The organism is Mesosutterella porci, from assembly GCF_022134585.1.
Lineage (GTDB): Bacteria > Pseudomonadota > Gammaproteobacteria > Burkholderiales > Burkholderiaceae_F > Mesosutterella > Mesosutterella porci.
Map to the genome: position 1 here is coordinate 112,009 of NZ_JAKNCT010000002.1, position 111,660 is coordinate 223,668.

99 protein-coding genes, 5 tRNA genes and 3 pseudogenes (2 of these 107 cut by a window edge) are annotated in these 111,660 nt (G+C 63.0%); 45 read left to right on the forward strand and 62 right to left on the reverse strand.

Annotated elements, in window-relative coordinates; translation table 11 throughout:
* A protein-coding gene (gene metG / locus MAF45_RS02140; RefSeq protein ID WP_237977912.1) for a methionine--tRNA ligase crosses the window boundary here: on the forward strand, window positions 1-1,954 show its 3' portion. The gene continues 110 nt to the left of window position 1, outside the view; the window shows 1,954 of its 2,064 coding nt (coding positions 111-2,064); its start codon lies beyond the left edge, outside the window; the stop codon is at window positions 1,952-1,954.
* 76 nt (window positions 1,955-2,030) lie between these two features.
* Here metG and MAF45_RS02145 read toward each other — a convergent pair whose 3' ends face one another.
* From MAF45_RS02145 to MAF45_RS02190, 10 genes are all read right to left on the reverse strand, one after another.
* Complete coding sequence (locus MAF45_RS02145) at window positions 2,031-2,861, reverse strand: segregation and condensation protein A (RefSeq protein ID WP_237977913.1); 831 nt, start codon at window positions 2,859-2,861, stop codon at window positions 2,031-2,033.
* Window positions 2,862-2,945: 84 nt separating this feature from the next.
* Entirely contained in the window at window positions 2,946-4,568 is a 1,623-nt protein-coding gene (locus MAF45_RS02150) for an NAD-dependent malic enzyme (protein WP_237977914.1), read from the reverse strand.
* Between the two features lie 143 nt (window positions 4,569-4,711).
* A complete protein-coding gene (gene ybgF / locus MAF45_RS02155) occupies window positions 4,712-5,557 on the reverse strand; it encodes a tol-pal system protein YbgF (RefSeq protein WP_237977915.1) in 846 nt (281 codons plus the stop codon).
* A gap of 70 nt (window positions 5,558-5,627) precedes the next feature.
* A complete protein-coding gene (gene pal / locus MAF45_RS02160) occupies window positions 5,628-6,164 on the reverse strand; it encodes a peptidoglycan-associated lipoprotein Pal (RefSeq protein WP_237977916.1) in 537 nt (178 codons plus the stop codon).
* Between the two features lie 23 nt (window positions 6,165-6,187).
* Window positions 6,188-7,486: a Tol-Pal system beta propeller repeat protein TolB gene (gene tolB, locus MAF45_RS02165; RefSeq protein ID WP_237977917.1), complete on the reverse strand. Its 1,299-nt coding sequence runs from the start codon at window positions 7,484-7,486 to the stop codon at window positions 6,188-6,190.
* Window positions 7,487-7,623: 137 nt separating this feature from the next.
* The gene (gene purH, locus MAF45_RS02170; RefSeq protein ID WP_237977918.1) at window positions 7,624-9,180 is read right to left on the reverse strand and encodes a bifunctional phosphoribosylaminoimidazolecarboxamide formyltransferase/IMP cyclohydrolase; all 1,557 of its coding nucleotides are present in this window, start codon (window positions 9,178-9,180) and stop codon (window positions 7,624-7,626) included.
* A complete protein-coding gene (locus tag MAF45_RS02175; protein ID WP_237977919.1) occupies window positions 9,177-9,404 on the reverse strand; it encodes a helix-turn-helix domain-containing protein in 228 nt (75 codons plus the stop codon). The genes purH and MAF45_RS02175 overlap by 4 nt, the downstream gene beginning before the upstream one ends.
* A gap of 127 nt (window positions 9,405-9,531) precedes the next feature.
* Window positions 9,532-10,500, reverse strand: coding sequence for a tRNA dihydrouridine synthase DusB (gene dusB, locus MAF45_RS02180; protein WP_237977920.1), 969 nt, complete (start codon window positions 10,498-10,500; stop codon window positions 9,532-9,534).
* Between the two features lie 7 nt (window positions 10,501-10,507).
* On the reverse strand, window positions 10,508-11,203 hold the full coding sequence (locus tag MAF45_RS02185; RefSeq protein WP_326520665.1) for a nucleotidyltransferase family protein: 696 nt from the start codon (window positions 11,201-11,203) through the stop codon (window positions 10,508-10,510).
* Complete coding sequence (locus tag MAF45_RS02190; RefSeq protein ID WP_237977921.1) at window positions 11,191-12,228, reverse strand: aminoglycoside phosphotransferase family protein; 1,038 nt, start codon at window positions 12,226-12,228, stop codon at window positions 11,191-11,193. The genes MAF45_RS02185 and MAF45_RS02190 overlap by 13 nt, the downstream gene beginning before the upstream one ends.
* 246 nt (window positions 12,229-12,474) lie before the next feature.
* On the opposite strand from MAF45_RS02190, the gene MAF45_RS02195 reads away from it, so the two are divergent.
* The 3 genes from MAF45_RS02195 to rsmA are packed head-to-tail and all read left to right on the forward strand — an operon-like array spanning window position 12,475 to window position 16,908.
* Window positions 12,475-14,694: an LPS-assembly protein LptD gene (locus MAF45_RS02195; protein ID WP_237977922.1), complete on the forward strand. Its 2,220-nt coding sequence runs from the start codon at window positions 12,475-12,477 to the stop codon at window positions 14,692-14,694.
* Complete coding sequence (locus MAF45_RS02200) at window positions 14,687-16,063, forward strand: peptidylprolyl isomerase (RefSeq protein WP_237977923.1); 1,377 nt, start codon at window positions 14,687-14,689, stop codon at window positions 16,061-16,063. Before MAF45_RS02195 ends, MAF45_RS02200 begins: the two co-directional genes overlap by 8 nt.
* A gap of 53 nt (window positions 16,064-16,116) precedes the next feature.
* Window positions 16,117-16,908 (forward strand): 16S rRNA (adenine(1518)-N(6)/adenine(1519)-N(6))-dimethyltransferase RsmA, encoded by a 792-nt coding sequence (gene rsmA, locus MAF45_RS02205; protein ID WP_237977924.1) that lies wholly within the window; start codon window positions 16,117-16,119, stop codon window positions 16,906-16,908.
* On the opposite strand, the gene MAF45_RS02210 is transcribed toward rsmA, so the two are convergent.
* From MAF45_RS02210 to miaB, 9 genes are all read right to left on the reverse strand, one after another.
* The gene (locus tag MAF45_RS02210) at window positions 16,905-17,678 is read right to left on the reverse strand and encodes a M48 family metallopeptidase (RefSeq protein ID WP_237977925.1); all 774 of its coding nucleotides are present in this window, start codon (window positions 17,676-17,678) and stop codon (window positions 16,905-16,907) included. The two genes, rsmA and MAF45_RS02210, sit on opposite strands and share 4 nt — an antisense overlap.
* 5 nt (window positions 17,679-17,683) lie before the next feature.
* Complete coding sequence (locus MAF45_RS02215) at window positions 17,684-18,409, reverse strand: lysophospholipid acyltransferase family protein (protein WP_237977926.1); 726 nt, start codon at window positions 18,407-18,409, stop codon at window positions 17,684-17,686.
* 27 nt (window positions 18,410-18,436) lie between these two features.
* Window positions 18,437-20,527, reverse strand: a complete 2,091-nt coding sequence (gene glyS / locus MAF45_RS02220; protein ID WP_237977927.1) for a glycine--tRNA ligase subunit beta — start codon at window positions 20,525-20,527, stop codon at window positions 18,437-18,439.
* A 1-nt stretch (window position 20,528) separates the two neighbouring features.
* Window positions 20,529-21,446, reverse strand: coding sequence for a glycine--tRNA ligase subunit alpha (gene glyQ / locus MAF45_RS02225; RefSeq protein WP_237977928.1), 918 nt, complete (start codon window positions 21,444-21,446; stop codon window positions 20,529-20,531).
* A 78-nt stretch (window positions 21,447-21,524) separates the two neighbouring features.
* Window positions 21,525-23,051: an apolipoprotein N-acyltransferase gene (gene lnt / locus MAF45_RS02230; protein ID WP_237977929.1), complete on the reverse strand. Its 1,527-nt coding sequence runs from the start codon at window positions 23,049-23,051 to the stop codon at window positions 21,525-21,527.
* A complete protein-coding gene (locus MAF45_RS02235; RefSeq protein ID WP_237977930.1) occupies window positions 23,048-23,938 on the reverse strand; it encodes a CorC family transporter in 891 nt (296 codons plus the stop codon). The genes lnt and MAF45_RS02235 overlap by 4 nt, the downstream gene beginning before the upstream one ends.
* Window positions 23,935-24,417, reverse strand: a complete 483-nt coding sequence (gene ybeY / locus MAF45_RS02240) for an rRNA maturation RNase YbeY (protein ID WP_237977931.1) — start codon at window positions 24,415-24,417, stop codon at window positions 23,935-23,937. The genes MAF45_RS02235 and ybeY overlap by 4 nt, the downstream gene beginning before the upstream one ends.
* Entirely contained in the window at window positions 24,410-25,417 is a 1,008-nt protein-coding gene (locus MAF45_RS02245; protein ID WP_237977932.1) for a PhoH family protein, read from the reverse strand. Before MAF45_RS02245 ends, ybeY begins: the two co-directional genes overlap by 8 nt.
* An 11-nt stretch (window positions 25,418-25,428) precedes the next feature.
* Window positions 25,429-26,772, reverse strand: a complete 1,344-nt coding sequence (gene miaB / locus MAF45_RS02250; protein ID WP_237977933.1) for a tRNA (N6-isopentenyl adenosine(37)-C2)-methylthiotransferase MiaB — start codon at window positions 26,770-26,772, stop codon at window positions 25,429-25,431.
* A 172-nt stretch (window positions 26,773-26,944) separates the two neighbouring features.
* Here miaB and MAF45_RS02255 point away from each other — a divergent pair, with 172 nt between their 5' ends.
* From MAF45_RS02255 to MAF45_RS02270, 4 genes are all read left to right on the forward strand, one after another.
* Window positions 26,945-27,862, forward strand: coding sequence for a radical SAM protein (locus MAF45_RS02255; protein ID WP_237977934.1), 918 nt, complete (start codon window positions 26,945-26,947; stop codon window positions 27,860-27,862).
* Window positions 27,863-27,965: 103 nt separating this feature from the next.
* Window positions 27,966-28,535, forward strand: a complete 570-nt coding sequence (locus MAF45_RS02260; protein WP_237977935.1) for a YqgE/AlgH family protein — start codon at window positions 27,966-27,968, stop codon at window positions 28,533-28,535.
* Window positions 28,528-28,938, forward strand: coding sequence for a Holliday junction resolvase RuvX (ruvX, locus tag MAF45_RS02265; RefSeq protein WP_237977936.1), 411 nt, complete (start codon window positions 28,528-28,530; stop codon window positions 28,936-28,938). The genes MAF45_RS02260 and ruvX overlap by 8 nt, the downstream gene beginning before the upstream one ends.
* A 41-nt stretch (window positions 28,939-28,979) precedes the next feature.
* Window positions 28,980-29,789 carry a lysophospholipid acyltransferase family protein gene (locus MAF45_RS02270; protein ID WP_237977937.1) on the forward strand — a complete coding sequence of 270 codons (810 nt, stop codon included), beginning with the start codon at window positions 28,980-28,982 and terminating at the stop codon, window positions 29,787-29,789.
* Here MAF45_RS02270 and MAF45_RS02275 read toward each other — a convergent pair.
* Genes MAF45_RS02275 through rfaE1 form a run of 5 tightly spaced genes read right to left on the reverse strand, consistent with a single transcriptional unit; the run spans window position 29,786 to window position 33,694 of the window.
* Entirely contained in the window at window positions 29,786-30,631 is an 846-nt protein-coding gene (locus tag MAF45_RS02275; RefSeq protein ID WP_237977938.1) for a symmetrical bis(5'-nucleosyl)-tetraphosphatase, read from the reverse strand. The two genes, MAF45_RS02270 and MAF45_RS02275, sit on opposite strands and share 4 nt — an antisense overlap.
* Window positions 30,628-31,131 (reverse strand): D-glycero-beta-D-manno-heptose 1-phosphate adenylyltransferase, encoded by a 504-nt coding sequence (gene rfaE2 / locus MAF45_RS02280; protein WP_237977939.1) that lies wholly within the window; start codon window positions 31,129-31,131, stop codon window positions 30,628-30,630. The genes MAF45_RS02275 and rfaE2 overlap by 4 nt, the downstream gene beginning before the upstream one ends.
* Window positions 31,128-31,700 carry a D-glycero-beta-D-manno-heptose 1,7-bisphosphate 7-phosphatase gene (gene gmhB, locus MAF45_RS02285; RefSeq protein ID WP_237977940.1) on the reverse strand — a complete coding sequence of 191 codons (573 nt, stop codon included), beginning with the start codon at window positions 31,698-31,700 and terminating at the stop codon, window positions 31,128-31,130. The genes rfaE2 and gmhB overlap by 4 nt, the downstream gene beginning before the upstream one ends.
* An 18-nt stretch (window positions 31,701-31,718) precedes the next feature.
* Window positions 31,719-32,726: an ADP-glyceromanno-heptose 6-epimerase gene (gene rfaD / locus MAF45_RS02290; RefSeq protein WP_237977941.1), complete on the reverse strand. Its 1,008-nt coding sequence runs from the start codon at window positions 32,724-32,726 to the stop codon at window positions 31,719-31,721.
* Window positions 32,723-33,694, reverse strand: a complete 972-nt coding sequence (gene rfaE1, locus MAF45_RS02295) for a D-glycero-beta-D-manno-heptose-7-phosphate kinase (protein WP_237977942.1) — start codon at window positions 33,692-33,694, stop codon at window positions 32,723-32,725. The genes rfaD and rfaE1 overlap by 4 nt, the downstream gene beginning before the upstream one ends.
* A 140-nt stretch (window positions 33,695-33,834) precedes the next feature.
* Between rfaE1 and MAF45_RS02300 the strand changes: the two genes are divergently transcribed.
* The 7 genes and pseudogenes from MAF45_RS02300 to MAF45_RS02330 all read left to right on the forward strand — a co-directional run.
* On the forward strand, window positions 33,835-35,220 hold the full coding sequence (locus MAF45_RS02300) for a phosphomannomutase/phosphoglucomutase (protein WP_237977943.1): 1,386 nt from the start codon (window positions 33,835-33,837) through the stop codon (window positions 35,218-35,220).
* Window positions 35,221-35,243: 23 nt separating this feature from the next.
* Window positions 35,244-36,683 carry a phosphoglucose isomerase-related protein gene (locus MAF45_RS02305; protein ID WP_237977944.1) on the forward strand — a complete coding sequence of 480 codons (1,440 nt, stop codon included), beginning with the start codon at window positions 35,244-35,246 and terminating at the stop codon, window positions 36,681-36,683.
* Window positions 36,680-37,636, forward strand: a complete 957-nt coding sequence (waaC, locus tag MAF45_RS02310) for a lipopolysaccharide heptosyltransferase I (RefSeq protein WP_237977945.1) — start codon at window positions 36,680-36,682, stop codon at window positions 37,634-37,636. The genes MAF45_RS02305 and waaC overlap by 4 nt, the downstream gene beginning before the upstream one ends.
* Window positions 37,633-38,952 (forward strand): 3-deoxy-D-manno-octulosonic acid transferase, encoded by a 1,320-nt coding sequence (locus tag MAF45_RS02315; protein ID WP_237977946.1) that lies wholly within the window; start codon window positions 37,633-37,635, stop codon window positions 38,950-38,952. The genes waaC and MAF45_RS02315 overlap by 4 nt, the downstream gene beginning before the upstream one ends.
* Window positions 38,913-39,737: a bifunctional hydroxymethylpyrimidine kinase/phosphomethylpyrimidine kinase gene (gene thiD, locus MAF45_RS02320; protein ID WP_237977947.1), complete on the forward strand. Its 825-nt coding sequence runs from the start codon at window positions 38,913-38,915 to the stop codon at window positions 39,735-39,737. The genes MAF45_RS02315 and thiD overlap by 40 nt, the downstream gene beginning before the upstream one ends.
* Window positions 39,738-39,795: 58 nt before the next feature.
* Window positions 39,796-39,872, forward strand: a tRNA-Met gene (locus MAF45_RS02325).
* 95 nt (window positions 39,873-39,967) lie between these two features.
* Window positions 39,968-40,426: pseudogene (locus MAF45_RS02330) on the forward strand (transposase); the annotation flags it as partial.
* 580 nt (window positions 40,427-41,006) lie between these two features.
* Here MAF45_RS02330 and MAF45_RS02335 read toward each other — a convergent pair.
* Window positions 41,007-43,421 (reverse strand): excinuclease ABC subunit UvrA, encoded by a 2,415-nt coding sequence (locus MAF45_RS02335; protein WP_237977949.1) that lies wholly within the window; start codon window positions 43,419-43,421, stop codon window positions 41,007-41,009.
* A 6-nt stretch (window positions 43,422-43,427) separates the two neighbouring features.
* Window positions 43,428-44,795 carry a chloride channel protein gene (locus MAF45_RS02340; RefSeq protein WP_237977950.1) on the reverse strand — a complete coding sequence of 456 codons (1,368 nt, stop codon included), beginning with the start codon at window positions 44,793-44,795 and terminating at the stop codon, window positions 43,428-43,430.
* A gap of 191 nt (window positions 44,796-44,986) precedes the next feature.
* Between MAF45_RS02340 and MAF45_RS02345 the strand changes: the two genes are divergently transcribed.
* A complete protein-coding gene (locus tag MAF45_RS02345) occupies window positions 44,987-45,475 on the forward strand; it encodes a single-stranded DNA-binding protein (RefSeq protein ID WP_237977951.1) in 489 nt (162 codons plus the stop codon).
* Between the two features lie 102 nt (window positions 45,476-45,577).
* On the opposite strand, the gene MAF45_RS02350 is transcribed toward MAF45_RS02345, so the two are convergent.
* A complete protein-coding gene (locus MAF45_RS02350; protein WP_237977952.1) occupies window positions 45,578-46,501 on the reverse strand; it encodes a universal stress protein in 924 nt (307 codons plus the stop codon).
* Between the two features lie 192 nt (window positions 46,502-46,693).
* Between MAF45_RS02350 and MAF45_RS02355 the strand changes: the two genes are divergently transcribed.
* The 6 genes from MAF45_RS02355 to MAF45_RS02380 all read left to right on the forward strand — a co-directional run bounded on the left by MAF45_RS02355 (window position 46,694) and on the right by MAF45_RS02380 (window position 51,858).
* Window positions 46,694-47,482 (forward strand): tRNA threonylcarbamoyladenosine dehydratase, encoded by a 789-nt coding sequence (locus MAF45_RS02355; protein WP_237977953.1) that lies wholly within the window; start codon window positions 46,694-46,696, stop codon window positions 47,480-47,482.
* A gap of 17 nt (window positions 47,483-47,499) precedes the next feature.
* Window positions 47,500-47,934, forward strand: a complete 435-nt coding sequence (locus MAF45_RS02360) for a universal stress protein (RefSeq protein WP_237977954.1) — start codon at window positions 47,500-47,502, stop codon at window positions 47,932-47,934.
* 145 nt (window positions 47,935-48,079) lie between these two features.
* Window positions 48,080-48,481: a hypothetical protein gene (locus tag MAF45_RS02365; protein WP_237977955.1), complete on the forward strand. Its 402-nt coding sequence runs from the start codon at window positions 48,080-48,082 to the stop codon at window positions 48,479-48,481.
* 55 nt (window positions 48,482-48,536) lie between these two features.
* Window positions 48,537-49,163: a protein kinase family protein gene (locus MAF45_RS02370; protein WP_237977956.1), complete on the forward strand. Its 627-nt coding sequence runs from the start codon at window positions 48,537-48,539 to the stop codon at window positions 49,161-49,163.
* 72 nt (window positions 49,164-49,235) lie between these two features.
* Entirely contained in the window at window positions 49,236-50,900 is a 1,665-nt protein-coding gene (gene ettA / locus MAF45_RS02375) for an energy-dependent translational throttle protein EttA (protein ID WP_237977957.1), read from the forward strand.
* A gap of 139 nt (window positions 50,901-51,039) precedes the next feature.
* On the forward strand, window positions 51,040-51,858 hold the full coding sequence (locus MAF45_RS02380) for an undecaprenyl-diphosphate phosphatase (protein WP_237977958.1): 819 nt from the start codon (window positions 51,040-51,042) through the stop codon (window positions 51,856-51,858).
* A 69-nt stretch (window positions 51,859-51,927) separates the two neighbouring features.
* Here MAF45_RS02380 and trmB read toward each other — a convergent pair whose 3' ends face one another.
* The 7 genes from trmB to MAF45_RS02415 form a co-directional block, all read right to left on the reverse strand.
* The gene (gene trmB, locus MAF45_RS02385) at window positions 51,928-52,650 is read right to left on the reverse strand and encodes a tRNA (guanosine(46)-N7)-methyltransferase TrmB (protein ID WP_237977959.1); all 723 of its coding nucleotides are present in this window, start codon (window positions 52,648-52,650) and stop codon (window positions 51,928-51,930) included.
* Window positions 52,651-52,716: 66 nt separating this feature from the next.
* A tRNA-Gly gene (locus MAF45_RS02390) sits at window positions 52,717-52,790 on the reverse strand.
* A 65-nt stretch (window positions 52,791-52,855) separates the two neighbouring features.
* Complete coding sequence (locus tag MAF45_RS02395; protein WP_237978029.1) at window positions 52,856-53,509, reverse strand: methionine ABC transporter permease; 654 nt, start codon at window positions 53,507-53,509, stop codon at window positions 52,856-52,858.
* The gene (locus tag MAF45_RS02400) at window positions 53,499-54,554 is read right to left on the reverse strand and encodes a methionine ABC transporter ATP-binding protein (RefSeq protein ID WP_237977960.1); all 1,056 of its coding nucleotides are present in this window, start codon (window positions 54,552-54,554) and stop codon (window positions 53,499-53,501) included. The genes MAF45_RS02395 and MAF45_RS02400 overlap by 11 nt, the downstream gene beginning before the upstream one ends.
* A 181-nt stretch (window positions 54,555-54,735) precedes the next feature.
* On the reverse strand, window positions 54,736-55,032 hold the full coding sequence (locus tag MAF45_RS02405; protein WP_237977961.1) for a hypothetical protein: 297 nt from the start codon (window positions 55,030-55,032) through the stop codon (window positions 54,736-54,738).
* A 162-nt stretch (window positions 55,033-55,194) separates the two neighbouring features.
* On the reverse strand, window positions 55,195-55,461 hold the full coding sequence (locus tag MAF45_RS02410; RefSeq protein WP_237977962.1) for a hypothetical protein: 267 nt from the start codon (window positions 55,459-55,461) through the stop codon (window positions 55,195-55,197).
* A gap of 168 nt (window positions 55,462-55,629) precedes the next feature.
* A complete protein-coding gene (locus MAF45_RS02415; RefSeq protein ID WP_237977963.1) occupies window positions 55,630-55,806 on the reverse strand; it encodes a hypothetical protein in 177 nt (58 codons plus the stop codon).
* Window positions 55,807-55,976: 170 nt separating this feature from the next.
* Between MAF45_RS02415 and MAF45_RS02420 the strand changes: the two genes are divergently transcribed.
* Window positions 55,977-56,990: an FAD-binding protein gene (locus MAF45_RS02420; RefSeq protein ID WP_237977964.1), complete on the forward strand. Its 1,014-nt coding sequence runs from the start codon at window positions 55,977-55,979 to the stop codon at window positions 56,988-56,990.
* A gap of 247 nt (window positions 56,991-57,237) precedes the next feature.
* Here the strand turns inward: MAF45_RS02420 and MAF45_RS02425 are convergent.
* The 3 genes from MAF45_RS02425 to MAF45_RS02435 form a co-directional block, all read right to left on the reverse strand.
* Window positions 57,238-57,313: transfer RNA gene (locus MAF45_RS02425), tRNA-Lys, on the reverse strand.
* 36 nt (window positions 57,314-57,349) lie between these two features.
* Window positions 57,350-57,425, reverse strand: a tRNA-Lys gene (locus MAF45_RS02430).
* A 26-nt stretch (window positions 57,426-57,451) separates the two neighbouring features.
* Window positions 57,452-57,527 (reverse strand) — tRNA-Lys (locus MAF45_RS02435).
* A gap of 324 nt (window positions 57,528-57,851) precedes the next feature.
* Between MAF45_RS02435 and recA the strand changes: the two genes are divergently transcribed.
* The 5 genes from recA to MAF45_RS02460 all read left to right on the forward strand — a co-directional run bounded on the left by recA (window position 57,852) and on the right by MAF45_RS02460 (window position 62,583).
* Complete coding sequence (gene recA / locus MAF45_RS02440; protein ID WP_283206971.1) at window positions 57,852-59,141, forward strand: recombinase RecA; 1,290 nt, start codon at window positions 57,852-57,854, stop codon at window positions 59,139-59,141.
* Window positions 59,141-59,668, forward strand: coding sequence for a recombination regulator RecX (gene recX / locus MAF45_RS02445; protein ID WP_237977965.1), 528 nt, complete (start codon window positions 59,141-59,143; stop codon window positions 59,666-59,668). The genes recA and recX overlap by 1 nt, the downstream gene beginning before the upstream one ends.
* 94 nt (window positions 59,669-59,762) lie before the next feature.
* Window positions 59,763-60,938: an ADP-forming succinate--CoA ligase subunit beta gene (gene sucC, locus MAF45_RS02450; protein ID WP_237977966.1), complete on the forward strand. Its 1,176-nt coding sequence runs from the start codon at window positions 59,763-59,765 to the stop codon at window positions 60,936-60,938.
* Window positions 60,935-61,834, forward strand: a complete 900-nt coding sequence (gene sucD / locus MAF45_RS02455) for a succinate--CoA ligase subunit alpha (protein WP_237977967.1) — start codon at window positions 60,935-60,937, stop codon at window positions 61,832-61,834. Before sucC ends, sucD begins: the two co-directional genes overlap by 4 nt.
* 35 nt (window positions 61,835-61,869) lie before the next feature.
* A complete protein-coding gene (locus tag MAF45_RS02460; protein ID WP_370659303.1) occupies window positions 61,870-62,583 on the forward strand; it encodes a TerC family protein in 714 nt (237 codons plus the stop codon).
* A gap of 45 nt (window positions 62,584-62,628) precedes the next feature.
* On the opposite strand, the gene mnmA is transcribed toward MAF45_RS02460, so the two are convergent.
* A complete protein-coding gene (gene mnmA / locus MAF45_RS02465; protein WP_237977969.1) occupies window positions 62,629-63,738 on the reverse strand; it encodes a tRNA 2-thiouridine(34) synthase MnmA in 1,110 nt (369 codons plus the stop codon).
* 127 nt (window positions 63,739-63,865) lie between these two features.
* Here mnmA and MAF45_RS02470 point away from each other — a divergent pair, with 127 nt between their 5' ends.
* Together MAF45_RS02470 and MAF45_RS02475 are read left to right on the forward strand one after the other, a co-directional pair.
* On the forward strand, window positions 63,866-64,990 hold the full coding sequence (locus MAF45_RS02470; protein WP_237977970.1) for an NAD(P)H-dependent flavin oxidoreductase: 1,125 nt from the start codon (window positions 63,866-63,868) through the stop codon (window positions 64,988-64,990).
* 11 nt (window positions 64,991-65,001) lie between these two features.
* Window positions 65,002-65,232 carry an RNA-binding S4 domain-containing protein gene (locus tag MAF45_RS02475; RefSeq protein ID WP_237977971.1) on the forward strand — a complete coding sequence of 77 codons (231 nt, stop codon included), beginning with the start codon at window positions 65,002-65,004 and terminating at the stop codon, window positions 65,230-65,232.
* On the opposite strand, the gene MAF45_RS02480 is transcribed toward MAF45_RS02475, so the two are convergent.
* Entirely contained in the window at window positions 65,229-66,908 is a 1,680-nt protein-coding gene (locus MAF45_RS02480; RefSeq protein WP_237977972.1) for an AMP-binding protein, read from the reverse strand. The genes MAF45_RS02475 and MAF45_RS02480 overlap by 4 nt on opposite strands.
* Before the next feature lie 140 nt (window positions 66,909-67,048).
* Window positions 67,049-67,585: a menaquinone-dependent protoporphyrinogen IX dehydrogenase gene (hemG, locus tag MAF45_RS02485; protein WP_237977973.1), complete on the reverse strand. Its 537-nt coding sequence runs from the start codon at window positions 67,583-67,585 to the stop codon at window positions 67,049-67,051.
* Between the two features lie 400 nt (window positions 67,586-67,985).
* Here hemG and infA point away from each other — a divergent pair, with 400 nt between their 5' ends.
* Complete coding sequence (gene infA, locus MAF45_RS02490) at window positions 67,986-68,261, forward strand: translation initiation factor IF-1 (RefSeq protein ID WP_237977974.1); 276 nt, start codon at window positions 67,986-67,988, stop codon at window positions 68,259-68,261.
* Between the two features lie 81 nt (window positions 68,262-68,342).
* Here infA and aroG (MAF45_RS02495) read toward each other — a convergent pair whose 3' ends face one another.
* The 5 genes from aroG (MAF45_RS02495) to MAF45_RS02515 all read right to left on the reverse strand — a co-directional run bounded on the left by aroG (MAF45_RS02495) (window position 68,343) and on the right by MAF45_RS02515 (window position 77,006).
* A complete protein-coding gene (gene aroG / locus MAF45_RS02495; RefSeq protein ID WP_370659300.1) occupies window positions 68,343-69,422 on the reverse strand; it encodes a 3-deoxy-7-phosphoheptulonate synthase AroG in 1,080 nt (359 codons plus the stop codon).
* A gap of 566 nt (window positions 69,423-69,988) precedes the next feature.
* Complete coding sequence (gene aroG / locus MAF45_RS02500) at window positions 69,989-71,077, reverse strand: 3-deoxy-7-phosphoheptulonate synthase AroG (protein ID WP_370659301.1); 1,089 nt, start codon at window positions 71,075-71,077, stop codon at window positions 69,989-69,991.
* Window positions 71,078-71,341: 264 nt separating this feature from the next.
* Window positions 71,342-72,301 (reverse strand): phosphatidate cytidylyltransferase, encoded by a 960-nt coding sequence (locus MAF45_RS02505; RefSeq protein WP_237977975.1) that lies wholly within the window; start codon window positions 72,299-72,301, stop codon window positions 71,342-71,344.
* A gap of 14 nt (window positions 72,302-72,315) precedes the next feature.
* Window positions 72,316-72,930 carry a lysophospholipid acyltransferase family protein gene (locus MAF45_RS02510; RefSeq protein WP_237977976.1) on the reverse strand — a complete coding sequence of 205 codons (615 nt, stop codon included), beginning with the start codon at window positions 72,928-72,930 and terminating at the stop codon, window positions 72,316-72,318.
* Between the two features lie 74 nt (window positions 72,931-73,004).
* On the reverse strand, window positions 73,005-77,006 hold the full coding sequence (locus MAF45_RS02515; protein ID WP_237977977.1) for a YhdP family protein: 4,002 nt from the start codon (window positions 77,004-77,006) through the stop codon (window positions 73,005-73,007).
* 108 nt (window positions 77,007-77,114) lie between these two features.
* Between MAF45_RS02515 and glnE the strand changes: the two genes are divergently transcribed.
* The 7 genes from glnE (at window position 77,115) to dnaJ (ending at window position 86,690) form a co-directional block, all read left to right on the forward strand.
* On the forward strand, window positions 77,115-79,943 hold the full coding sequence (gene glnE, locus MAF45_RS02520; protein WP_237977978.1) for a bifunctional [glutamate--ammonia ligase]-adenylyl-L-tyrosine phosphorylase/[glutamate--ammonia-ligase] adenylyltransferase: 2,829 nt from the start codon (window positions 77,115-77,117) through the stop codon (window positions 79,941-79,943).
* A 12-nt stretch (window positions 79,944-79,955) separates the two neighbouring features.
* Window positions 79,956-80,930 (forward strand): YheT family hydrolase, encoded by a 975-nt coding sequence (locus MAF45_RS02525; protein WP_237977979.1) that lies wholly within the window; start codon window positions 79,956-79,958, stop codon window positions 80,928-80,930.
* Window positions 80,931-81,016: 86 nt separating this feature from the next.
* The gene (locus MAF45_RS02530; RefSeq protein ID WP_237977980.1) at window positions 81,017-81,613 is read left to right on the forward strand and encodes a VUT family protein; all 597 of its coding nucleotides are present in this window, start codon (window positions 81,017-81,019) and stop codon (window positions 81,611-81,613) included.
* Between the two features lie 28 nt (window positions 81,614-81,641).
* Window positions 81,642-82,646, forward strand: coding sequence for a ferrochelatase (gene hemH / locus MAF45_RS02535; protein WP_237977981.1), 1,005 nt, complete (start codon window positions 81,642-81,644; stop codon window positions 82,644-82,646).
* 119 nt (window positions 82,647-82,765) lie between these two features.
* Window positions 82,766-83,371: a nucleotide exchange factor GrpE gene (gene grpE, locus MAF45_RS02540; protein ID WP_237977982.1), complete on the forward strand. Its 606-nt coding sequence runs from the start codon at window positions 82,766-82,768 to the stop codon at window positions 83,369-83,371.
* Between the two features lie 112 nt (window positions 83,372-83,483).
* The gene (gene dnaK / locus MAF45_RS02545) at window positions 83,484-85,406 is read left to right on the forward strand and encodes a molecular chaperone DnaK (RefSeq protein WP_237977983.1); all 1,923 of its coding nucleotides are present in this window, start codon (window positions 83,484-83,486) and stop codon (window positions 85,404-85,406) included.
* 138 nt (window positions 85,407-85,544) lie between these two features.
* A complete protein-coding gene (gene dnaJ / locus MAF45_RS02550) occupies window positions 85,545-86,690 on the forward strand; it encodes a molecular chaperone DnaJ (protein ID WP_237977984.1) in 1,146 nt (381 codons plus the stop codon).
* Window positions 86,691-86,768: 78 nt separating this feature from the next.
* Here the strand turns inward: dnaJ and MAF45_RS02555 are convergent, their stop codons facing one another.
* The 6 genes from MAF45_RS02555 to MAF45_RS02580 form a co-directional block, all read right to left on the reverse strand.
* Complete coding sequence (locus MAF45_RS02555; RefSeq protein ID WP_237977985.1) at window positions 86,769-88,169, reverse strand: efflux transporter outer membrane subunit; 1,401 nt, start codon at window positions 88,167-88,169, stop codon at window positions 86,769-86,771.
* Window positions 88,166-91,312: an efflux RND transporter permease subunit gene (locus tag MAF45_RS02560; protein WP_237977986.1), complete on the reverse strand. Its 3,147-nt coding sequence runs from the start codon at window positions 91,310-91,312 to the stop codon at window positions 88,166-88,168. The genes MAF45_RS02555 and MAF45_RS02560 overlap by 4 nt, the downstream gene beginning before the upstream one ends.
* 15 nt (window positions 91,313-91,327) lie before the next feature.
* Window positions 91,328-92,440, reverse strand: coding sequence for an efflux RND transporter periplasmic adaptor subunit (locus MAF45_RS02565; RefSeq protein ID WP_237977987.1), 1,113 nt, complete (start codon window positions 92,438-92,440; stop codon window positions 91,328-91,330).
* A gap of 157 nt (window positions 92,441-92,597) precedes the next feature.
* The gene (locus tag MAF45_RS02570) at window positions 92,598-94,382 is read right to left on the reverse strand and encodes a M24 family metallopeptidase (protein ID WP_237977988.1); all 1,785 of its coding nucleotides are present in this window, start codon (window positions 94,380-94,382) and stop codon (window positions 92,598-92,600) included.
* 43 nt (window positions 94,383-94,425) lie between these two features.
* On the reverse strand, window positions 94,426-94,863 hold the full coding sequence (locus MAF45_RS02575; protein ID WP_237977989.1) for a hypothetical protein: 438 nt from the start codon (window positions 94,861-94,863) through the stop codon (window positions 94,426-94,428).
* A 105-nt stretch (window positions 94,864-94,968) separates the two neighbouring features.
* A complete protein-coding gene (locus tag MAF45_RS02580) occupies window positions 94,969-96,729 on the reverse strand; it encodes a DEAD/DEAH box helicase (RefSeq protein ID WP_237977990.1) in 1,761 nt (586 codons plus the stop codon).
* A 288-nt stretch (window positions 96,730-97,017) separates the two neighbouring features.
* Here MAF45_RS02580 and MAF45_RS02585 point away from each other — a divergent pair.
* The 3 genes and pseudogenes from MAF45_RS02585 to MAF45_RS02595 form a co-directional block, all read left to right on the forward strand.
* Window positions 97,018-97,338: pseudogene (locus tag MAF45_RS02585) on the forward strand (FKBP-type peptidyl-prolyl cis-trans isomerase); the annotation flags it as partial.
* Window positions 97,321-97,689 (forward strand): annotated as a pseudogene (locus MAF45_RS02590) (FKBP-type peptidyl-prolyl cis-trans isomerase); the annotation flags it as partial. The pseudogenes MAF45_RS02585 and MAF45_RS02590, both read left to right, overlap by 18 nt.
* Window positions 97,672-98,055, forward strand: a complete 384-nt coding sequence (locus tag MAF45_RS02595) for an FKBP-type peptidyl-prolyl cis-trans isomerase (RefSeq protein WP_237978033.1) — start codon at window positions 97,672-97,674, stop codon at window positions 98,053-98,055. The pseudogene MAF45_RS02590 and the gene MAF45_RS02595, both read left to right, overlap by 18 nt.
* On the opposite strand, the gene MAF45_RS02600 is transcribed toward MAF45_RS02595, so the two are convergent.
* The 7 genes from MAF45_RS02600 to MAF45_RS02630 form a co-directional block, all read right to left on the reverse strand.
* Complete coding sequence (locus tag MAF45_RS02600; RefSeq protein WP_237977991.1) at window positions 98,046-98,666, reverse strand: Maf family protein; 621 nt, start codon at window positions 98,664-98,666, stop codon at window positions 98,046-98,048. The two genes, MAF45_RS02595 and MAF45_RS02600, sit on opposite strands and share 10 nt — an antisense overlap.
* A gap of 3 nt (window positions 98,667-98,669) precedes the next feature.
* A complete protein-coding gene (rlmH, locus tag MAF45_RS02605; protein WP_237977992.1) occupies window positions 98,670-99,137 on the reverse strand; it encodes a 23S rRNA (pseudouridine(1915)-N(3))-methyltransferase RlmH in 468 nt (155 codons plus the stop codon).
* Between the two features lie 6 nt (window positions 99,138-99,143).
* The gene (gene rsfS / locus MAF45_RS02610; RefSeq protein WP_237977993.1) at window positions 99,144-99,536 is read right to left on the reverse strand and encodes a ribosome silencing factor; all 393 of its coding nucleotides are present in this window, start codon (window positions 99,534-99,536) and stop codon (window positions 99,144-99,146) included.
* Between the two features lie 5 nt (window positions 99,537-99,541).
* Window positions 99,542-100,219: a nicotinate (nicotinamide) nucleotide adenylyltransferase gene (nadD, locus tag MAF45_RS02615; protein WP_237977994.1), complete on the reverse strand. Its 678-nt coding sequence runs from the start codon at window positions 100,217-100,219 to the stop codon at window positions 99,542-99,544.
* Entirely contained in the window at window positions 100,216-100,842 is a 627-nt protein-coding gene (locus MAF45_RS02620; RefSeq protein ID WP_237977995.1) for a hypothetical protein, read from the reverse strand. The genes nadD and MAF45_RS02620 overlap by 4 nt, the downstream gene beginning before the upstream one ends.
* Before the next feature lie 92 nt (window positions 100,843-100,934).
* Complete coding sequence (purD, locus tag MAF45_RS02625) at window positions 100,935-102,221, reverse strand: phosphoribosylamine--glycine ligase (protein WP_237977996.1); 1,287 nt, start codon at window positions 102,219-102,221, stop codon at window positions 100,935-100,937.
* A 111-nt stretch (window positions 102,222-102,332) separates the two neighbouring features.
* On the reverse strand, window positions 102,333-103,082 hold the full coding sequence (locus MAF45_RS02630; RefSeq protein ID WP_237977997.1) for a YebC/PmpR family DNA-binding transcriptional regulator: 750 nt from the start codon (window positions 103,080-103,082) through the stop codon (window positions 102,333-102,335).
* Between the two features lie 384 nt (window positions 103,083-103,466).
* Here MAF45_RS02630 and MAF45_RS02635 point away from each other — a divergent pair, with 384 nt between their 5' ends.
* The 4 genes from MAF45_RS02635 to MAF45_RS02650 all read left to right on the forward strand — a co-directional run bounded on the left by MAF45_RS02635 (window position 103,467) and on the right by MAF45_RS02650 (window position 107,222).
* Window positions 103,467-104,162, forward strand: coding sequence for a LuxR C-terminal-related transcriptional regulator (locus tag MAF45_RS02635; RefSeq protein WP_237977998.1), 696 nt, complete (start codon window positions 103,467-103,469; stop codon window positions 104,160-104,162).
* Window positions 104,163-104,194: 32 nt separating this feature from the next.
* Complete coding sequence (locus tag MAF45_RS02640) at window positions 104,195-105,475, forward strand: nickel-dependent lactate racemase family protein (protein WP_237977999.1); 1,281 nt, start codon at window positions 104,195-104,197, stop codon at window positions 105,473-105,475.
* Between the two features lie 239 nt (window positions 105,476-105,714).
* Complete coding sequence (gene larB, locus MAF45_RS02645; RefSeq protein WP_237978000.1) at window positions 105,715-106,377, forward strand: nickel pincer cofactor biosynthesis protein LarB; 663 nt, start codon at window positions 105,715-105,717, stop codon at window positions 106,375-106,377.
* Window positions 106,374-107,222: an adenine nucleotide alpha-hydrolase family protein gene (locus tag MAF45_RS02650; protein ID WP_237978001.1), complete on the forward strand. Its 849-nt coding sequence runs from the start codon at window positions 106,374-106,376 to the stop codon at window positions 107,220-107,222. The genes larB and MAF45_RS02650 overlap by 4 nt, the downstream gene beginning before the upstream one ends.
* 13 nt (window positions 107,223-107,235) lie before the next feature.
* Here the strand turns inward: MAF45_RS02650 and larC are convergent, their stop codons facing one another.
* The 4 genes from larC to upp all read right to left on the reverse strand — a co-directional run.
* Window positions 107,236-108,468: a nickel pincer cofactor biosynthesis protein LarC gene (larC, locus tag MAF45_RS02655; protein ID WP_237978002.1), complete on the reverse strand. Its 1,233-nt coding sequence runs from the start codon at window positions 108,466-108,468 to the stop codon at window positions 107,236-107,238.
* Window positions 108,469-108,580: 112 nt separating this feature from the next.
* Window positions 108,581-109,933 carry an anaerobic C4-dicarboxylate transporter gene (locus MAF45_RS02660; RefSeq protein ID WP_237978003.1) on the reverse strand — a complete coding sequence of 451 codons (1,353 nt, stop codon included), beginning with the start codon at window positions 109,931-109,933 and terminating at the stop codon, window positions 108,581-108,583.
* Between the two features lie 642 nt (window positions 109,934-110,575).
* Window positions 110,576-111,376: a succinate dehydrogenase/fumarate reductase transmembrane subunit gene (locus MAF45_RS02665; RefSeq protein ID WP_237978004.1), complete on the reverse strand. Its 801-nt coding sequence runs from the start codon at window positions 111,374-111,376 to the stop codon at window positions 110,576-110,578.
* 245 nt (window positions 111,377-111,621) lie between these two features.
* Window positions 111,622-111,660, reverse strand: partial view of a uracil phosphoribosyltransferase gene (gene upp / locus MAF45_RS02670; protein WP_237978005.1) — the 3' portion only. It continues 615 nt past the right edge of the window; the window shows 39 of its 654 coding nt (coding positions 616-654); the start codon falls outside the window, past its right edge; it ends in the stop codon at window positions 111,622-111,624.

Genomic DNA, 111,660 nt, shown 5'->3' on the forward strand with positions numbered 1-111,660 from the left:
GCGGATGATGGGCAACAATGTCGTCTTCGTCGGCGCGGACGACACCCACGGGGCGCCCATGATGATCGCAGCGGAAAAAAAGGGAGTCACGCCGCAGGAGTTTGTGGCCCAGATCCGGGCCGGCCGCAAGCAGTACCTCGACGGCTTCCACATCAAGTTCGACTGGTGGTACACAACGGATTCTCCTGAAAACGTGAAGCTCTCGCAGGAGATCTACCGCCGCCTGAAGGCGGCCGGCATGATCTATACGAAAAGCGTGACGCAGTACTATGACACGCAGAAGAAGATGTTCCTAGCGGACCGCTATATCAAAGGGAAGTGCCCGCACTGCGGCGCAGAAGATCAGTACGGGGACAGCTGCGAGGTCTGCGGATCGGTCTACAGCCCCACCGAGCTGATCAATCCGTACTCGGTTCTGACGGGAACCACGCCGGAGCTGCGCAGCTCCGTACATTATTTTTTCAAGCTTTCGGATCCCTCCGCGAGGCAGTTCCTGCGGGAGTGGACCAGCGGCTGCGGCTTGGACGGCAAGCCCCGCCTGCAGCCCGAGGTGCTCGCCAAGGACCAGGAGTGGCTCGGCGAGGGCGCGCAGCTAGAGGACTGGGATATTTCCCGAGACGCGCCTTATTTCGGAATCCCGATTCCCGACGCTCCGGGGAAATTCTTCTATGTCTGGCTGGACGCGCCGGTCGGCTATCTCGCTTCCCTTATGTCCTACTGCAACGCAAAGGGAATTGATTTCGAGAAATTCCTCTCCGACCCCTCTACCGAGCAGATCCACTTCATCGGAAAGGACATCATCTATTTCCACACTCTGTTCTGGCCTGCGATGCTGAAGTACGCGGGCCGTCCGTTCCGCGTCCCAGACCATATTTATGTGCACGGCTTCGTGACGGTGGGCGGCGCCAAGATGAGCAAGTCCCGGGGCACGGGCATCAGCCCCCTCCGGTATCTGGAGCTCGGGATGGATCCGGAGTGGCTCCGCTATTATCTGGCGGCCAAGCTCTCCTCGAAGGTCGAAGACATTGACTTCACGAAGCAGGACTTCTTCTCCCGGATCAATTCGGACCTGATCGGCAAGTACGTCAACATCGCCTCGCGTTCGGCGGGTTTCATCGTGAAGCGCTTCGGCGGGCGGGTGCTTGATGCCGCCATGGACGATCCGCTGCTTGAGGCGCTGCGCTCTCAGGCCGGCTCCATCATGGATCTGTACGAGAACCGCGAGTTCTCCAGAGTGACGAGAAGCGTCATGGAGCTCGCAGACCAGACCAACGAGTACATCGACCGCATGAAGCCCTGGGAGCTCGCCAAGGATCCGCAGAAGGCCGACGAACTGCACCGCGTTGCTTCGGTGAGTCTGGAGGCCTTCAGGATTCTCACCAATTATCTGAAGCCTATCCTGCCCGGCACCGCCAGCAAGGTCGAGGAGTTCCTCCAGTGCGGGGAGCTCACCTGGCAGAGCATCCGCAGCCCGCTCAGCTCGCAGGGCGAGATTCTCCCCTTTAAACACCTGATGCAGCGCGTCGACATGGAAAAACAGCTGGACCAGCTGCTTCCGGCTCCCGCCCCCGAGCAAAAGCCGCAGGAAGTCCTGCCCGGCGGCGAGGCGATCGCCCCGGTCTGCTCGATTCAGGACTTCAACCGCGTGGATCTGCGCGTGGCAAAAATCCTGAAGTGCGAGGAAGTGGAGGGGTCGAACAAGCTCCTGCGGCTCACCCTGGATGTCGGTGAAGGCAGTCCCCGCACGGTTTTCTCCGGCATCAAGTCTTCCTACAGGCCCGAGGATCTGGTCGGCAGGCTCACGGTGGTGGTGGCGAACCTTGCCCCGCGCAAGATGCGCTTCGGCCTCTCCGAGGGCATGGTGCTTGCTGCATCCGACGCCTCTGGCGGCACGCCGGGCTTTTACCTGCTCGCCCCGTTCGAAGGCGCAAAGCCCGGAATGCGGCTGCATTGAAAGTGCAAAAGAGTCCGCGGGAAAAGCCCGCGGACTCTCTTGTACAGCGGTCCCTGCCAGCCCTGGCCCTTCAGGGTTAAAAGAGAGACTCCGGGGCGGCTGAGGCGGTCAGCCAGATGGGCGCGAAGGGGGCGGCCTGCGTGATGTGCACCAGCTCTTCCTTGGCGAGCTCCAGGATGGCCAGGAAGAATACCAGCGCCTCCCGGGGCGTGCGGCTTTCTGAAATGAGCGCAGAGAATTCGATGTAGGGCTTCGCCTGCAGTTCGCGTAGCGTCCGGCTCATATACTCGCGTATGGACAGCTCCTCGCGGCTCACGCTGTGGTTTCCGCGCAGCGCCAGGCCTTTTAGTACGCGCGCCCAGGCCGACTGCAGTTCGGAGAGGCTTACCTCGGGCAGCCTCTCGTCGTCAGCCTCTTCCAGCCGGACGCTTACCTCGGAGAAGTCACGCCCGCAGATGGGCAGTTCGTCGAGCTCCTGTGCGCCGCGCTTGATTTTCTCGTACTCGATCAGGCGCCTCATCAGCTCGGCTTTAGGGTCTTCGGCCTCCTCGCCGGTATCGGTTTTCCTCACAGGCAGCAGCAGCTGGCTCTTGATGGAGGTCAGGTAGGCGGCCATCACCAGATAGTCTCCTGCCAGATCGAGGTTGTGCGCCCGAATGAGTTCGACGTAGGCGACATACTGCTGCGTGAGTGTCGCCATCGGTATGTCCATGATGTCGAACTTCTGCCTGCGGATCAGGTACAGCAGCAGGTCGAGCGGGCCTTCGAAGGAGCGCAGAAACACCACGAGCGCGTCGGGCGGGATGTAAAGCCCGTCGGGAAGGCGCGACATCGGTACCCCGTAGAGCTTTGCGACGGGGTCTTCAGAGGGCAGCAGAGTGTCTTGAGGCTGGGCTGCGGCGTCCAATTGCGGGAGGTATCCTCAAAAAAGGGCACGGAAGACGGCCAAAACCGTCCCCGTGCCCTGTCGGTGCTTCAGGCGACCGAAAGGTTAGTCGTAGTTGGGCACGTACATGCGGTCCTTCACGTACTGCACGATATCCGCGGGCTGCTCAATCTGCGCCGTACCGTTGCGAAGGGCGAGCTTGATGATGTTCACAGCGACGGCGAGCGAAATGTCGCGCACGCGGGTGAGCGAGGGGTAGAGCGAGCCCTGAGCCAGGTCCTCCGGGGTCACCATGTCGGCGCAGGTGTGGGCCGCCGACAGGAACACGTCCTCTCCCAGCTCCTTGCAGCGGCCGAGGATCGCGCCCAGGCCGATGCCAGGGAAGACATAGGAGTTGTTGCCCTGGCGCGGCACGAACGTCTTGCCCTTGTAGGTGACGGGGCTGAACGGGGAGCCGCAGCTGAACAGCGCCCGGCCGTCGGACCAGGTGTAGGCCTGCTCGGCGGTGCACTCGGCCTTGGAGGTCGGGTTCGAGAGCGCGAAGATAATGGGCCGCTCGTTGATTTCAGCCATCGCCTTGACCACGCTTTCTGTGAAGGCGCCGGACTGGGCGGACAGGCCGACGATCGCCGTCGGACGAATGCGGCGGATGCATTCTTCAAAGTCGGTGCAGGGCTCCAGGTCCTTGGCGAACGGGGCCTTGTGGTGCGCGAGAGTTTCGCGTCCGGAGGTCACCAGTCCCTTGGAATCAAAGAGGTAGAGCCTGCTCAGGGCGTCTTCCCTGCTGATGCCGGTCTCCGTCATGGCGGCGGCGATCAGGTTGGCCACGCCCGTTGCGGCTTCGCCCGCGCCGAGGAAGAGGATCTTCTCATCGGAGAGGCGGGAGTTCTTCGCCTTCATGGCGGAGAAGAATCCGGCCACGACGATGGAGGCGGTTCCCTGAATGTCGTCGTTGTAGCAGCAGTACCGCGAACGATAGCGCTCAAGCAGGTCGAAGGCATGATTGTTGCCGAAGTCCTCGAACTGGACGACGCAGTTGGGCCAGCGCTTGTGCACCGCCTGGAAGAACTCCTCGATGAAGTCGTCGTATTCCTTGCCGGAGACGCGCTTGTGTTTGTGGCCCAGATAGAGCGGGTCGTTGAGATAGCGTTCGGTATCCGTGCCGACATCGAGCGTGACGGGCAGGGTCCTGCGGGGATCCACACCGGCGCAGGCGGTGTACAGGCCGAGCTTGCCCACCGGGATGCCCATGCCGTTCACGCCAAGGTCTCCCAGCCCGAGAATACGCTGGCCGTCGGTCACCACGATCATGTCGACTTCCTGCTGGGGAGCGTTCGCGATCAGCTCATCGAGATGACCCTTGTCCTCGATCGAGAGGAAGAGCCCGCGGGGGAAGCGGTAGAGGTGGCTGTATTTCTGGCAGACTTCGCCCACCGTCGGGGTGTAGACCAGCGGAAGGATCTCCTCGACGTAGTCCATCACGAGCCGGAAGAAAAGCGTTTCGTTGGCGGCGCGCAGCCCGTCGAGGAACAGGGCCTTCTGATAAGGCGTATCAAAGGAGCGCAACTGCTCGATCATCGCTTCGGCCTGTAGCCTGATGTTGCTCGGCACCGGGGGAAGCAGTCCCCGGAGCCCGAGTTCAGCGCGTTCCTGCTCGGTGTAGGCGGTTCCCTTGCTGAGCACTCCGTTTTGCAGGAGCGCAGCTCCTTTTAACGTTTGACATGCCATGTCGTCTGGTCCTTAAAAAAATGAAACTTCAGTGTTATCGGTTGCGGCCTGAAGATCGAGGCGAAGCTTTATTTTCCATCAATCGAGGCCGGGCGGTTTTATAGGCCTACCTCTTAAGAGGCATTATTCGGCCTGCGCGGGCTTTACCGGGTCTTTTTCCGGGCGGCCGGCGCAGCCTTTTTCGTGACAGGCTGCTTGACCGCAGGTTTCGCCACCGGCAGCGCAGGCTTGAGCTCGGTCATCCTCTGGTCCGCAAGCTTGCTCTGCTCGGTGCCGGGGTAGCGTTTCTTCAGGGCATCGTACGTGGCGTAGGCCGCGCGCACGTTGCCGAGGGCGGTCTGGGCCGAGGCGAGGGACAGCATCGCATCGGGGACGCGCTTGGAGCCCGAGAAGTCACGGATGACGCGTTCCTGTGCGGAGGCGGCCTCGCTGTACTGCTGCAGCGCGAAGAAGGCGTTGCCCTGCCAGTAAAGGGCTTCGGGAAGGTACGGCGAGCGGGGGTTGAGGGCGTCAAGCTGCTGGAACTGCGTGATGCTGTCCTGGTACTTGCCGGCCTGGAAGGCGGACATGCCCGCGTCGTAGAGCGTCTTCTCCCGGGGCTGGACCTGGACTTTCGCTCCGTCGACCTGAACGGTCTGGGGCTCGACCTTGGCGATCCTCGCATTCATAGCGCGCAGGCGGCTGTCAAGATCTGTGTATAGGTCCTTCGTGTTTTTCTGCTGCTGGGCAAGCTGGTTTTCCAGAACCTCGATGCGGCCGGAAAGCTGCGCCTGCGTCTGCCGGATGGCGTCGACCTGGTTGCTGACGGCCAGATTGGCCTTCTGGGCGCTCTCCAGCTGGCTGATCTGGCTCTGCATGGTCACCATCTGCTTGCGCATGGCGTTAATGGCCAGGCGCGCCTCGTCATCCGAGAAAAACGCGTTGGCGCTGGACATGCTGCCGATGCCAGCCGCCAGGGCGGCTATCAATGGTAAAGGCCTGAACATCATGGTTTGCTCACCGGTAAAAAAAGGTCCCGCCGCGCCGGCTGGCGTCGGCAGGACGAGTTAAAGGGTCGCCTCAGCGATAACGGATGTCGGCGCGGCGGTTCTTGGCCCACGCCTGTTCGTTAGAGCCCTGGACGGCGGGTTTCTCCTTTCCGAAGCTCACGGCCTCCATCCGGTCGGCGGGTACGCCGAGCAGCCGCAGCTTCGCCACGACGGCTTCGGAACGGCGCTGGCCGAGGGCGAGGTTGTACTCGCTGCTGCCGCGCTCGTCGGTGTTGCCTTCAACCACGATCCTGCGGGAGGCGTGGCCAGCCAGGTAGTTGGCATGAGCCGAGAGCATCTTGTCGTACTGCGGGTCGACCGTGTAGGAATCAAAGCCGAAGTAAACGGACTTCTGGGCGAGCGGGCTGTTGGGATCGTTCAGGGGATCCACCTCTACGGTCTTCACATCGGAGGTGCTGCGGGCGGAGCTGCTGCCGGAGGCAGGGGCCGTGGCCGTGGTCTGGCTGGCGCCGGCCTTGTTACCGTTATCGACGGGGACTGAGGAGCAGCCCGCAAGGACTGCCGCAGAGACTATGGCTGTAACTGCAAAACGCAGGGAAAAATTCATTTAAAAATCTCCAAACCTATCAATCATCTGACTAACGGTCCCCAAGCAGGTTCGCGGATGCTGCCACCCCTGCTTGAAAGCCGGGTAGAAATTTTTCCATCGGCGCTGGAGGCGTAGAGCACTCCACTGCCGCGCCCGCCCGAGGCGTAGAGGATCAGCTCCCCGTTGGGAGAAAAGCTGGGGGACTCATCGCCGCCGGTGCGGGACACCACAAAATTGGATCCGGTCGCGAGCTCGAGGACGTTGACCTGGAAGCCGCGGCCGGTTCTGGCAATATAGGCCAGTTTCTTGCCATCGGGCGAAAGGGCGGGGCTTACGGCGTAGCTCACGCCGAAGGTGACGCGGCTCGCGCTTCCCCCCGACACTCTTTTTCTGTAGATCTGCGGTTTTCCGCCCCGGTCCGACGTAAAGTAGATCCATGCTCCGTCCGGGCTGAACACCGGCTCGGTGCTGATGCCGGATCCCGTGGTGAAGCGGCGGGCCGCACCGCCGTTTACGCTCATCAGGTAGATCTGCGTTCCGCCGTCCCTGGACAGTGCGACGGCGAGCGTCGAGCCGTCGGGGCTGAAGGCCGGTGCGGAATTATTTCCGGGGAACTGGGCCACTGCACGGCGCTTTCCGGTGCTGAGCTCGTGGATGAAGACCACAGGCTTTCTGGATTCAAAGGAAACGTAGGCGACCCGCGATCCGTTGGGAGACCACACCGGGGAGATGATGGGCTCGCGGCTGCGCAGTGCGACGCGCGGATTTTCTCCGTCGCTGTCAGCGATAATCAGCTCGTAGAGGCTCCCCCTGCGCTGCACGTAGGCTATGCGGGATGCGAAGCAGCCCGGCATGCCCGTGAGCTTCTGGTAGATGCGGTCCGCGATCTTATGGGCGGAAAGGCGCGCGTTTGCGCCGGAGAAAGACGCGCTGTCGAGCACCGTGCCGTTTATCACATCGAACAGCTTGTAGCTGAGCTCCCAGCCGCTGCTTTTGCGAACGACGGAGCCGAGCGCCGCGGCGTTCACGCCGTAGGACTTGAAGGCGTCCGCCGTGGGGTTGAGAACTTGACTGTAGGGAGCCTCGGTCTTCGGGCCGGCAATGCGGAACTTGCCGCTTCTCTGCAGGTCGGAGGAAATGACCGAGCCAATGTCCGTGCCGCAGGCGCTCTGCCCCGAAAAGCCGGGAACGGCCAGGGGAAACAGGTTGGAGCCGACGCCGGTGATTTCTATGTCAAGCTGCGCATGAGCGGGCAGGCAGGCGAGTGCGAGGGCTGCCGCGGTGCCGGCCGCAAAGGCCCTGCGGGTCAGGCGAACAGTCGATTTTTTTATCAATTTCATGATCCAGCTATGAAATTTTAGGGGGTGCTTGCTGCCAAGCGCCCCCATGGTACTACGTCAGCGTGAAAGCCCTCTGTAACAGAGGCTAAGCATAGTTTCCGTTTGTTACAAACGGAAGACTTTACGCTGCTTTTCTATCAGTGGCGGAAGTGCCGCTCTCCGGTAAAGACCATAGCGATGCCGCGCTCGTCGGCAGCCGCGATCACCTCGTCGTCGCGGATGGAGCCGCCCGGCTGGATGACGCAGGTCGCCCCGGCGTCGCAGATGACGTCCAGGCCGTCTCTGAAGGGGAAGAAGGCGTCCGAGGCGGCGGCGCTGCCCGCGAGCGACAGGCCGGACTCTTCGGCCTTCTGCTCGGCGATGCGGGCGGAGTCGACTCGGCTCATCTGGCCGGCGCCCACTCCGAGCGTCATGCCGGCGTGAGCGTAGACGATGGCGTTGGACTTGACCCAGCGGCAGACGCGCCAGGCGAACATCATGTCGGCAATCTGCTCCGAGGTCGGTTTCTTCTTCGTGACAACCTTCAGAGCGGATTCCGGGCAGATTTGAGTGTCGGGAGTCTGCACCAGAAGGCCGCCTCCCACCCGCTTCATGTCGAAGTCATTCTGGGCGTGTCCTCCGGCCACCAGCAGCAGCCTGAGGTTCTTTTTCTGCTCGAGCAGGCCTTTGGCCTCCTCGGAGAAGGACGGCGCTATGACGACCTCCGCGAACTGCTTGCTCACGAGCGTTGCGGTCTCCAGGTCCACTTCGCGGTTGAAGGCGATAATGCCGCCGAAAGCCGACTTTGAGTCGGTGCGGAAGGCTTTCTTATAGGCTTCGGCCGCGTTCAGGCCGACGGCCGCGCCGCAGGGGTTGGCGTGTTTGATGATCACGCAGGCGGGCATGTCGAACGAGCGGGCCATATCCCAGGCCGTATCGGTGTCGGCGATGTTGTTGTAGGACAACTCCTTGCCGTGCAGCTGGGTGTAGCCGGCCAGCAGCCCGGGGGCTACCTGCTGCTCACGGTAGAAGGCGGCCTGCTGGTGGGGATTCTCGCCGTAGCGCATGTCCTGGACTTTCACCCACTGACGGTTGAGGACCTGCGGGAAGCGGGTGGCGGGCTTGTTGTCCTCGCCGAGCGAGGTGAGGTAGTTGGTGATCGCGCCGTCATAGCGGGCGGTGTGAGCGAACACTTTCTTTGCCAGGGCGAGACGGGTTTTAGCGGTGACTTCGCCCTTGTTCCTGATTTCCTCGATGATGCGGCTGTAGTCGGCGGGATCGACCACGACGGCGACGGAAGCGTGGTTCTTCGCCGCCGCACGGATCATGGTGGGGCCGCCGATGTCGATGTTCTCAATGGCCTGGGCGAACGTGCAGTCCGGGCGGGCGATGGTCTGCTCGAACGGATAGAGATTCACGACGACCAGGTCGATCGGGTCGATGCCGTGCTCCTGCAGCGCCTTCATGTGCTCCGGGCAGTCCCTGCGGGCGAGGATTCCGGCATGGATCTTCGGGTGAAGGGTCTTCACGCGGCCGTCGAGCATTTCGGGGAATCCTGTGTAGTCGGCGACCTCCTCGACCTCAACCCCCTCTTTCTCCAGCAGCCTGGCAGTGCCCCCCGTGGAAAGCAGATGGAACCCCAGGGAGACGAGTTCCTTTGAAAACTCAACGATTCCGGTTTTGTCGGAAACGCTGATCAGAGCTTGCTTTTTCATGTCGGATTTCCTTTAAAAAGGCCCTGCTGGAGCAGCCCGTAATGCTTCAGGCGCTTGCGCAGGGTATTTCGATTAATACCCAGAATTTCTGCTGCGGCGCACTGGTTGCCGTGGCAGCGCCGCATAATGTATTCGAGAAGGGGTAGCTCCACCGCCGACAACACCATTTCGTGCACCCGTGTGGGATGCACGCCCTCGAAGCTGTCAAAGTACTCGTCCAGCATCTCGGTCAAAGCCGTGCGGAGAGGCGTTGTGTTTTGGTCAGACACGCGGATCAGGCCCCCAGTTGCGGCCCGTGGCCGCTTTTCGACTGCGGGCGGGCGGATGATGAAAACGTATCCCCATCATAAATCACATCTCGGCTTTCTCAAAGAATTCAGTCAGCTTTTCCTTCACGGTCCCGGGGTCGGAAAGCGCGAGCAGCGGCGGCGCGAGCGGCGCCGCGCCCTCAGTGCGCCGGAGGTACCACAGCAGGTGCTTGCGGAACGTGCGCAGGCCGAGCCTCTCCCCGTAAAAGCGCAGGTGCCGGTCCATATGGCCGAGGATCACCCGCAGCCGCTCCCCTGGCGAGGGCTGCCCCGGGTCGGCGCTTCCCCAGAACACGGCCGACATCCGGGCGGGCAGCCAGGGGTCTCCCAGGCAGCCCCTCCCCACCATGACCCCGTCCGCCGCGGTGTAGTCCATGACCCGAAGGGCTTTGTCAACGGAGTCGATGTCGCCGTTGGCGATGACGGGGATGCTCAGGCTGCGCTTGATCCGCTTCACGGTGTCGTACTCCGCCCGGCCCGCATAGCCCTGCATCCGGGTCCGTCCGTGGACTGTGATCAGGCTCACGCCGAGCTGTTCGGCGCGTTGCGCGATGTCGAGCGCGTTTTTATGGTCCTCATCCCAGCCGGTGCGAAGCTTGAGCGTCACCGGAACGCGGACCACCTCTCGGACCGCCCGTATGACCTGCAGCGCCAGCTCCTCGTTTTTCATCAGAGCAGCCCCGCACTCGGTACGGCAGACCTTTTTCGCGGGACAGCCCATGTTGATGTCGATGACCTGCGCCCCGAGTCCCTCGACGAAGCGGGCGGCCCGGGCCATCCACGCCGGGTTCGCGCCCAGCAGCTGCACGATCCTCAGGCCGGCGCCTTCGCCGAAGGATACGCGGAGCTGGGATTCCTCGGAGCCCAGCAGCCCGGGGTTGGCCGAGACCATTTCGCCTTCCGGACAGCAGTTCCCAAGCGACAGTACGGTCTGCCGGAAAGGCAGGTCCGAGAAGCCGGCCATGGGGGCGGTGAAAACCTGCGAGCCGACTTCCGCCGATCCAATCCACATAAGGCTATCAGTCCTCCAGCTGCTGCGGGGTTCCGATGTTTTTCCACAGCCCTCGGAATACTTCGCCTGTGACCCGCCCCTGGTCGCAGAAACGGTAGAGCCAGGGAAAGAGCTTGCAGGGGCGGATCTCGACGTCCCTAAAGATTCTGGGCGAGTAAAGCCCGATGCTGGCGAAGGTGTACTGCCGTGGGGCGCGCCGCACCAGCCCGTCTGTGAGCGCCATGTCGCCCTGCGGGTGGAAGCTCGGGTTCTCCACGAGCACCAGGTGCGCGTCAGCTTCCCCCCGAGCGAGCTTGCCGGCGCGGGCTGCGAGGGCTCCATAGTCGAAGTCCGTGACGATGTCGCCCGCGGCGACGATAAAGGGGGTTTGGCCGTCAGGCGAGAGAAGCGGCAGCGCCCGCGCGATGCCGCCCAGGGTTTCGAGCGCGTCGGCCTCCGTGTCGCCCTCCCGGGAGTACTCGATCATCAGGCCGCGGTCCGACCCGTTTCCCAGCGCGGCCGGAAATTGATCTGCCAGGTGGGCGGTGTTCACGACGAAATGCCTCACGCCGCCCCTGGCCATGGCCTCTATCTGCCAGTCTATCAGGCGCTTGCCGCAGTACCGGAGCAAGGGCTTTGGGGTGCGGTCTGAAAGCGGGCGCATCCGCTTCCCCCGGCCCGCCCCCAGGATCAGGGCCCGTACGGGCAGGTTCAGTAGGTCCACTGTTCGCTCCCCGAGGGACCTTCGAGCCGGTCGAAGATAGTGAGCAGGGGGCGCAGTTGCCCGTAGCGCCCGGCCACATGCCGAACGTAGGCCACGAACCGGGGCGTGTCCTTGAGGTAGCGGGGCTTGCGGTCCCTGTAATTCAGCCGTGCGAAGATGCCCAGAACCTTGAGGTGGCGCTGCAGGCCCGACCATTCGATCTGCTGCCAGAACTGTCCGAAATCGCGAGGCACGGGCAGGCCGGCCCGTCTCGCCTTCTCCCAGTAGCGGATGGAGACGTCGAGAGTAAAGGATTCGTCCCACGAGATGAAGGCGTCGCGCATAAGGCTCGCGATGTCGTAGGAGACGGGTCCATAGAGCGCATCCTGGAAGTCAAGGACGCCGGGCATGGGGTCGGAAACCATCAGGTTGCGCGGCATAAAGTCGCGGTGGACGATGACGCGGCCCTCCGAGAGCATGCTCGAGACCAGTCTGTCGCAGACTCCCTGCCAGATTTTTTCCTCGGTTTCGTCAAAGTCGCTGCCGCGGTGCCGCCGCACGTACCACTCGGGGAAAAGCGAGAGCTCGCTGCGGAGCTTTTCCTCCGAGTATTCCGGGACGATGCCCGGTTCGCTCACGGCCTGCAGCGCGGTCAGGGCTGTGGTGGCCGCGTCAAAGAGGCCCGGAGCACAGCTCCGGTCCTTGAGAAGGCGGTCCAGGTAGGTTTCCCGCCCAAGGTCGGAGAGCAGCATGAATCCCTGCCGGGGATCGGCCTCGTAGATGTGCGGTACGTTCAGCCCTGCCCTTACGCAGACGGCGTCCATGCGGATGAAGGGGGCGATCGGTTCTTTTTCGGGCGGTGCATCCATCACGATGTAGGACTGCGGCTGCGTCCCGGAGGCGATGCGGAAATAGCGCCGGAAGCCGGCATCCGAGGAGGCCGGGGCGATGGTCTCCAGCCTGAGGCCGTAGCGTTGCGCGTGGCCCGAGAGCCACTCTTTCAGCAGTCCGAGACGTTCATCTGCGGTTTTTATATCTTCTGGCATGGCTCCTTTGCGCCTTCTTGCTTTCGTGATTCTGAAATTCTACGAATTTGGGGCTGACAGTGGAACTCCCGGCTCGCCCGAATCGACGGGGTTCCGTGTGAGGCCCGCCTTCAGCCCGTATAATCCACTTGTTTGCTTACAACGATCCGGGTTTACCGGCAAATGGGCGCTAGCAGCTTGAATCAATCAGCCAAAATCAGATTCCCGCGGGGAGGCGGCCTGGCCGCAGCAGTGGCCGCGGCGTGCATGGCCCAGCCGGCTTTCGCCGCGCTGCAGCTGCACTCCGCCTCGGAGCTCGATGAGTCCCCGGCGGGCGTCGTGGAAAACCCTTCGACCTATGCACGTGCCAACGACGTCACCGGCAGTCCTCAGGACGTGCTCCACCTGATCGGCAACGCGGAGATCCGCCGCGGAGGCGCCACGCTCAAGGGCGACCGCCTCACCTACACGCAGGAGACCGACGAGGTGGTGGCAAGGGGCGGCGTGCTGCTGTCCAAGAACGGCGCCACTTTTACCGGCCAGGAGGCGAACTACAGGATTGACGCGCAGTCCGGCAGCATGCCCGACGCGGACTATACCTTCGAGGCCCGGGGGCTGCGGGGCTGCGCGAAGCAGGTGGAGTTCATCGACGGCAGCCATATCTCAATGGCCGACGCGCTGATCACGTCGTGTCCCAAGGGCAGCAAGTCCTGGTGGGTGTCGCTTGATCAGCTGGACCTCGACCAGGGCGACTCCTCTGCCCTGGGCCGTTGGGCGTCGCTCTATCTGGGCGGCGTCCCCGTCTTCGGCTTCCCTTGGTTTGACTTTCCCATCGGGCAGGAGCGCAAGTCTGGGTTCCTCACCCCCAGCATGACGATGAGCACCAGCAAGGGCCTGCAGATCAGCGTCCCCTACTACTGGAACATCGCCCCCAACTATGACTACACGCTCGTTCCCGACATCATGACCAAGCGCGGCCTGATGCTGGAAAACGAGTTCCGCTACCTGCAGCCCAATTACTCCGGAAAGATCAATTACAACTGGATGCCCCGCGACCGGGACCGCGATGAGAGCCGCTACGGGCTGCATTTCGAACACCGCTACAGCCGCGGCGGCTTCTACGCGGGCGTGAACTACAACCGCGTTTCCGACGACAATTTCATCGACGACTTCTCGGGCACTATCCGCGAATCGTCCGAAAAGGTGCTCAACCAGGACGCCTGGATGGGATACGGGCAGGACTTCTGGAATTTCAACGCCCGCGTCACCAAGAACCAGACGCTCGAAAACAAGGGCTACTGGGAACCGTACTCGCGTGTCCCGCAGTTCACCTTCAACACTTACAAGGGCGACCTCTACGGCATAGAGTACACGGGGAAGATCGAGGCAACCCGCTTCACCCACCCGAGCAAGCAGCGCCCCGACGGCGACCGTTTTGTCATCGACCAGGCCGTGAGCTACCCGTTGCGCGGCTCCTGGTGGTTCCTGGAGCCCAAGGCCCGGTGGATCGGCACCTGGTACAACATGAGGGACAGCCATCCGGTCATGGGCACGACGCCTCTGGACAGCAGTCCGAGCCGCACCCTGCCGATATTCTCGATCGACTCTGGGCTGATTTTCGATCGCGAGACCTCCTGGCTCGGGCACAACGCCGAGCAGACCCTGGAACCGAGGCTGTTCTACTCCTACATTCCCTACCGCGACCAGAGCAGGATGCCCGTGTTCGACACGACGGTGTCGGATCTGAACATCGCGCAGCTTTTCCAGGAAAGCGTCTTTTCGGGGTATGACCGCATCAGCGAGGCGAATCAGCTCACCGCGGCCCTTACGTCGCGCTACCTGGACTCCGCTTCGGGCATCGAGTGGTTCCGCGGAACGATCGGACAGCGCTTTTACTTCTCCGACCAGCGCGTTGCGCTGCAGGATTTCTACACCGGGGCCCGCGGGGGCGTCCGCACGGACTCCCACAGCGACCTGCTGGGCAGCGTGGGGGTCCGCTTCACGAAAAGCCTGACCGCCGATGGCACCATCCAGTACTCGTCGTCTGACAAGCGCATCTCGAGGGCCTATGCGGGGTTCCGCTGGAATCCCCGCCCATCCTCCACCCTGAGCCTTTACTACCGGTACAACTACGCTCCCGGTGACTACTACAACAACATCAAGCAGGTCGATTTCGGCGTGCAGTGGCCGCTCACCGGCAACTTTTACGCAGTGGGGCGCTGGAACTACTCTTTCCGCGGCAGCCACATCATCGAGGCCCTGGGCGGCGTCGAGTACCACGGGGACTGCTGGACGCTCCGGACCGTCCTGCAGCGCTACGTGACCTCCACGGACAAATACGACAACACTTTCTTCATCCAGCTCGAGCTGAATGGCCTGGGTTCGATTGGCACCAGCCCTGTCTCAGAGCTTCGCAGCGGCATTCCCGGTTATCAAAACGCAAGCCCCGTTCCCAGTGCAACAGGGCGCTATGAATACTATGACTAAAAAGATCTTCGCTCACCTTCTTCTGACCGCGGCGCTTGCGGCTCCTTTTGCCGCCGGGGCGGCGGATCCGGCCCCCGCGGCGGGCGCTGCGCAGCAGCCTGCCGCCGCGCAGCCCGCGAGGCAGGCCGAGGGCCGTCCTCTTGATGAAATAGCGGCCGTGGTCAACGATGACGTGATCACCGAGTACGAGCTCCAGCAGCGCATTCATATGGCCGCGCTCAACCTGCGGCGCCAGAACATCAAGCTGCCGCCCATGCAGAGCCTGCGCAGCCAGGTGCTCGACCAGCTCATCATCGACAAGGCCATCCTGCAGCGGGCCCATGAAACGGGCATCCGTGTCGACGACCAGATGGTGAGCGCCGCCATCGAACAGATCGCAGCCAACAACAAGGTGACGGTCGAGAAGATGCGTAGCGAGCTTGCAGCTGACGGCGTTCCGTTCCAGGCCTTCCGCGAGCAGATCCGGCGCGACATCATCGGCCAGCGGCTCAGGGAGCGCGAAGTGGACTCGCAGATCCATATTCCGGAGTCTGAAATCGACGCTTACCTCGCCGAGCAGAACGGCTTTGCAGGAGGCGAGGGGGCGGCCACAGAGTATAAGGTGAGCCACATCCTGATCCCGCTGGAGGCGGGCACGGACGCGGCCAAGGCTCAGGCCGAAGCTGAGTCGGTCCTGAAGCGGGCCAGGGCGGGAGAGGACTTCGCTTCTCTGGCGGCCTCCTACTCCCGGGCGAGCGACAGCATGCAGGGCGGCGAGCTCGGGTGGCGCACGAGCCAGGCCATGCCCACGGTGCTCTGGGATGCCGTGAAGTCCAACCCCGCCAAAGGCGCCGTAGCGATGAGCCGCAACAGCTCGGGCTTCCACATTGTGAAGATCAGCGATGTCCGAAACGGCATGGCGGCCCGCGCGGCGGCTCATACGGTGCAGATGACGCATGCCCGCCACATCCTCATGCAGGTCTCGCAGCTCACCCCTGAGGCGACGGTCCTGTCCCGGCTCAATGACATCCGCAGCAAGATCGTCTCCGGACAGGCGGATTTCCAGACGATGGCGAGGCTGCATTCCGTCGACGGCACCTCCACCCGCGGAGGCGATCTGGGATGGTTGCAGGCCGGCGACACGGTTCCGGAGTTCGAATCGGTCATGAACAAGCTGAAGATCGGCGAGATCTCCCAGCCGGTGAAGTCCCGCTTTGGCTATCACCTGATCCAGGTCGAGGAGCGCAAGCAGGCTCAGTCCGACCCCAGGCGTGAACGGCTCGCGGCCATGCAGGCCCTTCGCGAAAAGAAGCTTGGCGAGGCGGTGAACAACTGGCGGCGCGAGCTGCGTGACAAAGCCTATGTCGAAATCCGCCACTATGACGACTAGCCTTCAGGGCCGCTGAGCAGCCTGAAGCCGGTTTTTCCAAAAGGCGTTTTTTTATGCCGCTTAAACTCGAGGGCCATCACGCCAGAAAGCGTTTCGGCCAGAACTTCCTGAACGACCGGCACTGGATCGGCCGGATCATCGACAGCATCGATCCCCGCCCGGGGGAGGCTCTGGTGGAGATCGGTCCGGGTCAGGCTGCTCTCACGAAAGAGGTGATCGGGCGGGCCGGGCACGAGACCGCCGTCGAGATAGACCGGGATCTGGCTGCGTGGCTGCGCGGTCTCTTCACCGAGGCGGAACTCACGCTGATTGAGGCTGACGCACTTGCGCTGGACTGGAGGTCGATTTTCCCGGGTCGCAAGCTGAGGATTTTCGGCAACCTTCCCTACAACATCTCAAGTCCGATTCTTTTTGCCCTCGCGGCCGTCGCGGACCGGGTCGAGGACCAGCATTTCATGCTCCAGAGAGAGGTCGTCGAGCGGATGGTGTGCCCGCCGGGAAGCAGGACCTACGGAAGGCTCTCCGCCATGCTGCAGCGCAGCTACAGGATGGAGAAGCTTTTCGACGTGCCGCCGGGGGCTTTCACCCCGTCCCCCAAGGTGACGTCCTCTGTCGTGCGCATGGTGCCGCTCGCGAGAAAACCCGGGGTGGACGACGAGTTGTACGCCGAGGTTGTGGCGGCGGCGTTCGGCATGAGGCGGAAGACTCTTCGCAACGCGCTCTCGAAGCTGCTGTCGGTCGAGCAGATCGAACTTGCGGGAATCGACCCAGGGGCCCGGGCCGAGACTTTGTCAGTTGGTCAGTTTGAGGCGCTCGCCGCTGCTCTCGGACGGGCCAGGGCCTAGGACGGGAGCTGGCGCAGCCTCACGCGGGCCAGCTTGCGGCGGGACTGCTCGTAGTTGGGCTTGATCGCCTTCACCTGCTCCCAGAAGGCCCGGCTGTGGTTCATCTCGACCAGGTGGGCGAGCTCATGGGCCGCCACGTAGTCGATCAGGTCGTTGCTCAGGTAGATGAGTTTCCAGTTGAGCCTGATCGTGCCGTCGCTCCTGCAGGTTCCCCAGAGTGTCTGGGCTGAGGAAAACTTGAGCGCTCTCGCGCGGCGCGGGGCGAAGCCCTGCATGAAGGCGAACCTTTCGCTGATCACCCGCCCCGCTTCGGATTTGATCCACTTGAGCGCACAGGTCCGGATCCGCTCTTCGGAGCTGCCGGCGGCAAGAGGAAGTTCGAGTACGCAGGGGCCGCCCGGCCCCTGGGGCGGCTCCATCCGTGCGAACGCGGCGTCAGGCCGGAGAGCAAGGCGCAGTAGCCTGCCGCGGAAAGGCAGCATTCCCCCGTCCTGAAAATAGGGCTGCCGCAGGCCGTTGGCGGCCCGCCAGCCGCGCACTTCCTGGAGTTTTCTGGAGATCCAGTCCGCCTTCTGCTCGAGCATGGCCTCGATCTGCCGCCGCGGCACCCAGGCCGGAGCCGTAACGACAAGCCCGCGTTCGTCCAGCCTGAAGCCGACGCTGCGGCGCCGGCGGCGGATCAGCCTGTAGGCGATCGCCTCGGCTGCGGCGCCGGAACCGGGCAGGTACAGGCACTCCTGCACGGCGTCGCCCGAAGAAGGCCTGCCCATGTTCCTCAGTTCCTGCCGGCGCTCAGCAGCCTCGTGCTTTCCGCCTCTATCCAGGCTTCGGCTTCTTCGTTGACTTCCCTGGCCGAGCGGCCGCGGGTTTCAATGGGCCTGCCGATGGAGACGGTGACTACTCCGGGGCGCTTGGCGATTGAATTCTTCGGCCACACGAGGCCGGAATTAAGAGCGACGGGGACAACCGGGACGCCGGCCATGACGGCGAGTCTCGCTCCGCCGCTCTTGTATTTGACGTGAGAGCCGGGCGCAACGCGCGTGCCCTCGGGGAAAATGACGACGCCCCAGCCCTGGCGCAGGAAGCTCACGCCCTTGGTCGCGAAGGTTTGGAACGCTCCCCGGCCGTTGCTGCGGTCGATGCCCAGCAGTCCGACGGACCACAACGCCCAGCCGAAGAAGGGGATCCGGTTGAGGGACTCCTTGTATACGTACGCGCACCGGAACGGCAGTTCGCAGCCCAGCCAGAAGCATTCCCAGGCCGACTGGTGCTTGCTCAGCACCACGGCGGAGGACGTCGGGCAGTTCTCCATTCCCAGCACCCGGGTGCTGATGCCGCAGGTCCGGCGCAGGACTGCCAGCATCAGTCGGCCCCAGGCGCGGATCATGTCATAGCGATCCGCGCGGCTGGTAAAGGGGATCGAAAGCAGAAGCAGAAGGGACAGAGGGATCACTGTGAGTCCCAGGACAAAATAAAACAGCAGTCCGCCGGCGAGCGACATGACCTCTCCTCCTTTCTGCCCGGGCTCTTACTTCGCGAGGCTCGAAAGCTCGGCCACCTGGTTCATCAGCCCGTGCAGCTTCTGCAGCAGGGCGAGCCTGTTGGAGCGCAGCTGCGGGTCTTCGGCGTTGACCATCACCTTCTCGAAGAACTCGTCGACCGGGGCCTTGAGGGCAGCAAGCCTCGAGAGCATTGCTTCATAGGCTCCGGAGGCGAAGTCAGCCTCGGCTTTGGGCCTGACCTCCTCGATGGCCTCGAAGAGCTTCTTTTCGGCCTCATCGGCCAACAACTCCGGGCGTACCCCGGAGGCGGCGGTGCCCTGAGCCTTCTTCAGGATGTTGCCGATGCGCTTGTTGGCCCCAGCCAGCGCTTCGGCCTCCGGCAGAGCCTCAAAGGAGCGGACCGCCTTGAGCCGTGCGGGAATGTCCATGATCAGGTCGGGCCGCGGTGCGAGCACGGCCTCAAGCTCCTGCGCCGTGTAGCCGGCGTCCTTGAACATGACGCGCAGGCGGTCGTAGAAGAAGGACGCGAGCTCGGAGCGGAAATCGCCGACTCCCTTGACGTGGCGTTCGACCTCGTAGGTGAGCTCCAGGATCTTGGTGAGCTTTGCGGGGATCTGTTTTTCGATCAGCATGCGCAGCACGCTGATCGCGTGGCGGCGCAGCGCATAGGGATCCTTCTCTCCGGTGGGAGCCTGCCCGATGCCGAACATGCCTCCCAGAGTGTCGAGCTTGTCGGCCATAGCCACGGCAATTGAGATCGGGGTCGACGGGAGTCTGTCGCCGGCAAAGCGCGGAAGGTAGTGTTCGCGGATCGCGAGTGCGACCTCCGCGGGCTCACCGTCGTGCAGCGCGTAGTACTGCCCCATGACGCCCTGCAGCTCGGGGAACTCCCCGACCATCTGCGTGCGGAGGTCGGCCTTGGCGAGGTAAGCCGCGCGGGCGGCTTTCTCGGCGTCGGCGTGCAGGAACATGGCAATGATGCTCGCGATGGCGCGGACGCGCTCCATGCGTTCAAGCTGGCTGCCGAGCTGGGCGTGGTAGACCACGTTGGAAAGCCCGGGGACCCGACTCGCGAGCGTCTCCTTCTGGTCGGTTTCATAGAAGAACTTCGCATCGGCCAGGCGGGCGCGCACCACGCGGGCGTTGCCGCTGCTGATTTCCTTGCCGCCGTCGCGGGCGACAAGCTGCGAGACCAGCAGGAACTGGTTCATGAGGCGGCCGGAAGCGTCGCGCATCGGGAAGTACTTCTGGTTGAGCTGCATGGTGAGAATCAGGCACTCCTCGGGCACGCTGAGGAATTCTTTCTCGAAGGAGGAGGAATACACCACGGGCCACTCAGTAAGCGCCGTCACCTCATCGATCAGTCCTTCGGGCATGATGGGGGTGCCGCCGAGCTCCTTCGCTTTGGCGTGCAGCAGCTCGACGAGCTTCGCCCGGCGTTCTTCGTAGGACACCATCACAAAGGCCTCTCGCATCTGCGAGGCGTAGCTGTCGGCCGAGGTGATCTCCATCTCCGGAGGAGCCATGAAGCGGTGGCCGCGGGTCGTACGGCCGCTTTCCAGCCCGAAAAGGGAAATCGGCACGATCTGCTCGCCGTACAGGGCCGTGAGATAGCGCACCGGCCGCACGAATTCAACCGTTGTCACTCCGTCGGGGAGCTGGTAGCTCATGACTCTCGGGATCGGCAGGTTGCGGCAGGACTCGCTGATGGCCTTTTCCAGGCCGGCGGCGAGCTCGACGCCAGGCAGCTTCCCTTCAACGTAGAGGAACTCTTTGCCGTTTTCCTGTTTCGTGCGCAGCGAGGACAGATCCTTGCCAAAGCCGAGGGCTTCCATCTTCTTCAGGAGCGGGGCGGAGGGCTTTCCGTCTACGGAGAAGCCGATCGCCTTCGGCATCAGCTTTTTGCTGAAAGGCTTGTCCTCGGAGCGGGCGAGCACGTCAGTGATGTGCACGGCGAGCCGCCTCGGGGTCGCATAGATTTCGGAACGGGATCCTGCGCTGAGCAGCCCCTGCCCGCGCAGGCTCTTTTCAATGCCGCGGCCGAAGGCCTCAGAGAGTTTTTTCAGAGCCTTCGGGGGAAGCTCTTCGGTCTGCAGTTCTACCAGTAAGCTAGTCATTTCAAGCTTCCTCCTTCTGTGAGTTCTTCTTCAGCATGGGGAAACCCAGCCGTTCGCGGGAGTCGTAGTAGGACTGCGCCACGGAACGGGAAATGCTGCGGATGCGGGAAATATAGTGTGCGCGCTCGGTCACGGAGATTGCTCCGCGGGCGTCGAGCAGATTGAAGGTGTGGCCGGCCTTGAGCACGTGCTCGTAGGCGGGCAGCGCAAGCTGCAGGTCCATCAGGCGCTTGGCCTCGGACTCGAAGTAATCGAAGAGCTTGAGCAGCTTGGAGGCGTCCGAATACTCGAAAGTGAACTTCGACTGCTCCACTTCGTTCTGGTGGAATACGTCTCCGTAAGTGAGCGTGCGCCGGTTCTGCTCCTCGCCCCAGCGCGTGTAGACCAGATCAAAGACGTTGTCGCAGTTCTGCAGGTACATGCAGAGCCTTTCCAGACCGTAGGTGATTTCTCCGGTGATGGGCTTGCAGGCCAGGCCGCCCACCTGCTGGAAGTAGGTGAACTGGGTGACTTCCATGCCGTCCATCCAAATTTCCCATCCGAGACCCCAGGCACCGAGCGTCGGGTTCTCCCAGTTGTCCTCCACGAAGCGGATGTCGTGGATCGTGGTGTCGATGCCCAGCGCCCGCAGGCTGCCCAGATACAGGTCAACGATGTTCATCGGAGCGGGCTTGAGGACCACCTGGAACTGATGGTGCTGGTAGAGCCGGTTGGGATTTTCGCCGTAGCGTGCGTCCTTTGGACGGCGGGAGGGCTGCACGTAGGCGGCCCGCCAGGGCTCCGGCCCCAGCGCGCGCAGGAACGTGGCCGTATGGGAGGTACCCGCGCCCACTTCAGTGTCGATTGGCTGCAGAAGCGCGCAGCCTTGCTTATTCCAATAGTCCTGCAGACGCAGGATCACTTCCTGAAAGGTAATCATCTTTTTCCATCAGACCCTTGTATGAAGGGATCGGGCAGCCGTCATGCAGCCGCGTTTCGAACAAACAGATGTGACATTTTAAAGACTTGCGGTCTTTTTGTTTTTTCTGAACCGCTCCCGCAGGGCGAGCCATAGGGCCAGACCGAGCGCGGCCAGCGCGGCAGGCAGGCTGCCGAACCGGACATAAGGGGTTTCAGGGCCGAGGGCCGGGCTTACCGATACGGCAAGCGAGGCTGCTCCCGGGCCGGCCTCCAGCAGAATCTCGCCCCGGCTGCCGACTAGGGCCGAGGAGCCGTTGTTGTTGACGGAGACAAGGGGCCTGGCCGTCTCCCGCGCCCTCATCCGGCTGAACTGCAGGTGCTGGAACTGGATGGAGGGCGAGAACCAGGACAGGTTCGAGGACACAAGCAGCAGCCCCGGGCCCGGGGCTGCTCGCCAGAACTCACGCAGCTCGGCGCCGAAGAGGTTTTCGTAGCAGATCATCGGTGCGATCACCATGCCGCCCAGACTGAAGGCCGGCTGCGAGGCCGCCCCCGGCTGCTGGTCGCTCATCGGGATGCCCAGCGCGTCGACCAGCCAGTGGAATCCCGCCGGGACGTATTCTCCGAAAGGTACGAGATGGCGCTTGTCGTAGCGCTGCAGCCCCCGGGCTGCTGAGAACAGGAACAGGGAATTGCTGATCTCCCCGCGAGCCGACTCCGAGAAAGCATTGAAGGCGAGGGACTCCCCGCGCTCGGCAAAGGGCTCGAAGAGCCGCTCGAGCTGGGCGGGCGGGATCCGTTCAAGCGGGGCTGCAACCACTGACTCGGGCCAGACCACGAGCGTGCCCCGGGGGTCGTCTCCGCTTAGCGCGAGCGCCTTCGACACCCTTGTCCCGAGGCTGAGCGGGGGCGCCCCAGGGACGCCGGCGACCGGAAGATCGGGCTGCACGAGCCTCACCCGCAGGACCTCTCCCGAGGGCTGGGACCAGGTCAGGCCGTCCGCGAGGTACCCCGCTGCTGCAAGAGCTGCGGCCGCGGCAAGGCAGCCGAGCCTTCTCTTTGGACTTTGCCGGGAGACCGCGGCGGCAAGGCAGCCGAGGATCAGCAGGGCCGCGAGCTCCACCCCGTAGGCCCCGGCAAGCGGGGCGAACCCGGCAAGCGGCGTGTCGGACAGCGCGTAGCCGAGCGAAATCCAGGGAAAGGAGTTGACGGCCTCCCCGCGGATCCAGTCGGCGATCAGCAGCAGGGCGGGCAGCCCCGCCGCGCACCGCAGGGCGGGGGACGGGATCCGAGAGGCTGCAGCAGCCGCCGCTGCGGGGAAAAGCGCGTTTACTGCGCCAAGCGCCAGAAGGGCGGCAAGGGCGAGAGGCGCAGGCAGCCCCCCGTAGTAGTGGATGCTGTGCCAGACCCAGGACAGCCCGGCGCCATAGGCTGCGAGTCCGAACAAAAAGCCGCAGGCTCCGGCAGCGGCCGCGCCGCGCGCACGGGAGGCCGTGGCGAGAAAAAGAGCAGTCCCGAACAGCCCGCAGGGCAGGCCCAGCGCCCCGCTGCCCGGGAAAAAGGCGAGTGCGAAGAGCCCCCCTGAAGCCGCGGCGGAAACAAGGCGCAGGCAGGACGCGTTCATTTGCGATCAGGGGCCGGGGACAGCGCCGGGGCGGGCAGCCTCTCGGCCTGCAGCAGCTTCACCTGGCGGTCATTGGCCGAAAGGACCGTGAAGCGGAAGCCTCCGGCCTCCACGCTGTCGCCGCGGCGCGGCATCCGCTCCAGCCGGTCGGCCACGATGCCGCCGATGGTCTCGCAGTGCGGGTCCCTGATCGAGGTGTGGAAGTATTCGTTGAACTGCTCAAGCAGCGTGACGGCCTTCACGCGCCACCTGTTCTTCCCCTCGGGGACTATGTTTTTGGCCTCGGAGTCCTCGGTGTCGAACTCATCGTCGATGTCTCCGACAATCTGCTCGATCACGTCCTCGATCGTGAGCAGCCCGGCAACCTCCCCGAACTCGTCCACCACCAGCGCGAGGTGCTGCTTCTCGGTCTTGAAGTCCTTGAGGATCTGGTTGAGAGCCATCGTCTCGGTGACGAACTTGACCGGACGCAGGTGCTCCCTCGGCTTGTAGTCGGGGTCTAGCAAGGAGTAGAGGAGGTCCTTCGCGTGCAGCAGTCCGATCACGTTGCTGAAGTCCCCGTCGATCACCGGAAAGCGCGAATGCCCGCTTTCGCGGGCCTCGCGCATCCACTGCTCCCGCGGTTCGTCGAGGTTGATCGCCTTGATGCGGCTGCGCGGGATCATGATGTCCGAGGCGCAGAGCTCCGAGATCTTGAGCACGCCCTCCATCATGCTGAAGGAGTCCTCGCCTATCACACCCTTCGCCCGGGCGTTCTGCATGGCGGACTGAAGCTGCTTGGCGGCGTCGCCGTCCTCGCTCTCGTCACGGAAGAAGGCGCCGATGCGGTGAAAAAAGCTGCTGTCCGCGGAGTCTTCGGGCCCGCGGCCGCCGTTGTCTTGTGTCATGGGAGGGGACGCCTTTGAGAGTCTGCCGGTTGCTCGCCGCGGTCCTGATAGGGGTCCTCGAAGCCGATCTTCTGGAGAATTCGGATCTCGAGGGGCTCCATAACGTCAGCTTGCTCCTGGGTCACGTGGTCGTAGCCGTGGGCGTGGAGGGTGCCGTGCACGATCAGGTGGCAGAGATGAGCGAGAAAGGTTTTGCCCTGCTCGCGCGCCTGCCGTACGAGAACCGGCACGCAGATGGCGAGATCCGCCCTCACCACGGGCTCGTGCTCGTAGTCGAAGGTGAGGACGTTGGTAGCGTAATCCTTGTGGCGGTAGCGGCTGTTCAGATCAAACCCCTCAGCCTCGTCGACGAATCGGATGGTGATCTCCACGTCGCGCTCGGCTGCGGCCGCAACCCAGGCGGCCATCGTCTTCTCATCGGGGAGCTCGGGGAAGAGCTCGCGCTGCTGGAACTCGACGCTCACTCGGGGCTCAGTCATGGTCCGGGCTTTCTCGTTCATGGTCTTTTGAATACTTTTCATATGCCTCGACAATTCGGGCGACCAGCGGATGCCTCACAACATCCGCCGCAGTGAAATAGGTAATGGAGATGCCGCGTACGCCGGCGAGCACGTGCTGGGCCTGGATGAGCCCGCTTTTCGTGCCGCGCGGCAGGTCGATCTGCGTCACGTCTCCGGTGATGACGGCCTTTGAGCCGAAGCCGATGCGCGTGAGGAACATCTTCATCTGCTCCGGGGTCGTGTTCTGCGCCTCGTCTAGGATCACGAAGGCATTGTTGAGGGTTCTGCCCCTCATGTAGGCAAGCGGCGCGATCTCGATGGTCTGCCGCTCAATGAGCGAACGCGTCTTCTCAAAGCCAAGAAGGTCAAAAAGGGCGTCGTAGAGGGGGCGCAGGTAGGGGTCGACCTTCTGCGCGAGGTCTCCCGGCAGGAACCCGAGCCGCTCGCCGGCCTCGACCGCCGGGCGGCACAGGATGATCCTCTCGACCGTGTTGCGCTCGTAAGCGTCCACCGCCGAGGCGACAGCGAGGTAGGTTTTTCCGGTTCCCGCAGGGCCGATCGCAAAGGATATGTCGTGGGCCTGGATCGCGTCGATATAGTCTTTCTGCCGCGGCGTGCGTCCCTGGAGGTCGCTCCTGCGGGTCTTCAGGACCGCGCCCCGGGACCCGCCGCCCTCGGCCTCCGATTTTTCAGAGACGAAGAACAGCTGCAGATCCTGCACGGACAGCTCCCGGCCTGTCGAGCGCACCTGCGCGAGCAGCCTCTGCAGAGCGTGCACCGCCCTGCGGGCCCGGTCGGACTCCCCGCTCACCCGAAAAAGGCTGCCGCGCCTGCTGATGGCCACGTCAAGAATGGTTTCAATCTGGCGCAGGTTGGAGTCAAGCGGGCCGGTGAGGTTGGCCAGCGACGTGTTGTCCGCGTCTGCGGAGAACTCGATGCGGCGCAGGCCTGCGTTTTTTTCCTTGTCTTTCGTTTCCATTGAATCTCTTCTTAGGCTCCGGCAGGCTTCCCGGCGAGTTCGCCGGCGAGGGTGTGGACCCGGACCTCCGTCACGAGGACCTCCACCATCCTGCCGAGCAGATCGAGGTTCCCCTTGAAATTCACAACGCGGTTGTTGTCTGTCCTCGCGGCGAGCATTCCGCCGCCCTTGCGGCTCATGCCCGTGACGAGGACCCGCTGCCGGGTACCGACCATCGCCTCGGAGATGGCGGCCGCACGAGCGTCGTTTGCCTTCTGGAGCCTCTGCAGCCTCTCGAGCTTCACGCTCTGGGGGGTGTCGTCCTTCATGGAGGCCGCGGGAGTGCCCGGGCGCGGGCTGTAGACGAAAGAAAAACTCGCGTCGAATCCAACCCGCTCGACCATTTCCATCGTCTGCTCGAAGTCCTCCTCGGTCTCTCCGGGGAATCCCACAATGAAGTCCGAGGTGATGCAGATGCCGGGCCGCGCCTGCCTCAGGCCCCGGACGATTTCCTCGAAGCGCTCCGCGGTGTAGCCGCGCTTCATGAGTTCGAGAATGCGGTTGGAACCGGACTGCACGGGCAGGTGTACATGGCTCACGAGCTTGGGCAGCCGCCTGAACGCGTCGATCAGCCTCGGGGTGAACTCCGACGGATGGGAGGTCATGAAGCGGATCCGCTCTATGCCGTCAAGCGCGGAGATGAGCTCAAGCAGCATCGCAAAGTCGATCTCCTCGCCGTCAGGCAGCGTCCCCCGGTAGGCATTGACGTTCTGACCGAGAAGGGTGATTTCGCAGACGCCCTGGTCGGCAAGCTCCTTGATTTCCCGAATCACGTCCGAGACCGGGCGCGAGAGCTCCTGGCCGCGCGTGTAGGGAACCACGCAGTAGGTGCAGAACTTCGAGCAGCCTTCCATAATGGAGACAAAGGCGGCTGCGCCATCGACGTGCGGCCGGGGCAGATAGTCGAATTTCGCGATGCCCGGAAAGCTCACGTCGACCTGAGAGCGGCGGCAGTGCGCGCACTGGTCGAGCAGGGAGGGCAGGCGGTGCAGCGTCTGCGGACCGAACACCACGTCCACAAAGGGGGCGCGCTCAATGATTGCGCGGCCCTCCTGGCTTGCGACGCAGCCGCCTACGGCGATCCTGAGACCGGGGTTTTCTTCCTTGAGGTGCCTGATGCGCCCGAGCTCCGAATACACTTTCTGCTGCGCTTTATCTCGGATCGAGCAGGTATTGAAAACGATGAGGTCGGCGTCCTCCGGGGTCGCAGTCTTCTCATAGCCGCAACCGCCCGTCATGAGGTCCACGATTCGGTTTGAATCGTATTCGTTCATCTGGCAGCCGAAGGATCTGATGTAAATTTTTTTCGCAGTCACGGTTTTTATCTGGTGGCGGCCGGATTTCCCGTCCGGGAGCCCGGTGAAATTGTGGATTTTATAAAAATATATAATTTTAAAGGTTTTAATTATTTAAGGGGAGCCCGGAGCGGGCAAATTTGTGACACAGACCCGCGATGGCCGTCTCCCCGGTTCTGGAGCGAGTCTATTCATGCCGGTCAGCTGTACGCTTTGTCCCCGAAAGTGCCGCGTCGACAGGGGAAATTCAGCCCAGATTAAGAGAGCCCTGTGCCGGGCGGGGAACCGGGCGGAAGTCTCGCTTGTGTCGCTGCACAAGTGGGAGGAGCCCTGCATTTCGGGCGAGGCTGGCGCGGGCACGGTGTTCTTCGCCCACTGCAATCTGCGCTGCTGCTTCTGCCAGAACTATGAGATCAGCTCTGAGGGCCGCGGCATCGAGGTTTCCGACGAGCGCCTCGCGGACATCTTTCTGGAGCAGCAGGACCGCGAGGCCTCCTGCCTGGAGCTCGTGACGCCGACACACTATGTGGACAACATCCTGCACGCTTTGCGGATCGCCCGCCGCGGCGGTCTGCGGTTGCGTGTGGCTTACAACACGAACGGCTACGACTCGCCAGAAGTCCTTGAGAGGCTGAGGGGCTTCGTCGACATCTTTATGCCGGATCTCAAGTACTTCGATTCCCGGCTGGGAGAAAGATATTCGGGCGTTCCGCAGTATTTCGAGCGGGCCTCCGAGGCGATCCGCCGGATGTTCGAAATCGCGGGCCCGGCGCGCTTTGACGACAGCGGGCTCATGGCCTCCGGAGTTCTTGTCCGCCACCTGATCCTGCCCGGGCACTGGCAGGACAGCTGCAGATGCGTCCAGTGGCTTTGGGATGAGTTCGGCGATCAGGTGTACCTGAGCCTGATGAACCAATACATGCCTCTTTACAAGGCGAGCCGCCACCCGGAAATCAACCGCAGGCTTCTCACGCTCGAGTACCAGAAGGTGGTGCGCTTCGCCCGGAGCCTGAGGATCAAACACTGCTATATTCAGGTCGGACACACGGCGGAGTCCCGGTTCATCCCCGTGTTCGACGGAGCCAATGTCCTGCACGGCCCCCGGTCGTGACAGAGGCGGCCCGCTGCGGGCGGCCCCGGTTATGGTAAAACGGCATCAGAGTTTTTAGGCCGCGCTGCGCGCCGGCGCGGCCTTCCGGCAGAGGCTTTTGGATATGACAGAACAGTCGTTGAAAAACAATTTCCTCGTGGCCATGCCTAGTCTCAGAGACCCCAACTTCTCCCAGACCGTGGTCTATGTGCTTGGCCATGACCAGCAGGGAGCTCGGGGGGTGGTTATCAACCGGCCTACGGGCCTCGCGCTGTCGGAGGTCCTGAAAAAAACGGGAATCCGCGCCAAAGAGGGCGTGGAGATTCCCGACGCGGTCTACATCGGCGGCCCGGTTCAGACGGAAAGAGGCTGCGTGCTGCACGAGCGGGCACGCGCCTACATGCTCTCCGAGCAGGTGACCGACGGGCTCGTCTTCACGATTTCCAAGGACGTGCTCGAGGATATCGCTCAGGGCAGAGGCCCTGCGAAGCGGCTCTTTTTCCTCGGGTACGCGGGCTGGGAGCCCGGGCAGCTCGAGGCGGAGCTTGTGGCGGGGGACTGGATCACGGTGGGGGCGGATCCCGCCGTCATTTTCGATGTGCCGCCGCAGCAGCGCTATGAGGCGGCCCTGAAGCTGCTCGGGCTGGACATGCAGGCGCTGCAGTTCTCCAGCGGAAAGGCCGGCCATGCCTGAACAGCGCTCCGCCCTGCCGGCCACTGTGCTCGCCTTCGACTTCGGCCTGGCAAGGATCGGCTCCGCAGTCGGCAACACATTCACGGCGACCGTGCAGCCTCTGAAGATCCTTTCCGCCCGAACCAACGCCGAGAAATGGCCCGCGGTGACGCGGCTGATTGAAGAGTGGCAGCCGGACGCCCTAGTGGTCGGCGTGCCGCTTAAAACGGACGGCTCGCGCCAGGAAATGACCCTGCGAGCCGAGCGCTTCGCCCGGCAGCTGGAGGGGCGGTACCGCCTCCCGGTCTATCGGGTCGACGAGCGCTACTCCTCGGTCGAGGTCGAGCACGGGCGGGGAAAAATCGATGACATGTCGGCCGCCGTCATTCTGCAGCAGTGGTTCGGCGAGAACGGACTTGTTTAATTAATGGACGCAAGGATTCAAGGGCGGGAGCTTGGTTACGAATGAACTACGCAGTGGGACTTTATCGCTTCATCAGGATGATCCTGATGATTCCCTTCCTGGTGGTGATCGCCGCCTGTGTTTTTCCTAGAAAGGGCGAGCAGGAATACCGCCGGCTCGTGCAGCTATGGAGCCGCAGGCTCCTCGCGAGCATGGGCATCGGGCTGCGCCTGAAGGGGCCTGAGCTCCGCTATGAGGAGCCCGGGAAAACGGGGCTGTTGCTGCTGTGCAACCACACTTCGTTTCTCGATATCTTCGCAGTTGACGCTTTTTTGTGCTCCCGCTTTGTGGCAAAAGCCGAGATCGGCCGCTGGCCGTTCCTTGGCTCCATCGCGAGAGGCGTCCGGACGATATTCATCGACCGGAAGAACAAGCGGGGCATTCTCGGGATCCTCGAGCAGATGGAGCTCGCGCTTAAAAAAGGCGAGAATGTGATTTTCTTCCCCGAGGGTACGACAAGCCCCGGCGATCGGCTGCTGCCGCTGCACTCTAATCTGTTTGAAGCGGCGGTCGCCTCGGGGGCGGACATCCAGCCGCTGGTGCTGCGCTATACCGAGCGGGGTGAACAAACCACCCGCATGGCCTACGTGGGACAGATGTCCATTTTCCGGTGCCTGTGGCACGTCGTGACGACGCGGGACGCGGCCATCGAGGTGGAAGTGCTGCCCCGGTTTTCTGTCGACGGGATGAACCGCCATCAGCTCTGCCGCAAAGCCTCCCGAGTGATGTCCGAAGGACTGGGCGTGGCCGACCCGGCAGACGGGACCTCCCTGCCCCGGGAGACGGCGGCGGGCTGCAAGGCGGGAGCCTAGGCTCCTCCCGGCTTCCTCCAGAGCGGACTTCTGACGGTGAAAAGCCTCCGGTCCGACATACGCACCGCCGACAGCGTTCCTCCCCAGAGGCAGCCCGTGTCAACGGCGATCAGCCGGGGCTTCATCATGAGGCCCAGCATGGACCAGTGGCCGAACACGATGAGCTCGCCGCGCAGTTTCCGGTCCTGCTGCTCGAACCACGGCTCGAGGCTGGCCGGAGCCTGGGCAAGTCCTTCGCGCACGCTGAAATTGAGCTCCTTGGTCCTGCGGTCGATGAACCGGATCCGGGTAAAGGCATTGAGGATCGCCCTCATGCGGGCGGCCCCCGCGAGCCCCTCGGACCATTGGGTGTCCCCGTACATGTCCCGCAGGTAGTCCTTCCAGCCCGGCCCCGAGAGTTGCTCCTCCGCCTCTCGGGCGAGCCCGAGCGCCTGCTCGAGGCTCCAGTCTGGATGGACTCCCGCGTGGACGAACAGGGCGTCCTCGCGGTAGAGGGCGAGGTGCTGGCGGCGCAGCCAGTCGATCAGCGCGCCGCAGTCTGCGGCCTCGAGGATTGGGGCGATGGTGTCGCGCCCGTGCGGCCGGGCGTGGCCCGCGGCGACGCACAGCAGGTGCAGGTCGTGGTTGCCGAGCAGGCACTGCGCGCGTCCGGACTCCTCTAGTTTTTTGACGAACCGCAGCGTTTCGAGCGACTGCGGCCCCCGGTTGACCAGGTCGCCGAGGAAAATGAGCTGCGGCCGGCCCGGCAGCTGCGCGAGGAGCTGCTGCAGGCTCTCGAGGCAGCCGTGAAGGTCGCCGACGGCGTACAGGCTTTCGCGGCTAAAAGGCGCCTCGCGGGTCATTTTCCTGCTCCGCCCCTGATCTTTTTAAGCAGCGCCGTGGTTGAGCGTTCGAATTCGAAGGCGATGGTACAGGCCTTGCCTCCCCAGGAGGCAACAAGACGGGCCTCCGGGAGGTCCTCGACCTCGTAGTCCCCGCCCTTCACGTAGATGTCGGGGCGGACAGCGGCGATTGGCTCTAGCGGCACCTTATCGCTGAATATCGTCACCAGCGAGACGGATTCGAGGGCGGCGAGGACCGCCGCCCGGTCTTCCTCGCGGTTCACAGGCCTGTCATCGCCTTTGCCCAGCATCCGCACCGAAGCGTCGGAGTTCACCGCGACGACGAGGCTCGCACCGAGCGCGGCCGCCTGGGCGAGGTAGGTGACGTGGCCGCGGTGGAGAATGTCGAAAACGCCGTTTGTCATGACGATGGGGCGGGGAAGCCGTTGCACGGCCTCCCGCAGGCGCTCCCCCGAGACGATTTTTTTCTCAAAGGACGGCGCGGGAAAATGCTTGCTCATGAGGAAATCCTTCTGCAAAACAAATGAAACCAGCTGCTTTGGGCAGCTTCGAGCAGGTTTCTGAAGGACGCAGTCGCCGGCGGTGCGAGCGCAGGACGCCCGGCCCCGTTTTTCCCGAGCAGCACGCGCTCGGCCAGCCCCGCTGCGCTTCCGGCCTGCACATCGGAAAGGCTGTCGCCGAAGATGACGCTCCTGGCGGGGTCAATCCCAAAGTCCCGTATGGCGGCTTCAATCATGCCGGGGGCGGGCTTGCGGCAGCCGCAGACCTTCCTGTATCGGGGAATCGCAGCCTCGGGGTGGTGGGGGCAGAAATAGACCTTTTCAATTTCGGCCCCGGCCCGGGCCATTTCGGCCAGCATCCACTCGGTGAGCTTCGAGAAGTCCTGCTCGGAAAAATAACCACGTCCGATGCCTGACTGGTTGGTGACAACGAACAGGCGGAAACCCTGCTGCCGGAACAGCCTGCAGGCGTCGAGGGTGCCCGGGACGAAGGAAAAGTCCTCTATGCGGTGCACGTAGGCTCGGTCCACATTGATGACGCCGTCCCGGTCAAGAAACACTGCCTTCATGGAGTGCTCCGCAGGCCCTTACGGGTTCGGATAGCGCTTCAAAAGGTCCTGCATGTAAAGCGCAGTGCCTTCCTGCACGGACTTGAAGCGCGTGGTGCAGCCCGCCGCCCGGAGCTTGGTCTGGTCAGCCTGCGTGTAGGCCTGATACTTGCCCTTGAGCGCCTCGGGGAATGTGATGTAGCGGATATAACCCTTCCCGACCGCCTCTTCGAGCGAGAGGGGAGCGCTGATTTTGCCTTCGGCCTGCAGCAGCGTGTTCACGACGGTGAGAGAAATGTCGTTGAAGGGCTGGGCCCGTCCGGTTCCCACGTTGAAGATCCCGGTTGCGGGCTTTTCGAAGAATCCTATGATTGTGGCCACCACGTCGCCCACGTAGACGAAGTCGCGCATCTGCTCACCGTTGCCGTACCCAAGGCAGCCCTCGAAGAGCTTCACAAAGCCATCGCGGCGGAACTGGAAGTACTGGTGGAAGGCGACCGAGGCCATCTTGCCTTTGTGCTGCTCGTGCGGTCCGTAGACGTTGAAGTAGCGCATGCCGGTTACCGGGGCGGTGATGCGGCCCGCGGCGATATCGCGGCGCAGCACCTGGTCGAAGAGGTACTTGGAGTAGCCGTAGCAATTGAGCGGCCCCTCGTTGCGCGGATCCTCCACGAAAGTGGTGTGTGCTCCGTAGGTGGCGGCCGAAGAGGCGTAGATGAACGGCACCCGCTCCCTCTGGCACCAGTGGTAGAGCTCCAGAGTGTAGCGGTAGTTGTTGTCCATCACGTAGCGGCCGTCGGATGCCATCGTGTCGGAACAGGCCCCCTGGTGGAATACGGCCTCCGGGCGAGGCATCTTTCCGGCCTTCACGAGGTCAATGAAGTCGTGCTTGTCCATGTAATCGGAGATCTGGCACTCCGAGAGGTTCAGGAATTTGTCGGCTCGAGTCAGGTTGTCGACGGCCAGAATGTCCGTGAAGCCCTTTTTGTTGAGGGCGATGGTGTTGTTGCAACCGATGAAGCCGGCGGCCCCTGTGACGATGATCATTCAATGACTCCTTTGGGAAACAGTTCTTGAAAAGAGACGGTCGCGGTGCCCAGCTTGCCCACCACGATCCCGCCCGCTCTGTTGGCGACCTGCACTGATTTTTCAAGCGGGACACCGGCCGCCATCAAGGAGGCGAGCACGGCGATGACCGTGTCGCCGGCGCCGGAGACGTCGTAGACCTCGCGTGCCTGGGCCGGGACGGAATAGCGTCCCCGCTCCGTGAAGAGCGTCATGCCTTCCTCGCTTCGTGTGAGCAGTAGCGCCTTCAGGCCGAGCTTTGTGCGAAGACCCTGGGCCTTGTCGGTGAGCTCGTCTTCCGAATTCCAGGCGCCCACCACCTGCGCGAGTTCCGCCCGGTTCGGCGTGATGATGGAAGCGCCTTCATAGCGGCTGTAGTCGGAGCCCTTGGGGTCGACGAGCACGGGCTTGCCCATCGCCCGGGCGAGCTCGATCATGCGCTTGATGTGGGAGAGCCCGCCCTTGCCGTAGTCGGAAAGGAGAACAGCCGCGTGGTTTGGCAGCTCGCGCTCGTACGTCCCGAGATGGGCCAGCAGGATCTCCTCGTGCGGCAGGTTCTCGAAATCCACCCGCAGCATCTGCTGCTGCCTTGCGATAATGCGCAGCTTCACCGTCGTCTCGAGCCTGGGGTCGAAATGCAGCAGCGGGCGCACGCGAGCCGCTTCGAGCAACTTCGCGAGATGTTCGCCCGCCTCGTCACGGCCCACGACCGTGAGCAGCGAGGCTTCTCCGCCCAGGGCGGCGATGTTCCGGGCAACGTTGGCCGCGCCCCCGAGGCGCTCTTCCTTGCGCGCTATCCGGACGACGGGAACCGGCGCTTCCGGGGAAATTCTCGAGGCGTCGCCGAACCAGTATTGGTCCAGCATGGCGTCTCCGACAACCAGAATTTTCCGAAATCTGACAGGCTCGGCCACAGGGCTCTCCTTTTCTTTAAAACGCGACAGTGCCATTGTAGTGGCAAGTTCGCGCCGGGCGAAACGCCGCTTCTCTTTGGCTGGCGAAGGAAAGCGGGCCCGCGGGGACGCTGTGGGCGCCGGCCTCAGGCGTTAAACTTAGCCACTCTGGAGAATGGTCTTATAGCGTTTGAATCATGAAGAAACTGGATCCGAGCCTTTTCAAGGCGTATGACATCCGCGGCGTTGCGGGCGATAACCTCACGACAGAGGTCGTGGAGCAGGTGGGCCTCGTGCTGGGGACCCTGGCTTTTGAGCAGGGCGTGCCCGCCCTTTGCGTGGGGCGCGACGGCAGACTTTCGAGCCCGGAGCTTGCCGAAGCTCTGATCCGCGGCATCGCGGGCGCGGGCACCGATGTGTACGACATCGGCATGGAGCCCACTCCTGTGCTGTATTTCGCCACTCACTATTTCAAGACGGGCTCAGGAGTCGCGGTGACCGGCAGCCACAATCCCAGCCGCGACAACGGCCTCAAGATGATGATGGGCGGCAGAACGCTTTTCGGGGCGATGATCCAGGACATCCGCCGGAGGGTTGAGCAGGAGGACTGGCGCCGCGGATGCGGGAAGGGCCGTGTGGAGCGAAAGGACGCGGAGACCCCGTACTTCGAAAAGATTGTGGGAGACATCTCGCTCTGCCGCCCCATGAAAGTCATGCTGGATACAGGCAACGGCGTGACCGGGCCGCTTGCGATGAGGCTCTACAGGAAGATCGGCTGCAGCGTCACGGGGCTTTTCACCGAAATTGACGGACACTTTCCGCATCACCACCCCGATCCGTCCAAGCCTGCCAATCTTCAGGATCTGATCGCAGAGCTGCGGAATTCGGACGCGGAAGTGGGGCTTGCCTTTGACGGGGACGGCGACCGCCTCGGAGTCGTGACCAAGGACGGGGAGATCATATACCCCGACCGTCAGATGATGCTTTTTTCCGAAGATATCCTGAAAAAGCATCCCGGCAGTCAGATCATCTACGACGTGAAGTGCACCCGCAGGCTCGTCGACTGGATCCGGGAGCATGGCGGCAGGCCGGTTATCAGCCGGACGGGGCACTCCTTCGTCAAGGCTCGGCTGCATGAAACGAACGCTCCTCTTGCGGGGGAGATGAGCGGGCACCTGTTCTTCAACGATGGGAGATGGCCGGGCTTCGACGACGGACTTTATGCGGGCGCGAGGCTGCTCGAGATCCTGTCGCGCAGCAGCAATCCTTCCGCTGTGCTGCACGCCCTGCCGACGGCGCAGAACACCCCGGAGCTTCAGATCCCGATGGCCGAAGGAGAGAATAAGAAATTCGTCCAGAGGATCCAGGAGGAGCTCCATTTTCCTGACGCCGTTGATGAGATTCGGATTGACGGCCTGCGGGTGGAGTGGAAGGACGGATTTGCGCTCGCCCGCGCCTCCAATACGACTCCGGTGGTTGTCGTGAGACTCGAGGGCGACACTGTCCAGGCCCTTGACCGGATCAAGAAGGTCTTCGGGGAAGCCCTCAGGCGCATTTCGCCGGACATCAAGCTTCCTTTCTAAACCTCGAACGGGTGGACACTGCCATGACGGCTGTATCAATGACCATTCTGCCTTTCCTTCGCGACAGCGAGGGAGTGGTCGCTTTTGAGGCCTGCGGACTGAGGCTCGACATCGGGCGTCAGAGGCTCACCCAGGAGGATCTCCAGAGGCTGATCGCCTTTGCCAAGGACCGCCGGCTGATGGAGTCGCACCTCGCCATGATGCAGGGCAAAGAGGTGAATACGACTGAGCACCGGGCGGCGCTGCACACGTCGCTGCGTTCGCCGGATCCGTCCGCGCCTCACTTCGCCGAAGTGCAGAAGGCCCGTGAAAAAATGTACGCTTTCGCGCGGGGGATCCGCAGCGGACAGATAACCGGTTGCAGGGGCGAGACTTTCACGGACATCATCAACGTGGGCATCGGAGGCTCTGAAGTGGGGCCCAAGGCGCTCTACCATGCGTTCCGTGCAGTGAATCCCCCCATTCGGGTTCATTTTCTGCCCGGCGCCGATGGCATTACGTTTGACCGCATTGTCGGTCCCCTCGATCCCTTCAGGACGCTCATCATTGTTTCAAGCAAGAGCTTCCACACGCGTGAAACCCTCGTCAATGCGGCCGAACTCGACAAATGGCTCGCAGGAGCCGGGATTGCTGGGGCAGACCGCGTCCGCCATGTCGTCATCGCCTCGGCCAACGAGCAGGCGTCCTCGATTCTCGGTCTGCCTGAGGAGAACCTTTTCCCCATGTGGGACTGGGTGGGCGGCCGGTTTTCCGTCTGGGGCTCCGTCGGGCTCGCGGACGTCATAGCCCTGGGTCCCGAAGTTTTCAACGAATTTCTGGCTGGAGCCTACGAGATGGACTGCCATGTGGCGCGCACGCCGCTTGAGCGGAACCTCTCGGCGCTCATATGCCTCATTTCATACTGGAACGCCACCCGGCTCGGCATCATGCTGCAGTGCGTTCTGCCTTACGACGAGCGGCTCCGGGTGTTCGTGGCCTGGGAGCAGCAGCTGGAGATGGAAAGCCTCGGCAAGACCCGAGCGGCCGACGGCACGCCCATTGTCGGCTATACCGGGCAGGGCGTCTGGGGCGGCCACGGCGACGAGTCCCAGCATTCCTTCTACCAGTGGCTGCGCGAGGGCACCGGCCGTACAAGCGTGGACATGATCTGGTGTGAAAAGCCGGGCCACAAGCACTTGGAGCAGCACCGCGTCCTCACGGCCAATGCCCGCGCCCAGGCCGAGGCTCTGGTAACGCGCGATCCTCTGAGTCCATACTTCAACGGGGTGACGACGATCGCAATCGACGAGCTTTCTCCCCGGAGACTTGGGGCCCTGATGGCGATGTATGAACATAAGACGACCATGCTGGGCACACTTTTCGGTATCAATCCCTTTGATCAGCCCGGAGTCGAGTATGGAAAGAAACTTTCACTGGAGGCTGAGGGGATCCTCAGCCGCCGTCCTTCCAGGCTCGCCAAATGAAGCTGCTTGTCATTAAATCCTCATCAATGGGCGACGTGGTCCATGCGCTGCCGGTTGCCCAGGATATTGCCGAGCATTTTCCCGGAGCCCGGATTGACTGGGTGGTCGAGGAAAGCTTTCGGGACATTCCGGTGCTCTCGCCCCGGGTGAACAGCATTGTGGTGACCGCTTTCAGGCGCTGGCAGAAGCATCTGCTGGAAGGCAGGACTTGGGCGGAAATCGCGGCGGTCCGACGGCAGGTGCGAGAAGGCGCCTATGACCTTGTCATCGACCTGCAGGGACTCATCCGCACGGGGATTGTCGCGCACTGGGCCGGTGCTCCGGCGGCGGGGTTCTCCTTTCAGACGGTGAGAGAGAAGCCCGCGGCGCTGGCCTACAGTCCTCAGCTTCGTTTTTCCATCCCGGAAACCGTCGGAGCAGTCAACCGGTACCGCGCACTGGCGGGAGCCGCTCTCGGCTACAAGCCGGAAGGCAGACCAAGGTTCGGGCTGAGGACCGCGAGCGAATCTACGTTCCAAATTGAAGCTCCGTATGCCGCTCTTGCAGTCAACACAAGCCAGAGCAGAAAGCTCTGGCCTGAGCAGCACTGGTTGCAGGTGGGTTCCTATCTGTCCGGACGGGGGCTGAAGTGCGTCCTGTTCTGGGGCAGCGAGGAAGAGCGCCTGCGTGTGCAGCGCCTTTCGGCCGGAATACCCGGCAGTCTTGTGGCCCCGCGCCTGGCCCTCGCGGACTTGGCCGCTGTCCTGCGGGGCGCGGCCATCGTGGTCGGCGTGGATACGGGGCTGTCGCATCTGGGCGCGGCGCTCGGGCGTCCGACGATTGGCATTTTCGTCCAGACTTCGCTCGAGAAGGTTCCGATTGTCGGCGACGGGCTGTACGTCAATGCGGGCGGCCCGGGGCAGATGCCTCTGCCCGATGAAATCATTCGGTATTGTGAGGAGTTTCTTCGGTGAATATCGGGTTGAACGGCTACAGGGTTCTCACACGGCTTGCGGTGCCCGCCGCGATGGGCTATCTCCTGTACAGAAGCCGCAGACAGCCGGCCTACCGAAACTATTGGGGAGAAAGGTTCGGTTTGTCTCAGTATCCGACTCCCAGAGGCTGCCCCAGGGTCTGGATTCATGCCGTGAGCGTGGGTGAGACCAATGCCGCGCGGCCCCTTGTCGCCTCCATTTTGAAACAGTGGCCTGAGTGCGACATCCTCCTCACGCATATGACTCCTACAGGGCGTGAAGCCGGCCGCAGGATTGTGAACACTGCTCCCGACCGCATCTGCCAGTGCTATCTGCCTTATGACACGCCCGAGGCGATGTCGGCCTTTTTCCGTGAGACGGAGCCTTCGCTCGGCATAGTGATGGAAACCGAGATTTGGCCCAACATGCTCGCGGAGGCGCAGCGCTGGGGAGTGCCGATGGCTCTCGTCAATGCCCGGGAATCCATGAAGAGTCTCAGGCAGGCTCTGCGCGTGCCGCGGCTGATGGGCGAGGCGGTCCGGCGATTTTCCGTCATTCTCGCCCAGTCCGAGCAAGACGCGGCTAATCTGCAGCGCTTGGGGGCCGAGCGGATCGCAGTGGGGGGAAGCCTGAAGTTCGATATCCGGCCTGATCCCGCGCAGGTGGAGAAGGCGAAGGGCTGGAAGGCCGCTATAAGAAGGCCTGGCGTGATGCTTGCGAGCACCAGAGAGGGGGAGGAGGCCGCTTTCCTGGAGGCCTATCCCCGTTACAGGGAGGACTTCAGAAATCGCCGGGCGCTTCTGATTCTCGTACCGCGGCACCCCCAGAGGTTTTCGGCGGTGAAAAAACTCCTTGAGCTCTCGGGAATCCGCGTTCAGGCGCGCAGCGCACTGCGTTCACCGGAGGATCTCGGAGCGGACACCGAAGTCCTGCTGGGAGATTCGATGGGGGAGATGTCTTTTTACTGCGGGCTCGCTGACGAGGCGATCATGGGCGGCAGCTTCCTTGACTTCGGCTGCCAGAACCTGATTGAGCCCTGCGCCCAGTCCGTGCCGGTCATTCTGGGGCCCAGCGTGTTCAATTTTTCCGAGGCTGCCTCGAACGCTCTGGCGATGCATGCGGCCCGCCAGGTGAAAAACTGCGGTGAGGCGTTTGCAGAGGCTCTTTCCTGGCTTGACCAGCCGCAGCTTCTGGAAGACCTTTCTGCCAACTCGCTCAAATTCGCCTCGAGATATGTCGGCGCAACCCGGATCACTATGGGTTATCTGGACAAATTATGGAAAAAAGAGCCTCTCGGAGAATTCCAAACGTACTGAGCCTCGCGGGTGTTGATCCTTCAGGCGGCGCGGGGCTGCTTGCGGATATCAAAACGATCAGCGCCCTCGGGGCCTATGCCTGCGGCGTGGTGACAGCACTGACCGCTCAGAACACGCGCGAGGTGAGCGGCATTCAGGATGTTTCGCCGGACTTCATCCGGCTACAGATGGAGACGCTTTTCAGCGACGTTGCCATCGATGCTGTCAAGATCGGAATGCTGAGCCGTACTGAGACGATCCTTGCGGTGGCACAGGAGCTGCAAAAATTCTCGCCGCACCATATCGTTCTCGATCCTGTCATGGTGGCAAAAAGCGGGGCATGCCTCCTAAGCAAGTCGGCTGTCCAAGCCCTCAGAACGGAAATGCTTCCTTTGTGCAGCGTGGTGACCCCGAATCTGCCTGAAGCGATGGTGCTGCTCGGGGAGCAGGGGGCCCCGGAAGCGAAAGATATGCCCGAGATGGCAGGGCGGCTTTGGGAGCTTTGCGGGAGGAAAGCTCTTGTTTATCTCAAGGGCGGACATCTGGACGGATCACAGGTCATCGATGTTGTTTTCGACGGCGTGGAAATGAGGCGTTTCGAGGGCGGGCGCATCTGCACGAAAAACACGCACGGAACAGGCTGCGCGCTGTCTTCCGCCCTGGCGGCGCTTCTCCCGCAGTCGGACAGCCCGTGGGCGGCAGCCAGGAAGGCGCACGATTACCTGCGCGAGGCGATCGCCCATTCCGGGAACATTAACGTTGGTGAAGGATACGGACCGGTCGATCATTTTTGGAGTTTCCGCTGAGATGAAAAGTACGGCGCTTGACTTTTTATAATTTTCGGCGCAGAATAATATTCTCTTTGGCGGGTTAGCTCAGCTGGTTAGAGCAGAGGAATCATAATCCTTGTGTCCGGGGTTCGAGTCCCTGACTCGCCACCAAATACCCATAAAAAGCGGTAAGCGAATCAAAAGCTTACCGCTTTTTTTATGACTTTTCTAGGTTCTTCAAGGAATAGCGGGAAGAACTACCTCAAATCGAATATCGCTCTCGTTCGCAAGCAGCCTGCAGCGAGCCATTGAAAAGCGCGGAATGGGTGCTTGCGCGGCGGCCGGACGATCTGCAGGTCGACAGACAGGAGCAGTTGAACCGTCTGAAGGCCGACAACGAGCTGCTGGCTTCCCTCTACCCGATTGCCGATTTAATCCGAAGAATATGGTGCTGCCGTTCGGAGGTTCTGGCTCGTGGGGAATTACAAAAAACAAAAAACCTGCAGGAGGCTGCAGCTGAGAAACATGATTTCAGTCCAGCACGGAGATTTGCCAAAATGCTCGGCCGCCGCGCAGAAGGCATTGTCAATGCCGGGAAGTTCAAACGGGGTACCGGCCCCCTTGAAGGAGCGAACAATGCGATCAAAGTGCTCAAGCGAATGGCATACGGCTTCAGAGACTTTGAGTATTTTGTACTGAAAGTCAAGTCAATTTTCCCCGGAAGGAACCTGTCTCCATGGAGAAGCCTTCCAGACTATGCCGCTGTGTTGAAATCAGGGCTGTGGGTACCAGCCTTTCCCGGTATACCGTGAAGAACCTGTTCAAGGTGATGCCCTTTTATGTCAAAAACGTGCTTGTCGAAGCCATAAGGGGCAGCCGTAGCCGATTGCTGTAGCAGTCGAACCAGTTCAGGGGAAAGAAGAAAGCCGAAGGTCTCGGGCAGGAACGGGGCCGAATTCGCTCCCAGATGAATCTCCTGAATGGATCGGAATGGTTTTGGGTCCGAAGAGTGGGTTACCTGAAGGTCGGCAAACAGATGCGGGACATGCCGGAAAATGGAAAAAGATGAAACATCCCCACGCACGTGGGGAATAGTGTAGGGAGCTGAGCAACTTAATTTTTGTAGGTATGTGTGTCAGAGAAGATTTTGCAAATCGTGAGAAATCCTCTGATTAATCGCATAACTGAGAACAATAGTGTTCACTAGAGGTGATGCTTAAAGAGCAATTGTGGTTTTTGAAATTAAACCTTCACAGTTGGCGCGAAAAGTTGCCAAAATGTTTGCATATCAGAGGTTGATTGTTCTCACAGGAATTTTCCAGTGAGGCTTTGCGGCAAGGATTTGATGTAGGCCGGTGTCCCTTCTCCAACCAACCAGCCCCCCTCCGGCCCCCGCCCGCCGAGATCAATCACCCAGTCGCATGAGGCGATGATCTGTGGTTCGTGTTCAGTCAGCACGACGGTGTTGCCCGCATCGCAGAGCTTTTGGAATATGGTTGAAAGCACCGCGATGTCCGACATATGAAGACCCATCGTGGGTTCGTCAAAAATGTAGAGGGTCCGCCCAACGTCCGGTCGTGCCAGTTCCGCGGCGATTTTGATTCTCTGGCACTCGCCGCCGGAAAGTGTGTAGGAAGGCTGGCCCAGATGAATATAGCTCAGCCCGACATCAGCAAGAGCCCGGAGTTTTCTCATGATGGCGGGTCTGGCCTTGAAGTGCTCCATGGCCTGCTCAACGGTGAGGTCTAGCACTTCGGCAATGTTCAAGCCCTTGTAGCGTACTTCAAGCGTCTCACTGTTGTAGCGGGTTCCGTGGCAGGTGTCGCAGGGAACGAACACATCGGGCAGCAGCTGCATTTTGATTTGTCGTATGCCCTCGCCCTGGCAGGTCTCGCACCGCCCGCCCGGAATGTTGAAACTGAACCGACCGGCCGCGTATCCTCGCTCCTTCGCCAGGGGCATTTCAGCGAACACTTCGCGGATGAGCTGGAAAAGGCCAAGGTACGATGCAGGGATCGAACGAGGTGTGCGCCCTATTGGAGACTGGTCGACCATGAGGGCCCGGCTGAAATTTTCAAGTCCCTCGATGCCGGCGCAGGCGACCGAGTCTGTGCCTTCGGCGTGGTTGAGCACCCGGGAAGCGGCCTTGTATAGAACGCTGTTGACCAGAGAAGATTTCCCGGAGCCGGACAGCCCGGTGACAGCTGTGACGCAGCCCTCGGGGATCTGCACGCTGATGCCCTTCAGGTTATTTGCCCGGGCTTCGCGGATGGTGATCCAGGTCTTGCCCGGGGCGCGGGGCTTGTCCGGAAGCGGGATTTTTTTTCTGCCTGACAGAAAGGCTCCGGTAAGGGACGAAGGTGAGGCCATGACCTCCCTGAGTGTCCCGGCCGCGCAGATCCTTCCACCGTGCTCTCCGGCCCCGGGGCCCATATCCACCAGATAATCTGCCGCCTTCATGGTTTCTTCCCTGTGTTCCACCACGATGACGGTGTTGCCCTGGTCCCGCAGGCTGAGCAACGTGTTAATCAGCCGGTTGTTTTCAGCGGGATGAAGGCCCGCGGAGGGTTCGTCCAGAACATAAGTGACGCCGGAGAGCCGAGTGCTCAGTTGCGCGGCCAGGCGTATGCGCTGAGCTTCGCCCCGTGAAAGCGTGTCCAACGTTCTTGAGAGCGAAAGGTAGCCGAGGCCCGCTTGAATGAGGAATCCTGCCCTGGCCTTTATTTCCTGAAGCACGGGATCGGCGATGGCGGCCCGCGCATCTTCGAACTTCAGGGTTTCAAAGAAAGCTCCGAAGTCTGACAGGGTGCGGGACAGTAGAGCGGGGTAGTTCGGGCCTTTCGGGGAGCCAAGAAAAACGTGCAGCGCAGCCTCTCGATCCCCTGGGGCCGCTTCTGCCGGAGCCGCTTGAGGGCTCAGCGAAGAAAAGAGGGAAGGCTCGAGCCTGGAGAAGGAGAAGTCGCATTCCGGGCAGCTGTAATTTGTGGAAAAGCGCAGCTCTTCGCCCGTTCTGTAGTGCATGACTCCGACCTTGCCGCCCGAGAGGCTGGCGGCGAGCTCCAGGCTCTCGCTCAGCCTTGCCCGGGAGCCCGGGCGGAGTTTGAGGCGGTCGACGACAATGTCCAAGCGGCCGGGAGGCGATGCGGTAAAGCTTTCAGAGTTGATTTCGTGAAGGAGCGTGATGGTGCTGTCGACGCGGAATCGCTGGAAGCCAAGGGAAGCCATGCGGCGGAAGAACTCGGGAAAATCGAAGCCGGTGCCGAAGGCGACCGGTGAGAGCACAAGCACTGGCGTTTCCTGAGGCCATTCGAGAATTCTGGAGGCCATGGAGGAAATCGGAGTGGCCTTAAGTTCGATGCCGTGGATCGGGCAGCACGGGGTGCCGGCCCTGGCAAAAAGCAGTCTCAGGAGTTCCGCGATTCCCGTGGAGGTTGCGACGCTTGACAAGGGGGAGCCACCCTTGGTGAGTTGCCGCACCGCAATTGTGGGCGAGAGCCCATCGATGGAGTCGACGTCGGGGCGCGGCAGCAGCGTGAAAAACTGCCTGGCGAATCCCGTGACCCCTTCCAAAAAGCGCCTCTGCCCTTCGGCGTAGATAGTGTCAAAGGCCAGTGAGCTCTTTCCGGAGCCTGAGGGACCCGTGATGACGATTAGCCGGCCCTGAGGCAGGTCGTGGGAGATGTTCTTGAGGTTGTGGGTTCTGGCGCCGAAAATCTGCATGGACGTTCAAGCCTCCCGGGCTCTAGCCTGCTGCTCGAGGATCCGGTTGCGCAGGCATTCATAAACAGGCCGCGTGCCGGTCGCGTCTGCGATCCAGCCGGAGATGAGCGACGCGGCCACAATGACGGGGAAGCTCGACCAAGCTCCGGTCATCTCCAGCAGCAGCGCCGCCGCGCAAAGCGGCGTCCTTACGACGGCGGAAAAAAATCCCGCGATGCAGGCCGCCATGGCGGTGCCGTACTGGGGTTCTGAAATGAGTCCGAAAAACAGCAGCGCTTTGGCGCAGGCAGAGCCCGCGACGGCTCCCGCCATGAGAATAGGCATCAGGATGCCGCCTGAAGCTCCGGAGGCGAAGCTCAGGCAGGAAAAAGCCGATTTTACGAGAAAGAGAACGGCAAGCGAGGCAAGCGTGAGGCTGGTCATTTCAAGTCCAACCTGCGACGGCCCGAAGCCGACGAGGACCGTGGGGTAGGCGTAGAGAAGGGCGCCGGAGAAGAAAAAGGGCAGGGCGAGGCGCTTCCAGCCGGTTAACTGAGTGCAGCGGTCCTCCCACAGGGTGCAGCCGATCAGCGCCCGGCTGTAGGCGGCTCCTAGCGCCCCCATGAGGCAGGAGGACGGCAGGATTATCCAGGTCTGCCCCAGAGAGAGGATTTCAAGCCTCGAGAAAGGCATGACCAGGGGCAGGTTCAGAATGCCGCTCACAGAAGCCCAGGCCGTCAGGGCGGCGATGAAGAGGAACAGGAACATGCGCCGGTCGAGCACGATGCGCATGTCTTCGATCGCGAAAAGTACGCCCGCGATCGGGGAGGAGAAGGCGGAGGTCATGCCGGCCACGGCCCCGCCGCTGAGATAGCGGTGCATGTCCTGGGCGTGCCGGCCGTGGAAGAAGCTGCCCACGCCGACGCCTATGGCTGCTCCCATCTGAATGCAGGGTCCTTCCCTGCCCACTGACAAGCCGGCTGTGAGCGAAGTAAGCGTGGCGAGAAATTTGGCCGCGAGCACGCGGTACCAGATCATGGGAGGGTACTTGCCCGCCTGGGCGAGCTCCACTTGGGGGATGCCGCTGCCCCCGATCATGGGTTCGATCCTGAGCAGCAGTCCCGACAGAAGGCAAAGCGCCGCGAGACACGCCGCGATGATGGCCAGCCCCCTCCATCCCATATCGAGCCATTGCGTCGCCCTTTGGACGGAGGTGGCGTTGAGGGTTGAGTACGCGAGCCGGAAGATGCCTATGGTGAGGCCCGAAAAAAGTCCTATTGCGACGGCCTGAAGGACAAGCCCGATCGCCCCGACTGCGCCAAGCAGCTGGGATTCGCGGAACTGGTGCCGCAGGTCTTCGGTGAGCGGCGTGCGCTCGGGTAGGATGGGTTTCATGGAAAAAAGTTGACGGCGGCCTCAGAGCAGGGATGATAAGGCAGCCGCATCCGGGGCGAAAGGGCGGCGGTTTAAAATTCGATTTTTAAACTGCGGGATTTTCCCCACAACGCTCATATAATTCCCTGCATGGTCCTCCCGAGCAAACAGGACGGCCTGCTTCATTTTTATCACGTGTACGAGAGAAAACTATGGCATCAGTAAACAAAGTCATTCTGCTAGGCCGCCTTGGCCGGGATCCCGAGACGCGCTATGCGTCGGAAGGCGGCACCCCCATATGCCATCTGGCCGTTGCGACCTCTCGGCGCTACAAGGACCGCGACGGAAACCGCAGGGAGGAGACCGAGTGGCACAACGTCGTCCTGTTCGGCCGTTCCGCTGAAATCGCGCAGCAGTACCTTCAGAAGGGTAGCGAAGTCTATATAGAAGGCCGCCTGCGCACCCGCAGCTACGAAAAGGACGGTGTTAAAAGATATTCAACAGAGATTATTGGAGAGTCCATGCAGCTTGGCGCCCGCGCCAACGCCGGCTCGGCGCCCTCTCAGAGCGATGCGCCCGCGGGATTCGAGTCCGCACAGCGCCAGAATTTGAATCCGCCGCACGCGGCCCCCGCTGCTGCGCCGAAGCCTGCGGCTCCGGTCAGTGACGTGGACAGCCTGGACGAGGACATCCCCTTCTAAGGAAAGACGCTCCTCCGCGGCGAACACACCCCCGCCGGATCAGGGCGGGGGAATTTTTTTGCCTGCGCCCGCCGCCGGGCGCGGGCGGCAGGCATCAGGGTCTCAGGCCGCGTCGGGGGGCGTGGAATCCCCGGCCCGGATGATGAGCAGCGGAACGTTGCCTTCGGCAGCGATATGGGTGGCGGTGGAGCCCATGACGGCCGACTTGAACCGGGTGTAGCCGTGGGAGCCCATCACCAGGATGTCCAGCTTGCTCTTCTTGGCGTAAGCCGCAATCTCATCGCTCGGGTTGCCGACCAGGCAGACCTCCTTGGGCGTGATGCCTGCATTGGCAAACAGCGGGCGCAGCGGCGAAACAGTTTCGGCGAATTCTTTTTTCTGCAGCTCTAGGATCTCGTCCTCGGAGAGCGCGGGCAGGGCCATGCCGGCCATGTCGGGCATGACGGCGCCCGCATAGTCGTTCACCACGTTGATCAGGAAAAAGCTCGCATCTTTGCCGAACAGCGCACGGTCCTTGAGGACGTGGTCGACTGCGGCCTGGCCGTATTTGGAGCCGTCGACGGCGATGCCGACTCTCAGGGCATCGGTGGTCGGAGACTCTTTGCCGCGCAGCAGCAACACGGGGCACTTGGTGCGGGCGAGCACGCCTGTGGTGACCGAGCCGAGGAAGAGCCCCTTGAGAGGCGTGAGACCGCGCGAACCCATTACGATGAGGTCGGCGCCGAGCTTTTCAGCTTCGGCTGCGATCTTTTCGTCCGGCGCTCCAACGGCGAAATTTTCCGCCACTTCGATGCCGTTGCGTTTAAGGGATTTCTTCGCGACTTCAAAAACCTTGTCAGCCTCTTCCTTGTAGTACTTGTCTAGCGCCTCGCGGCCCACCAGGCGGCTTGCCCGGGCCGGCAGAGGCACCTGCACGTTCAGGAGCTCGATTTTGGGATTGGTCCCAAGAAGCGTTGTGCGTGAAGCGACAAAGTCGATGGCGTTTTTGCTGTACTCGCTGCCATCAATCGGGAGCAGGATCTTCATATGTGGCCTCTTTAATCTGTCTGCGGGATCCGCAAACTGAGTCCGGTAAAGAACAGAACCCGGCCTTAAATCCCTTGCAGCGCCGGGTTCAGGCTTAATATCACTTTACCGCAACTAAAAGCAGTTGCGCTACATTTCTTCCGGCTGCTTTCCGTCCCGGAACAGCATGCCGGCAGCCACAGGAACGAACCCATGGGAACAACAACAGACAAGAGGCGGTTCGGCGGCATCGAAAGGGTGTACGGCCCCGCTGCCGCTCATTATTTTCAGCAGGCGCACGTCATCGTAGTCGGCATGGGCGGCGTCGGATCCTGGGCGACCGAGGCGCTGGCGAGGGCCGGCGTCGGCCGCCTTACCCTGGTCGACGGCGACGTCAGCGAGGAGAGCAACACGAACCGCCAGTGCCACGCCCTCGACGGGGCCTACGGACGCCCCAAAGCAGAGCTGATGGCCGAGCGCGTCCGGCTGATCAACCCGGACTGCCGGGTGCAGGGGCTCTGCACAGTGCTTGAAGCGGATCGCATCGACGAGCAGCTGCCCCTGGCCGACGTGCTGATTGATGCCATCGACTCCCTACGCGCCAAGGCCGCCCTGATTGCCTGGGGCCACGGCAGGGGACTTTTCACGGTGACGAGCGGGGGAGGGGCGGGTCGGGTTGATCCTGGGAAAATCCAGGCAGCCGATGTGGCAGACGTCAGGTCCGACCCCCTCGTCGCGGCGCTGAGGCGCGAGCTGCGGTCGCGGTACGGCTTTCCCCGGGGAAGCGCGAAGGGCCGCTCCGAGCGCTTTCACGTCACGGCGGTTTTCTCCACGGAGCCCCTGCGCAAGCTCCCGCCGGAGGAGGCGGCGAAGCTTCCCCAGGGCGCGGGCCTGGGCACCGTCATGACGGTGACGGCCAGCTTCGGGCTGAGGCTCGCCTCTCTGGTGCTTGGTGAACTGGCGGCTCGGGCTCGCGCCGGGGCACCCCGAAACCAGGCCTGAGAAGGAGGAAAGACGACATGTTTAAAAAAATTCTTGCAACAACGGACGGCTCGGAGCTTGCCCAGAAGGGCATCGACCAGGCTATGAAGCTTGCGAAGCAGCTTGGGGCGCAGCTTTTGGTGGTCTCGGCCGAGGAGCCCTATTCGTATGCGAACGTAACGGCCTACAGGCCCGAGAGCTTCGAGTCCTACAACGACCGCGTGAAGGCGGAAACCGCAGAAAGGCTCGAGGAGGCCAGGCGGCTTGCGGAGCGCAACGGTATGACCGCGGAGTTCCTGCCGGTCAAGGGCAATACGCCTGCCGAGGCTATTCTGGAGGCGTGCCGCAGCCGCGGCTGCGACCTCATCGTCATGGCGACCCACGGGCGAAGCGGGCTGTCGGCCGTGCTCTTGGGCAGCGTGACGGCCAAGGTCATCAAGGAGTCTCCGGTGCCCGTCCTCGTCGTCCGTTGAAAGTCCCGCCGGCCGACACGGCGGGTGTGCGGGCGCTTCGCCGCGCGCCGAGCTCCTCGGCTGAATGTGGGATAATATAAACTTTGCGCTACAGGGCCTTTCCTTTAGCTGGGGGCTTCTTTTAACAGAAAGGATGAAAGAGAACATGGCGGATTTGAGCGGACTCAAGGCAGAGATGGATGCCGGCAACCTTTTCGAGGAAAAAATCATTTCTGACCGCAAGGTTGGAACGATTCGCGTGCTGACGCCCGTCAAGGCCGACGGCACGGCCGACGCCTCGAGGACTCCGGTTTTCATGGGTGAGGTTCAGATCATGACCCACATGGGGGCGCTGCCGATCAGCTTCGAGATCAAGGCCGGCACGCTCGCCGAGGCCGTGGCGTCCTACGGGGAGGCCGCCAAGCAGGGCGTCGAGGACACGCTCAAGAGGCTTGAGGATCTCCGCGAGCAGGCCGCGCACCGCATCGTGACTCCCGGTACGGAGGGCTTCCAGGTTCCTCCTCAGGGCGGCAGCGGCATCTCCGGCAGCGGCCTGGTTGGCCTCTGATCGCCGAATGTTTTCGCAGCAGCCTTCTGGCGGCCGCGCCTTTACAAGGGCGGAGATGGAAGCCGGGCCCCTGAAGCTGCTCCGGGAGGGGCATGCGGCCAACGCGCGCGTGTCCCTTTTTTCCTGCCGGGGCAGGGACTGGACGGTGAAGGATTTTTCAAGCCGTTCTTTTCCTGTCCGTGTGTTCCTCGCCCCGTTTCTTTTCTGGCGCGAGCTGAGGGCGATACGGATCCTGAAGGGCGTCGACGGCGTGCCCTCCGAAGGCTTCAGGATCGACCGCAACGCCATCGCCGTCTCCTTCGTGCCGGGCGAGTCGCTCTCCCGGGTGCTCGGGCGCGAACCCGAGCGGATGACCGTGTCATTCCTGAAGGCCATGGAAGACCTGATGGAGAGGGTGCACCGAGCAGGACTCGTTCACCTCGACGCCCGCGGAACCGGCAACTGGGTTGTCCGGCCCGACGGAACGCCGGGACTCATTGATTTCCAGGCGGCCGTGAGCACCCGGTGGCTGCCCCGCGGGCTGCGCCGCATTCTCGAGGACATCGATATGAGCGGCGTGCTGAAAAAGTGGCAGGAATGTCACCCCGAGGCCATGGGGGCGGAGCGGCGGGCGCGGCTTCACCGCGGCAACCGCCTGCGCAGCCTCTGGCGCATCAAGGGCTACCTTGGGCTTCGCAAGTAGGACCGCGGCAACGGGCGCCTGCCGCCCGCTTCAAGGCAGGACCTTCTTTTTACAGTTAGTGAGAGACACCGTATGCCTCAGTATGTTTTTTCCCTGAATCGCGTGGGGAAGATCGTTCCTCCCAAAAAACAGATTCTGAAGGATATTTCCCTGTCCTTTTTCCCGGGGGCGAAGATCGGCGTGCTCGGCCTGAACGGAGCGGGCAAGTCCACGCTCCTCAAGATCATGGCCGGAGTCGACAAGGACTTCGAGGGCGAAGCCATTCCCCAGAAGGGGCTCAAGATCGGCTATCTGCCCCAGGAGCCGGAGCTCAATCCCGAGGAGACGGTGCGCGAGGCGGTCGAGGCCGGCATGGGCGAGGTGATGCAGGCGAGAAAGAGGCTCGAGGAGGTATACGCCGAATACGCGGATCCGGACGCGGATTTTGACAAACTGGCCGCCGAGCAGGCGCAGCTCGAAGCCGTCATCGCCGCGGCGGGAACCAACGCCGAGACTCAGATGGAAATCGCCGCCGACGCGCTGAGGCTGCCGCCCTGGGACGCCCGCATCGGCAATCTCTCGGGAGGCGAGCGCCGCCGGGTGGCGCTCTGCCGGCTGCTGCTCTCTCAGCCCGAGATGCTGCTGCTTGATGAGCCCACCAACCACCTCGACGCGGAGAGCGTGGAGTGGCTGGAGCAGTACCTGCACCGCTTCCCCGGAACGGTTGTGGCCGTCACCCACGACCGATATTTCCTTGACAATGCGGCCGAATGGATTCTCGAGCTCGACCGCGGCGAAGGCATTCCCTGGAAGGGCAACTACTCCTCCTGGCTCGACCAGAAGGAGAAGCGGCTGGAAGTCGAGAGGCGGCAGAACGAGGCGCGTAGCAAGGCAATCGCCCGCGAGCTCGAATGGGTGCGTCAGAACCCCAAGGGTCGGCAGGCGAAAAGCAAGGCCCGTCTCGCCCGGTTTGAGGAGCTGTCCTCCTACGAGTATCAGGAGCGCAACGAAACCAACGAGATTTTTATTCCTGTGGCGGACCGGCTGGGCAAGTCCGTGATCGAGTTCGATCACGTGAGCAAGGGCTTCGGCGACAGGCTGCTGATCGATGACCTGTCGTTTGTCGTTCCCCCGGGGGCTATCGTCGGCGTGATCGGTCCGAACGGCGCGGGCAAGTCCACGCTCTTTCGGATGATAACCGGCAAGCAGCAGCCCGATTCGGGCCAGATCCGCATCGGGCCGACCGTGCAAATCGCGGCCGTGGACCAGCTGCGCACGGCGCTGCCCAACGACAAGACCGTCTTCGAAGCCGTAAGCGGCGGACTCGACGTGATCCAGGTGGGCAAGTTCGAGATGCCCTCGCGCGCTTATCTCGGCCGCTTCAATTTCAAGGGCCAGGACCAGCAGAAGCGGGTGGGGGACCTCTCGGGCGGAGAGCGCGGCAGACTGCATCTGGCCAAGACCCTGCTTGCGGGCGGCAACGTGCTGCTGCTCGACGAGCCGTCGAACGACCTCGATGTGGAGACTCTGCGGGCGCTGGAAGACGCGCTGCTCGAGTTCCCGGGCTGTGCGATGGTGACCTCCCATGACCGGTGGTTCCTCGACAGGATCGCCACCCACATTCTCGCCTTCGAGGGTGATTCCAAAGTGGTCTTTTTCTCGGGCAACTTCCACGAGTACGAAGCCGACAAGGTCCGCCGCCTGGGCGAGGAGGCGGCGCGGCCGCACCGCATCCGCTTCAAGCCGCTCAAGCACTGAGAAAGAGGGGGCTCTTCCTTTCTTTGGACCGGAATCGGGGCCGCCCTGATTCCGGTTGGCGGCTTTTTTACGCGAAATGCGCTAAAGTGGCGGCTTTCACGGGAGGGCCGCATGCGCCCGCCCAGCGGATTTCTGAAAAATGGACGTTTTTTATCTCTTCCAGGTTGCCATGATGGGCATCGTCGAGGGGCTCACGGAGTTTCTCCCCATCTCGTCGACCGGGCATCTGATCGTGGCGGCGGGAGTCCTCGGCTTCCGTCCGCCCGACAAGGACACTTTCATCGTTTCCATTCAGGCCGGGGCGATCCTCGCGGTCTGCTGGCACTACCGCAGCAGAATACTGCTGGTCCTGGAAAACCTCTTTCGTCCGGGCATCCAGCGCAATCTCGCCGTGAACACGGTGGTCGCCTTTCTGCCCGCGGCCCTGGCGGGCGTTCTGCTGGCCGGGTTTATCCAGAGCAGGCTCTTTAATCCCGTCACGGTGGCCTCGGCGCTGGTGGTCGGCGGCATCATCATCCTCTGGGTGGAAAACAGGATTGAGCGGCTCGGAATTCAGCCGCGCGTTGCCGCCATGGACGACATGGCGTGGCGCGATGCGCTGAAGGTGGGCTGCATGCAGTGTTTTGCGCTCATTCCCGGCATGAGCCGCTCCGGGGCCACGATCATCGGAGGCATGCTCTGCGGCTTGTCGCGGCAGGCCGCGACGGAGTTCTCATTTTTTCTGGCCATCCCCACGATTTTCGGGGCCACGGTCTACGATCTGTGGAAGAGCCGGGCCGATCTGGTGGAGGTCAACCTGCCAGGGCTTTCCATAGGCTTTGCAGTGTCCTTCCTGTCGGCTCTCGTTGTAGTGAAGTGGCTCCTGAGGTTCGTCGCCCACAACAACTTCCGGGGTTTTGGCTGGTACCGCATCGTCTTCGGGCTTGTGGTGCTGGGCTACTGCGCCTTCCTGCCCTGACGGGGCCCGCGCAGGAGGCGCGGGGCCGCCCTGCCTTTTGTGTGGTGGTAGGGCGCCGCCTCCGCCGTCTCAGGGTCTGCGGATGTAGACGAGGTCCCAGATTCCGTAGCCCAGCCGCTCGCCGCGCTGCTGGAACTTGGTGCTCGGGCGCTCGCACAGGGGGTTCGCCATCACCGGGCAGTAGCCGCATCCCTTCCAGTCCTGCAGCGCCGGCTCGTGCGAGAGCACGTCGAGCATCTGCTCGGCGTAGTTCTCCCAGTCCGTCGCACAGTGCAGGTAGCCGCCCGGCGCAATGCGGCTGCAAAGCTTCGAGATGAAGGGCTGGGCTACCAGGCGGCGCTTGTGGTGCCGGGCCTTGCGCCAGGGATCGGGAAAGAAGATGTGGACGCCGGCAAGGGAGCCTTCCGGGATCATTTTCTCGACCACGTCAACCGCATCATGGCGAATGATCCGCACGTTGGTGAGCGACATTTCGCTCAGCCGCTTGGCAAGAGCCCCGACGCCCGGCGGAAACACTTCGCAGCCGAGGAAGTTGATCTCGGGGTGGGTCTGCGCGATGGCGGCCGTGGTCTCTCCCATTCCGCAGCCGATTTCAAAGACAAGCGGGGCCTTGCGGCCGAAAATCGCCTCGAAGTCGGCCGGCCGTTCCTCATAGGCTACTTCATAGAGCGGGAAGAGTTCGTCGAGGGAGCGGCGCTGGGCGTTGCTGATGTGCCCGCGGCGCATGCTGAAGCTGCGGATGTGGCGCTTTTTCAGCTCCTCGAGCTGCTCCGGGGTGAGGTCTGTGCTCATGGCTCGAAGTTTTCCTTGTCAGACGAAAAAACCGACGCGTTCAATCTGGCGCGTCGGTTTCGAAACTGGAGCGGGTGAAGGGAATCGAACCCTCGTAGGTAGCTTGGGAAGCTACAGCTCTGCCATTGAGCTACACCCGCATGAGTTGCTAATAATATCAGGGATTGGACATTTTTGCCAATCCCTGACTGGCCGGCCGGGAACCTCAGCGGTGCGAGACCTTTCGGACGGTCCAGTCGCCGAGCGACTGCATGCCTTGCACGAAGAGGATCAGCACGATCACGACGGTGTACATGATCTCGGGCATGAAGCGCTGGTAGCCGTAGCGGATGGCGAGGTCGCCCAGGCCCCCGCCGCCGATCGCGCCGGCCATGGCCGAGGCGCCCACCAGCGAAACCAGAGCGATGGTGATGCCGGCGATGATGCCGGGCAGCGCTTCGGGCAGCAGCACCTTGCTCACGATCTGCAGGTCGGTAGCGCCCATGGAGAGGGCCGCTTCGACCAGGCCCCTGTCGACTTCCCGCAGGCTCGACTCGACCAGCCTTGAAATCATGGGAGCCGCGGCGATCGTGAGCGGAACGAGGGCGGCGGCGGTGCCGATCGAAGTGCCCACGATGAGGCGCGTAAGGGGCTGGATCGCCACCAGCAGGATGATGAACGGGGTCGAGCGGATGGCGTTGACGATGATGCCCGTGACGCGGTTGAAGGCTCCGGCGGGGCGGATGCCCTTCGGGGAGGTCGAGAACAGCAGCACCCCGAGCGGGATGCCGATGGCCGCCCCGATGCAGCCCGCGATCGCCACCATCTCGAGCGTCTCAAGGAACGAGTCGAACAGCATCTTCCACATTTCAGGCGACAACAGCATCGTTTAACTCCTCAATCTGAATATGGTTGGCCAGGAGAAAGGCGTGGACCCGATCGTAGGCTTCCGGCGAGCAGGAGGCCACCACGGTGAGGCTGCCGAAGGTTTTTCCCTGGATTTCGGAAATCTGCCCGGCGAGAATGTTGAAGTTGACCCCATAGTCCGTCGCGCAGGTGGAGATGACCGGCTGCGTGGCCTCCTCGCCGACGAAGGTGAGCCGCAGGGCCTTGTTGCACTGACCCGGGTGGGCGGCGAATTCGGTGTGGATCTTTTCGATCACGCTGGGCGGCAGCTCCGTGCAGAGGATGCCGCTCAGCATGCTGCGGGTCGTGGGATGCTTCGGGCTGCGGAAGACATCGAGCACGGCCCCCCGTTCGATGATCTCGCCGTGGTCCATGACGACGATGCGTTCGCAGATCTGCTTCACCACCTCCATCTGGTGGGTGATCATCACGATGGTGACCCCGAGCTCCCGGTTGATCCTGCGCAGCAGCGCGAGCGTCGAGACGGTCGTCTCCGGGTCGAGGGCCGAGGTGGCCTCGTCGGACAGGAGCACTTTCGGGTCGTTGGCGAGCGCTCGGGCGATGCCCACGCGCTGCTTTTGTCCACCGGAGAGCTGCGAGGGGTATTTGTCGCGGTGCTCCGTGAGCCCGACGAGCTTGAGAAGCGGTTCCACCTTCTGCCGGATCCTGTCCTTCGGCATTCCGGTCAGCTCGAGCGGCAGGGCGACGTTGCCGTAAACGGTCCTCGAGGAAAGGAGGTTGAAATGCTGGAAGATCATGCCGATCTTGTGGCGCACGGTCCGCAGCTGCGCGTCGTCCAGGGCGAGAAGGTCCTGGCCGTCGACCAGCACCTTGCCGCGCGTCGGGCGGTTCAGCAGGTTGATGCAGCGCACCAAAGTGGATTTTCCGGCGCCGCTCCTGCCGAGGACGCCGAAAATCTCTCCGTCCTCGATCGTGACGGAGACGTCCTTCACGGCATCCAGAGTGCCTTTGCCGTCCGGGGAGGGATAGGTCTGCCAAATGTGTTGTAGTTCAATCATGTCTTTTTTCTTCCTGAACCGCCGCATGCCGGGCTCCCTTTGAGGGGCCGGCCTCGAGTCTGCAAGTTTAAAGGCTGCCGACGGGCCGCGGGGCGGCCGCGGAGAGGGCTTTTGCCGTATTACCCGGTGGTCCGGGGGAGAGGCGCGGGAAAAGCCCGGCAAAAAAGGCGCATACGCCCGGCTAATGGACCGGGGCGAGGAAAAAGCCGCAGCGCTCGTGCGAACCGTCGTCCGAATTCATCCGGGCATGCATGAGAAGCACCATCTGCATGGAGCCCCGCAGCCTGGGTCCCAGCTCCTTGATTTTCTTCAGGGCAAAGCGCGAGCGCTCTTCAAGCACCTCTTCCCAGTCTCCGCGGTCCGGCTCCGAGAAGTGCAGCAGGAAGGCTCTGCCGGGCGGAATGCGCGTGACGGCTTCGTTCATCGGCATGCCGCAGCGGTGCGCATCGGACTTCTTCACGATAAGCCCCCAGCTCAAGGCCAGCTCCTGTGAACCACTCCCTGCGGGGGAGCCTTCGGCCGGAGGTTCGATTGAAAGAGAAGATTTAACAACGGGCATCCAGTCGATCCACCGGGGCAGAATGCTACGGATCCTGGGATCGTCGAGAAAGGACAGCCCGGTGGAGTGCGGCAGGTACAGCTAGGCCTGAGTCTCGCGGACCTCCCAGTCGTTGCCCCAGCGGGGTCTGCCCGCCGCCTCGGCGGCCCGGGCGGCTTCCCTGCGCCTTGCAAACCAGGCCTTCAGGCCCTCGTGCTCGGCCACGACCGCACTGTCGCGTTCGATTCTGCGGCGAAGTGCATCGCGCAGGCGAAGGGCGAGATTCCGGTCGAGGTGATCACGAAAGGCGAGTCCTCCGACAGCGGTGACTGGCTCGGCAAGCCCCCCCGAGATTGCCGAGAAGGGCATCACCGCAACCTATGACACGAACGTCCTCGTCGTGGGCTACGGCACGGGCGGCATGTTCGCCGTGGCCGCCGCGGAGGAGGGCGAAAAGGTGATCGGCATCGACCTCTTCCCCACCGGCACAGGCATCCGCGACGATCTTGGCGCCATCAATTCCAGGTATCAGAAGGCTTACGGAACGAAAATCGACAAGTTCGACTTCGTCACTGCGGCCACCCAGTACGCCGCCGGGCACCTCAGCCAGGACCTCGTCAAGCTCTGGTGCGACCGCTCGGGCGAGGCGATCGACTGGTACGGCGACCGGCTCGCGGAGCGCGGCATCAGGCTCGTGCACGAGTCAGGCGACAAAGTGGACCAGTCCCGCTGCCATCATTTCCCGACAGGGCGCTCGCCTGCCTGGCCCTATTCAATTGGCAGCGGCAAGATCCAGTCCGCTTCCAAGGGGCCTGTTCTCACGGGCAACATCATCCTTCACGACTATGCGGTGAAAAAGGGCGCGCTTCGACTACGAGACCACGATGGTGAAGCTCGAAAGGAAGGGCGGCCGCATGGCGGGCTGCATCGCGAGGAACTCCGAGGGCAAATACGTCCGGTACAACACCCGCAAGGGCGTCGTGGTCGCCACCGGCGGCTACTCCCAGAACTACCCGATGATGGAGGCCCTCCAGCCCTGGAACCTGCGCATCATCGGCCGCAACTGCTCCATGCCCGGAGTCCGCGGCGACGGCATCCGGGCCTGTCTCTGGGTCGGCGCCAAAATGGACGAGACGCACAGCATGATGATGTTTGACCGCTGCGCGCTGCGCCCCGACCAGAAGGTGGGCGTGGAGACCGCCAAGTCCGGTGACAACGGCTTTTTCTGGATGGGCTCCCAGCCCTGGCTCAAGGTGAACGCCGACGGCCACCGCTTTTTCAACGAATCGGGCACCTATGAGGGCATCCTGCACGCCGACGAGTATCAGAAAGGCCACTGCCACTACACCATCTTTGACAGCAACTGGCCCCGCTACGTCCAGCAGTTCAAGCAGCACGGCTGCTCGCGCCTGTATCCGTTCGAGAACGGCGTCGCGCCCAACATCCCGTGGCAGACCGTCGAGAAGACGCTGCCCGGGCTGATCGAGAAGGGGTTCCTTATCAAGGCGGACACGATCGGAGACCTGGCGAAGGGCCTGAAGCTGCCGCCCGAGGAGCTGAAGAAAACCGTGGCCCGCTACAACGAGCTTGTAAGAAAGGGCAGGGACGAGGACTACGGGAAAGAGCCTTTCCGCCTGTCTCCCGTCGACAAGCCCCCGTTCTATGGAGCGAAGAACTGCGGCTACATCCTCTGCACGATGGACGGCATCCAGATCGACACTCACATGAACGCGATCGACACGGAGGGCAACCCGATTTCCGGCCTGTATGTCGTAGGGAATGATTCGGGCTCTTATTTCGCCAACACCTACCCGAATCTCGTGACCGGCATGGCCTGCGGCCGTACGGTGACTTTCGGACGCTTGGTCGGCAAGTACCTTGCCCGGAGCAAGGCCTGAGAGCCGCAGGCGGACGGGGCTGCGGTCCGCTCTCCAAAACCCGCGGCCCCTGCTCTGAAGCTTTCTCTCCATGCGCCCGCGCGCAGTCCTTGAAAAAGGCGGAGCGGGCGATTTTCTGCCCGGTCTTCTCCCAGAGGCCGGCTCTGCCGCAGAAAACACTGCCTGAAAGCGATCGGCAGGGGGCAGGGAAGATGGAGGGACCGAATAAGAAAAAGGGTAGAACGCAGTTGCGTTCTACCCTTCGAATTGGTGGGTGCGCAGGGGCTCGAACCCTGGACCGACGGATTAAGGGTCCGCTGCTCTACCAACTGAGCTACGCGCCCAAATCGAAAAGCTGTTAAAGCTTTTTCTCTGAATTATGGTGGGTGCGCAGGGGCTCGAACCCTGGACCGACGGATTAAGAGTCCGCTGCTCTACCAACTGAGCTACGCGCCCATAATTCCTTTGCAAGCCGCCCATCGTGGTGGGTCGTGCGAGGCTCGAACTCGCGACCAACGGATTAAAAGTCCGCTGCTCTACCAACTGAGCTAACGACCCAAATCCAAGCTCGTCAAGCTTCACGTTTCGGCTAGCTAGGTCACGCATTCTAGTACTTTTTATTTGCTTTTGTCAAGAAAAAAATCAACGTGGGGGACCGCCTGCTGTTTTTTGGAAAAAAGCAGGTCTCATTTATTAGGGTAATCTCTAATAAAAATGAAATTTTAAAAAACTGATTCCTGCCGGAAATAAGGGCAAGATATAAGAAAAGACATAGGTGGGATGCGCGGCCTGGAGAAAAAGAAGCAAGGCGGCGTGTTTCGCGCGAATCGATTTCATCAACGCAGCAGGGGCTCTTCGGGAGTCCCTTCGGAGAATACTGATATGGCAGCAGACAAGAAAAATAAGGACAAAGCGTCAACCCGCGCGGTCCGGATCGTGGAGAAGGAGGAGCGCCAGAAGGCGCTGAATGCGACCCTTTCCCTCATTGAAAAGCAGTTCGGGAAGGGGTCCATCATGAGGATGGACAGCAGCAGCGTGAACCAGGACATCAGCGTCGTCTCGACGGGCTCGCTCGGTCTGGACATCGCGCTTGGGGTCGGCGGGCTGCCCCGGGGCCGCGTGATCGAAGTCTTCGGCCCCGAGTCCTCGGGCAAGACGACGCTGACCCTTCAGGTCGTCGCGGAAATGCAGAAAAGCGGGGGCACCTGCGCCTTCATCGACGCCGAGCACGCGCTGGACCCGCAGTACGCGGAGCGCATCGGAGTGGACCTGCAGAAACTGCTGATCTCCCAGCCCGACAACGGCGAGCAGGCGCTTGACATCTGCGACGCCCTCGTGCGTTCCGGCGCGGTGGACCTCATCGTGGTGGACTCGGTGGCGGCGCTTACTCCCAAGGCCGAAATCGAGGGCGAGATGGGCGACGCGCTGCCCGGCCTGCAGGCCCGCCTGATGAGCCAGGCCCTGCGAAAGCTCACGGCTTCCATCAACCGCACGCAGTGCATGGTGATCTTCATCAACCAGATCCGCATGAAAATCGGAGTTTCCTACGGCAACCCCGAGGTGACGACCGGCGGAAACGCCCTCAAGTTCTACAGCTCCGTGCGCATTGAGATCCGGCGCAGCGGCTCGATCAAGAAGGGCGATGACATCATCGGTTCGGAAACCCGCGTCAAGGTGGTGAAGAACAAGGTGGCTCCCCCGTTCCGCACTGCGGTCTTCGACATCCTGTACGGCGAGGGCATTTCCCGCGAGAGCGAGATCCTCACGATCGGAGCGGACCTCGACATCATCGACAAGGCGGGCGCCTGGTACAGCTACGCGGGAGAAAAGATCGGCCAGGGCAAGGACAAGGCCTGCGAGTACCTGAAGGCTCACCCGCAGGTGGCCCGCGAGATTGAAAACAAGATTCGCGCGATCAAGGGCGTCCGCAGCCTCGACGCCCAGGGCTCCGGGGCGGCCGCGGACGGAGCTGCGGGCGCAAAGCCCGAGGCCTCCGAAAAGGCGGCGGACAAGCCCGCAGGAAAGCCTGAAGCGAAGGAGGAGAAGGCCGGCGGCGCGGAAGACTCCGGCGCGAAGGAGAAGGCGAAGGAAAAGGGGAAGGAGGATGAGCCCGCTGAGTCGACCGTGGTGCTCGATCCTGAGGAAGACTTTTCGCCTGAAGAGTTCCTGTGATGCTCAAAGAGGAGAGCGATGCCCCCGAAGGTGCTCCGCGGCAGGCGCGGCCCGGAAGGGAAAAGGCTCCGTCGAGGCGCGGCAGTCTCCTCGCGGAGGCCGTGGCGGCCCTCGCGCGCAGGGAATATGCGCGGGCAGAACTGCGGCGGAAGCTTCGCCGGCGCTTTCCCGACACCGCGGAGCAGGAGCTCGAGGCGGTGCTCGACCGGCTCGAGTCGCTGGGCTATCTCTCGGACGAGCGCTTTGCTGAGAAGTTCGTGCGTCAGAAAGGCGGCCGCCTCGGGGCGGCGCGTCTGCGCATGGAGCTCAAGCAGCGGGGAGTACCGTCTGAGGCGGTGGAGGCGGCCCTCTCGCAGCTCGGCGGTTCCGAGGAGGAGCGGGCCTATCAGGTCTGGGCGAAGAAGTTCGGCAGCCTGCCTGGGGACGAGCGGGAGCGGGGCCGGCAGATTCGCTTCCTTCTGTCCAGGGGATTCGGGTATTCTATTATCCGCGATGTCTTCGACCGCGCGCGCAGCGGTCTAGACTAAAACCTTTAGGCAGGGTTTTGAAATAATTCCATATTTTGCAGCACAACCTCCGTCTCCGCCCGCGAATCCGTGCGGCGCGAAATGATTTCTTCTTATGAAAGTTTACGAATACCAGGCCAAATCGATTTTGGCCAAATACGGTGTCCCGCTGCTGCGGGGAGTTCCTGTGTTCGAGGCCGGGGCCGCGGCGCAGGCGGCTGAAGGCCTGAGCACTTCAGGCCCCTGGGTGGTCAAGGCTCAGGTTCACGCCGGCGGGCGCGGCAAGGCGGGCGGTGTGAAAATCGCGCGCAGTCTGCAGGAAGTGGCCGACATCTCGCGCGCCATGCTGGGCGCGAAGCTGGTCACGCGTCAGACCGGACCGGCGGGGATTGCGGTGCACAGGCTCTACATTGAGGAGGCCTGCGACATTGCCCGCGAGCTTTACGCCGCCATTCTTATTGACCGCTCGAGCCAGAAAATCTGCGTGCTCGCCTCAGCCGAGGGCGGCATGGAGATTGAGGAGCTCGCCGAGAAGCGCCCTGAGGCGATCCGGCGCATGCTGATTGACCCCCTGCAGGCTCCCGGGGTCGGCGCTTTCGAGGCCTTCTCCTCGGAGCTCGGGCTTGAGGACGGGGAGCGCGAGCGCTTCGGGGACGCGCTTCTGAAGCTCTACGAGGCTTTTGTCCACGAGGACGCGTCGCTGCTCGAAATCAACCCCATGGTGATCACCCGCGGCGGCGAGGTGATTGCCCTTGACGCGAAGCTGATCGTCGATGACAATGCGCTGTTCCGTCATCCCGAGACGGCTGCGATGCTCGACCCCCAGGCCGAGGACAGGCTGGAGCTGCTCGCAAGGAAGTCGAATCTCAGCTACATCGATCTCGACGGGGACATCGCCTGCATGGTGAACGGCGCGGGCCTGGCCATGGCGACCATGGACATCATCAAGCTCTACGGAGGCAGCCCCGCCAATTTCCTCGATGTCGGCGGCAGCGCCACGGTCGAGAGGATCACGGCTGCGTTCCGCATCATGCTCGAGAATCCCAACATCCATGCGATTCTGATCAACATTTTCGGCGGGATCATGCAGTGCGACATCGTCGCTCAGGGGCTGGTGGAGGCCTCCAGGACGCTCAATCTCAAGCTGCCCATGGTGGTGAGGATGCACGGCACCCATGAAGAGGAAGGCCATCGGATTCTCAGGGAGTCGGGCCTGAGCTTTATTTCGGCTGAAACAATGTCTGATGCGGCGGAAAAGGCCGTCAGAGCGGCAAGGGAGGCGGCTCAATGAGCATTCTTGTCAATGAAAACACCCGCGTGATCACGCAGGGCATCACCGGGCACGCCGGGCAGTTCCACACCCGCGCCTGCCGGGCCTACGCCAACGCGGCCGACCGCTTTGTCGCGGGCGTCAACCCCCGCAAGGCCGGCCAGCAGATGGACGGCATTCCGATTTTCGCGACGGTCCGCGAGGCCAAGGAGCAGACCGGCGGCAACGCGAGCGTGATCTACGTCCCGCCGGCGTTCGCCGCGGGGGCGATCCTGGAGGCGGTCGACGCCGAGCTGGATCTCGTGGTCTGCATCACCGAGGGCATCCCGGTGCTGGACATGCTGCGGGTGCGGAACTACATGAAGGACCGCAAGAGCCATACGCTACTGCTTGGACCGAACTGCCCGGGGCTGCTGGTGCCGGGGCTGCTCAAGCTGGGCATCATGCCGGCGAGCATCCACCGTCCGGGGCGCATCGGTGTGGTTTCCCGCTCGGGTACGCTCACCTACGAAGCGGTGGATCAGATTACGGCCTGCGGCCTGGGGCAGTCGGCTGCGGTCGGCATCGGCGGCGACCCGATCAACGGGCTCAAGCACATCGACCTGCTGCGGATGTTCGAGGAAGATCCGGGCACAGACGCCGTTGTGATGATCGGCGAGATCGGCGGCAGCGATGAGGTGGAAGCCGCCCGCTGGGCACGCGACAACATGACCAAGCCCGTCGTGGGCTTCATCGCCGGGATCACCGCCCCTGCGGGGCGCCGCATGGGCCATGCGGGGGCGATCATCGCCTCGGGCGTGGACACGGCCGAAAGCAAGATCCGCATCCTTGAGGAGTGCGGCATTCCCGTGGCGAGAAACCCCGCAGAGATGGGCAGCCTGCTGCTTTCCGTTCTGAAGAAGAAGGGAATGTGCTGATTTTTTGACCGGAGCCGATTCAATTGATGGACTGGATTGTTGACGTATTTACGACCATGCACTGGGCGGCCGTGGGCCAGATCATCCTGATCGACGTGTTGCTGGGCGGCGACAACGCCGTGGTGATCGCACTCGCCTGCCGGAATCTGCCGCACAGCCAGAGGGCGAAGGGCATCTTCTGGGGCACGGCCGGCGCCATCACGCTGCGCGTCATTCTGATCACATTCGCCGTGATGCTGCTCAACATTCCGGGCCTGAAGCTGGCGGGTGGCCTCATCCTCCTTTGGATCGGCTACAAGCTGCTGCTGCCCGACGACGGCAAGCCCGAGGAGGTCGAGGGCAGCACGAAGCTGCTCGGAGCGATCAAGACCATCATCGTGGCCGACCTGATCATGTCCATCGACAACGTGATCGGCATCGCAGGGGCGGCGCAGCAGGCCCACGAGGCGCACCAGACCATGCTCGTCATTTTCGGCCTGCTGGTGTCCGTGCCCTTCATCGTTTTCGGCAGCCAGCTTGTGCTGAAGGTGCTTGACCGCTTCCCGGTGATCATTCTCCTGGGCGGGGGGTTGCTCGGCTGGATCGCGGGCGGGCTGTTCATTTCCGACAGCTTTATTGCGAACCGGGTCGCCGGGATCGACTCCTGGCATCTGCCGGTATCGCTCCTTTGCGCGCTGCTCGTGGTGGCAGCGGGGCTTCTCGCTCGGCGTCGCTCCGGGGTGGACCTCATCACCGGGCAGAAGAAATAGACTCCGGCCGTCCTTCTTCGCGCAGGGACGACCGCGGGCCCTTTTTCAGCGGGCCTCGCCCGTCTCCAGTCCTTCGATGAATCCGCCGCCCAGGCAGACGTCGCCGTCATAGAGCACGGCGCTCTGGCCCGGGGTGACGGCCCACTGCGGCTTGTCGAAGCGAAGCGAGAACGCATGCTCGCCGGAGCCGGTGAGCACGGCGGGGCAGTCACTCTGGCGATAGCGGGTCTTCACCCCGAAGCGCCCGCCCTGCAGGGGCGGCTTTCCTGAAATCCAGGAGGGTTCCGAGGCGTAGAGGTGGTCTTTGAGCAGCCAGGGGTGGTCGTGGCCCTGCACCACCCAGAGCACGTTGCTGCGGATGTCCTTTGCGGCCACGAACCAGGGCTTTTCCTCCAGGCCCCGGGCGCCCCCTATGCCGATGCCCTTTCTCTGGCCGATCGTGTAGAAGGCGAGTCCGATGTGCCTGCCGACGCAGCGCCCCTGCGGGGTGCCGTCCGGCGTCCGGATTTCGCCCTCGTGCGTAGGAAGGTAGCGCTCGAGGAACTCCCTGAAGGGACGCTCGCCGATGAAGCAGATGCCGGTGGAATCCTTTTTGTCCGCTACCGGCAGTCCTATCCTGCGAGCGAGAGCCCTCACATCCTTCTTGTACATCCCGCCCACGGGAAAGAGCGCCCGGCTCACCTGGTTTTGCGAGAGGCGGTGCAGGAAGTAGCTCTGGTCCTTGGAGGGGTCGACTCCTTTGAGCAGCTCAGTGGTGCCGTCCTCGGCCCTGCGGGTGCGGGCGTAATGCCCGGTGGCGATCCAGTCCGCTCCCATCTCCATCGCCCGATCCAGGAAGGCCTTGAACTTGATCTCGGAGTTGCACAGGACATCGGGGTTGGGCGTTCGTCCCGCGGCGTATTCCTTGAGAAAGATGGAGAAGACCCGCTCCTTGTACTCCCGGGCGAAATTGACGGCCTGCAGGTCGATGCCGATCACGTCCGCGGCGCTCGAGGCGTCGATCAGATCCTGGCGGCTCGTGCAGTATTCGCCGTTGTCGTCGTCCTCCCAGTTCTTCATGAAGAGGCCGATCACCTCATAGCCCTGCTGCTTGAGCAGCCAGGCGCTCACCGCGGAATCAACTCCGCCGGACATCCCCACAATCACTCTAGGCATTTTTCACCACAAACCAAACGCAGCATCAGAAAAGGCCGGAAGATGAGCTGCGGGCCCGCCCCGCCTCATTCGGCTAGTATGATCTTAACGGTTCGGGCACTGCGCTGCTCGGGTCAGGAGGGAGAGGATGCAGGCACAGGAAGGCATGATAAGGGCGGCGGCCGAACGGGCCCGGCGATTCTGCGAAAGGCTGGAGATAGAGATTCCGCTGCTGTCGGCCCCGATGTCCGGCGTGAGCACGCCGGAGCTTGCCGCAGCATTTTCCTGCGCCGGAGGGCTCGGGGTGCTCGCGGCTGATCTGCTCGAGCCCGAGGACATCGAGCGCGAGGTGAGGCGTGTGCGCGCGATCACGGACCGGCCGTTTGCGGTCAATCTGCGCATTCCGCCGCGCGACCGGGGTGACCGCGCTCAGGCCCTGAAGGTGATCTACGCGCTGGGCGAGCTCAGGCGAGAGCTGGGACTGCCCGAGCAGGTCGACCTGGACGCCTTCCGGGAGCCTGATTTCGACCGCCAGCTCGAGGCGCTCCTCGACTGTGGAGTGAGGGCGGCGTGCTGCTCCTTCGGAGGCTATAGGGAGGCCTACGAGGAGAGGCTGCATGCGGCCGGGGTCTTTATCCTTGGGGCGGCCACCACGCTGCGGGAGGCGAAGGTCCAGCGTTCGGCTCGCGCCGATGCCGTGATCCTGCAGGGGGCAGAAGCCGGCGGCCCCAGGCTTTATTTTGAAAGCGAGCCGCAGGAGTCTTCGGTCGGGCTTTCCGTGCTGCTTGCGGGCGCGGGGCGCGCCGTGAACCTGCCGCTGGTCGCCTCGGGCGGCATCTCCACGCCGGCAGGCGCGGTCGCGGCCCTGGTGGCGGGCGCTTCCGCCGTCATGGTGGGCACCGCCGTGGCCTGCAGCCCCGAGTCAGCGGCCCCCGACCTGATGAAGCGTTCGATGATCGCCGCATCCGACACGGCTACGTGCCTGAGCGACCAGCTCTCGGGCAGGCTCGAGCGGGTGATGAAAAACGGCCTGATCGAAGCCCTGAAACGGGCCGGCGTGGCCTCCTCGGGCTATCCCTGGCAGCGCTTTATCATGCACGACCTGATGGAGCGGGCCGCGCAGCTGGGCCGCGCGGATCTGCTCCGAATGCCCGTCGGGCAGGGGGCGGACGTGTTCTGCTGCAGGAAGGCATTGGAAACCGTCCGCATTCTGGGGCAGGCTCTGCGGGAGTTCATGAGCGGCCAAAGCGCCGGCCCAGCAAAGGAACAATGAAGGAAAACACAATGGAAAAAACGGTTTTTGAGCTCAAGACGGAATTCATCAAGCTCGACTCCCTGCTCAAGGCGGCAGGCGTGTTCGCAACCGGCGGAGAGGCCAAGGAGGCGATTCAGTCCGGCCGGGTGCTCGTGAACGGGCGGAAGGAAACCCGCCGCGGGGCGAAGCTGCGCGGCGGGGAGACCGTCGCCGCGCAGGGCAGGGAAATCGAGGTGAAGGCCGGCGCGGCGGCTTCCTAAAGCGAGCGAAGCTCCCGGCGCAGGATTTTGCCCACCGGGGATTTGGGCAGGCTCTCGACGAAGACGATCTTTCTCGGGCGCTTGTAGCCGGTGAGTCTCTCGCGGCACCAGCTTCTGATCTCCTGGACGGTGAGCGAGGGATCCTTTTTCACGATGACGGCCTTGATGGTTTCGTCCGAGGTCTTGGACTTCTCCCCCACGACCCCCACCTCGAGCACTTTGGGGTTGGCGGCGATCACGGTTTCCACCTCGTTGGGATAGACGTTGTAGCCCGAGACGATGATCAGGTCTTTTTTCCGGTCGGTGATGGTGACCCTGCCGTCCTTGTCCATCCAGCCGATGTCGCCGGTGTGCAGCCAGCCGTCCTGCAGCACCCGGGCGGTCTCCTCGGGCTGGTTCCAGTAGCCCTTCATCACCTGGGGGCCTTTCGCGCAGATTTCTCCCGTGTGCGCTTCGATCTGAGCGGGGTCCGCGCAGACGCCGAGGTCTTCGAAGCGGTCGTTGCGGATCGAAATCACGGTGCTGGGCAGGGGAAAGCCCACCGAGCCGTCCCAGGGGGAGTCAGGCAGGTTCCCGCAGATGCCGGGCGAGGCTTCCGTGAGGCCGTAGGCCTCGAGGATGGTGTGCCCGGTGACTTTCTTCCATTTTTCAGCTACGGGCCGCTGGACCTGCGCGCCGCCGCCCACGGTCATTTTGAGCTGCGAGAAGTCGAGGCCGCGGAAGCGCTCGCTGTTTAAAAGCGCGTTGAAAAGCGAGTTCACGCCCGGGAAGGCTGTGGGCTTCCATTTCTCGAAGGCGTCGATCACGTTGTTGATGTCCCTCGGGTTCGCGATGAGCAGCTGGGCGCTCGCCCGCTTCAGGAAGCACAGCGTCGCGGTGAAGGAGAAGATGTGGTAGAGCGGCAGCGCGGTGAGCGCCCGCTCCTTTCCGATCTGGAACGTCTGCGAGATCCAGCGCCCGGTCTGCTCCACGTTGGCGAGAACGTTGCGGTGCGTGAGCATCGCGCCCTTGGAGATCCCCGTGGTGCCGCCCGTGTACTGCAGCAGCGCGACGTCGGTGTTTTTGACGGCGACGGGGCGGAAGCCGCGCGAGCGGCCCTCGGCGAGCGCGCTCCGGAAGGGAACGAGCCCTTCGATGGAGAACTCCGGGATCATCTTCTTTACGTGCCGGAGTGCGAAATTGACGATCGTGCGCTTCATGAACCCGAACAGGTCGGCGATTCCCGTGGAGATCACGAGCCGGACCCCGGTGCCCGGGAGCGCCTTTTCCAGCGTGCGGCCGAAATTCTCGGCGATGATGACGGCGCTCGCCCCGCAGTCGAGCAGCTGGTTGTGCAGCTCGCGGGCGGTGTACAGGGGGTTGACGTTGACCGCGATGAAGCCCGCCTTCAGCACGCCGAAGAGCGACACGGGGTACTGCAGGATGTTGGGCATCATGATCGCGACCCTATCGCCGGGCTTCAGGCCGCGGGCCGACTGAAGGTAGCCGGCGAGGTCGGAGGCGCAGTCGCTCACCTGCCTGAAAGACAGCTTCTGGCCCATGCTGACGAAGGCCGTATGGTCACCGAACCGGCGGGCAACATCGTCGAGAAGCGCGGGGATGCTGGGACAAAAATCAGGGTCGATTTCCGCCGGGATTCCCTTTTCGTAGTGAGCAATCCACGGATAAGTTGGCATAAACGGGTCCTTGCAATTCTTACTGTTGCCCTGCGTCCTCAGGCAGCGCAGACGCGCCGCCTCCGGCGGTCCTCTCTTAAAACCGCCGCAGGCCGCGCGCGCACTCTGCCCCTTTCAGGAGCGCAGGAAGCGCGTGCCTCTCACGCGAGCGTGAGACAGTGCCTGGCGTATGCCCTGACGTCGTCCCAGTCGGTGTAGTCGCGGACCACCGTTCGGTCCGTGGGGCCCTTGGTCATGGACATGATGAGCTGGATCTGCACGGCGTCAAACCAGCTCCAGTTCGGATAGTCGACCTTGCCGGCGATGCACTTGACCTCGCGCGGCTTCCAGAGGCTGTTCTGGACGAACTTGCGGGCGTAGACATTGCCTTCGAGGGTGGCTTTCTCCGGCTTGCGGGCAATGAGCGTGATATTGAAGAAGCTGTTGGGCTTTGCATCGATTTCAGCCGCGTGCTTGTTGACGAACTGAACGAACGTCTTGTTGAAGCGGCCGTACCGGATGGCGGCGCCCAGGATCAGCACATCGAAGCGGCTCAGATCAACACCCTCCCGGTCGGCTTCGATCACGCTCATCATTTCGGCATTGTGGCCTTCGGCCCGGATGGTTTCACAGATGGTTCTGGAAACGCGGGCCGTGTGGCCGTCGTGACTCCAGTAAAGCACCAGCACATTCTTCATTATTTACAGCTCCTGCCAGCAACGCTGACACTGCAGGATGAAAGACTAAGAGAGGCGAAAAGGAAAAAACGAAAGCGAAAATAAGGGTTTTCACTTACAGGCTCAAAACCGGGGACCCGTCTGCCTTTCGTGCGCCGGTCCTGAGGCCCGCAGGTATTTTAAAAGAAAGGATTATTTTTGCGCTTAAGGCGGCTTTTGCGCTCCGCGCAGTGAAAAATCCCTGTAAAATCCGCATTTGTTCTGCCTGCCTGGATGCGCGCGGCGTTTTTCGCTTTTGGCGCGGCTTCCCGGGCGACCGGCGGCGGGGTTGCCGCCCGTGCGGAACTCATGTTTATTTTGTATAGGAAACAACGCAGGCGGCTTCGCCGCGGAGGGTCTCCGCGCTCCGCCTCCACAATATATGGCAAAGGAAGACCTTATTGAAATGTCCGGGCAGGTTCTGGAAGTCCTGCCTGATGCCCGCTACCGCGTCAAGCTCGACAACGGGCACGAGCTGATCGCCTACACGAACGGCAAGATGCGCAAGCATCACATTCGGATTTTGGCCGGAGACAAAGTGTCGCTCGAGCTCTCTCCCTACGACCTGTCGAAAGGCCGCATCACGTTCCGTCACATTGAGGGCCGCGCCGCGGGCGCCCCGACGGGCTCTCCGACTCACCAGCAGCGCCGCCACTGATTTATTCCGACGCGCCTTGAGCTGCGCCGCTTTTCCGACCGGGTGGACCGTCCCGCCGGGCCGGAGGCGGCGCTGTTTTTTTCAGCAGTTGCGGGTGCGGCGGTCGCGCACGGCGCGGGCGAGCCGCTCGAGCAGAGCCTCGGTGTCGTCCCAGCCGAGGCAGGCGTCGGTGACGGACTGCCCGTAGACAAGCGGCTGCCCGGGCACGATGTCCTGGCGGCCCTCCACGAGGTTGCTTTCGATCATGACGCCCATGATGCTGCAGCTCCCGTTGGCCACCTGGCCCGCGATGTCCTCCACCACGGGGATCTGGTTGCGGCAGATCTTGCGGCTGTTCGCGTGGCTCGCGTCGATCATGAGGTAGGGGGCGTGACCGGCCTTGGAGAGCGCTTCGGAGGCCGCCTTCACGCTGGCGGCGTCGTAGTTGGGAGCGCGGCTGCCGCCCCTGAGGATGAGGTGGCAGTCCTCGTTGCCGGTCGTGGTCACGATGGCCGAGATGCCGCCTTTGGTAACCGACAGGAAGCTGTGCGGGTGGTTGGCCGCGCCGATCGCGTCGACGGCGATCTTGGTGTTGCCGTCGGTGCCGTTCTTGAAGCCGATCGGGCACGAAAGGCCCGAGGCGAGCTCGCGGTGGACCTGGCTCTCGGTGGTTCTCGCCCCGATGGCGCCCCAGGAGACGAAGTCGGCGATGTACTGGGGGGTGATCATGTCGAGGAACTCCACGCCGATCGGCAGCCCCATCTCCGTGATGTCGAGGATCAGGCTGCGGGCCACGCGCAGGCCGTGGTTGATGCGGTAGGAGCCGTCGAGGTCGGGGTCGTTGATGAGGCCCTTCCAGCCCACCGTGGTACGGGGTTTCTCGAAGTACACCCGCATGATGATTTCCAGGTCGTTCGCAAGAGCCCGCCGCACCTCGACAAGCCGCTTCGCGTACTCGCGGGCGGCCTTCGGATCGTGGATCGAGCAGGGGCCGACGATCACGAGCAGGCGGTCGGACTCGCCGTGAATGATCCGGTGGGCCGCGTTCCGGGCGAGCTGCACGGTGGCCGAGGCGGTGTCCGAGCATGGAAATTCATGCATCAGGTGTGCAGGGGGCGTGAGTTCCCGGATTTCTTTGATCCGGAGGTCGTCGGTCATGAAGCGGTCAATTTCCTGGTCCATTTTGTTTTCCTAGAGGGGGTCGGAGCCGACGGACAATAAAAAAACCGCCGGGCTCTGGGTCCTGGCGGTTGGAGAATATGCGAGTGTTCAGAAATGTTCAAACGCCCTCAACGACTCTTTCCGCCTGACAGCGAAAAAAGCCGAAGCTAAAACAAAAGCGGGCGCTGCGTATCATGCTGAAACTCATTAAAGAAAGAGGTTCGACATCCGCGAGGGATGACGCAATCTATGAAGAGTAATGTACTCCATGGCACTGTTCCGGTCAATACGCCCGTTCTGCCGTGTTAGGGCAGCGCGATGGGGCTGTCCGGAAAACGGTGCGGATGAAAGGGGGCGCAGGATGAGCTCGTTGCCCTGAGACAAGGGCTGCTCGGCGCTGCGGCCCTATCTTTTGCAGTCCATGCATGGCAGGCTGCTTCGCCTGCCGGCCGCGCGGAGACGGGGGAGGGCTGCTGCGGAAGCGGGGTCAGACAGAATCGCTGAGCATCCCGCCGGCGGTTTGGCTCTGCCCGGGGGAGGAGCCCCGGCGTCATCAGGGGGCTGCGGCTTCAGAGGCGCGGAGGAACTCACTGGTTGCGGGCGCGGCGGTCGCGCACGGCGCGGGCGAGCCGCTCGAGCAGAGCCTCGGTGTCGTCCCAGCCGAGGCAGGCGTCGGTGACGGACTGCCCGTAGACAAGCGGCTGCCCGGGCACGATGTCCTGGCGGCCCTCCACGAGGTTGCTTTCGATCATGACGCCCATGATGCTGCAGCTCCCGTTGGCCACCTGGCCCGCGATGTCCTCCACCACGGGGATCTGGTTGCGGCAGATCTTGCGGCTGTTCGCGTGGCTCGCGTCGATCATGAGGTAGGGGGCGTGACCGGCCTTGGAGAGCGCTTCGGAGGCCGCCTTCACGCTGGCGGCGTCGTAGTTGGGAGCGCGGCTGCCGCCCCTGAGGATGAGGTGGCAGTCCTCGTTGCCGGTCGTCGACACGATGGCCGAAATGCCGCCCTTGGTAACGCCGAGGAAGCTGTGCGGGTGGTTGGCCGCGCCGATCGCGTCGACGGCGATCTTGGTGTTGCCGTCGGTGCCGTTCTTGAAGCCGATCGGGCAGGAAAGGCCCGAGGCGAGCTCGCGGTGGACCTGGCTCTCGGTGGTCCTCGCCCCGATGGCGCCCCAGGAGACGAAGTCGGTAATGTACTGGGGGCTGATCATGTCGAGGAACTCCACGCCGATCGGCAGTCCCATCTCCGTGATGTCGAGGATCAGGCTGCGGGCGATGCGCAGGCCGTGGTTGATGCGGTAGGAGCCGTCGAGGTCGGGGTCGTTGATGAGGCCCTTCCAGCCCACCGTGGTGCGGGGCTTCTCGAAGTACACCCGCATGATGATTTCCAGGTCGTTCGCAAGAGCCCGCCGCACCTCGACAAGCCGCTTCGCGTACTCGCGGGCGGCCTTCGGATCGTGGATCGAGCAGGGGCCGACGATCACGAGCAGGCGGTCGGACTCGCCGTGGATGATCCGGTGGGCGGCTTCGCGGGCCTGGTGGACGGTGGAGGAAGCGGCGTCGGTGCAGGGGAATTCATGGATGAGGTGCGCGGGAGGCGTGAGCTCGCGGATTTCCCTGATCCGGAGGTCATCGGTCATGAAACGGTCAATGTGGTCAGTTTCCTGGTTCATTTTGCTTTCCTAGAAGAGGAGGCAGGGCCGCCGGGCAATAAAAAACCGCCGGGCTGGCTCCGCCGGGCGGTGAGTGGACTGCACTGAAACTCCTGCTGCTTCAGATACGCCGAACCCTACCGCCTCGGGGGCGATAAAGGTAGTAGCCGTAATAGTAGAAGTCTGAAGCGAAGGACATCAGTGTCTGTCTTTTTATGCCGGATCCGCGCTCCGGCAGCGCAGTAAAAACTACTTTACTCCTCGGTGCCGGGAGGCGCAAACCGCTCAGTTCATGAAAAAAATGACGATCAGGTGGTAGAACACCGGGGCTGCGAACGTGAGGGGCGCCATGCGCTCGAGCACGCCGCGCGTGATGTAGACATCGTCTTCAGCGCTGCGGTAGCTCGCTCCCAGGCTTTTCTTCACCGAGGAGATCACCAGATCGCCCATGAGGGCGGCGATGATGATGGCAAGCGTCATGAGCCCGGCCTGCCAGAGCCTGAAGGGCGTGAGCCAGAACAGGGCCAGACCGCAAAGCAGGGTCATCGCGCTGCCGGCGAGCGTTCCCTTGACCGTTTTGTTGGGGTTGGACTGCAGCGGGCGCCCGCCGAGGATGGAGCTCATCAGCACGGCGAACAGGTCGGCGAAGAACACCATCATCAGGAAATAGACGAGCATCAGCGGGCCGTTGCTCGAGAACCGGTTGAAGTCAAGCAGGGAGATGGCCGGTGCGTGGCTGACGCAGAAGATGGCGAGCATGATGCCCCACTGAACCTTGGCGACGCGCTCGAGGTAGCGGTCCGTGTCGTGGCTCGCGGCCATGACCACGGGCAGCAGCAGGAACAGATACACCGGGATGAAGATCGTGAAGAAGAGGTACTGCTCGTAGGCGATCAGCAGGTACTGGACCGGGATGGCCACGTAAAAGGCGATGACAAGCGCCCAGTGGTCCGTGTAGTGCGTCGGCGTGAGCGCGATGAACTCGCGCAGGAGGAAAAACGAAATGAAGGCGAAGACAACGAGCAGCGCTCCCTGTCCGAGCCAGAAGGCGACGGCGAAGATTCCGATCAGCCACCACGAGGAGCGCACGCGGGAATTGACGATCCGGATGCGTTGCTGCTGCTGGATGCTGGCTGCCCGCGAGGAGGCCCACTGCCCGTAGCCGGTCGCGACTGCCGCAAAAAAGATCAGGCAGGTGAGGATCAGAAGATAAGCCGCTTCAATGGGAATGCCAAGTCGCATCATGATCCGATCCTCCTTTAGGAACTCGCCAGTTTGATCACGGCGTCGCGGGCACGGTTAAGGAACTCCTCCTTGCCGTCCTCGACGCTGTGCGGCAGCGGCGCACCGAAGCGCACCGAGCAGATGGTCGGCGTCGGGATCAGGGTGCCCTTGGGCATGGAGCGGTGGAGGTTCTCGATGTAGACGGGGATCAGTTCGACCTGCGGGAATTCGCGCATCAGCCTCCACAGCCCGCTCTTAAAGGGCGAGGGCAGCGGCTGCGGCCGGCGGGTGCCTTCCGGGAAGATGATGAGGGAGTCGCCCTGGCGCAGCGCTTCCTTGAGCGGGTCAAGAGGGTTGGTGTGGCCGGAGTGAAGCCGGTCGATCAGAACCACACGCAGCTCCTTGATGGCGATGCGGCGGCGCAGCGCCCCCTTCTCCCAGTAGTCCTTGGCAGCCACGGGCCTGGTCTTCTGCCGCAGCTCGGGCGGCAGCGAGGACCAGACCACGATGGCGTCCATGTGGCTCGAATGATTAGCAAAATAGATTCGCTGGGCGCGCGACGGCGCACAGCCCTGCCACTGCGGGTAGGCCCCGACCAGCAGCTTCGTGAGCAGGGTGATCCCGGTAACAAGTCTGATGGAGTCAAACATCGGCTTTTGTTCAATAACGCGATGCCTGCCATTATCCCACGAAGGCCGCGCGAGTCCAAAAGCAGCCCCGGCCGTCAGTTGTCGGGGGAAGAGTTCTGCGCAGAGGGCGCGGCGGGGGTTTTCTCAAACGAGAGGTGGTCCCACGGGCCCTTCACGGTGTATTCCGTCGCGAGAATGTAGGAGATCGGCTTTTTGAGCGCGAACTGGGCGATGAAGCTGCCGACTCCGACCAGCGGATTGGCCAGAGCGAGCGCAAGCGCGGGGGCTTCGGTGTGCAGCTCCGGCAGCACGAGCAGCTTCGCGTCCAGATTCTGGCGCGCGAGATCGGCTGATCCGCTGACCGCTATGGAGGCGGCCGAGCCGTCCACCACGAGATCGTCGGTGACGAAAACCCCGTTCGTGGTGGTGCCGTTGAGCTTGATGGAGTTAAAGGAGAAGCCCCGCCCGAACACGTCCTTGAAGTCGAGCGTGAGCCGCTTCATGAGCGACTGCATCGACAGCAGCGACATGAACCGGCCGACCACGCCGGGCTCGACCTGCATGAAGCGGCCCCCGCCGATGTCGGCCGAGAGCCTGCCGTTGAGGTTCTTCAGCGCAAAGTCCTGCGGAGCGCCCTTCCAGTTCGCCTCGAGCTCAATTTTTCCCGGCGCGTTGCGGACAACGTCCCCGGGCAGGTCAAGCGACTTGAGTAGCCGGCGGCTGTCCTTGACGACGAGGCTGCCTTTGAGGCTCGTGGCGCTGTGGCCGGACGCGCCGCCCCGCTCCCACTGGCCCGAGGCTGAGAAGGTCGCTTCGGGGAGGCGCGCGGCAAAGGACTCGAGCCGCCAGCGGTGGCTCTTCAGGCTCGGGTCGGAGGCCCGGGCCTTGAGCGAGATGCTGCCAAGTGAGGCGCTGCCCACCTTGAAGTCCCCGATCCGCACGTCCATCGAAGGAAGGCGTTCGGCCGGGGTGTCTGAAAATATTTTGTGGAATCTTCTGCGGCTCTCCTCCGGGACATAAAGCCGCGTGAGGTCAAGCGACAAGTAGGCCGGAGTGCGGCCTGTTCCAGGCTGGTAGAGGCCTTTGCCCGAAGCCTGCGGGGAGCGGAGTTCCGCTTCCCAGGCTGAGTTTTTCTGGCCGGGCTGGCCGTGCCGCACCGACAGCGTGACGTCCGGGAAGCTGCGCGCCTTGAAGATAAGTTGCCGCGTCCTGATTCTTGCCGACACCGGCCCCAGGCTCTCGGAGAGCGCAGCCGTTGAAGAGCGGCCCGCGGCGTCGATCACCGGCTCGAGCGTTTCCTGCCAGGGCTCAATCGGAATGTCGGGCAGCGTCGCGCGAAGCGACAGGCCCCGGTCCGGAAGCTGCGCCTGCTCGCCCGCGGCGAGCGCGGCCTGCACGAGCCTCAGGCCCGAGGGGCCGGTGGCAAGCCGTGCGATCCCGTTGGCCTTGTCGCCGTACCGGGCGGAGATTTCAAGCGGCGCTCCGTCGCGGGAGATCCAGTTGAAGACGGAAGGGACTTCTTCTTCCGAGTGCTTGCCGAACGGCCTCGGAAGCCTGACGGAGATCCCCTGCAGGCTGCTTGTCACCCGCACCTGCGTGGAGTGGTCCGACACGAGGATGCGGGCGGAGGCTTCGGCCGAGCCCTGGATGCGCTGCAGCATCGCGAGTGCTTCCGGCCGTGACTCGAGCAGCGGCCTCGCAGTCTCCGGAGACACCCTGGCCGAGGCGAGGATTTCCGTGTCCCCACCGGCGGTGCGCGTCAGGCGCCCCGAGGCCCTCATTCCCCAGACGTTCGCCGTGAGCTTTTCGCCCCAGTAGTGATCCTGTGTGAAGTGCAGCCGTCCGCTGGCCTGTCCGAGTTCTGGGATGCCGCCTCCGAAGGCGATGTCGTTGCCGCTGAAGTCGAGCTCTCCGGCGACCCGGGAGTGCTCGGGCTCGTCGAGCGGGATCTGCAGCGAGAGTTCGAGTGAGGCGTTTCCCGTGGCGCGGGCGGAGTCAAGGAAGTGGCCGAGCCAGCCGGACACGGGGCTTGCAGCCGTGTAGCCGATCATGTCCTGAGCGGCCCCCCGCGCGCTTCCGCGCACGTACAGGTCGGAGTGAGGCGTGTACAGGCCCATCGAGGGTATCTCCGCGACCGCCTCCGGGATTCGCACGCCAAAGCTTGCCGCATTCTGCGCGGTGATCACCATGCGGTCGCCGTGAAACAGGAACTGCCCCGAGGCCTGTTCGATGACGGGCCACTGCCCGCCCTCGCTCCACTGGCCCGCGCTGTTTTTCTGCCCGGTGGGCAGGAAGTCAAGCTTTGCCCCGCTGTAGCTGCCGGTCACGAGGAACTGTCCGCGGCCCGCGTCCCGGCCGGTGTAGGGAAAAGCCGAAAGCGGGCCGTTCCACTCGACGAACGCCCGGTCGGCAAGCCCCCCGCGGAGCGCCTGCTCGAGCCAGGTCTGGATGGTGCGCCCTGCCACGATGGGCATGTAGCGGTACAGGGACGGCATGCGGGCGCGGGCGGCCTCGCCCGAAACACGGATGATGCCGCCTCCGTCCGCATCGCGCCAGTCGGCGTCAGCCGAGATCGCGAGGTCGTCGTTGATGAGCTTCAGGTTCCGGAAAGCGAGGCGCAGGGGCCCGCGGGTATTCCAGAAGACGCTGCCCGTGAGGTGCCTGAAGGGGACTTCCCGGTATTCGAAAGTGCCGGGAAAGGCAGCCGCTCCTCCGGCTGAGTCAAGCTGCACCGCGCCCTGCTCCGCATTCATCCAGAGGTGGCCGCTCAGGCGGCTGGCGCCTGGAATCCCGGGGTCGTCGTGCCGCTGCTCGGGCTGCGCGGCGAATGAAACGTCGTGGAAATCGGCGCTTGCTTCCCATTTGGGGGCGTCCCAGGAGCCGCCAAGCCGGAGTGAAACCTGCTTCAGGGAGCCGCGGGGAACCATTCTGGAGAGCGTCTCGGTGAGGCGTCCGGGGCCTGCGGCGGCCTGCGCCGCGCGCGACAGGGTTTCAAGGTCTGCGGAAGAGGCCGAAAGCACGAGCGTGTTCCGGTCTTTGTCCTTCGGGTGGTTTTCCAGCGTGAAAGAGACCGCGGCGGAGCGCCCGCCAGGCCCGATCGGAAGGCTGATCCCCGGAGAGGAGACCAGAAGCCCGCCGTCGCGGCCGCGCGAGAGCAGCACGCGTCCCGAAAGCGAGGGAACGTCCAGCGGGGCTGCCCCCCGCGCAAGCCCGACCCGCAGCCCCGAGACCCTGGCCTCGGAAATAAGCGAGGAGAGCACGCCGCCGTCAAACTCGCCCCAGGCCTTCGCTGCGGCCTGTCCGGCCAGAATGTGCGGATCGGTCTGCCGCGCTGAGGACAGGCCGGTGAGCGAAATGTCGCCGGCGTTCGCGTAGAAGCGTCCCCTCCAAGTCTTCCAGTTTGATTTTCTCATGCCGAGGGAGCGGCCGATCTGCAGCCTCAGGTCGATAAGCGAGGGCTCGCGTCCTGGCGCGAGCAGTGATCCCTGGAGTCCGGCCTGCCACCCGGAGAGCGTCTGCCGGAGGGCAAAACCCGCGCCCTCGAGCCTCATCAGCGGGGCGTCAGCGGCTGTTTCGTCCCGGTAGGTGATCGAGGCCTGCTGCACGGACACGCCCGACTGAGACATCAGCCAGCCGAGAAAACGCGAGTCCTCACTGCCTCCCGACAGGTCGAACGTAAAGCCGCCCGCGCTGTAGAGCCCGTCGCCTGTTTTCCTCACGTCGAGCTGCGGCCCGGTGATGCTGAGGCTGCTGAAAACGGGCTGAAGCCGCAGCAGGGAGCTCGGGTCGAGCACCGCCTCGGCTTTCTGCACGCGGATGCCGTCTGCCGAGCCCGGCTGCCGCACCTCCAGCCCCTCGATGGTGAAGCGCGGGAGGATGGAGCTGCCTGACGGGACGAGCCTGTCGGCGCTGATCTGCACTCCGGCCTTCGAGGAGAGGTAGCTGCAGAGGCTCTCGCGGTAATCGTTGATATGGGGCAGAAAAAGGTAGCGGAAAAGCAGAATCGGCGCGGCGGCCAGAAAGTACAGGCAGATAAGTCCCGCTGCTGCCGCCCTGAGTAGGCCGCGGGGTTTGAAAAAATGGACTCTGCCTGTCATGCACTCCCTCTGTTTTTTTGCTGCATGCTGCCGCGACCACTCTAGCACAGCGGCGCCGCACCATAATGGGATACACTTTCCCGACACTTCGTTGCGGGCGAACAATCGATGGAAAACAGCCAGTTCAAATCAATTCTCAGCTATTCTCCGTTTCTGCGCCGCTCGCTCGCCGCAGTATGCGGCAGCGAGGAAGAATCCGCTCAGATCGAGGCGATGAAATCGCTCGCTGCGGCCGCGCCGGACATGGAGGCGATCCGCGCTTCCCTGTCGGGGGTGCGCGACGAGGAGGAGCTCGCCCTGCGGATGCGCGAGCTCAGGCGGGAGCTGATCATGCGGCTGCTGGTGCGCAACGCTCTTAGGATCGGCGGCTACCCGGAGGTGGTGTCCTCCATGACGCGTTTCGCTGAGATCACCGTGCAGGCCGCCGTGAAAAGCGTGGTGACGAGCCTGGCCGAGCGCTTCGGTGTGCCCTGTTCGGAAAACACGGGACAGCCCCAGGACCTGCTGGTTGTCGGCATGGGAAAGCTGGGCGGCGCAGAGCTGAACGTCTCCTCGGACATCGACCTCATCTTCCTTTACGACGAGGACGGCGAAACGCAGGAGAGCGGCGGCTTCAAGCCGCGCAGAAGCATTTCGAACCGCGAGTTCTTCGAGCGGGCCTCGCGCCGGATCATTCCCCTGCTCTCCGACATCCGGGGCTGCGGGTTCGTCTTCCGGGTCGACATGAGGCTTCGGCCGGACGGCGACTCCGGTCCCATGGCCTGCTCGAGCGGCATGCTCGAGGAGTATCTCTATACAGAGGGCCGCGAGTGGGAGCGGTTCGCATGGATCAAGGCGCGGATCGTCTCCTCGCCGGTTTTTTCTTCCGAGCAGCAGTTCCGCGGCCAGTGCTCGTCCGTGTCCTCACTTGTGCGGCCCTTTGTGTACAGGAAGTATGTGGACTTCAGCGCCGTCTCTTCTCTGGCTCGCCTGCACGACATGATCCGGGCGGAGTCCCGGCGCAGGGAGCTGCAGCACCGGGGGCGCGGCGTCGACATCAAAATCGGGGCCGGAGGAATCCGGGAAATCGAATTCATCGCCCAGACCTACCAGCTTATCCGCGGGGGCAGGAATCCGCAGCTGCGCTCGAGAAGCACGCTGCAGACGCTGACCTACCTGTCCGAGCGCGGCATCCTCACGCAGGAGAAGTCCGAGCGGCTCAAGCGCAGCTATGTGTTCCTGCGCTGCCTCGAGCACGCCATCCAGTACGTCGACGACCAGCAGACGCAGCTCTGGCCTTCAGATCCGCAGGCCCGCGCGCGCGTGGCCGGGCTCATGGGCGAGGACCCCGGGCGGCTCGATGCGACGCTCTCCGAAATCCGCGGCTTCGTGTCTGAGACCTTTGACTCTATTTTTCACGCACGCGACGGGGAGGACGGCGCCGCTCCCTCGGGCTGGCCGGAGGGCTGGCTTTCCGGGGCGCCGGGAGTCGAGAAGGATCTCGCCGCCAAAATCGCCTCGCTTGGCTACGACCACGCCCCGGAGCTGGCCGAGCGGGTGCTGCTCATGATGCGCTCGAAGACGCTCGGGCGCAGCAACGGAGCGCTTGAGCGCATGGGTAGCGTCGTGGAAACTGTTTTCGAGCACTGCGCGGGCTGGGCCGGGCAGGATTCGAGCACGGTGGGCAGCGGCGAGGAGCTTGACCGGTGTCTGAGGCTGCTGGAAGTCATAGCGGGCCGCCCCACTTACGTGGCGTTGCTCTATCAGTATCCCGACATGCTTCGGCGCGTGGGCCGCGTCCTCGCCTCAAGCCGCTGGGCGGCCGACTATCTGACGGAGCATCCGATCATTCTCGATGAGCTGCTCGACCAGCGCGTGGAGGAGTTCAGCAATGACACGCCCGTCGACTGGAGCCGCTGGCGGCAGGGGCTCGAGCGCGACCTGGCGGCGTTTGGAGACGATCAGGAGCGGCAACTCAACCTGCTGCGGGACGCCCACCATGGCGCGGTTTTCCGCCTTCTCATGGCAGATCTCGACCGGAGGCTGAGCACTGAGCGGCTCGCCGATCAGCTCTCGGCGCTTGCCGACACGGTGATCGGGCTGGTGATGGACCTCGCCTGGAAGTCGCTCTCGCGCCGCTTCGAGGGCGAGCCGCGGTTTGCGGTGATAGCCTACGGAAAGCTCGGCGGCAAAGAGCTCGGCTATGCCTCGGACCTTGACCTGATCTACCTGTACGACGACGATCGGCCCGATGCGGAGCTTGTCTACAGCCGGCTCGTGCGCCGGATGATGAACTGGCTGTCCATGCAGACCTCCTCGGGCAGGCTCTTCGAGGTAGACCTGAGGCTGCGGCCCAACGGAGACGACGGGTTGCTCGTTTCGCCCTTCGATCTCTGGAAGGCCTACGAGCGCAACGAGGACGGCAAGGGCGCCTGGACCTGGGAGCTGCAGGCGCTCACGCGGGCCCGCTTCTGCGCGGGAGACCGCTCGATCGGGGCGAGGTTTGAGAAGGAGCGCCGCGAGATCCTACGGATGAAGAGGAACCACACGAAGCTCGCCCGCGAAATCCTGGAGATGCGCGAACGCATGCTCGAGGGACACCGCAACCCCACGCCCCTGTTCGACATCAAGCATGACCGGGGCGGCATGGTAGACATCGAGTTTGCCGTGCAGTACCTGGTGCTCGCCTGCTCCTGCGACAAGCCCGAGCTGCTGGACAACCTGGGCAACATCCGGCTGCTGGCGATTGCGGGCGAGCAGGGGCTCATCCCCGGGGAGATCGCCTCGGAGGCTGCCGCGGCCTACCGCCGCTACAGGGAGATACAGCGCGAGGTGCGGCTCGCTCGGGGCGATGGCCCGGTCCGGGTGGAGCCCGGGCAGCTGGGGCCCGAGCGCGAGGCCGTCCTGCGGCTCTGGTCGACCGTTTTCGGTGTTGCGGGGCCCTCCCCTGCGAAGTGAGGAACTGTTCACATGCCAGTGCTGATTTCCGACTACAGCGCCCCCTCTTGGGCGAAGGGTACCCAGATTCAGACCGTGATACCAGCCAAGCTCTCGCATCGGCCGAAGGTGTCCTACCGCTGCGAGCACTGCGACACCCCGGACGGGGATTTCGAGCTGTTCTTCTGGGCCCGGCCGGAGCCCGGCGACCCGCGGGCTCCGGTGCTGGTGCTTTTCCACGGGCTCGAGGGCGGGCCCGGGAGCCATTACGCGGTCGCCCTGATGCATGAGGCGGCAGAGCGCGGCTGGCGCGGCGTCGTGCCCTGCTACAGGACCTGCGGCGGGGAGATGAACCGGCTGCCGAGAGCCTACTTCGCAGGGGACACGGATGACTGCGGCTGGGTGCTGAAGACAATTCACGAGAGGTTTCCGGATGCGCCGCTTTATGTTGCGGGCATGTCGCTCGGGGCCAACTACATCGCCAAATATCTGGGCGACATGGGCTCCGAGGCCTCGTTCGTAACGGCCGTCGCCGCGGTGGGAGGGCCTTTCGACATCGTGGAGGGCTACCGGGTGATGGATCACGGTGTCATCCGGCTTTACGACGAGATGTTCCTGTCCACCCTGCAGGAAAAGGTGGAAAGGAAAATCGCCCGGTTCGGAGCCTTCATCGATGTCGGCAAATTCCGCCGGGTGCGCCACATGTACGAGTTCGACGAGGTCTACACCGCGCCGGTTCACGGCTTTCGCAGCGGGCTCGATTACTGGAGGCGCTGCTCGGCCAAGCCGGTCCTGTGCGACGTGCGGGTGCCGCTGCTCGCGCTCAATCCGCTCAACGATCCCTTCCAGCCGGTCTCGGCCCTTCCGCGCGAGCAGGACGTATCCTCATTCGTTTACCTGGAACAGCCTGAGCAGGGCGGGCACATCGGATTTCCGACCGGGAAGTGGCCCGGGGAGATCACTTACCTGCCGCGGCGCATCCTGCGCTTTTTCGACACGGGGCGCTGAGGCTCAGCTCCTGTTAAGATTGGGCCCTTAAAATTTTTAGAGGCTGCTTTGGGAGACCATCCCACTGTGGCTGGAGGCAGGCGGATATGTTTCATATTCAGCATGAAGACGGGGCGGCGGCCGGACGCCGCAGCCTCGCGGCGGGGTTGCTTTTTCTTTGTCTTTACGTCCTGACGATTCCCCTGGGGAACTGGGTCGTGATGAACATCGGGCTCGTCTGCCCGGCGCAGGGGCAGCCCTGCCTTGTGCCGGTCTGGCCGGGCGTGATGGCGCCTTCCGGCGTGATGGTGGCCGGCGCGGCCCTTGTGCTTCGCGACGGAGTGCACCACTACCTTGGAGTGAAGGCGGCCTTTGCGGCGATTCTGGCCGGCGCACTGCTGTCGGGATTCCTTTCCCCGGCCTCCCTGATTTTTGCCTCGACCGCGGCGTTTCTGTTTTCAGAGACGGTGGACCTGCTTGTCTACCAGCCGCTTCGGGGAAGGTATCCGAGTTCCGCCATTCTCGCCTCCGGCCTGGCCGGCGCGATGGCCGATTCGGCGCTTTTTCTTTTCTTCGCCTTCGGCAGCCTGGAGTTTTTCTGGGGGCAGGTGATCGGCAAGCTCTGGATGTCGGTGGCAGCGGCGGCGGTGCTGTTCGCGCTGCACCAGCGGGCGGGCCGGTCTTCGGCCCACGCTGCGGCCTGAAGGCGCACAGAAACACCGGCGGGGTTTTATGCGGCGCTCAGACATTGCGGTTCTCCTGATCAATACGGGCACTCCGGACAACCCCTCGGCCGGGGCGGTGCGCCGCTACCTGAAGGATTTCCTGAAGGACCCCCGGATCGTGGAGATGCCCCGGGCGTTCTGGCTGCCCATCCTGTACGGCGTGGTGCTGCCGTTCAGGCCGGCGAAATCGGCCGCGCGCTATGCCAGCATCTGGACGAGCGAAGGCTCGCCGCTCGATGTTCACATGAAGGCGCTGGAGGCGGGGCTGCAGGAACGGCTCGGGGGCCGGGAGCCCCGGCTGCTGGTGCGCCGCGCGATGTGCTACAGCACGCCGCGGCTTGACGAGCAGATCGACCGGGCGGTGCGCGACGGCGTCGAGCAGATGCTTCTGCTGCCTCTGTTTCCCCAGTATTCCCCCCAGACCGTGGGCTCGGTGATGGACGCGGCGGCGCGCTACTGCCTCGGCCGCAGGAACCCGCCGGCTGTGAGGACCGTGAAGCGCTTTTACGACCGTCCGGGCTGGGCCCGTGCGGTCGCTGCGCAGGTCCGCGCCCTGTGGCGCGAGAAAGGGCCGCTGCCCGGGCCTTCGGGCCGGCTCCTGCTCAGCTTCCACGGCATCCCGCTCGAATGCGTGGAGGAAAAGGGCGACTCCTACCGCAGGGAGTGCGAGGAATCGGCTGCGCTCATCGTCCGCGAGCTCGGGCTTGCAGACGGGGCCTGGGAGGTGTCGTTTCAGTCGCGCTTCGGCCCCCACGAATGGCTGCGGCCCTACACGTTCGAGAGGCTGCGCGCCCTGGGAGGAGAAGGCGTGAACCGGGTCGACGTCGTGTGCCCGAGCTTTGCGACCGACTGCCTGGAGACGTGCGAGGAAATCAACATCGAAGGGCGGGCGGTTTTCCAGTCGGGCTGCCCGGGGGGCAGCTTCAACTACGTGCCTTGCATCAACGAGTCTGAGGAGGCCCTCTCCTTTTATGCCTCCCTCATTGCCGAGGAGCTGAAGGGCTGGATATAAGAGAGAGCCCGGAACGCTCCTTTCTATTGGTGGTTTTACTTATGTGAAAGGTGGGTTTTGAACCCCATATAGGGTTAAAGCCTTTTTTGTGAAAAATTCACATTTCGGAGAACCACTCTATGACGGAATCAGCAGCTCAGCAGCAAGACAAGCCGGCCGCCGCGGCCAAGGAGCCGGCGCAAAAGAAGGAAGAGGCCCTGCCGGAAGCCCCGGAGGCCGCTCCCGCCACCGAGGCGCCGCAGAAGCCTGCGGAAAAAAGCGCTGAGCAGCTTCTGAAGGAGCAGCTTGAGGCGGCGGAGAAAAAGATCGCGGAGAACTACGATCTCTACGTCCGGGCCATGGCAGACCTCGAAAACACCAGAAAGCGGGCGAACGCCGAGGTGCTGAAGGCTCATAAATACGGCATTGAGAAGTTCGCCGCCAACCTGCTGCCCGTCATCGATTCGTTTGAGAAGGCGATCGACCATGCCGCAGACGACCAGGGCCCCCTCAAGGAAGGGCTGCTTGCCGTCTACAGGCAGATGGTTCATGCGATGGAAATCTCAGGCATGAAGTGCTTCGACCCGAAGGGCCAGAAGTTCGATCCCAACTTCCACCAGGCCGTGTCCATGGTCCCGGCCTCCGAGAGCGCGGCCCCTGGAACGGTCGCCGTCGTCTTCCAAAAGGGATGGATGATTCAGGAGCGCGTGCTGCGCCCTGCCATGGTCGCAGTGGCGCAGGGTTGAAAAACAAAAAGGCGCCCCCATATAGGGGGTACAGGCAGGAGCGAGCTTCTGCCGCGGAAGGATTCAAAGTTCGACATGAGGCCGCAGCGCCTCGTAGAAGAAGGATTAGAAAATGGGCAAGATCATAGGCATTGACCTTGGTACGACGAACTCTGCCGTCGCCGTGATGGAAGGCGACAAAGTTCATGTCATTGAAAACAGCGAAGGCGCCCGCACGACTCCCTCCGTCGTCGCCTACATGGACAGCGGCGAAGTGGTCTGCGGTATTCCGGCGAAGCGCCAGGCCGTGACAAACGCCAAGAACACGATTTTCGAGGTGAAGCGCCTGATCGGGCGCCGCTACGATGACCCGGCGGTGCAAAACGCCATGAGCCATCTCCCCTACAAGATCGTCAAGGCCGACAACGGCGACGCCTGGGTCGAGGTGCAGGACGGGCGCAAGCTCGCTCCGCAGCAGGTGTCTGCTGAAGTTCTGCGCAAGATGAAGAAGACGGCCGAGGACTATCTGGGCGAACCCGTCACCGAGGCAGTCATCACGGTGCCGGCTTACTTCAATGACAGCCAGCGTCAGGCCACGAAGGACGCGGGCCGCATCGCCGGGCTGGAAGTGAAGCGCATCATCAACGAGCCGACGGCCTCCGCGCTCGCCTTTGGCATGGACAAGGGCGGCAAGGGTGACCGCAAGATCGCCGTGTACGACCTGGGCGGCGGCACGTTCGATATTTCCATCGTCGAGCTGGCTGACGTCGACGGCGACAAGCAGTTCGAGGTGCTCTCCACCAACGGCGACACGTTCCTCGGCGGCGCAGACTTCGACCGCCGCATCATGGAGTACCTGATCTCGGAGTTCAAGAAGGACACGGGCATCGACCTGTCGAAGGATCCGCTGGCCCTGCAGCGCCTGAAGGAAGCCTCCGAGTCCGCCAAGATCGAGCTGTCGAGCCGGCAGGAGACGGAAATTAACATTCCGTACATCACGGCCGATGCCACGGGCCCGAAGCACCTCACCAAGACGCTCACTCGCGCGAAGTTCGAGGAGCTTGTTGAGGATCTGGTGCAGCGCTCCATCGAGCCTTGCCGCAAGGCCCTTAAGGACGCCGGCCTGACCACTTCGGATATTTCCGACGTGATCTTGGTGGGCGGCCAGTCGCGCATGCCGCGCGTTCAGCAGGTGGTGAAGGAGTTCTTCGGTCAGGAGCCGAGGAAGGACGTGAACCCGGATGAAGCCGTCGCTATCGGCGCAGCCATTCAGGGTTCGGTGCTCTCGGGCGACCGCCGCGATGTGCTGCTGCTCGATGTCACCCCGCTGACGCTGGGCATTGAAACGCTCGGCGGCGTGATGACCCCGATGATCAAGCGCAACACCACGATTCCGGCCAAGCACCAGCAGGTGTTTTCGACTGCCGAGGACAATCAGCCCGCCGTGACCATCAAGGTCTATCAGGGCGAGCGCCAGATGGCCGAAGGCAACAAGCTGCTTGGCGAGTTCAACCTCGATGGCATTCCGCCTTCTCCTCGCGGACTGCCCCAGATTGAGGTGACCTTCGACATCGACGCGAACGGCATCCTGCACGTGAGCGCCAAGGACAAGGCCACGGGCAAGGCGAACCACATTGAGATCAAGGCAAGCTCCGGGCTCTCCGATGAAGAGATCGACCGCATGATGAAGGAAGCCGAGGCCAACAAGGCCGAGGACCAGAAGCGCTTCGATCTCGCCCAGGCGAGGAACCAGGCCGATGCCGCCGTCTCTCAGGTTCGCAAGACCCTGAAGGATCTGGGCGAAAAGGTTGACCCGGCTGACCGCGCCGCCTGCGAGTCTGAAATCAAGGCAGTTGAGGAGGCTCAGCGCGGCGAGAACAAGGAGGCGATCGACAAGGCCGTTGAAAAGCTGATGGCGGCGGCCCAGAAGATCGGCGAGAAGCTCAATGCAGCCGCGCAGCAGTCGGCCGCCAAGCCCGCCCAGGAGCAGGCGAAGAAGCCGGGCGGCAAGGACGATGACGTGGTTGACGCTGACTTCAAGGAAGTCAAGCACTGACCGCAGGCGCATCTCTGAACGGAGATGAGCTGCAGGGGGTCGATTCCCTATGAACGGGGACCGACCCTTTTGCGGTTTTAAGAATTCTGTTCCGGCGCTCCCCCGAAAAGGGCGCAGGGGCTTAGTGGACTAAGAACTATGGCAGACAGGGATTATTACGAAGTGCTGGGTGTGTCGCGCGATGCTTCTGCGGAAGACATAAAGAAGGCATACCGGCGCCTTGCCATGAAGTACCATCCGGACCGCAATCCCGGCGACGATACCGCCAAGGAGAAGTTCGAAGAGGTGGGCGAAGCGTACTCCGTGCTTTCCGACGCCCAGAAAAGAGCCGCCTACGACCGCTTCGGCAAGGCCGGAGTCGACAGCGGGGCGGCCGGCGGCTCCGGCATGGGCGGCATGGGCGGAATGAACGGCGCCGATATCTTCGGTAGCGTGTTCGGCGATATTTTCGGCGACATGTTCCGCAATCAGCAGGGAGGATGCTCGGGGCCGCAGGCTTATTCCGGAGAGGACCTCCAGTACGAACTCACCATCACGCTCGAGGACGCGGCCAAGGGCGTCAAGCCTGAAATCCGCGTCCCGGTCTGGGAGACCTGCGAGACCTGCCACGGTACGGGCTGCCGTCCTGGGACCCACAAGGTTGCCTGCCCGCACTGCGGCGGACGCGGCACCGTGCGCATGCAGCAGGGGTTCTTTTCCGTGGAGCAGACCTGCCCGAACTGCCACGGCAGCGGACAGGTCAACCAGTCCCCGTGCCCTGACTGCAACGGCACGGGCCACCAGCGCAAGACCAAGACACTGCAGGTCAACATTCCGGCCGGCATCGACGAGGGCCAGAGAATCCGCCTCTCCGGCATGGGCGGCCCGGGCGTCAACGGCGGCCCGGCCGGGGATCTTTATGTGGTCGTGCACATCAAGGATCACGAGCTCTTCCGCCGCGACGGATCGAATCTGTACATCGATCAGCCGATTTCCTTCGTGACGGCGGCCCTGGGCGGAGAAATTACGGTTCCGACGCTCGACGGCGAGTCACGCATCACCCTGCCCGAGGGCACGCAGACCGGCCAGGTCTTCAGGCTCCGCGGTAAGGGCATCAAAAGCCTGCGCTCCGGCGTGACCGGGGATCTCTTCTGTCGCGTCTATGTGGAAACGCCGGTGAACCTCACTTCCTCGCAGAAGAAGCTGCTGCGGGAATTCGGCAAGGAAATCGGCGAGAACGGGGCCAAGCATTCCCCGAAGAACCAGAATTTCCTCGATAAGGTGAAGGCGTTTTTCGCTGACTGAAGACAGCAGGCGCGCCGCCTGCTTTCAGGGACAATGGGAGCTGCCGCATTAAGCGGCGGCTCCCATTGCTGTTAGGCTTCACGGTTTTTCCTCTGAGGCTCCCGCCCCAAGAGCTTCGTTGAAGCTCACATAGGCGTATAGGCGCTCCGAGCGTGCGTCGGCCAGGCTGGCTGCGGCGCTGTTGAAAGTCCTTTGGGCGGTAAGAACCGTGAGGAATCCCTCGCCGCCCAGTCTGTAGCGGTCAAGCGCCTGCAGCAGGGCGCGCTGCGAGGCCTCGAGCGAGGTGCGGCGTGACTCCTCGATGTCCTTCAGGTAACGGGTCGAGGACAGAGCGTCTCTCACGTCCCCGTAGGCCTGTTCGGCAGCCTGGCGGTAAGCCTCGAGGGCCGCCCGTTCCGCGGCCTTGGTCTCTTCGTAGCGCGCAGTGCGCCGCCCGAAGTCGAATATCGGCAGGTCGAGCGACACTCCCAGCGACCAGATGGATGCGCCGAAAAGGCCGCTGAGTTCGCGCGACTGCGTGCCGGCGGAGCCGGTGAGCGAGATGCTGGGGAAAAAGGCTGCGTAGGCCGCGGCGATTTCCGCATGGCTGCTGCGCAGGGCGGCCTCAGCCTGCCGCACGTCGGGCCGGTTCTGCAGCAGTTCGCTCGGCAGCCCCGGGCGCACGGCCGGGCAGGGCAGTTCGAGCGTCGCGGGCCTTCGCAGCCGCAGCTCCGGGCGGGAGGCGAGCAGGGCGAGCGCGTGCTCATGCTGCTCGGCCTCGAGCCGAAGCGTGTCCGCGTCCGCCTTCCTCGAGGCGAGCTCCGCCTCGGAGCTGCTCACGTCCACGTCGGTTGCCGTGCCGAGGCCGCGGCGGGAGCGGACGATCTCAAGAGTCTTTTGCATTGTCTCGAGGCTGTCGACGGCCAGGTCGAGCTTGCGCAGCGATCCGAGCCAGCCGATGTATTCGCGGGCGATGCTCCCGGCAAGCGAGAGCCTTACGGCACGCGCAGCCCACAGGCTCTTGTCGGCCGAGGCAAGGGCCGATTCCCGAAGATTTCTGTTTTTGCCCCAGAAGTCGAGCTCCCAGGACGCGCTTGCAGCCGCCCTGAGATAGTGGGGGCGCGACACGGCGTTAGTGGAAGTGCTGCGTGTTTTGCCGCGGCCTGAGTCGGCGGCCAGGCCTATTTCGGGATAGAGGTCGGCCCCGACCTGCCTTGCGTAGGCTCGGGCGGCGTCGAGTCGGGCCGCGGCGGCCTTCACGTTGTGGGCGTCGCGCAGCGCCGATTCGATGAGAGAGCTGAGCTGCGGGTCGCGCAGCTCGGACCACCAGTCGTCGCGCTCTGAGGCGACGCTGCCCTGCGGCGCGGGAGCCTGCCAGTCGGCGGGAAGGTGCACTTTTTCAGCGGGCAGCGTCTCGGGCAGCCCCGGAGGGGTTGAACAGCCGGAAAGTCCGATCGAGCTGAGGCTCGCAGCCACAAGCAGAGCAAAGGAGCGCTTCATTTTTCCTCCTTCCCTTTCTTTTCAGCAGGCGAACCGCTTCCGCCGGACCTGCGGCGGCCCAGCGAGGCGAACCAGGTGAAAAACACCGGAACGAACAGCGTCGCGATGAATGTGGAGAGCAGCATCCCGCCCAGCACGCCGGTTCCCATCGAACGGCGGGCTGCGGATCCGGCTCCGCTCGCGATCGCAAGCGGCAGCACGCCCAGCATGAACGCGAGCGAGGTCATCAGGATGGGCCTGAAGCGAAGCCGTGCAGCGTCAACCGCGGCTTTCCCGGGCTCTTCGCCCTCGGCCATTTTCTGGAGGGCGAACTCCACGATCAGAATGGCGTTTTTGGTCGCTAGTCCGATCAGAACGAGCAGGCCGATCTGGAAATAAATGTCGTTGTTGAAGCCTCTCAGATCCACTGCAAGGAAGGCTCCGAGCAGCGAAAACGGCAGCGCGAGCACCACCGCGACGGGCAGAGACCAGCGCTCGAACAGGGCCGCAAGAATGAGAAATACAACGAGGATGCCGAACCCGAAGGCTGTCGAGGAGGAGCTGCCGATGCGCTTTTCCTGCCAGGCCTGGTCCACCCAGCCGATCGTATAGCCTTCCGGAAGCACCTCGTCGGCGACTTTCTCGACCAGGCTGATGGAGCTGCCGGAGCTCACCCCCTGAGCCGCGGCACCCATGAAGCGCGCGGCAAGGTAGCCGTTAAGCCTCGTCATACTGATGGGGCCGGAGGTCCTCTTTACCGTGACCAGGGTGGAGAGCGGGATCATCTCTCCGGAGTTGGAGCGCACCCAGGCCCGCCCAATATCCTGCGGATTCATCCGGTAGGGGGCGTCGGCCTGGACGATGACGCGAAGCAGCTTGGAGTCCCGGGGAAAATCGTTGACGTAGGTGCTTCCGATCAGGGTGCCGAGGGTGTTGTAGACCGTGGCGATGTCGACTCCCATCGCAGCCGCTTTCTCCTCATCCACCTCGGCGGAAAGCTGCGGGGATTCGGCCTGCAGGAAGCTGCGCAGCGATGTGAGCTCGGGATGCTCCCGGAGCGCCGCGATGAAGTCGTCGGTCACCGCCTGTAGGGCCCTCGGATTGTCGCTGCCGCGGGCAAGGATGAAGCCCGTGAAGCCGTTGGTGCTGCCCAGGCCCGGAATCGCCGCGGGAAGTGTTGCGGTGCCGACTCCGTCCGTGCGGGCGCTGGCGATTGACTGCATCCGGACACGGATGTCCGAGGCGGTGACGCTGCGCTCGTCCCAGGGCTTGAGCTTTGCCGTGAAGGAGGCGATGTCGGGCCTGAAGTCCGACGTGGTCGAGTCTCGTCCGGTTTCAGACACGACAGAGTCGATGCCCGGCAGCTTCCGGATCTGGTCGGCGATTTCCGTGGTGGCCTTGTAGGTTCTCGGGAAAGCGGTTCCGTCAGGCATGCGGAAGGTCATCCTCACGAGCCCTTGGTCTTCGGTGGGAATGAAGGAGGTCGGCGTGACCGCCATCAGTTCCCAGACAAGCGCCGAGACGGCCAGCAGCAGCACGAAGCAGAGCTTCCCGTGGGCGAGCAGCCAGCTCACGACGCGGATGAAGAAATCCGTGGAGACGGCAAGAATCTGGTTGAAGGCGAGGAATAAGCGCGGCTTTTTCCTCGAGGGATCCCCGGGCTTCAGGAAGAGGGCGCACAGCGCCGGGGTGAGGGTGAGTGCGTTGAAGCCCGAGATGATCACGGCCATGGCGACAGTAACGGCGAACTGCCTGTAGAGCTCGCCCGCCATGCCGCCCAGGAAGGCGACAGGGATGAAAACCGCGGAAAGAACGAGCACGATGGCGATGAGCGCGCTGGAGACCTCCTTCATGGCCTGCTGCGCGGCCTGTCGCGGCGGCAGGTGCTGCTGGGTCATCAGCCGGTCGACGTTTTCGAGGACGACGATGGCATCGTCCACCACAATGCCGATTGCGAGCGTCATCGCGAAAAGGGTGAGCGTGTTGATGGAAAAGCCGCACAGCCACAGCCCTGCGGTGCAGCCAATCAGCGACACCGGCACGGAGATCATGGGGATGAGGGTCGCGCGCCAGCTCTGCAGGAAGAGGAACACGACGCCCAGCACCAGCAGAAAAGCCTCTCCGATCGTGATGAGAACTTCGCGGATGGAGGCTTTCACGAAGACGGTGGTGTCGTCGGTGACGTTGTAGGCGAGCTTGCCCTTCGGAAAATGTACGGAGAGCTCCTTGAGTCGGTTCTTCACCGCGTTGGCCGCGGCGAGAGCGTTGCCGCCCGACTGCAGGAACACTGCGATGTTGGCCGCTGGGGCGCCGTTCTGGCGGCTTACGAATTCATAGTTGCGGTTGCCGACCTCCACCCGGGCGACGTCGCGCAGATGGATCACGCCGAGGCTCGGGTCGCTTTTGATGACGATGTTCCGGAACTGATCCGGATTGATGAGCTGGCGCCGTCCTGTGACCGTGTAGAACAGCTGCTGGCCTTCCACGGTGGGGGCCGAGCCGGTGCGCCCGATGCCGTACTGCATGTTCTGGCTGGAAATGGCGCTCTGGATGTCCGATGTCGTCACCTTCAGCTTGGCCATCCGCAGCGGGTCGACCCAGATGCGCATCGAGGACTCCACGTTGCCGAAGATGGTCACGTCGCCGATGTCCTCCACGCGCTTGAGCTCGTCGACGATGTTCACATTCGCGTAGTCAGCCATCTCGATCGGCGACATGCTGCCGTCTGGCGAGGTGAGGATGACGCGCAGAAGGTTGTCGGAGCTTCTCTTGCGGACCGTCACGCCCACGTTGCGCACGGCCTGCGGCAGCTTGCGCTCAACGGTGCGGACCCGGTTGTTGATTTCGAGAACCGCATCGTTGGGGTTGACGCCGATGTCGAAGGTGCAGTCGATGCGGACCTCTCCGCTCGAGCGCAGCGTCGTCCTGTAGTAGAGCAGGCCCTGAATGCCCGACAGCTGCGCCTCGATGGGCTGGGCGACCGTGCGCGACAAGGTGAGGATGTCGGCCCCGTCATAGGAAGCGTTGATCATGACCGAAGGGGGCGTGATGTTCGGGTACTGCGAAATGGGCAGCACGCGGATGGAAATCAGCCCCGCCAGGATGATCAGTATCGCCATGACGGTGGAAAAGATGGGGCGCTTGATGCAGAACTGGGAAAGCATGGCCGGAGCCTCGATTTACTGAGCCGGAGAGGAGCCTGCCGCGGCACTCTGGGAGGCTGCCTTGACCTCGCGGCCGTCGCGCAGCCTCAGGATCTGATTGACGATGACCTGGTCGCCCGGCTTCAGGCCGGAGCGGACAATCCAGTTTGCATCGTCCCATGTGCCCACGGTTACCGCGGTCTTGTGCGCCTTTCCGTCTTTCATCGTGTAAAGCGCATAGGTGCCGTCAGACTGCTGGAGCACAGCTCCCTGGGGCACGAGGTAAACCCCTTTCTCCACTCCCGTCTGCAGCCGCACCCGCACGAACTGTCCGGAAAGAAGCCCGGTGGTTTTCTGCAGTCTGGCGCGCAGCTGCCTCGTCCCGAGGTCGTCGTCGACCGCCTGCGAAACATAGTCGAGCCGCGCCGGCAGCCTCGCTCCCTCCGGATTGACCACCTCCACGGCGCTGCTGCGCGAGATTTTTGCTTCGCCCAGATCGCGGTCGCTGATGGCGAACACGACCCTCAGGTCGCCCTTCTGGGTCAATGTGGTGAGCAGCGTCGTGTGCTGCGTGACCAGCGACCCCGTATGGACCAGCGAAAGCCCGGCTACCCCGGGGGAAGGTGCCCGGATCTGAGTGTGGGCGAGGTCTACTGCGGCGCTCTCGACCCTGGCCTGCGCGGCGGCCAGCGCGGCCTTGGCCGACTGTTCTGTGGAGAGCGCGTCGTCGAGCTCCTTCCTTGAGGCGGCCTGGGCGGCCTCGAGGCCCTGGGTTCTCTTGAGCTCGCGGGCGGCCTGCGCGGCCTGCGCGGCGAGCTGGTCCCTCTGCGAGCGAGCTTCTTTGAGCGCCGCCTCGCTGGCCGAGGGGTCAATGACGAAAAGAAGTTGCCCGGCCTTCACCGGAGTGCCCTCAGCGTAGGCGATGCGCTTGAGTATGCCGGAGACCTGCGAGCGGATTTCCACCTGAGAGGTGCCCTCCGTCTTCCCCATGACTTCCTGCCAGTGGGGAACGTCTACCGGAGTCACCGTGACGGTCGAAACTTCAACGGGTTTCACAGCGGGCGCTTTTTTGCCTGAATCGCTGCAGCCCGAGGCCAGCACGGCCGCGATCGCGGAAAGAACCAGCGGTTTGAGCCAAGAAATGTTCATGGGGCCTCTGTTTGAATGAAAAACGCGGCTATTTTTCTGGGAAAGATACGCCGGAGAAAGTAAAAGAATCGTTGACGGCTTGCAAAAAAACGGCAAGGCTCCGTAAATGATCGTTAAAGTCTCATGCGCATCTCTGCTTCGGGATTCCCTGCGGAGGTCAGAACCATTCGGTGGACTTGACCAGCCAGTCGAGCGCCTTGCCTTCAACCCGATCCAGGAGAGCCTCGCGGACCTGGCGGTGGTAGCGGTTAAGCAGCGCGATTTCTTCTGACTTCATCATCCGGGCCACGATGAGGCGCGTGTCGATGGGGCACAGCGTCAGGGCCCGGAAGCCCATGAAGCGCCCGAACTCGCTTTCCGACCTCACCTCCGGGGTGATGAGGCTTTCGATTCGGATGCCCCAGCGCCCTTCCCTGTAAAGCCCGGGCTCGTCCGATACGACGACGCCCTCCACCGTGCGGGTGGCCTCCGAGGGCAGGCTGCGCGGGGAAATCGAATAGGGCCTCTCGTGCACGTTCATGAAAAAGCCGACGCCGTGGCCTGTACCGTGGCCGAAGTCCGCGTCAGTCTCCCAGAGCGGGGCGCGGGCGAAGGTATCGAGCTGCGAGGCGTAAGCCCCTTCGGGAAAGTAAGCGTCGAGCAGATGAAGGTGCGCACGGAGCACGGCCGTATAGTCCTTCCGAAGCGCCTCCGGGGGACGGTGGATCGCCGTGACGCGGGTGATGTCCGTCGTTCCGCTCTGATACTGTGCGCCTGAATCGATCAGCAGGACTGTATCTCCCGCAAGCGGGCTGCAGTGGGCTTCGTCGGGCGTGTAGTGCGGAAGAGCCGCATTGGGGCCCACCGCTGCTATGGTTCCGAAGGACTCGCTCACGTAGCCGCTTTCCCGGGATCGTTCTTCATGGAGCCTGCGTACCACGTCCATTTCCGTGAGGGCTCTGCCTCGGGCGAGCTCCTCCTCAAGCCAGGCGTAGAACCTGCAGAGCGCCGCGCCGTCCTTTTTCATGGTTTCTTCAATCAGGCGGATCTCTTCCTTCGTCTTGCGCGTCTTGAGCAGCGCGATGGGCGACATCCCCCTGATGATCTCCACCTGCCTGCCTATGGCGCCGGCCGCCGTGGAGGAAATCACCGAGGGGTCGATGAAAAGCCTCAAGGCGGGCAGAGCCCGCAGGCTGTCCCTGAATGCGTCGTAGGGGCGGATGCAAAAGCCCTCGGCCTCTAGCTTCGGGCGCAGCTTGGCGGGCAGTCCGTCTTCATTGAGAAACACGAAGGCCTGGTCTTTCAGCACGAGCAGATGCGACAGGAAAACGGGGTTGTAGTCCACGTCCGAGCCGCGCAGATTGGTGAGCCAGCCGATTTCGTCCAGCGCCGAGGTGGCGAAGGCATCGGCGCCCTTTTTCGCCAGCTCCCCGCGAAGCCGCTCGAGTTTGTGACCCGCAGGCTCCGGGGCGAGCGTGTTCTCGTAAATCCGGCTGTGGGGAAGGGCTGGACGGTCTGTCCAGATTTCGGCGGCCAGGTTCAGGTCGGTCCTCAGCGCGATGCCCCTGGGGTCGAGCGCCTCGCGCAGCTTTGTTTCAAGCTCGAGCGGCAGGCTCTCGCCGGAGATTCCTGCGCTCGAGCCGGAGGCCAGGTTCTCGGAAAGCCACTCGATCCAGCCCCGGACGCCCGGTGCGCCGAGCTTCATCAGCGCAATGCCGGAGCCCTCGAGCTGGCGCGAGGCCTGGACCCAGTAGCGGCTGTCGGTCCACAGCAGCGCCTCCGAGGCCGTGACGACAAGAATGCCGTAGCTGCCGGTGAAGCCCGACAGCCAGGCCCTTTCCGCCCAGCGCCCCGGGACGTACTCCGAGGCATGGGGGTCGGAGGTGATCGAAATCCAGGCCGAGAGGCCCTGCTTCACTAAATGCTCTCTGAGCTTTGCGATCCGGCTGGCTGATTCTGGCATGTTCGTGCGTACCCCCCTTCTCATCAATGAGTCATCAATCAATTTAAAAGAGCTTTCTCAGCGTGACGCTGAAAGGCAGGGCCACGACCCCATCGGGAGTTTTCGACTCTATCATCCGCAGTTCCTCTATGCGCCAGCCCGCGTCCCGGAATTCAGTGATCGTGGCCGACACATGTAGCCCGCGGCAGATGAGCCTCGTGTCGCCGAAGCGCTCTCCCGAGACGAGCGGCTCGGCGGCACGGCAGGTGGCGAGCGTCTGGTACGGGGCGTCGATCAGGGGGTCGGCGGGGAACTGTTCCTGCGGGGCGGCGGGCTTCGCGGACGGAGAGGCCTGCGGGAGCCGTTCAGCGGGCGCCGCCGCTGCGGACTGCCGGGGGGAGGCCGCAGCCTGCTCCTGGGGCTTTTGCGGGGCCGTTGTCGAGCAACCGGCCAGCAGGAATGCGGCGGCAAGGAGGAAAGAGCGTGTCAGGCTGGCTTTCAAAGCGTCTGCTCCAGGAGAAGGAAACCAACGGACTATTTTAAGCGCGGGCGAATCCGAACAGGGGCCGCGGGAAAGAGGGGCCGCCGGCTCTTTTCCCGCGCTTCGTCAGTGCCTGCGGCCGCGGCTGCTGCGCCGCGCGATCATTCCGGGGGGCAGGTTGCTTCGGGTGTTGCTGTCGCTGTAGCGGGAGTTCTGCTCGAAGTAGTCAGTGCTGCGGGCGGGGCGAGGCTGACCGCTTCTGCGGGAGCGGCCTTTGCCCGGGCGCGAGGAGGCCCCTCGGGGTTTCCCTCCGGCAGGATAGGGCGCCTCGCCCGGCATGTTCTGCGGCAGGAACAGGGCCTGCTGCTCCGGCGCGAAGGGATCCTTCGGCTCATAGCGTCCGATGGAGGCGCTGCGGCCGCGCCGCGCGGGCTTGCGGGGGCGGTAATGAATTGAATTGCCGAAATTGTCCGGGTCGAAATCGGGGCCTGCGGCCTTCTTGCCGGCAGAGGAAGCCGATCCGCGGGCGGGCTTTCTGCGGCCGCGTCCGGCAGAGGGATCGCGGTCGGAGAAGCCGCGGTCGCCTTCGCCGGCGGCGGGAAGCGCCTCGGCGACAGCCTGAGCTGAGCCGCTGGGCTGGGGCTTGCGGGGCTCTTTCTTCCTGGCTCTGCGGGCCTCGCTCTGGCGGGCGAGCTGCCGGCGGCGGCTCTGCTCAGCCTTCCGGTCGTCTTCGGCCATGTCCTCGGGCTGCGGTCCGTCGTAGCCTTCGGGGGTGATGAGTTCGATTTTTTCCTTCAGCAGCTTTTCAATGGCGGCAAGCTGCGGGCGGTCTTCCGGCGAGACGAAACTCACGGCGTGTCCCTCAACGCCCGCCCGGCCGGTGCGTCCGATGCGGTGGACATAATCTTCGGGGACATCCGGCAGCTCGTAGTTCACTACATGCGGCAGCTGCTCTATGTCAAGGCCGCGGGCGGCGATGTCCGTGGCGACGAGCACGCGCACCTTCTTCGCCTTGAAGTCCGCCAGGGCGCGCGTCCGAGCGTTCTGGCTCTTGTTGCCGTGAATGGCGGCCGCGGAGATGCCGTCGCGGATAAGCTGCTGGCAGAGACGGTTCGCGGCGTGCTTCATGCGGGTGAACACGAGCACCTGGTCCCATCCGCCATCGACAATCAGGTCCCGCAGCAGCTCGCGCTTGCGGTTTTTGGCGATACTGTAGGCCTGCTGGCGGATCAAGGCCGATTCCTTGTTCGGGGAGATTTCGACCGAGACGGGATCGGAGAGGAGTGTGTCGGCTAGGCGCCGGATGTCTGGGCTGAACGTAGCCGAGAAGAGCAGGTTCTGCCGCTTTTCAGGCACGAGCTTCAGGATGCGGCGGATGTCGTGGATGAAGCCCATGTCGAGCATGCGGTCGGCTTCGTCGAGGACAAGATAGCGCACGGCGGAAAGGTCCACGTTGCCCTGGCCCGCATGGTCGAGGAGCCGCCCCGGCGTTGCGATCAGGATGTCGACGCCTCCGGCGAGGGCCGCGGTCTGCGGCTTGATGTTCACTCCGCCGAAAACGAGCGCGGAGCTGACTCTGGTGTAGCGGCAGTACGAGCGGATGTTTTCGTGGATCTGCGCTGCGAGCTCGCGCGTCGGCGCGAGGATGAGCGCCTTTACCTGCTTGGGCTGGACGGGGGCCTTGTCGGCCGAGATTTTCTGGATCAGGGGCAGGCTGTAGGCGGCGGTCTTGCCGGTGCCCGTCTGGGCTGCCGCGAGAATGTCCCGGCCCTGGAGGACGGCGGGGACAGCCTTTTGCTGTATCGGGGTCGGCTGCTCGTAGCCCATGTCGGCTACGGCGCGGTTCAGGGGCTCGATGAGCCCCAGATCTGCAAACGGTTGGTTCACTTGGAGGAAAACCTTAAGGCGCTCCGATGCCAACCGCGGCTGCGGGCTGGCCCAGGCAGTGGAGTGCTGTGTTAGTTAATCTATCATCAGACGGGCGGTTCCCGGTATATTGAGGAAACCGTGCCGGCCCGATGGCCGGCTGTGGATCCCGGGCGGCCTGGCTGCCCGGTATTGTCTGGCAGTTGCGCTGGCGGCATTGATTTTCCGCGCAGCGGCTCTGCATTTTACCTGATTGCCGAAAAGCAGGGAAAAGTCTCCCGGCGCTCGGCTGCGCGAGGAAGCGTGAAAATGACCGAACTCAAAATTGAGGTGCTCCGGACCGGAGAGGGAGAAAAGGCGGAGCCCGGGGACGTGGTCTCCGTGCATTACACCGGCTGGCTCGAGGACGGAACGCAGTTCGACTCAAGCCTGGAGCGCGGGGAGCCCATCGAGTTCCCGCTGGGGGCCGGGATGGTGATTCCGGGCTGGGAGCAGGGCCTCGCCGGCATGAAGGTGGGCGAGAAGCGCAGGCTTCGCATTCCTCCGGAACTTGCCTACGGGGACTCGGGTGCGGGCGGAGTGATTCCGCCCGGGGCCACGCTCGTGTTCGAGGTGGAGCTTGTCGGCGTTCGCGGCGCCGGCGAGCCGCAGCCCGAAGATGACGGCGGACTCGAAATCGAAACGCTTCGCAAGGGTTCGGGGCCCGAGGCGCGGCAGGGGGACGTGGTCTCCGTGCACTACACCGGCTGGCTTGAGGACGGAACGCAGTTCGACTCAAGCCTGGAGCGCGGGGAGCCCATCGAGTTCCGGCTCGGGGCCGGGATGGTGATCCCGGGCTGGGAGCAGGGGCTCGCCAGCATGAAGGTGGGCGAGAAGCGCAGGCTTCGCATCCCTCCGCAGCTTGCCTACGGGGACTCGGGTGCGGGCGGAGTGATTCCGCCCGGGGCCACGCTCGTGTTCGAGGTGGAGCTTGTCGGCGTTCGCAGCGCCGGCGAGCCGCAGCCCGAAGATGACGGCGGACTCGAAATCGAGACGCTTCGCGAGGGCTCGGGGCCCGAGGCGCGGCAGGGGGACGTGGTCTCCGTGCACTACACCGGCTGGCTTGAGGACGGAACGCAGTTCGACTCAAGCCTGGAGCGCGGGGAGCCCATCGAGTTCCCGCTGGGGGCCGGGATGGTGATCCCCGGCTGGGAGCGGGGTCTCGCCGGCATGAAGGTGGGCGAGAAGCGCAGGCTTCGTATCCCTCCGCAGCTTGCCTACGGAGACTCGGGTGCGGGCGGAGTGATTCCGCCCGGGGCCACGCTCGTGTTCGAGGTGGAGCTCATGGGACTGCAGGCTCAGTCCTGAAAGGGCCCGCAGCCGAATTCCCTCAGCAGGGCTGCCGTCTCGTAAACCGGCAGCCCCATGATGCCGGAGTACGAGCCCTCGATTTTTTCAATGAACGCGGCCGCGAGGCCCTGCACGGCGTAGCCCCCGGCTTTGTCGTAGGGCTCGCTGCACGAGGCGTACGCGAGCATGTCCTCGGAGGTGATTCTGCCGAAAGTGACGCGGGATTCCGACACGAGCCCGCGCAGGTTCGCTTCGTCCGTGCCGGCGAAAACAGCGGTGCGCACGATGTGCGTCTGGCAGGAAAGACGGCGCAGGAACTGAACCTCTTCGGTCTTGTCCCGGGGCTTGCCGAGGATGTCCTCGCCCAGCACGACGGTGGTGTCGGCGGCCACGACCGGCCGCCGCGGCAGATTCCGCGATCTGATTTCCTCAAAGGCCTGCAGCGCTTTGGTCCGTGCGGTTCTCAGCACATAGTCGGCGCTGCTCTCGCCGGGAGCGCGTTCTTCGTCGCCTTCAAAGGCGAAGGGGGAGCTGCCGCCCTGAGGCAGGGGCACGACGGCGTAGCCTAAATTTCTGAGAATCTCGAGACGACGGGGGCTTTTGCTGGCAAGATAAAGGCAGGCGGGCATGTTTCAGGCTCTGTGGTAAGGGTGATTGTTGAGGATGGACCAGGCCCTGTAGAGCTGCTCAAAGAGCACGACCCGCGCGAGTGCATGAGGCAGGGTCATCGAACTCAGGCGGATCAGCATCCGGCAGTCTTTTTTTAGCGCGGCGTCAATCCCGTCTGTGCCTCCGATAATGAAGGCTGGAGACTCGCCTTCCTCCTGCCAGCGCCTGAGTTCCGCGGCGAACTGCATGGTGGTGAGATCCCTGCCGCGCTCATCGAGCGCGATAAGGATGGAATTCTTTGGGACGGCCCGTCTGATGCGTTCGGCCTCCGCCGCCATCAGCTTCTCCCGGGGCTGTCCCCGCCGGGGTTCTTCCCGGACGGTCCTGAGCTCCACCTTCCAGTCGCGCGGAAAACGCTTGGCGTAGTCCTCGCAGGCCTGCGAGGACCACGCCGGGGACCTCAGGTCAACGGCGACGATGCACAGCTTCATGGTGCCTTAGAGCTTCAGCGCCGCTTTTTTGGCGGGCGAGAGCAGGGCGAACTCCGGGTCGATCTTCATGTTGACCTTTTTGCCGCCCCAGATTTCCTCCAGGTTGTAGTACTCGCGGATCTGGGGTTGCATTACGTGGACGATGGCCGCGCCGCAGTCGACGAGCACCCATTCGCCCGTCTCACGGCCTTCCACTCCCACGATGTCTCCTCCCGCTTTCTTCACTTCCTCCCGGACATTTTCGGCCAGCGCTACGGCATGCCGGCTGGAGGAGCCTGTGGCGATGACCACGCGGGCGAACTGATCGCTTAATTTTTCAGTATTGAACACAACGATGTCCTGTCCCTTCAGGTCCACGAGGGCATCGACGATGGTGCGTTGGAGCTTGCGAATATCCATAGATGTTATCTGCCGGAGGCGTACAGCCTCTGTTGAAAAATATACCGGGCGACTTCCGAAGGAAGCCATTTTTCCAGTTTAGCGGTATTTTCCGCCGTTCTGGGCTGCGAAAGCAGGCGGCGGATCGCCGTCGAGCTCGCCTCGTGCGGCGGCATGTCGAAGAAAGAGATGAAGCCGCAGGGGCTGCGGTTGAGCGTCTCCCGCGGAACGATCCTTGTAGCGGACCAGCGCTTCTGGTTTTCGGGCACGGAAGGCTGCGCCTCGCCGCGGTTGAAAACCGCGAGGTCGGCGTAGTCAGTGAGCGTTTCCCAATTCTTCCAGGTCGTGAGGTTGGCCCACTGATCCATTCCGATCAACAGAACGAGCGGCTCGGAGGCCCCGCAGCGGCGGCGCAGCTCCCGCAGGGTGTCCACGGTGTAGGTGGGACCGTCCCTGAAGACTTCCGTCAGGTTGACCCGCATCCCTTCGCGTCCGGCCAGCGCCAGGGCGAGCATCCTGGCCCGGTCGGAGATGGAAGTGAGGACGCGCTTCTGCCAGGGCCTGGCGGCCAGCACAAAGTCGACGCGGCCGAGCCGCAGGGACTCCAGCGCCTGCTGCGCCAGGGCCAGGTGTCCGTTGTGGACGGGGTCGAACGTCCCTCCCAGCAGTCCCGTGCCCCGGCGGGGGAGCAGCGGGCCGCTCATGGGTTGGTCACTTGGCTGGAGAAGATCCGGACTGCCTTTCCATTGGAGGCCTGGATGCCCGTCCAGTTGATCTGAATGCGGGTGTTGCTGTACTCCTCGATCGTCTTGTACTGCGACCAGAAATACCAGCCGTCATCGGAGGAATACGTCGGGCTGCCAAGCCTGGCCAGAGCCTCGCTCAGCTTCATTCCCGGCACGATCCCGCCGATCGAGGCCGCTTCGAACTCGCGGGGAAGCGCGTAGCACTTCCCGGGCTTGCCGGAGGCTTCGGACTGGGCGGCCATCTGAACTTCGGTCACGGCTGCCGAATCCGAGGCGATGATCCAGACCGCGTGTCTGCCGTTTTTAAGGCAGGTCCAGTCTCGAGTGAAATCGCCTTTGCCTTCGCGTGCGAGCGGGGCGCCGAGGCGCTTGGAGAGCTCGCGGATGGGCGTTTTCTCCAACTCCACCTTAAGCGCGCCGAAGCTCATGCCGGGAGCCGTCGCCTTGTCCTTCACGGGCTGTCCGGACAACAGGCTTTCCGGGTAGGCGAAAGGCTCGGCGATCGCCACAGCCGAAGCCGAGGAGGAAAACGCGGCAAACAGCGGAACGCACGAGGAGAGGATAAAAGATTTTGTTTTCATGACAGGCACATCGGTGCTGCAAAGGAAAATTCTTTACGGCTCCTACCTTATCAAGAATCCCGGAGAGGAGGGAGCCTCTCCGGTTGGAACTATCACTTAAGGGCGCGCCAGCCGATGTCGGAACGGCACTGCATGCCGTTCCAGCGGGTCTGGGCCACGGCCTCGTAGGCCTTGTCCCGCGCTTCGCGCAGGGTGCCGCCCAGGCCGACGACGCACAGCACCCGGCCGCCGTTTACAACCATCTGATGCCTGTCGTTCCAGGCTGTGCCGGCATGGAAGACGAGGTGGTCGGAATCCACCCGGGGCAGCGACTCGATGATGTCGCCCTTCCTCGGGTGCTCAGGGTAGCCCGCCGCGGCGCAGACCACGCCCAGAGCGCTTCTGGCGTCCCAGTCGATCCGGGCCTGGTCGAGCCGGCCGTTGATGGCGGCTTCAAAGACAAGCGACAGGTCGCTGCGGATGCGGCTCATGATGGGCTGCGTCTCGGGATCCCCCATGCGGCAGTTGAATTCAAGCACGCGGACGCAGGGCGTCCCGTCAGCTTTCCGGCCAATCATGAGGCCGGCGTAAAGGAATCCGGTGAAGGGGTGGCCTTCGGAGGCCATGCCCGCGACGGTCGGGAGAATGACCTCGCGCATGACGATGTCGTGGATCTCCGGAGTGACGACGGGCGCGGGGGAGTAAGCCCCCATGCCGCCCGTGTTGGGGCCCTGGTCGTGGTCGAGCAGACGTTTGTGGTCCTGCGAAGTCGCCATCGGCAGGACATGCTGTCCGTCGCTGGCCACGATGAAGGAGGCCTCTTCGCCCTCAAGGAAGTCCTCAATGACTACGCGCGAGCCCGCGGCTCCGAATTTGTTGCCGGAGAGCATGTCCCTGACGGCATGCAGGGCCTCCTCGACGGTGGCTGCGACGACGACGCCCTTGCCAGCCGCCAGCCCGTCGGCCTTGACGACGATGGGGGCGCCGTGGCGGCGGATGTAGCTCTCCGCGGCCTGCAGGTCGGTGAAAGTTTCGTAGGCCGCGGTGGGAATGCCGTGGCGTTTCATGAAGGCCTTGGCGAAATCCTTCGAAGACTCGAGCTGCGCGGCCGCCTTCGTGGGTCCGAAGATCCGCAGGCCCTTTGAACGGAACAGGTCGACAATGCCGGCCGCCAGAGGAGCCTCGGGGCCGACCACGGTGTAGTCGACGCCGTTGTCGCGAGCGAAGGCCGCCAGGGCTTCGAGATCCGTCGCCTTGATCGCGACATTGGTCAGCAGCGGGTCTGCGTCGGTTCCGGCGTTGCCCGGAGCGACATAAACGGTCTGAACCCGATCGCTTTGTGCGATGCGCCAGGCGAGGGCGTGCTCTCTTCCGCCGCTGCCGACAACCAGAACTTTCATTTCAGCCTCCCAGTGTCAGGAATTTGTCATAAAAAAAGCGGATTCGTTGAGGAAATCCGCTCTTCGGTCTTCCCGAGGCCCGGCGCTGCAGCGGCGCCGGGGCTTCTCGGATCAGGCTTCTTCTTCGGGAAGATCGAGTGTGGCGGAGCAGTAGACCTTGCTCACGTCATCGTTGTCTTCCAACTCGTCGATGAGCCGCTGCATCTTGACCGCATCCTCGCCGGACAGAACGGTCTCGTTGACCGGCTTCATGGTGATCTCTGCATACTCAGGGGTAAAGCCGGCGCCTTCCAGGGCTTTCTGCACCGCTTCGAATTCCTGAATCGTCGGCGGAGTGATTACTTCGAGGGTTCCGTCTTCGTTGGCCACCACGTCTTCCGCGCCGGCCTCGAGGGCCACTTCCATCACCTTGTCCTCATCGGAGCCGGAGGGCAGGACGATGAGTCCGCAGTGCTTGAACATGAAGGCGACGGAGCCCTCCGTTCCCAGCGAGCCCCCGTTGGAGGTGAGGATGTGGCGGACGTCAGACACCGTCCGGACGCGGTTGTCCGTGGTGCAGTCGATGATGAGAGCGGCGCCGGCGGCACCGTACCCTTCGTAGCGGACTTCCTCGTAGTTCACTCCCTCGAGCTGTCCGGTGCCTTTCAGGATAGCGTTCTTGATGGTGTCCTTCGGCACGTTGGCGGCTTTCGCCTTCTGCAGAGCCAGGCGCAGGCGCGGGTTCATGTCGGGGTCTCCGCCTCCTCCGACGCGGGCGGCGATGATGATCTCGCGGACGACCTTCGTCCAGATGTTTGAACGCTTGGCGTCCTGACGGCCCTTGCGATGCTGTATGTTGGCCCACTTGGAATGACCGGACATGATTCTACCTGTATAAAACGATGGACAGAGGCGGAAAAGCCGCCCCAGTTCATAAAGGAAAAAATAAACAAGTGCCGGTATTTTAGCCACTAAAAGCCCGCGGCGTATTAAATCTTTGGAACTTCTCATTCCTCTTATGGGGGAGGGGGAGAAATTTTCCCCCGACCTCTGTTTTGCGGCGGCAGCCCCGGAATACTTTCAAATATCTTGATCTGAGTATGCCTTGACTGCTGAACAGACGACTACTAAAGTAGTAACCTTCTATTGCTTAAGTGACATTTGTGCGCGATTCCATGCCTGCCGGCGCAGAAATTCGCCTGGGGCTGATGCCCGGCTTATGCCCGGCCGGCAGGCGGGAGCGTTTTTTCAGACAAGGATTTTCATATGGGAGCGGACGATAGCCAGAAAACCATTCTGATCGTGGATGAAAACCCGATATACCGCCTTGCCCTTGCTGATCTCCTTCAAAAACAGGGGCTTGCTCCGAAAGTCTACAGCACCGGCTCGGTAGAGGAGGCGCGTCAGGAAGTCTCCGCGCGGAGGCTGAAGCTCGTGATTCTGGATCTGTCGCTGCCGGATCACGCCGCGCTTGATCTGCTGCAGTTTGTCAAGGAGCAGCAGCCTGCCTGCAAGGGCATCATGCTGCTGCAGGGACGCTTCAACGATGAGCTGATGGCGGCCATCCGGATGGAGGCAGACGGTTTTCTGACAAAGAACCATACCCCGGAGGAGATGGTCACCTTGGTGCACAGGGTCCTTCAGGGCCAGATGGTGATCAGCGACAGCCTCACCAATATCCTCGCTCTTACCCTGCGCAACGGCGGGACCGAAAACGAGGAGAAAAATACGGACAGCCTCACCTCGCGCGAGCAGGAGGTGCTCGGCTACATTGCCAGCGGACTGAGCAACAAGGCCATTGCCGCTCGGCTGTCCATTACGGACGGGACGGTGAAGGTGCATGTGAAGCACATGCTCAAGAAGCTGGGGTTCCGCTCGCGCGTCGAGGCCGCTGTCTGGGCGAGCGAGCGCGGGTTCAGAAGCCCCGGGGCGGGAGTGCCGGATCCCGGAAGAAAGTTTTGATCAATGGATTTTTAGCCTAACGGAAAGTTGAGATGACGACCAAACAGTATGATTTCGCATACGGCCGCGGCCGGATGAAGTTCGACCTTGACGAGGATCTTGTCCTGCAGGAGATCCGCACCGAGGAGTACCCGGTGATGCAGGACGTGAAGGCCGGGGTGCTTGAGGCGATCAGGCACCCGATCGGCTGTCCCTCTCTTGACGATATTGTGAAGCCGGGGCAGACCGTTGCCTTTATCTGCAACGATCCTACACGCGTGGCCAACTCCTTTGACTTCATGCCGGTGCTCGTCAACGAGATGAACCGGCTGAGCGTGCCCGATGAGAATATGAAGATTGTGTTCTCGCTTGGCACGCACCGCCTGATGACTCATGAAGAGATGGTTCAGGCGGTCGGAGAGGACGTGGCCTCCCGGCTGAAAATGTACAACTCGGACTGCAGAGCCGACGAGGACTTCCGCTATTTTGGCCAGACTTCGCGCGGAACGCCCGTTCTCATCAACAAGCACCTGTGCGACGTCGACCACGTCATTCTGACCGGTACCATCGTCCATCATTATTTCTCGGGCTACGGCGGTGGCAGGAAGGCTATTCTGCCGGGGTGCGCCGCGATGGAGACGGTCCGAAAGAACCACAGCTTCATGCTTGACCCGAACGCGGGCCTGGGCCGCACGACGGGCAATCCGGTCTACGAGGACCAGATGGAAGGCGTGGCGCGTTTTGCGAAGGGCCGCTCGCTGTTTCTCTTTAATGCGATCCTCAATGCAAAGCACCAGTTCCTGAAGATGTTCGCCGGCGATTACATCGCGGCCCACAAGGAGGCCTGCCGTTTTGTCGACGAGGTGTACGGCGCCCCAATCAAACAGGAGGCGGATCTGGTCATCGCCTCCTGCGGCGGCTATCCGAAGGACATCAATGTATACCAGATGCAGAAAACCATGGACAACGCCGCGCTGGCCGTGCGGCAGGGCGGTGTGGTGGTCCTGCTGGCCGACTGCGAGGAAGGCAGCGGCTCGGCCAAGCTCGAGGAGACCTTCAGGAGGCTGAAGACTCCGCAGGCGATTGAGGCCGAGCTGCGCGAGAATTTCGTCATCGGCGCTAACAAGGCCTTTGCCATCACGCGCCCCATGAAAAAGGCGAAATTCATTCTGGTGACCCGGCTGGATCGCCAGATGGCGAAGGATATGCTTTTCACCGCAGCCGTGAGCTCGGTGCCTGAGGCGCTCGAGTGCGCGAAGCAGTATGTGGGTGAAAGGCCAAGCGTCATCCTGATGCCGGAAGGCTCCCTGACGGTTCCCCGCCTCGTGAAGTAGGCTCGCCCGGCGCTTTCTCGCTCCTGTTTTTTTTGTGAAGGATACAACCTGGGAGCCGGGGCTCCCGGCAGAAGCAGCGGGAGAAGATCCCGCTGCTTTTTCTTCATGGGGCGCTAGCCCCGAGCTGGCGGTCTCGCGGCCCTGCGGCGTTTGTTTTAAAGTGGGTACGGTCCCTGAAGCCCGGGCGTCTGAAGCAGCCCTGCGGCACAGGTTCTCTCGGCCGGCAAGGAGAGATCTCTTTGAGCACCATTTGTTTTGACTACGACAGGCGCAGTCGCGTCGGCCTTCCGGAGGCTGTTTTCTGTGAGGGCAAGGATGACGCGAGCCTCATGACCCTTTTGAAGCGCTTCGTCCGCGGCAGCGGGCGCCCCGTTCTTTTTACCCGTCTGGCCCCCGAACGGTTCGAAGCCGCCCCTTTGGAGATAAGACGCCTTTACGATTACGATCCTCTCTCGCGCACGGCCTATGGCGACTCGCTGCAGCCTGAAGGCGCGGTGCGCGGCGAAGTGGCCGTTGTGACTGCCGGGACCTCGGACGCCGCCGTGTCGCATGAGGCGGGACGAACGCTTGAATACCTGGGAATCAAGCACCGGTATTTCGAGGACTGCGGCGTGGCCGGGCTGTGGCGGCTGCAGGAGCGGCTTGAGGAAATAAATGCCTGCTCGGTCGTCATCTGCTGCGCCGGGCTGGACGCCGCCCTGGCCTCCGTACTCGGCGGGCTCACCTCGCGGCCGCTTCTGTGCGTGCCGACCTCTGTGGGTTACGGGGCGGCCCGGGCCGGGGAGACCGCGCTTTCGGCGATGCTCTGCTCCTGCGCTCCGGGGCTGTCCACTTTCAATATCGACAATGGTTACGGCGCGGCCTGCGCGGCGGCGCGGATACTGAATCTGGGGGCCTCATGACACTTGCTCTAAATGGCGCAGAGCTGATGGAGCGGCTGCGCGTCGTCCTGCAGCGCGTCGCCCCTGGGCGCCGGTTCGCTCTTGCGTACTCCGGCGGCCTTGACAGCCGGTTTCTTTCGCATGCATCGGGGCTTCTGGGCTTTAAGCCCCTTTTGATCCATGTGACGGGCGTTCACGTGGGAGGCGATGAGAATCTTGCACTTTCGTGGGTCCGCCGCCAGGGCTTCAGACTTAAGCTCATAGAGCTTGACCCCCTGGATGTCGAAGAGGTGGCCCGGGGTACGCGCGAGCGCTGCTACGGATGCAAGAAGGCCACCTTTTCCGCTATCCGGCGGGAGGCCGAAGGCCTGCCCGTATGCGACGGAACGAACCACTCGGACGTGAGCCCCGGGGTGTGGAGACCGGGAATCCGTGCGTTGAAGGAGCTCGGCATCGAGTCGCCCCTACAGGAGGCGAGGCTCGGCAAGCCGGAGATTCATTTCCTCGCGGCTGAAACCGGAATGGAGCGTCCGGATCAGCTCCCGGAGCCGTGCCTTCTCACGCGGCTGCCCTACGGGCGCGCCCCGACGGTCGGGACGCTGCTGAAGCTGAAGAGGGCGGAGCAGGCCGTCAGAGAAGTACTCCGGCGGGCTGGCGCATCGCAGTTGCCCTTCCGGCTGCGGCTGGTGGCTCCGGGCCGACCGGAGCTTCATTTTTCGAGAGCCTTTGCCAAAGAGCTCACTCCGGCGCTGATGGAATCTGCCCGTCAGGCTGCAGTCTCCACCGCTCCGGAGGATTTTTCAGGTCTCGCCTGCAGGGTTCTCGATACGCTTTCAGGCTACTACGACCGTCAGAGTCAGGGCTGAGGCTGGATCCCGCTCAGCCCTTTTTTCCCCTGCTCACGAGCGCCCTCACTTCAGCGGCGCTCAGGCCGCTTTTTCTCACCAGCCGCTCTATGTCGTCGAATTCGGGCTTGGTTTTCTCCGTGCCCCAGCCCCGGGCGGTCTTGACCCGCACGGGGCCAAGCGCTGTGCTCACGGTTTCAATGCTTCTGTCCAGGACGGCTCGCTGGAGGATTCTGCTGCGGACCCCGAGCGTGCTCGTATGCTTGAAAAAGACCTGTCTGATCTGGGCGGCCTCAGGGGGAGCGCAGAGGGCGCAGAGCATGGAGCCGGGACGGCCCTTTTTCATGGCGAGGGGGATGACCCATGCGTCGAGGGCTCCGTTGTCAATCAGCAGGTCCCGGGCGAGCGCGATGTCCTCCGCGGTCATGTCGTCGATGTTGGCCGACAGTTCGCAGACCGAGTCGCAGGAGCCGGTCTCGGAGTCCCCGCCGGGGGCAGTTCCCAAAAGCGCCCTGAGGCAGTTGGGCTGGGGAAATTCCCTTGAGCCGAGGCCGCAGCCCTCCTTGAGCAGCGTCATTTCCGGCATCGGTCCGAACGCATTCGAGATGTGCGAAATCAGAGCTGCGCCTGTGGGTGTGCATAGTTCGCCGGGAAAGTCGCTTCCATAAGACGGGACGCCGTGAAGAAGGCTGGCTGTGGCCGGGGCCGGAACCGGCAGGAAGCCGTGCGCGGTGTAGGTGAGGCCGCTGCCGACGCAGACCGGCGAGCAGACGACTCTGCCGGGGTTCAGCCGCTCCATGAGCAGACACACCGAGACCACGTCGCAGACAGCGTCGGCGGTGCCGACTTCATGGAAATGGACTTCGCCCGGCGCGCACCCGTGAGCTTGCGCCTCGGCCTCTGCGATCCGGCGGTATATCGAACAGGCGTTCGCTCTGACCTTGTCGGATACGGGCAAAGAGCGGATGAAGCCGAGAATTTCATCGAACCGCGCGTGGGAGTGGCCGTGCGCGGAGCCGTGGCTGCGGGGCTGGGCGTCTTCCTCCCGGCCGTCGATTTCTATTCTCGCCCTCCAGCCTGCCATGCCGCGGGAGGAGCCCCGTTCAAGCGAAGCGCAGACGCGGGGAATTCCGAGTGAGTTGATGTCGCGGGCAAAGCTGGCAGGATCGGGCAGCAGAGAGGCCAGGGCGGCGGTCAGCATGTTTCCCGAGGCGCCCATGGCGCACTGCAGGTAAAGGACATTCATGGTCAAGGTCGTGCCAGTCAAAGGAAGGTTTCCGGGGACTTCATAATAAACAAGCGGGACTCTTTCCGTGAAGAGTCCCGCTGTTGGCCTGAATTCACTCAGTAATGTGATTTATTGAGGAATAGCAGGCAGATCAGAGCCATCCATAGAGCCAGCCGATCAGCGTCCCCACGAGAGTGGCGGTAATCACGCCGATCAGGCCCGGGATGATGAACGAGTGGTTGATCACGAACTTGCCAATGTGGCAGGTGCCGGAACGGTCGAACTGCAGGGCGGCCAGATCAGATGGATAGGTCGGCAGGATGTAGTAGCCGTAGCAGGCCGAGATCATGGACACCGCAATGCCGGTGGGCACGCCCACCTGCAGCGCGACCGGGAGGATGATGGCCACGGCCGCGGCCTGCGAGTTCACAAACTTGGAAACCACCAGCAGCACGACAGCATAGAGCCAGGGGTAGGTCTGGACGGCACCGGTGAGCGAAGCCTTCAGGGCAGGCAGGTGAGCCTGGAAGAGGGTATCGGACATCCACGCAACGCCGTACACGGCGGCGATGGCGATGGCGCCGGCGCGGAACACGGAGCTCTTGCCGACGTCAGCAGCGCGGGTGTTGCAGAAGATCACCATAAGAGCGCCGGCGACCAGCATCATCATCTGGATGATGAGGGTCATCGACATTGCCTTTCCGCCAAAGACGGGACGAAGGCTCTTGTCGGCGCCGAATATAGCCACGATCGCAACGCATCCGAGGAAGATCCACAGGGCGGCCCACTGGGACTTGGCAAACTTCTTGCCAATCAGGGTCACGGAATCACCGTAGACATATTTCTTCTGCTCCGGATCGGAAATCAGCTTCTGGAATTCCGGATCCTTGTCCAGGTCCTTGCCGCGGAACACCGAGTACGTGGCCTCGGCGAACACGCCGATGGCGCCGGCAGGGACCGTCACGGAGAGGATCTTCATCATGTCGACGGTGCTTCCGTCAGGCAGGACGTGGCCGTCCAAAATAGCAACGGCGGAGACGAGCGCCACGGAAGCCGGCGAGCAGATGATGCCCATCTGAGCGGCAATCGTAGAGGCTGCCATCGGGCGCTCCGGACGAATGCCGGTCTTGATGGCGACGTCGTAAATAATCGGCAGGAGCGTGTAGACCGTGTGTCCCGTGCCGCAGAGGATCGTGAGGATCCAGGCACAGTACGGGGCGATGTACACCACCAGGCGAGGATGAGAGCGAAGAGCCTTTTCAGCAACCTGCAGCAGGCAGTCAAGGCCGCCTGAAGCCTGCAGCGTGGCCGAGCCCATGATCACGGCCAGAATGGTCAGAATCACGGAGACCGGCGGAGTGCCGGGCTTCACATGAAAGACGAAGACCAGAATCAGCAGGCCGATACCTGAAACCAGGCCCAGAGCCATACCACCCTTGCGAGCACCATAAAACAATGCGGCGAGAATGACGCACAGCTCTATCCAGAATACTGTTGGAATCATTTTTTCTCTTCTCCGAGGTGAATCAGACAGAACAAAGTTTCTCATAAAGTGGTAGCAAACGATAAGAAAAAATGACTAAGCCTTGACATAAAACGGATGATTAAGAAATATTCAGTTACTTTTTATGACTAAGGACTAAAAAACTAATATGAATTGCCTAGTCCATATTTTTAAGTACGGACATAAACGCCCTAGATACAGGCATGCCCGGGCGTTTTCACCGCGTTGAACTGCTTAGGCGGCAGCGGCGGGGACTGCGCCAGGAGGCCTTCGTGCACCCACCCGAGTGCGGGCGGATGTTCATCCGGAGTGCAGACAGACGTTGGGCCTGGTTTTACCGGTATACCACCTAATGTATACAGCACTACCCTACCTTGCCCTTGTCAGGGCTCAGGGACTTCCGCCCGCAAAGCTTTTTCGGCATGAAGGAGCCTGTCGCGTACGCTCGTCATTTGAAGGCCGGGACCGACGCGGCCGGGATTTTTGGCTCGGCGCTGTGCAGGAGGCTTTTTTCAGCGGCAAGGCCATTGTCTCTGTCTCTTTCGTGTCCAAAAAACCAATACCACTTCAAAATGCGGCGTCAAAAAAATCCCCTTCGTGCTAGTGCCCGAAGGGGATCTGCCGAATCAGCAGGCTGGAAGTTTATTTCTGCATCTGATCGATTTCATACCAGGGATTGACGGGCTCGTACTTCGTAGTCTGGCCCGCGTTGACCAGCTGGGCGCCGATGCTGTAGAACTTCCAGGCGGTGGCGGCGCCGCAGAGAATCATCAGGGCGGTGATCACGAGCATCGCCTTGCGCAGGCCTTCGCGCTCGCCCTTCCAGATGCCCCACTTCACGAGGACGCGGTAAAGGCCGATCAGGCCGTGAGTCTCAGCGGCGACCAGGAAGATCAGCGTATAGAGCAGGCCGTCGTGATAGGCGTGGATGCCGGACAGGTTCGGGCCAATTCCGCTCGGATTGGTCAGCATGGAAATGACGTGCGGGAAGACGCACACCAGCAGCACGACGGCGGTCAGGATCTGGACGGCCCACAGCGTGGTGTCGAAATGGTGCAGGAGATGAACGTGTCCCTTCATGTCGCGGCACTGGCGGTAGCTGCTCGGAAAGCGGCGCAGGGCGGTGAGTCCGTGCAGGCAGATCAGCAGCGTGATGAAGCCGATGAAAATGACGTGGGCCCAGGCGTGCTCCGTTCCTCCGATGAAGGTCAGTCCGGAGGTGGCCACCAGGTTCCAGAAAAGATCCTTGGAGATCTGGATGGAGCTGGTGAACGCCATGTGGCAGAACAGGAACAGGGCGAGCAGACCGCCGGTGACGGACTGAGTGACGTCCGCCCAAGCCGTCCAGCGGGACTGACGCTTCGCGTCCTTCAGGTTGGTTCCGTTGATGTTGTCCTCAGCGGTCGGGGTGTGGGCACGCAGGACATTGTCTGGGAGCTGCATGGAAAATCTCCAAAATAACAGGCTGATCTCTGCAGCCTGACTTATCGTTGGTATAAAAAGTGCTTTTCGGTGATCAACATTGTGCTCTTCAGGCTGGCTTAATCATTTAACTCAGATCAAATAAACGGGGTAATTTTCAAACGCTCGGGCCTTTTTTAAGTCTTAATTAAGGGTAAATACTAAATAAAAATGCTTTAATTTTCAGATTTATTGGTAAATACCCTTAAATTTTGCTAAAAATCTCTTCAGCCCACGGTTCCGAAAATTCTGTCGCCCGCATCTCC

What these genes read in the sequence shown, in the direction of transcription:
- infA (WP_237977974.1), top strand. Translation starts at nt 67,986, where the DNA reads ATGGCAAAGGAAGACCTTATTGAAATGTCCGGGCAGGTTCTGGAAGTC.
- MAF45_RS02525 (WP_237977979.1), top strand. Translation starts at nt 79,956, where the DNA reads ATGCCAGTGCTGATTTCCGACTACAGCGCCCCCTCTTGGGCGAAGGGT.
- MAF45_RS02305 (WP_237977944.1), top strand. Translation starts at nt 35,244, where the DNA reads ATGACGGCTGTATCAATGACCATTCTGCCTTTCCTTCGCGACAGCGAG.
- MAF45_RS02620 (WP_237977995.1), bottom strand. Translation starts at nt 100,842, where the DNA reads ATGAAAACAAAATCTTTTATCCTCTCCTCGTGCGTTCCGCTGTTTGCC.
- ettA (WP_237977957.1), top strand. Translation starts at nt 49,236, where the DNA reads ATGCCTCAGTATGTTTTTTCCCTGAATCGCGTGGGGAAGATCGTTCCT.
- MAF45_RS02560 (WP_237977986.1), bottom strand. Translation starts at nt 91,312, where the DNA reads ATGCTTTCCCAGTTCTGCATCAAGCGCCCCATCTTTTCCACCGTCATG.
- MAF45_RS02565 (WP_237977987.1), bottom strand. Translation starts at nt 92,440, where the DNA reads ATGAACATTTCTTGGCTCAAACCGCTGGTTCTTTCCGCGATCGCGGCC.
- purH (WP_237977918.1), bottom strand. Translation starts at nt 9,180, where the DNA reads ATGAAAAAGCAAGCTCTGATCAGCGTTTCCGACAAAACCGGAATCGTT.
- rsmA (WP_237977924.1), top strand. Translation starts at nt 16,117, where the DNA reads ATGCCGCTTAAACTCGAGGGCCATCACGCCAGAAAGCGTTTCGGCCAG.
- MAF45_RS02400 (WP_237977960.1), bottom strand. Translation starts at nt 54,554, where the DNA reads ATGATTGAACTACAACACATTTGGCAGACCTATCCCTCCCCGGACGGC.
- MAF45_RS02355 (WP_237977953.1), top strand. Translation starts at nt 46,694, where the DNA reads ATGGGAACAACAACAGACAAGAGGCGGTTCGGCGGCATCGAAAGGGTG.
- MAF45_RS02210 (WP_237977925.1), bottom strand. Translation starts at nt 17,678, where the DNA reads ATGGGCAGGCCTTCTTCGGGCGACGCCGTGCAGGAGTGCCTGTACCTG.
- thiD (WP_237977947.1), top strand. Translation starts at nt 38,913, where the DNA reads ATGGAAAAAAGAGCCTCTCGGAGAATTCCAAACGTACTGAGCCTCGCG.
- tolB (WP_237977917.1), bottom strand. Translation starts at nt 7,486, where the DNA reads ATGAAATTGATAAAAAAATCGACTGTTCGCCTGACCCGCAGGGCCTTT.
- MAF45_RS02650 (WP_237978001.1), top strand. Translation starts at nt 106,374, where the DNA reads ATGACACTTGCTCTAAATGGCGCAGAGCTGATGGAGCGGCTGCGCGTC.
- pal (WP_237977916.1), bottom strand. Translation starts at nt 6,164, where the DNA reads ATGAATTTTTCCCTGCGTTTTGCAGTTACAGCCATAGTCTCTGCGGCA.
- MAF45_RS02150 (WP_237977914.1), bottom strand. Translation starts at nt 4,568, where the DNA reads ATGGCATGTCAAACGTTAAAAGGAGCTGCGCTCCTGCAAAACGGAGTG.
- mnmA (WP_237977969.1), bottom strand. Translation starts at nt 63,738, where the DNA reads ATGCCTAGAGTGATTGTGGGGATGTCCGGCGGAGTTGATTCCGCGGTG.
- MAF45_RS02570 (WP_237977988.1), bottom strand. Translation starts at nt 94,382, where the DNA reads ATGCCAGAATCAGCCAGCCGGATCGCAAAGCTCAGAGAGCATTTAGTG.
- ybgF (WP_237977915.1), bottom strand. Translation starts at nt 5,557, where the DNA reads ATGATGTTCAGGCCTTTACCATTGATAGCCGCCCTGGCGGCTGGCATC.
- sucD (WP_237977967.1), top strand. Translation starts at nt 60,935, where the DNA reads ATGAGCATTCTTGTCAATGAAAACACCCGCGTGATCACGCAGGGCATC.
- hemG (WP_237977973.1), bottom strand. Translation starts at nt 67,585, where the DNA reads ATGAAGAATGTGCTGGTGCTTTACTGGAGTCACGACGGCCACACGGCC.
- waaC (WP_237977945.1), top strand. Translation starts at nt 36,680, where the DNA reads ATGAAGCTGCTTGTCATTAAATCCTCATCAATGGGCGACGTGGTCCAT.
- MAF45_RS02665 (WP_237978004.1), bottom strand. Translation starts at nt 111,376, where the DNA reads ATGCAGCTCCCAGACAATGTCCTGCGTGCCCACACCCCGACCGCTGAG.
- MAF45_RS02365 (WP_237977955.1), top strand. Translation starts at nt 48,080, where the DNA reads ATGGCGGATTTGAGCGGACTCAAGGCAGAGATGGATGCCGGCAACCTT.
- aroG (WP_370659301.1), bottom strand. Translation starts at nt 71,077, where the DNA reads ATGAACCAGGAAACTGACCACATTGACCGTTTCATGACCGATGACCTC.
- MAF45_RS02505 (WP_237977975.1), bottom strand. Translation starts at nt 72,301, where the DNA reads ATGATGCGACTTGGCATTCCCATTGAAGCGGCTTATCTTCTGATCCTC.
- MAF45_RS02335 (WP_237977949.1), bottom strand. Translation starts at nt 43,421, where the DNA reads ATGCAGATTTTCGGCGCCAGAACCCACAACCTCAAGAACATCTCCCAC.
- MAF45_RS02380 (WP_237977958.1), top strand. Translation starts at nt 51,040, where the DNA reads ATGGACGTTTTTTATCTCTTCCAGGTTGCCATGATGGGCATCGTCGAG.
- MAF45_RS02175 (WP_237977919.1), bottom strand. Translation starts at nt 9,404, where the DNA reads ATGCTGGACGAGTACTTTGACAGCTTCGAGGGCGTGCATCCCACACGG.
- MAF45_RS02350 (WP_237977952.1), bottom strand. Translation starts at nt 46,501, where the DNA reads ATGAAGATCCTGCTCCCGATTGATGGCAGCGAGTACAGCAAAAACGCC.
- glyQ (WP_237977928.1), bottom strand. Translation starts at nt 21,446, where the DNA reads ATGATTACCTTTCAGGAAGTGATCCTGCGTCTGCAGGACTATTGGAAT.
- dnaK (WP_237977983.1), top strand. Translation starts at nt 83,484, where the DNA reads ATGGGCAAGATCATAGGCATTGACCTTGGTACGACGAACTCTGCCGTC.
- aroG (WP_370659300.1), bottom strand. Translation starts at nt 69,422, where the DNA reads ATGGACCAGGAAATTGACCGCTTCATGACCGACGACCTCCGGATCAAA.
- nadD (WP_237977994.1), bottom strand. Translation starts at nt 100,219, where the DNA reads ATGAGCGGCCCGCTGCTCCCCCGCCGGGGCACGGGACTGCTGGGAGGG.
- MAF45_RS02270 (WP_237977937.1), top strand. Translation starts at nt 28,980, where the DNA reads ATGAACTACGCAGTGGGACTTTATCGCTTCATCAGGATGATCCTGATG.
- ybeY (WP_237977931.1), bottom strand. Translation starts at nt 24,417, where the DNA reads ATGACTGAGCCCCGAGTGAGCGTCGAGTTCCAGCAGCGCGAGCTCTTC.
- MAF45_RS02200 (WP_237977923.1), top strand. Translation starts at nt 14,687, where the DNA reads ATGACTAAAAAGATCTTCGCTCACCTTCTTCTGACCGCGGCGCTTGCG.
- MAF45_RS02345 (WP_237977951.1), top strand. Translation starts at nt 44,987, where the DNA reads ATGGCATCAGTAAACAAAGTCATTCTGCTAGGCCGCCTTGGCCGGGAT.
- lnt (WP_237977929.1), bottom strand. Translation starts at nt 23,051, where the DNA reads ATGAACGCGTCCTGCCTGCGCCTTGTTTCCGCCGCGGCTTCAGGGGGG.
- grpE (WP_237977982.1), top strand. Translation starts at nt 82,766, where the DNA reads ATGACGGAATCAGCAGCTCAGCAGCAAGACAAGCCGGCCGCCGCGGCC.
- MAF45_RS02510 (WP_237977976.1), bottom strand. Translation starts at nt 72,930, where the DNA reads ATGTTTGACTCCATCAGACTTGTTACCGGGATCACCCTGCTCACGAAG.
- MAF45_RS02470 (WP_237977970.1), top strand. Translation starts at nt 63,866, where the DNA reads ATGCAGGCACAGGAAGGCATGATAAGGGCGGCGGCCGAACGGGCCCGG.
- hemH (WP_237977981.1), top strand. Translation starts at nt 81,642, where the DNA reads ATGCGGCGCTCAGACATTGCGGTTCTCCTGATCAATACGGGCACTCCG.
- MAF45_RS02480 (WP_237977972.1), bottom strand. Translation starts at nt 66,908, where the DNA reads ATGCCAACTTATCCGTGGATTGCTCACTACGAAAAGGGAATCCCGGCG.
- MAF45_RS02215 (WP_237977926.1), bottom strand. Translation starts at nt 18,409, where the DNA reads ATGTCGCTCGCCGGCGGACTGCTGTTTTATTTTGTCCTGGGACTCACA.
- MAF45_RS02235 (WP_237977930.1), bottom strand. Translation starts at nt 23,938, where the DNA reads ATGACACAAGACAACGGCGGCCGCGGGCCCGAAGACTCCGCGGACAGC.
- MAF45_RS02660 (WP_237978003.1), bottom strand. Translation starts at nt 109,933, where the DNA reads ATGATTCCAACAGTATTCTGGATAGAGCTGTGCGTCATTCTCGCCGCA.
- MAF45_RS02260 (WP_237977935.1), top strand. Translation starts at nt 27,966, where the DNA reads ATGACAGAACAGTCGTTGAAAAACAATTTCCTCGTGGCCATGCCTAGT.
- recA (WP_283206971.1), top strand. Translation starts at nt 57,852, where the DNA reads ATGGCAGCAGACAAGAAAAATAAGGACAAAGCGTCAACCCGCGCGGTC.
- MAF45_RS02190 (WP_237977921.1), bottom strand. Translation starts at nt 12,228, where the DNA reads ATGCCAGAAGATATAAAAACCGCAGATGAACGTCTCGGACTGCTGAAA.
- MAF45_RS02630 (WP_237977997.1), bottom strand. Translation starts at nt 103,082, where the DNA reads ATGTCCGGTCATTCCAAGTGGGCCAACATACAGCATCGCAAGGGCCGT.
- MAF45_RS02475 (WP_237977971.1), top strand. Translation starts at nt 65,002, where the DNA reads ATGGAAAAAACGGTTTTTGAGCTCAAGACGGAATTCATCAAGCTCGAC.
- recX (WP_237977965.1), top strand. Translation starts at nt 59,141, where the DNA reads ATGCTCAAAGAGGAGAGCGATGCCCCCGAAGGTGCTCCGCGGCAGGCG.
- ruvX (WP_237977936.1), top strand. Translation starts at nt 28,528, where the DNA reads ATGCCTGAACAGCGCTCCGCCCTGCCGGCCACTGTGCTCGCCTTCGAC.
- rfaE2 (WP_237977939.1), bottom strand. Translation starts at nt 31,131, where the DNA reads ATGAGCAAGCATTTTCCCGCGCCGTCCTTTGAGAAAAAAATCGTCTCG.
- sucC (WP_237977966.1), top strand. Translation starts at nt 59,763, where the DNA reads ATGAAAGTTTACGAATACCAGGCCAAATCGATTTTGGCCAAATACGGT.
- gmhB (WP_237977940.1), bottom strand. Translation starts at nt 31,700, where the DNA reads ATGAAGGCAGTGTTTCTTGACCGGGACGGCGTCATCAATGTGGACCGA.
- MAF45_RS02360 (WP_237977954.1), top strand. Translation starts at nt 47,500, where the DNA reads ATGTTTAAAAAAATTCTTGCAACAACGGACGGCTCGGAGCTTGCCCAG.
- MAF45_RS02555 (WP_237977985.1), bottom strand. Translation starts at nt 88,169, where the DNA reads ATGAAGCGCTCCTTTGCTCTGCTTGTGGCTGCGAGCCTCAGCTCGATC.
- MAF45_RS02245 (WP_237977932.1), bottom strand. Translation starts at nt 25,417, where the DNA reads ATGGAAACGAAAGACAAGGAAAAAAACGCAGGCCTGCGCCGCATCGAG.
- rsfS (WP_237977993.1), bottom strand. Translation starts at nt 99,536, where the DNA reads ATGGATATTCGCAAGCTCCAACGCACCATCGTCGATGCCCTCGTGGAC.
- MAF45_RS02515 (WP_237977977.1), bottom strand. Translation starts at nt 77,006, where the DNA reads ATGACAGGCAGAGTCCATTTTTTCAAACCCCGCGGCCTACTCAGGGCG.
- MAF45_RS02635 (WP_237977998.1), top strand. Translation starts at nt 103,467, where the DNA reads ATGGGAGCGGACGATAGCCAGAAAACCATTCTGATCGTGGATGAAAAC.
- MAF45_RS02600 (WP_237977991.1), bottom strand. Translation starts at nt 98,666, where the DNA reads ATGCCCGCCTGCCTTTATCTTGCCAGCAAAAGCCCCCGTCGTCTCGAG.
- purD (WP_237977996.1), bottom strand. Translation starts at nt 102,221, where the DNA reads ATGAAAGTTCTGGTTGTCGGCAGCGGCGGAAGAGAGCACGCCCTCGCC.
- rfaD (WP_237977941.1), bottom strand. Translation starts at nt 32,726, where the DNA reads ATGATCATCGTCACAGGGGCCGCCGGCTTCATCGGTTGCAACAACACC.
- MAF45_RS02640 (WP_237977999.1), top strand. Translation starts at nt 104,195, where the DNA reads ATGACGACCAAACAGTATGATTTCGCATACGGCCGCGGCCGGATGAAG.
- MAF45_RS02370 (WP_237977956.1), top strand. Translation starts at nt 48,537, where the DNA reads ATGGAAGCCGGGCCCCTGAAGCTGCTCCGGGAGGGGCATGCGGCCAAC.
- MAF45_RS02195 (WP_237977922.1), top strand. Translation starts at nt 12,475, where the DNA reads ATGGCCCAGCCGGCTTTCGCCGCGCTGCAGCTGCACTCCGCCTCGGAG.
- MAF45_RS02420 (WP_237977964.1), top strand. Translation starts at nt 55,977, where the DNA reads ATGGTGAAGCTCGAAAGGAAGGGCGGCCGCATGGCGGGCTGCATCGCG.
- MAF45_RS02410 (WP_237977962.1), bottom strand. Translation starts at nt 55,461, where the DNA reads ATGCCCTTCTCGGCAATCTCGGGGGGGCTTGCCGAGCCAGTCACCGCT.
- dusB (WP_237977920.1), bottom strand. Translation starts at nt 10,500, where the DNA reads ATGTGGATTGGATCGGCGGAAGTCGGCTCGCAGGTTTTCACCGCCCCC.
- rfaE1 (WP_237977942.1), bottom strand. Translation starts at nt 33,694, where the DNA reads ATGGCACTGTCGCGTTTTAAAGAAAAGGAGAGCCCTGTGGCCGAGCCT.
- trmB (WP_237977959.1), bottom strand. Translation starts at nt 52,650, where the DNA reads ATGAGCACAGACCTCACCCCGGAGCAGCTCGAGGAGCTGAAAAAGCGC.
- rlmH (WP_237977992.1), bottom strand. Translation starts at nt 99,137, where the DNA reads ATGAAGCTGTGCATCGTCGCCGTTGACCTGAGGTCCCCGGCGTGGTCC.
- dnaJ (WP_237977984.1), top strand. Translation starts at nt 85,545, where the DNA reads ATGGCAGACAGGGATTATTACGAAGTGCTGGGTGTGTCGCGCGATGCT.
- glnE (WP_237977978.1), top strand. Translation starts at nt 77,115, where the DNA reads ATGGAAAACAGCCAGTTCAAATCAATTCTCAGCTATTCTCCGTTTCTG.
- glyS (WP_237977927.1), bottom strand. Translation starts at nt 20,527, where the DNA reads ATGACTAGCTTACTGGTAGAACTGCAGACCGAAGAGCTTCCCCCGAAG.
- MAF45_RS02530 (WP_237977980.1), top strand. Translation starts at nt 81,017, where the DNA reads ATGTTTCATATTCAGCATGAAGACGGGGCGGCGGCCGGACGCCGCAGC.
- MAF45_RS02255 (WP_237977934.1), top strand. Translation starts at nt 26,945, where the DNA reads ATGCCGGTCAGCTGTACGCTTTGTCCCCGAAAGTGCCGCGTCGACAGG.
- MAF45_RS02275 (WP_237977938.1), bottom strand. Translation starts at nt 30,631, where the DNA reads ATGACCCGCGAGGCGCCTTTTAGCCGCGAAAGCCTGTACGCCGTCGGC.
- MAF45_RS02300 (WP_237977943.1), top strand. Translation starts at nt 33,835, where the DNA reads ATGAAGAAACTGGATCCGAGCCTTTTCAAGGCGTATGACATCCGCGGC.
- MAF45_RS02340 (WP_237977950.1), bottom strand. Translation starts at nt 44,795, where the DNA reads ATGAAACCCATCCTACCCGAGCGCACGCCGCTCACCGAAGACCTGCGG.